110 protein-coding genes and 1 riboswitch (1 of these 111 only partly in view) are annotated in these 115,343 nt (G+C 38.9%); of the genes, 65 read left to right on the top strand and 45 right to left on the bottom strand.

Going from position 1 to position 115,343, the window contains the following annotated elements:
• Positions 1–100, top strand: partial view of a PIN domain-containing protein gene (locus AC559H_RS23220; protein ID WP_237746377.1) — the 3' end only. It extends 242 nt beyond the left edge of the window; the window shows 100 of its 342 coding nt (coding positions 243–342); the start codon falls outside the window, past its left edge; it ends in the stop codon at positions 98–100.
• A gap of 36 nt (positions 101–136) precedes the next feature.
• On the opposite strand, the gene AC559H_RS23215 is transcribed toward AC559H_RS23220, so the two are convergent.
• Positions 137–394, bottom strand: a complete 258-nt coding sequence (locus AC559H_RS23215) for a hypothetical protein (RefSeq protein WP_207184696.1) — start codon at positions 392–394, stop codon at positions 137–139.
• Between the two features lie 408 nt (positions 395–802).
• Between AC559H_RS23215 and AC559H_RS23210 the strand changes: the two genes are divergently transcribed.
• The 12 genes from AC559H_RS23210 to AC559H_RS23155 all read left to right on the top strand — a co-directional run bounded on the left by AC559H_RS23210 (position 803) and on the right by AC559H_RS23155 (position 7,346).
• Entirely contained in the window at positions 803–1,090 is a 288-nt protein-coding gene (locus tag AC559H_RS23210) for a BrnT family toxin (RefSeq protein ID WP_026794793.1), read from the top strand.
• Positions 1,059–1,337 carry a hypothetical protein gene (locus AC559H_RS23205; RefSeq protein ID WP_026786033.1) on the top strand — a complete coding sequence of 93 codons (279 nt, stop codon included), beginning with the start codon at positions 1,059–1,061 and terminating at the stop codon, positions 1,335–1,337. The genes AC559H_RS23210 and AC559H_RS23205 overlap by 32 nt, the downstream gene beginning before the upstream one ends.
• Positions 1,338–1,360: 23 nt before the next feature.
• On the top strand, positions 1,361–1,483 hold the full coding sequence (locus AC559H_RS23200; protein ID WP_267879849.1) for a hypothetical protein: 123 nt from the start codon (positions 1,361–1,363) through the stop codon (positions 1,481–1,483).
• A gap of 29 nt (positions 1,484–1,512) precedes the next feature.
• A complete protein-coding gene (locus AC559H_RS23195; protein ID WP_026786032.1) occupies positions 1,513–1,905 on the top strand; it encodes a hypothetical protein in 393 nt (130 codons plus the stop codon).
• Positions 1,902–2,186 (top strand): HNH endonuclease, encoded by a 285-nt coding sequence (locus AC559H_RS23190; protein ID WP_081694840.1) that lies wholly within the window; start codon positions 1,902–1,904, stop codon positions 2,184–2,186. Before AC559H_RS23195 ends, AC559H_RS23190 begins: the two co-directional genes overlap by 4 nt.
• 235 nt (positions 2,187–2,421) lie before the next feature.
• A complete protein-coding gene (locus AC559H_RS23185; protein WP_071782772.1) occupies positions 2,422–2,568 on the top strand; it encodes an anacyclamide/piricyclamide family prenylated cyclic peptide in 147 nt (48 codons plus the stop codon).
• 330 nt (positions 2,569–2,898) lie between these two features.
• Positions 2,899–3,045 carry an anacyclamide/piricyclamide family prenylated cyclic peptide gene (locus tag AC559H_RS23180; protein WP_071783047.1) on the top strand — a complete coding sequence of 49 codons (147 nt, stop codon included), beginning with the start codon at positions 2,899–2,901 and terminating at the stop codon, positions 3,043–3,045.
• Positions 3,046–3,427: 382 nt separating this feature from the next.
• Positions 3,428–4,006, top strand: a complete 579-nt coding sequence (locus AC559H_RS23175) for a Uma2 family endonuclease (protein WP_026794794.1) — start codon at positions 3,428–3,430, stop codon at positions 4,004–4,006.
• 296 nt (positions 4,007–4,302) lie between these two features.
• Positions 4,303–4,692 carry an endonuclease domain-containing protein gene (locus tag AC559H_RS23170; RefSeq protein ID WP_026786028.1) on the top strand — a complete coding sequence of 130 codons (390 nt, stop codon included), beginning with the start codon at positions 4,303–4,305 and terminating at the stop codon, positions 4,690–4,692.
• 147 nt (positions 4,693–4,839) lie between these two features.
• Complete coding sequence (locus AC559H_RS23165; protein ID WP_081696199.1) at positions 4,840–6,807, top strand: S8 family peptidase; 1,968 nt, start codon at positions 4,840–4,842, stop codon at positions 6,805–6,807.
• Between the two features lie 87 nt (positions 6,808–6,894).
• A complete protein-coding gene (locus tag AC559H_RS23160; RefSeq protein ID WP_026794796.1) occupies positions 6,895–7,101 on the top strand; it encodes a cyanobactin biosynthesis system PatB/AcyB/McaB family protein in 207 nt (68 codons plus the stop codon).
• A gap of 47 nt (positions 7,102–7,148) precedes the next feature.
• Positions 7,149–7,346, top strand: a complete 198-nt coding sequence (locus AC559H_RS23155; protein WP_026798605.1) for a cyanobactin biosynthesis PatC/TenC/TruC family protein — start codon at positions 7,149–7,151, stop codon at positions 7,344–7,346.
• Between the two features lie 299 nt (positions 7,347–7,645).
• Here the strand turns inward: AC559H_RS23155 and AC559H_RS23150 are convergent, their stop codons facing one another.
• The 3 genes from AC559H_RS23150 to aroB all read right to left on the bottom strand — a co-directional run bounded on the left by AC559H_RS23150 (position 7,646) and on the right by aroB (position 11,194).
• The gene (locus AC559H_RS23150) at positions 7,646–8,365 is read right to left on the bottom strand and encodes a Uma2 family endonuclease (RefSeq protein ID WP_026798111.1); all 720 of its coding nucleotides are present in this window, start codon (positions 8,363–8,365) and stop codon (positions 7,646–7,648) included.
• A 38-nt stretch (positions 8,366–8,403) separates the two neighbouring features.
• Positions 8,404–9,432 carry a peptidoglycan recognition protein family protein gene (locus AC559H_RS23145; RefSeq protein WP_026798604.1) on the bottom strand — a complete coding sequence of 343 codons (1,029 nt, stop codon included), beginning with the start codon at positions 9,430–9,432 and terminating at the stop codon, positions 8,404–8,406.
• Positions 9,433–10,084: 652 nt separating this feature from the next.
• Positions 10,085–11,194 carry a 3-dehydroquinate synthase gene (gene aroB / locus AC559H_RS23140; protein WP_026794799.1) on the bottom strand — a complete coding sequence of 370 codons (1,110 nt, stop codon included), beginning with the start codon at positions 11,192–11,194 and terminating at the stop codon, positions 10,085–10,087.
• A gap of 113 nt (positions 11,195–11,307) precedes the next feature.
• Here aroB and petL point away from each other — a divergent pair, with 113 nt between their 5' ends.
• Entirely contained in the window at positions 11,308–11,412 is a 105-nt protein-coding gene (petL, locus tag AC559H_RS23135) for a cytochrome b6-f complex subunit PetL (protein ID WP_071782514.1), read from the top strand.
• A 163-nt stretch (positions 11,413–11,575) separates the two neighbouring features.
• Here petL and AC559H_RS23130 read toward each other — a convergent pair whose 3' ends face one another.
• Entirely contained in the window at positions 11,576–13,846 is a 2,271-nt protein-coding gene (locus AC559H_RS23130; protein ID WP_148292244.1) for a pentapeptide repeat-containing protein, read from the bottom strand.
• A 425-nt stretch (positions 13,847–14,271) separates the two neighbouring features.
• Between AC559H_RS23130 and AC559H_RS23125 the strand changes: the two genes are divergently transcribed.
• Both AC559H_RS23125 and AC559H_RS23120 read left to right on the top strand, forming a co-directional pair.
• On the top strand, positions 14,272–15,789 hold the full coding sequence (locus AC559H_RS23125) for a GGDEF domain-containing response regulator (protein WP_051319827.1): 1,518 nt from the start codon (positions 14,272–14,274) through the stop codon (positions 15,787–15,789).
• A 61-nt stretch (positions 15,790–15,850) separates the two neighbouring features.
• Entirely contained in the window at positions 15,851–20,299 is a 4,449-nt protein-coding gene (locus AC559H_RS23120) for a PAS domain S-box protein (protein ID WP_051319828.1), read from the top strand.
• An 11-nt stretch (positions 20,300–20,310) separates the two neighbouring features.
• Here the strand turns inward: AC559H_RS23120 and ctpB are convergent, their stop codons facing one another.
• On the bottom strand, positions 20,311–21,609 hold the full coding sequence (ctpB, locus tag AC559H_RS23115) for a carboxyl-terminal processing protease CtpB (protein ID WP_026786019.1): 1,299 nt from the start codon (positions 21,607–21,609) through the stop codon (positions 20,311–20,313).
• A gap of 483 nt (positions 21,610–22,092) precedes the next feature.
• Here ctpB and AC559H_RS23110 point away from each other — a divergent pair, with 483 nt between their 5' ends.
• On the top strand, positions 22,093–22,938 hold the full coding sequence (locus AC559H_RS23110) for a hypothetical protein (protein WP_051340221.1): 846 nt from the start codon (positions 22,093–22,095) through the stop codon (positions 22,936–22,938).
• A 121-nt stretch (positions 22,939–23,059) separates the two neighbouring features.
• On the opposite strand, the gene AC559H_RS23105 is transcribed toward AC559H_RS23110, so the two are convergent.
• Complete coding sequence (locus AC559H_RS23105) at positions 23,060–24,796, bottom strand: serine/threonine-protein kinase (RefSeq protein ID WP_237745622.1); 1,737 nt, start codon at positions 24,794–24,796, stop codon at positions 23,060–23,062.
• Between the two features lie 538 nt (positions 24,797–25,334).
• Here AC559H_RS23105 and AC559H_RS23100 point away from each other — a divergent pair.
• The 6 genes from AC559H_RS23100 to AC559H_RS23075 all read left to right on the top strand — a co-directional run bounded on the left by AC559H_RS23100 (position 25,335) and on the right by AC559H_RS23075 (position 30,078).
• Positions 25,335–26,765, top strand: coding sequence for a form I ribulose bisphosphate carboxylase large subunit (locus AC559H_RS23100; RefSeq protein WP_026794802.1), 1,431 nt, complete (start codon positions 25,335–25,337; stop codon positions 26,763–26,765).
• A 135-nt stretch (positions 26,766–26,900) separates the two neighbouring features.
• Positions 26,901–27,305, top strand: a complete 405-nt coding sequence (gene rcbX, locus AC559H_RS23095) for a RuBisCO chaperone RbcX (protein WP_026786016.1) — start codon at positions 26,901–26,903, stop codon at positions 27,303–27,305.
• Between the two features lie 66 nt (positions 27,306–27,371).
• Complete coding sequence (locus AC559H_RS23090) at positions 27,372–27,707, top strand: ribulose bisphosphate carboxylase small subunit (protein ID WP_026794803.1); 336 nt, start codon at positions 27,372–27,374, stop codon at positions 27,705–27,707.
• Positions 27,708–27,879: 172 nt separating this feature from the next.
• Entirely contained in the window at positions 27,880–29,493 is a 1,614-nt protein-coding gene (locus AC559H_RS23085) for a glycosyltransferase family 39 protein (RefSeq protein ID WP_051340223.1), read from the top strand.
• Positions 29,494–29,554: 61 nt separating this feature from the next.
• Complete coding sequence (locus tag AC559H_RS23080) at positions 29,555–29,920, top strand: hypothetical protein (RefSeq protein WP_026794805.1); 366 nt, start codon at positions 29,555–29,557, stop codon at positions 29,918–29,920.
• Between the two features lie 11 nt (positions 29,921–29,931).
• Positions 29,932–30,078, top strand: a complete 147-nt coding sequence (locus AC559H_RS23075; protein ID WP_081694855.1) for a hypothetical protein — start codon at positions 29,932–29,934, stop codon at positions 30,076–30,078.
• A gap of 140 nt (positions 30,079–30,218) precedes the next feature.
• On the opposite strand, the gene AC559H_RS23070 is transcribed toward AC559H_RS23075, so the two are convergent.
• Positions 30,219–30,545, bottom strand: coding sequence for a hypothetical protein (locus tag AC559H_RS23070; protein ID WP_026794806.1), 327 nt, complete (start codon positions 30,543–30,545; stop codon positions 30,219–30,221).
• A 333-nt stretch (positions 30,546–30,878) separates the two neighbouring features.
• On the opposite strand from AC559H_RS23070, the gene dnaG reads away from it, so the two are divergent.
• Positions 30,879–32,819, top strand: a complete 1,941-nt coding sequence (dnaG, locus tag AC559H_RS23065; protein ID WP_026794807.1) for a DNA primase — start codon at positions 30,879–30,881, stop codon at positions 32,817–32,819.
• A gap of 111 nt (positions 32,820–32,930) precedes the next feature.
• On the opposite strand, the gene AC559H_RS23060 is transcribed toward dnaG, so the two are convergent.
• From AC559H_RS23060 to kdpA, 5 genes are read right to left on the bottom strand one after another with little or no spacing between them, the layout of a single operon-like run.
• Positions 32,931–34,079, bottom strand: a complete 1,149-nt coding sequence (locus AC559H_RS23060) for a histidine kinase (protein WP_026798603.1) — start codon at positions 34,077–34,079, stop codon at positions 32,931–32,933.
• 2 nt (positions 34,080–34,081) lie between these two features.
• Entirely contained in the window at positions 34,082–34,660 is a 579-nt protein-coding gene (gene kdpC, locus AC559H_RS23055; protein ID WP_026794808.1) for a K(+)-transporting ATPase subunit C, read from the bottom strand.
• A 48-nt stretch (positions 34,661–34,708) separates the two neighbouring features.
• Entirely contained in the window at positions 34,709–34,978 is a 270-nt protein-coding gene (locus AC559H_RS23050) for a potassium-transporting ATPase subunit F (protein WP_026794809.1), read from the bottom strand.
• A 42-nt stretch (positions 34,979–35,020) separates the two neighbouring features.
• The gene (gene kdpB, locus AC559H_RS23045; RefSeq protein WP_026794810.1) at positions 35,021–37,090 is read right to left on the bottom strand and encodes a potassium-transporting ATPase subunit KdpB; all 2,070 of its coding nucleotides are present in this window, start codon (positions 37,088–37,090) and stop codon (positions 35,021–35,023) included.
• A gap of 35 nt (positions 37,091–37,125) precedes the next feature.
• Complete coding sequence (gene kdpA, locus AC559H_RS23040; RefSeq protein WP_026794811.1) at positions 37,126–38,808, bottom strand: potassium-transporting ATPase subunit KdpA; 1,683 nt, start codon at positions 38,806–38,808, stop codon at positions 37,126–37,128.
• Between the two features lie 452 nt (positions 38,809–39,260).
• Between kdpA and AC559H_RS23035 the strand changes: the two genes are divergently transcribed.
• From AC559H_RS23035 to AC559H_RS23025, 3 genes are all read left to right on the top strand, one after another.
• A complete protein-coding gene (locus tag AC559H_RS23035; RefSeq protein WP_026794812.1) occupies positions 39,261–40,340 on the top strand; it encodes a sensor histidine kinase in 1,080 nt (359 codons plus the stop codon).
• A gap of 31 nt (positions 40,341–40,371) precedes the next feature.
• The gene (locus AC559H_RS23030; protein WP_026794813.1) at positions 40,372–41,043 is read left to right on the top strand and encodes a response regulator; all 672 of its coding nucleotides are present in this window, start codon (positions 40,372–40,374) and stop codon (positions 41,041–41,043) included.
• A 71-nt stretch (positions 41,044–41,114) separates the two neighbouring features.
• On the top strand, positions 41,115–41,216 hold the full coding sequence (locus tag AC559H_RS23025; protein ID WP_071782538.1) for a 50S ribosomal L9 C-terminal domain-containing protein: 102 nt from the start codon (positions 41,115–41,117) through the stop codon (positions 41,214–41,216).
• A 76-nt stretch (positions 41,217–41,292) separates the two neighbouring features.
• Here the strand turns inward: AC559H_RS23025 and AC559H_RS23020 are convergent, their stop codons facing one another.
• Positions 41,293–42,429 (bottom strand): hypothetical protein, encoded by a 1,137-nt coding sequence (locus AC559H_RS23020; protein WP_051319779.1) that lies wholly within the window; start codon positions 42,427–42,429, stop codon positions 41,293–41,295.
• Positions 42,430–43,995, bottom strand: a complete 1,566-nt coding sequence (locus AC559H_RS23015) for an AAA family ATPase (RefSeq protein ID WP_071782513.1) — start codon at positions 43,993–43,995, stop codon at positions 42,430–42,432.
• 303 nt (positions 43,996–44,298) lie between these two features.
• Here AC559H_RS23015 and AC559H_RS23010 point away from each other — a divergent pair, with 303 nt between their 5' ends.
• On the top strand, positions 44,299–44,469 hold the full coding sequence (locus tag AC559H_RS23010; protein WP_158442075.1) for a hypothetical protein: 171 nt from the start codon (positions 44,299–44,301) through the stop codon (positions 44,467–44,469).
• Positions 44,470–44,518: 49 nt separating this feature from the next.
• Here AC559H_RS23010 and AC559H_RS23005 read toward each other — a convergent pair whose 3' ends face one another.
• Positions 44,519–45,820 carry a CrcB family protein gene (locus AC559H_RS23005; RefSeq protein ID WP_026794816.1) on the bottom strand — a complete coding sequence of 434 codons (1,302 nt, stop codon included), beginning with the start codon at positions 45,818–45,820 and terminating at the stop codon, positions 44,519–44,521.
• An 8-nt stretch (positions 45,821–45,828) separates the two neighbouring features.
• A complete protein-coding gene (gene thrB / locus AC559H_RS23000; RefSeq protein ID WP_026794817.1) occupies positions 45,829–46,761 on the bottom strand; it encodes a homoserine kinase in 933 nt (310 codons plus the stop codon).
• 224 nt (positions 46,762–46,985) lie between these two features.
• On the opposite strand from thrB, the gene AC559H_RS22995 reads away from it, so the two are divergent.
• The gene (locus AC559H_RS22995) at positions 46,986–47,354 is read left to right on the top strand and encodes a cyclic nucleotide-binding domain-containing protein (RefSeq protein WP_026786006.1); all 369 of its coding nucleotides are present in this window, start codon (positions 46,986–46,988) and stop codon (positions 47,352–47,354) included.
• Positions 47,355–47,356: 2 nt separating this feature from the next.
• Here AC559H_RS22995 and AC559H_RS22990 read toward each other — a convergent pair whose 3' ends face one another.
• Positions 47,357–48,511: an ATP-dependent 6-phosphofructokinase gene (locus tag AC559H_RS22990; RefSeq protein WP_026794818.1), complete on the bottom strand. Its 1,155-nt coding sequence runs from the start codon at positions 48,509–48,511 to the stop codon at positions 47,357–47,359.
• Between the two features lie 420 nt (positions 48,512–48,931).
• Here AC559H_RS22990 and gap point away from each other — a divergent pair, with 420 nt between their 5' ends.
• The gene (gene gap / locus AC559H_RS22985) at positions 48,932–49,954 is read left to right on the top strand and encodes a type I glyceraldehyde-3-phosphate dehydrogenase (protein ID WP_026786004.1); all 1,023 of its coding nucleotides are present in this window, start codon (positions 48,932–48,934) and stop codon (positions 49,952–49,954) included.
• A 94-nt stretch (positions 49,955–50,048) separates the two neighbouring features.
• Here the strand turns inward: gap and AC559H_RS22980 are convergent, their stop codons facing one another.
• The 4 genes from AC559H_RS22980 to AC559H_RS22965 form a co-directional block, all read right to left on the bottom strand.
• Entirely contained in the window at positions 50,049–53,234 is a 3,186-nt protein-coding gene (locus tag AC559H_RS22980; protein WP_051319780.1) for a CHAT domain-containing tetratricopeptide repeat protein, read from the bottom strand.
• Between the two features lie 113 nt (positions 53,235–53,347).
• A complete protein-coding gene (locus AC559H_RS22975; protein ID WP_026794820.1) occupies positions 53,348–53,770 on the bottom strand; it encodes a type II toxin-antitoxin system death-on-curing family toxin in 423 nt (140 codons plus the stop codon).
• A complete protein-coding gene (locus AC559H_RS22970) occupies positions 53,767–53,991 on the bottom strand; it encodes a hypothetical protein (protein WP_026794821.1) in 225 nt (74 codons plus the stop codon). The genes AC559H_RS22975 and AC559H_RS22970 overlap by 4 nt, the downstream gene beginning before the upstream one ends.
• Positions 53,992–54,077: 86 nt before the next feature.
• Complete coding sequence (locus AC559H_RS22965) at positions 54,078–55,274, bottom strand: caspase family protein (RefSeq protein WP_026794822.1); 1,197 nt, start codon at positions 55,272–55,274, stop codon at positions 54,078–54,080.
• Positions 55,275–55,537: 263 nt separating this feature from the next.
• On the opposite strand from AC559H_RS22965, the gene AC559H_RS22960 reads away from it, so the two are divergent.
• From AC559H_RS22960 to AC559H_RS22950, 3 genes are read left to right on the top strand one after another with little or no spacing between them, the layout of a single operon-like run.
• Positions 55,538–55,765, top strand: a complete 228-nt coding sequence (locus AC559H_RS22960) for a hypothetical protein (protein WP_026794823.1) — start codon at positions 55,538–55,540, stop codon at positions 55,763–55,765.
• A 26-nt stretch (positions 55,766–55,791) separates the two neighbouring features.
• The gene (locus AC559H_RS22955; RefSeq protein ID WP_051319781.1) at positions 55,792–56,535 is read left to right on the top strand and encodes a helix-turn-helix domain-containing protein; all 744 of its coding nucleotides are present in this window, start codon (positions 55,792–55,794) and stop codon (positions 56,533–56,535) included.
• 53 nt (positions 56,536–56,588) lie between these two features.
• The gene (locus tag AC559H_RS22950; RefSeq protein ID WP_026794824.1) at positions 56,589–56,915 is read left to right on the top strand and encodes a hypothetical protein; all 327 of its coding nucleotides are present in this window, start codon (positions 56,589–56,591) and stop codon (positions 56,913–56,915) included.
• A 90-nt stretch (positions 56,916–57,005) separates the two neighbouring features.
• Here AC559H_RS22950 and AC559H_RS22945 read toward each other — a convergent pair whose 3' ends face one another.
• The 6 genes from AC559H_RS22945 to AC559H_RS22920 all read right to left on the bottom strand — a co-directional run bounded on the left by AC559H_RS22945 (position 57,006) and on the right by AC559H_RS22920 (position 66,982).
• Positions 57,006–57,263, bottom strand: coding sequence for a gas vesicle protein GvpG (locus AC559H_RS22945; RefSeq protein ID WP_026794825.1), 258 nt, complete (start codon positions 57,261–57,263; stop codon positions 57,006–57,008).
• Between the two features lie 11 nt (positions 57,264–57,274).
• Positions 57,275–58,060, bottom strand: coding sequence for a gas vesicle protein GvpF (gvpF, locus tag AC559H_RS22940; protein ID WP_339373197.1), 786 nt, complete (start codon positions 58,058–58,060; stop codon positions 57,275–57,277).
• Positions 58,061–58,287: 227 nt separating this feature from the next.
• Positions 58,288–58,749, bottom strand: a complete 462-nt coding sequence (locus AC559H_RS22935; RefSeq protein WP_026794827.1) for a gas vesicle protein K — start codon at positions 58,747–58,749, stop codon at positions 58,288–58,290.
• 67 nt (positions 58,750–58,816) lie between these two features.
• Positions 58,817–60,349 carry a SagB/ThcOx family dehydrogenase gene (locus tag AC559H_RS22930; RefSeq protein ID WP_026794828.1) on the bottom strand — a complete coding sequence of 511 codons (1,533 nt, stop codon included), beginning with the start codon at positions 60,347–60,349 and terminating at the stop codon, positions 58,817–58,819.
• 303 nt (positions 60,350–60,652) lie between these two features.
• On the bottom strand, positions 60,653–61,702 hold the full coding sequence (locus AC559H_RS22925; protein ID WP_026794829.1) for a mannose-1-phosphate guanylyltransferase: 1,050 nt from the start codon (positions 61,700–61,702) through the stop codon (positions 60,653–60,655).
• 87 nt (positions 61,703–61,789) lie between these two features.
• Positions 61,790–66,982 carry a response regulator gene (locus AC559H_RS22920; protein ID WP_026794830.1) on the bottom strand — a complete coding sequence of 1,731 codons (5,193 nt, stop codon included), beginning with the start codon at positions 66,980–66,982 and terminating at the stop codon, positions 61,790–61,792.
• A 607-nt stretch (positions 66,983–67,589) separates the two neighbouring features.
• Here AC559H_RS22920 and AC559H_RS22915 point away from each other — a divergent pair.
• The 8 genes from AC559H_RS22915 (at position 67,590) to AC559H_RS22880 (ending at position 75,509) form a co-directional block, all read left to right on the top strand.
• On the top strand, positions 67,590–68,108 hold the full coding sequence (locus AC559H_RS22915) for a DUF4330 domain-containing protein (RefSeq protein WP_026788635.1): 519 nt from the start codon (positions 67,590–67,592) through the stop codon (positions 68,106–68,108).
• Positions 68,109–68,253: 145 nt separating this feature from the next.
• Positions 68,254–68,946: a magnesium protoporphyrin IX methyltransferase gene (bchM, locus tag AC559H_RS22910; protein ID WP_026788634.1), complete on the top strand. Its 693-nt coding sequence runs from the start codon at positions 68,254–68,256 to the stop codon at positions 68,944–68,946.
• A gap of 138 nt (positions 68,947–69,084) precedes the next feature.
• Positions 69,085–69,501: a hypothetical protein gene (locus tag AC559H_RS22905; RefSeq protein WP_026794831.1), complete on the top strand. Its 417-nt coding sequence runs from the start codon at positions 69,085–69,087 to the stop codon at positions 69,499–69,501.
• Between the two features lie 77 nt (positions 69,502–69,578).
• Positions 69,579–70,343: a type I methionyl aminopeptidase gene (gene map / locus AC559H_RS22900; protein ID WP_026794832.1), complete on the top strand. Its 765-nt coding sequence runs from the start codon at positions 69,579–69,581 to the stop codon at positions 70,341–70,343.
• 31 nt (positions 70,344–70,374) lie between these two features.
• Complete coding sequence (gene kaiB / locus AC559H_RS22895) at positions 70,375–70,677, top strand: circadian clock protein KaiB (RefSeq protein WP_026788631.1); 303 nt, start codon at positions 70,375–70,377, stop codon at positions 70,675–70,677.
• Between the two features lie 164 nt (positions 70,678–70,841).
• Positions 70,842–72,404 carry a circadian clock protein KaiC gene (gene kaiC / locus AC559H_RS22890; RefSeq protein WP_026788630.1) on the top strand — a complete coding sequence of 521 codons (1,563 nt, stop codon included), beginning with the start codon at positions 70,842–70,844 and terminating at the stop codon, positions 72,402–72,404.
• Positions 72,405–72,475: 71 nt separating this feature from the next.
• Positions 72,476–73,276, top strand: a complete 801-nt coding sequence (locus AC559H_RS22885) for a tetratricopeptide repeat protein (RefSeq protein ID WP_036833860.1) — start codon at positions 72,476–72,478, stop codon at positions 73,274–73,276.
• A gap of 109 nt (positions 73,277–73,385) precedes the next feature.
• A complete protein-coding gene (locus AC559H_RS22880) occupies positions 73,386–75,509 on the top strand; it encodes a DNA-binding protein (RefSeq protein WP_026794834.1) in 2,124 nt (707 codons plus the stop codon).
• Here AC559H_RS22880 and AC559H_RS22875 read toward each other — a convergent pair.
• Complete coding sequence (locus tag AC559H_RS22875; protein ID WP_081692279.1) at positions 75,480–75,815, bottom strand: type II toxin-antitoxin system HicB family antitoxin; 336 nt, start codon at positions 75,813–75,815, stop codon at positions 75,480–75,482. The genes AC559H_RS22880 and AC559H_RS22875 overlap by 30 nt on opposite strands.
• A gap of 235 nt (positions 75,816–76,050) precedes the next feature.
• Here AC559H_RS22875 and clpS point away from each other — a divergent pair, with 235 nt between their 5' ends.
• Positions 76,051–76,344 carry an ATP-dependent Clp protease adapter ClpS gene (gene clpS, locus AC559H_RS22870; RefSeq protein ID WP_026788621.1) on the top strand — a complete coding sequence of 98 codons (294 nt, stop codon included), beginning with the start codon at positions 76,051–76,053 and terminating at the stop codon, positions 76,342–76,344.
• Here clpS and AC559H_RS22865 read toward each other — a convergent pair.
• Positions 76,341–76,553 (bottom strand): hypothetical protein, encoded by a 213-nt coding sequence (locus AC559H_RS22865; protein WP_036833858.1) that lies wholly within the window; start codon positions 76,551–76,553, stop codon positions 76,341–76,343. The two genes, clpS and AC559H_RS22865, sit on opposite strands and share 4 nt — an antisense overlap.
• A gap of 111 nt (positions 76,554–76,664) precedes the next feature.
• Here AC559H_RS22865 and AC559H_RS22860 point away from each other — a divergent pair, with 111 nt between their 5' ends.
• A complete protein-coding gene (locus AC559H_RS22860; protein WP_026794835.1) occupies positions 76,665–77,867 on the top strand; it encodes a DNA cytosine methyltransferase in 1,203 nt (400 codons plus the stop codon).
• Positions 77,868–77,927: 60 nt separating this feature from the next.
• Positions 77,928–78,992: a hypothetical protein gene (locus tag AC559H_RS22855; RefSeq protein WP_202806357.1), complete on the top strand. Its 1,065-nt coding sequence runs from the start codon at positions 77,928–77,930 to the stop codon at positions 78,990–78,992.
• Between the two features lie 96 nt (positions 78,993–79,088).
• On the opposite strand, the gene AC559H_RS22850 is transcribed toward AC559H_RS22855, so the two are convergent.
• Positions 79,089–80,885: a DnaJ domain-containing protein gene (locus AC559H_RS22850; RefSeq protein WP_036833174.1), complete on the bottom strand. Its 1,797-nt coding sequence runs from the start codon at positions 80,883–80,885 to the stop codon at positions 79,089–79,091.
• A 63-nt stretch (positions 80,886–80,948) separates the two neighbouring features.
• Here AC559H_RS22850 and hypE point away from each other — a divergent pair, with 63 nt between their 5' ends.
• Complete coding sequence (hypE, locus tag AC559H_RS22845; RefSeq protein ID WP_026788618.1) at positions 80,949–81,995, top strand: hydrogenase expression/formation protein HypE; 1,047 nt, start codon at positions 80,949–80,951, stop codon at positions 81,993–81,995.
• Between the two features lie 256 nt (positions 81,996–82,251).
• Here hypE and thyD read toward each other — a convergent pair whose 3' ends face one another.
• Positions 82,252–83,178, bottom strand: a complete 927-nt coding sequence (thyD, locus tag AC559H_RS22840; RefSeq protein ID WP_026788617.1) for a thylakoid membrane protein ThyD — start codon at positions 83,176–83,178, stop codon at positions 82,252–82,254.
• A gap of 134 nt (positions 83,179–83,312) precedes the next feature.
• Here thyD and AC559H_RS22835 point away from each other — a divergent pair, with 134 nt between their 5' ends.
• The 6 genes from AC559H_RS22835 (at position 83,313) to AC559H_RS22810 (ending at position 91,003) form a co-directional block, all read left to right on the top strand.
• On the top strand, positions 83,313–84,956 hold the full coding sequence (locus AC559H_RS22835) for a DUF3352 domain-containing protein (RefSeq protein WP_036833156.1): 1,644 nt from the start codon (positions 83,313–83,315) through the stop codon (positions 84,954–84,956).
• A gap of 272 nt (positions 84,957–85,228) precedes the next feature.
• Positions 85,229–86,467 (top strand): glycosyltransferase family 4 protein, encoded by a 1,239-nt coding sequence (locus AC559H_RS22830; protein WP_026788615.1) that lies wholly within the window; start codon positions 85,229–85,231, stop codon positions 86,465–86,467.
• Between the two features lie 348 nt (positions 86,468–86,815).
• Positions 86,816–88,084 (top strand): HEAT repeat domain-containing protein, encoded by a 1,269-nt coding sequence (locus AC559H_RS22825; RefSeq protein WP_051319701.1) that lies wholly within the window; start codon positions 86,816–86,818, stop codon positions 88,082–88,084.
• A gap of 182 nt (positions 88,085–88,266) precedes the next feature.
• Complete coding sequence (locus AC559H_RS22820; RefSeq protein ID WP_042155515.1) at positions 88,267–89,259, top strand: LysR family transcriptional regulator; 993 nt, start codon at positions 88,267–88,269, stop codon at positions 89,257–89,259.
• A 53-nt stretch (positions 89,260–89,312) separates the two neighbouring features.
• Positions 89,313–90,425: an anthranilate phosphoribosyltransferase family protein gene (locus tag AC559H_RS22815; protein WP_026794838.1), complete on the top strand. Its 1,113-nt coding sequence runs from the start codon at positions 89,313–89,315 to the stop codon at positions 90,423–90,425.
• On the top strand, positions 90,422–91,003 hold the full coding sequence (locus AC559H_RS22810) for a molybdenum cofactor guanylyltransferase (RefSeq protein WP_026794839.1): 582 nt from the start codon (positions 90,422–90,424) through the stop codon (positions 91,001–91,003). Before AC559H_RS22815 ends, AC559H_RS22810 begins: the two co-directional genes overlap by 4 nt.
• A gap of 618 nt (positions 91,004–91,621) precedes the next feature.
• Here the strand turns inward: AC559H_RS22810 and AC559H_RS22805 are convergent.
• Entirely contained in the window at positions 91,622–92,662 is a 1,041-nt protein-coding gene (locus tag AC559H_RS22805) for a diguanylate cyclase domain-containing protein (RefSeq protein WP_026794840.1), read from the bottom strand.
• Positions 92,663–92,841: 179 nt separating this feature from the next.
• On the opposite strand from AC559H_RS22805, the gene AC559H_RS22800 reads away from it, so the two are divergent.
• The 6 genes from AC559H_RS22800 to AC559H_RS22775 all read left to right on the top strand — a co-directional run bounded on the left by AC559H_RS22800 (position 92,842) and on the right by AC559H_RS22775 (position 99,854).
• Positions 92,842–94,122, top strand: coding sequence for a lipid-A-disaccharide synthase-related protein (locus tag AC559H_RS22800; RefSeq protein WP_026794841.1), 1,281 nt, complete (start codon positions 92,842–92,844; stop codon positions 94,120–94,122).
• Positions 94,123–94,323: 201 nt separating this feature from the next.
• The gene (locus AC559H_RS22795; RefSeq protein WP_026794842.1) at positions 94,324–94,527 is read left to right on the top strand and encodes a hypothetical protein; all 204 of its coding nucleotides are present in this window, start codon (positions 94,324–94,326) and stop codon (positions 94,525–94,527) included.
• A 6-nt stretch (positions 94,528–94,533) separates the two neighbouring features.
• Entirely contained in the window at positions 94,534–94,977 is a 444-nt protein-coding gene (locus AC559H_RS22790) for an HNH endonuclease (RefSeq protein ID WP_026794843.1), read from the top strand.
• A 214-nt stretch (positions 94,978–95,191) separates the two neighbouring features.
• Positions 95,192–99,163, top strand: a complete 3,972-nt coding sequence (locus tag AC559H_RS22785) for a HEAT repeat domain-containing protein (protein WP_052349641.1) — start codon at positions 95,192–95,194, stop codon at positions 99,161–99,163.
• A gap of 60 nt (positions 99,164–99,223) precedes the next feature.
• Positions 99,224–99,460 carry a type II toxin-antitoxin system VapB15 family antitoxin gene (vap15, locus tag AC559H_RS22780; protein ID WP_026794844.1) on the top strand — a complete coding sequence of 79 codons (237 nt, stop codon included), beginning with the start codon at positions 99,224–99,226 and terminating at the stop codon, positions 99,458–99,460.
• Positions 99,438–99,854, top strand: coding sequence for a putative toxin-antitoxin system toxin component, PIN family (locus tag AC559H_RS22775; protein WP_026794845.1), 417 nt, complete (start codon positions 99,438–99,440; stop codon positions 99,852–99,854). The genes vap15 and AC559H_RS22775 overlap by 23 nt, the downstream gene beginning before the upstream one ends.
• Positions 99,855–99,923: 69 nt before the next feature.
• On the opposite strand, the gene AC559H_RS22770 is transcribed toward AC559H_RS22775, so the two are convergent.
• The 3 genes from AC559H_RS22770 to AC559H_RS22760 all read right to left on the bottom strand — a co-directional run bounded on the left by AC559H_RS22770 (position 99,924) and on the right by AC559H_RS22760 (position 101,114).
• Positions 99,924–100,148: a hypothetical protein gene (locus tag AC559H_RS22770; RefSeq protein ID WP_026794846.1), complete on the bottom strand. Its 225-nt coding sequence runs from the start codon at positions 100,146–100,148 to the stop codon at positions 99,924–99,926.
• Positions 100,149–100,626: 478 nt separating this feature from the next.
• Positions 100,627–100,893 (bottom strand): Txe/YoeB family addiction module toxin, encoded by a 267-nt coding sequence (locus AC559H_RS22765; protein WP_026788604.1) that lies wholly within the window; start codon positions 100,891–100,893, stop codon positions 100,627–100,629.
• Positions 100,890–101,114 (bottom strand): hypothetical protein, encoded by a 225-nt coding sequence (locus AC559H_RS22760; RefSeq protein ID WP_026788603.1) that lies wholly within the window; start codon positions 101,112–101,114, stop codon positions 100,890–100,892. The genes AC559H_RS22765 and AC559H_RS22760 overlap by 4 nt, the downstream gene beginning before the upstream one ends.
• A gap of 379 nt (positions 101,115–101,493) precedes the next feature.
• Between AC559H_RS22760 and AC559H_RS22755 the strand changes: the two genes are divergently transcribed.
• Together AC559H_RS22755 and AC559H_RS22750 are read left to right on the top strand one after the other, a co-directional pair.
• Complete coding sequence (locus AC559H_RS22755) at positions 101,494–101,691, top strand: type II toxin-antitoxin system HicB family antitoxin (protein WP_237745589.1); 198 nt, start codon at positions 101,494–101,496, stop codon at positions 101,689–101,691.
• The gene (locus tag AC559H_RS22750; protein WP_026788601.1) at positions 101,691–101,930 is read left to right on the top strand and encodes a type II toxin-antitoxin system HicA family toxin; all 240 of its coding nucleotides are present in this window, start codon (positions 101,691–101,693) and stop codon (positions 101,928–101,930) included. Before AC559H_RS22755 ends, AC559H_RS22750 begins: the two co-directional genes overlap by 1 nt.
• 163 nt (positions 101,931–102,093) lie before the next feature.
• On the opposite strand, the gene AC559H_RS22745 is transcribed toward AC559H_RS22750, so the two are convergent.
• A complete protein-coding gene (locus AC559H_RS22745; RefSeq protein ID WP_144018189.1) occupies positions 102,094–102,405 on the bottom strand; it encodes a hypothetical protein in 312 nt (103 codons plus the stop codon).
• Positions 102,381–102,716 carry an IS200/IS605 family transposase gene (tnpA, locus tag AC559H_RS22740; RefSeq protein ID WP_199918606.1) on the bottom strand — a complete coding sequence of 112 codons (336 nt, stop codon included), beginning with the start codon at positions 102,714–102,716 and terminating at the stop codon, positions 102,381–102,383. Before tnpA ends, AC559H_RS22745 begins: the two co-directional genes overlap by 25 nt.
• Positions 102,717–102,760: 44 nt before the next feature.
• Here tnpA and AC559H_RS22735 point away from each other — a divergent pair, with 44 nt between their 5' ends.
• On the top strand, positions 102,761–103,372 hold the full coding sequence (locus tag AC559H_RS22735) for a zinc ribbon domain-containing protein (RefSeq protein WP_081693753.1): 612 nt from the start codon (positions 102,761–102,763) through the stop codon (positions 103,370–103,372).
• Between the two features lie 115 nt (positions 103,373–103,487).
• Positions 103,488–103,772, top strand: a complete 285-nt coding sequence (locus AC559H_RS22730) for a YiaA/YiaB family inner membrane protein (protein ID WP_026794849.1) — start codon at positions 103,488–103,490, stop codon at positions 103,770–103,772.
• A gap of 302 nt (positions 103,773–104,074) precedes the next feature.
• Here the strand turns inward: AC559H_RS22730 and AC559H_RS22725 are convergent, their stop codons facing one another.
• Positions 104,075–106,057, bottom strand: a complete 1,983-nt coding sequence (locus AC559H_RS22725) for a hypothetical protein (protein ID WP_026798600.1) — start codon at positions 106,055–106,057, stop codon at positions 104,075–104,077.
• A gap of 565 nt (positions 106,058–106,622) precedes the next feature.
• Between AC559H_RS22725 and AC559H_RS22720 the strand changes: the two genes are divergently transcribed.
• Positions 106,623–107,324 carry a Uma2 family endonuclease gene (locus AC559H_RS22720; RefSeq protein WP_026798599.1) on the top strand — a complete coding sequence of 234 codons (702 nt, stop codon included), beginning with the start codon at positions 106,623–106,625 and terminating at the stop codon, positions 107,322–107,324.
• A gap of 128 nt (positions 107,325–107,452) precedes the next feature.
• On the opposite strand, the gene AC559H_RS22715 is transcribed toward AC559H_RS22720, so the two are convergent.
• Genes AC559H_RS22715 through AC559H_RS22705 form a run of 3 tightly spaced genes read right to left on the bottom strand, consistent with a single transcriptional unit; the run spans position 107,453 to position 108,553 of the window.
• A complete protein-coding gene (locus AC559H_RS22715; RefSeq protein ID WP_026794852.1) occupies positions 107,453–107,911 on the bottom strand; it encodes a ferredoxin in 459 nt (152 codons plus the stop codon).
• Positions 107,911–108,297 carry a DUF1257 domain-containing protein gene (locus AC559H_RS22710; protein ID WP_026794853.1) on the bottom strand — a complete coding sequence of 129 codons (387 nt, stop codon included), beginning with the start codon at positions 108,295–108,297 and terminating at the stop codon, positions 107,911–107,913. Before AC559H_RS22710 ends, AC559H_RS22715 begins: the two co-directional genes overlap by 1 nt.
• A gap of 46 nt (positions 108,298–108,343) precedes the next feature.
• Positions 108,344–108,553, bottom strand: a complete 210-nt coding sequence (locus AC559H_RS22705; RefSeq protein WP_026794854.1) for a DUF2997 domain-containing protein — start codon at positions 108,551–108,553, stop codon at positions 108,344–108,346.
• Positions 108,554–109,038: 485 nt separating this feature from the next.
• On the opposite strand from AC559H_RS22705, the gene AC559H_RS22700 reads away from it, so the two are divergent.
• Positions 109,039–111,393 carry a heavy metal translocating P-type ATPase gene (locus AC559H_RS22700; protein ID WP_026794855.1) on the top strand — a complete coding sequence of 785 codons (2,355 nt, stop codon included), beginning with the start codon at positions 109,039–109,041 and terminating at the stop codon, positions 111,391–111,393.
• 10 nt (positions 111,394–111,403) lie between these two features.
• On the top strand, positions 111,404–111,979 hold the full coding sequence (locus AC559H_RS22695) for a Uma2 family endonuclease (protein ID WP_026794856.1): 576 nt from the start codon (positions 111,404–111,406) through the stop codon (positions 111,977–111,979).
• A 59-nt stretch (positions 111,980–112,038) separates the two neighbouring features.
• Here the strand turns inward: AC559H_RS22695 and AC559H_RS22690 are convergent, their stop codons facing one another.
• Complete coding sequence (locus AC559H_RS22690; protein WP_026794857.1) at positions 112,039–112,677, bottom strand: Coq4 family protein; 639 nt, start codon at positions 112,675–112,677, stop codon at positions 112,039–112,041.
• Between the two features lie 143 nt (positions 112,678–112,820).
• Positions 112,821–114,200 carry a phosphomethylpyrimidine synthase gene (gene thiC / locus AC559H_RS22685; protein ID WP_026794858.1) on the bottom strand — a complete coding sequence of 460 codons (1,380 nt, stop codon included), beginning with the start codon at positions 114,198–114,200 and terminating at the stop codon, positions 112,821–112,823.
• A gap of 8 nt (positions 114,201–114,208) precedes the next feature.
• Positions 114,209–114,308: riboswitch (TPP riboswitch) on the bottom strand.
• Positions 114,309–114,445: 137 nt separating this feature from the next.
• Between thiC and AC559H_RS22680 the strand changes: the two genes are divergently transcribed.
• Complete coding sequence (locus tag AC559H_RS22680) at positions 114,446–114,766, top strand: DUF433 domain-containing protein (RefSeq protein ID WP_026794859.1); 321 nt, start codon at positions 114,446–114,448, stop codon at positions 114,764–114,766.
• A gap of 53 nt (positions 114,767–114,819) precedes the next feature.
• Here the strand turns inward: AC559H_RS22680 and AC559H_RS22675 are convergent.
• Positions 114,820–115,343: tetratricopeptide repeat protein (locus AC559H_RS22675; RefSeq protein WP_148292374.1), on the bottom strand; the 524-nt coding region annotated here is incomplete at its 5' end.

Here is a 115,343-nt window from a genome sequence, read left to right as displayed (position 1 = left end):
TTCTGTTGATGATCATTATGCTAAAAGCCGTACCTATTTAGAAAGTCAAGGAAAACCAATTGGAGGGAATGATTTACTCATTGCTGTCCATGCACTGTAAATAATTTTCTAAAACTTCTAGTTCTTGATGATCGCATTATTTCTCACCAAAACCCTTATCTTCAGTCTTACCTTCTTCATCTTCAAGTAATGCTAACTGAGCCATTTCTTGAAAAATACCTAAATCCATATCTGGATTAGATAAACTTTCTTGCCATTTTAACTCATTCTCGATATCTTCGAGTAATTGTTGTGCAAGTTCATCCTGAAGATAATTTGAGAGTTTTTGAGCTTCTTGGAATGCTTTTTCTAGTAAATGAGTCATAGATTCTTCCTGAGTTTCTGAAAAAGACAAAATAATATAACCAGAATTTGGCTATACGCCCCTTTGGGTTTTATCTGGCAACACCCTTTTGCGGGCGATGATGCGGAGTAGTCCCCTTGATTCTAACACTAACCTCAAAAAGTGTCAAAAGTCTTTTTCTACTTGCCATGGCGTACGGTTCGCATCAACGAATTGACGCACAATGCTAGTTAATTCAGGGCTTTCGGATACCTGGCACGGGGTTTGAACAAGACGAGACTTAGATTTTTTTGGGTTGGTGGTGGTAGAGCCTTTTTCTGAAAGATGAACCCCAGCCAACAGCTTACTACCCCAGTGCGATCGGGTTGGGGTTTTCTCCTTCGGTTTGTACCTTTGGCAAAAACCTTTGTATATAAGAGATCGCACATAATAATTGATTATTTTTGCTATCATAAATCTATGAAATTTGAATGGGATGAGGGCAAAAACCAAACTAACCTGATCAAACATGGATTTGACTTTACAGATGCTTATCGTATCTTTAACCTACCAATGGTTGTTGAATTGGATGAGCGAGAGAATTATAGAGAAGATCGCTTTGTTGCTATTGGTTTACTAGATGGACGAGTTGTGGTTATTGTCTATACTGAACCTGATGATCAAACGATTCGTATTATATCTTTAAGAAAAGCATTATCTTATGAACAAAAACATTATGAGCAATATATCAAAAACAGATTGGAATAGAATTGATGCGATGAAAGATGAGGATATTGATACTTCTGATATTCCTGCTCTGTCAGAAGGTTTTTGGACTAAAGCACAATTGCGAATCCCTAAGCCTCCTGTTACTGTAGAAGTTGAAGTAGATTCAGAAACTTTTGCCTGGTTTCAAGCACAAGGAGAAACGGCACAACAACAAATGTCTGTGGCGTTGAAAATTTATGTCCAAGCAAATAAGGCTTTTTCTTCATCTGCAACTACTAATCGCTAAAAATAGGTTGGGTTAAACGACAAATGACTAACATTCCTGGACTGAAAAAACTATGGTCAGAAACTAGAGGTGATCCTAAAATTTGTGTCGCTGTACTTGATAGTGCGATCGCCTATAACTTACAAGAACACTTTGTTAAGTTATAATCAACGTAAAACCCATTTATACAGAAAAGATGACTCAAATTACTATTAATTTACCCAACAGCTTAGTTGAATCTGCCCAATGTCTAGGACTGGCTACAGCGCGAGAGTTATCAGAGGTTTTAATTGATACCTTGCAAATCGTTTTACCTACCTTTAATAATCTCTCAGCAATTGGCAATAATGTTGAAGTTTCCCATCTTTTAGATTCCGAAGTTATTGAGTTATCTAATTTAAAAATGGATGCAGTTCAAAATCAACGTTTAGGAGAATTACAAGCTAAGGGAAAAAATACTGGCTTAATCGAAGCTGAAGGCTATGAATTATTGGTTTTAATCTCAATTTACCAAATGGGACAATTAAGAAAGTCAATGGCGTTAGCTGAAGCCGTTAAACGAGGATTGAGAGAACCTTTATTACCATGAGTTTTCTCACAGAAGCCTTACGCCAAAGGATTCGACAACGGGCAGGAAATCGCTGTGAATATTGCCTAAGTCACCAAGATTATATTATGGGTAGATTACAAATTGATCATATCCAGCCTTTAGCTAAAGGTGGTGCTAATACAGAAGATAATTTATGTTTAGCTTGTGAATTATGTAATCAATATAAGTGGATACAAACTGAGGCTATTGATTCTGAATCTGAGGAGTTGGTTTCTTTATTTAATCCTCGCAATCAAGAACGGTTAGCTTCAATGAATTGACTCACAATCCTAGTCAGTTCGAGGCTTTCGGATACCTGGCACGGGGTTTGAACAAGACGAGACTTAGATTTTTTGGGGGTGAGTGGTTGGTAATAGCTTGTAAGCAATATTACTTAATATTAATTACAGGAAGCATTTAGTCAAGAATTCCCACAAAAGTATTGACAAGTCTTGAGCTATTTGGTTACGATGCTCATCAAGTCAAATTTCACCTTAAATTCTGGAGAAACAAACCATGACTAAGAAAAACCTGAAACCCCAACAAGCCGCTCCTGTGCAACGGGAGATCAATACCACTTCCTCTGAGGCTGGTACAGGGCTGACACCCCTGAATTCATTATTTCTATTTCTAGATCCTTTTGCGGGCGACGACGCAGAATAATCGCTTCCATTCTAACACTCACCTCAAAAAGTATTAAAAGTCTTTTTCTGCCTCCCTTGGCGCACGGTTAGCTTCTATGAATTGACTCACAATCCTTGTCAGTTCGGGGCTTGACCATACCTGGCACGGTAGAAAAGTAAAACGAGATTTAGATTTTTTGGGGTAAGTGGTTGATGATAGCTTGTAAGCAATATGACTTAAGTATTACTTAATATTAATTACAGGAAGCATTTAGTCAAGAATTCCCACAAAAGTATTGACAAGTCTTGAGCTATTTGGTTACGATGCTCATCAAGTCACATTTCACCTTAAATTCTGGAGAAACAAACCATGACTAAGAAAAACCTCAAACCCCAACAAGCCGCTCCCGTACAACGGGAAATCAATACCACCTCCTCTGTTGTGGGTGGTACAGCAGTGACACCCCTTGACCGGTGGAAACTTGAGTATCCTTTTGCGGGCGACGATGCCGAGTAATCCCCATCACTCTAACACTCACCTCAAAAAGTTTCAAAAGTCTTTTTCTGCCTCCCTTGGCGCACGGTTAGCTTCTATGAATTGACTCACAATCCTTGTTAATTCGCGGCTTTCGGATACCTGGCACCCTTGGTGGTAGGTATTACCTAAATGAGACTTAGATTTTTGGGGATGAGTGCTAGAACCCTGTTTCGAGAGATGAACCCCAGCCAACAGCTTACTACCCCAGTGCGATCGGGTTGGGGTCTTCTTCTCCTTCGGTTTGTACCTTTGGCAAAAGCCTTTATATTTCTTGGCACAGTCTTCTAAGCGAATTAGAAAAAACGAGAATTGAAAATATTAGACTTTATTATTACAAATCATTTAAAATGGAGTCAAATTGATGTTAATCACGAAACCCCGCTTTCAAACCTTTGCTGAATATCTGCAATATGACGATAATTCAGAAAAACTCTGTGAATTATTTAATGGAGAATTGGTAGAAATGCCACCAGAATCAGGGTTTAATTTTCAAATTGCTAATCGCCTTTTTTTGGTTTTTGCTTTAATACTAGGAACTGATAGAGTTAGAGGTCATGGCTTAGAATTAGAAGTCAGAGGTGAACCGAAAAACCGTTACCCTAATTTGACCATTATTCGAGAAGAACATATTCAATTACTCTCCAAGAGAAATACTATTCTTCTTTCCATGTCACCACCTTTATTAGTCATTGAAGTGGTTAGTCCTGGAGAAATTCAAAGAGATAGAGATTACATCGCCAAAAAATTACAATATCAAGATTGTGGCATTCCCGAATACTGGATTGTTGATCCTCAAACTCAAACCATTTTAGTCTTAGAACTAACTGGAGATACCTATAGGGAAATCGGTAATTTTACCAACGATGATTTAGTTGCCTCTCCTGGACTTAAAGAATTAAACTTAAAAGTCTCCGAGGTATTTAATTCAACCAGTTTATAAATATTAGACTTTGTTATTACAAATCCTTGACAAATTAAATAACCAAGAAAAACATCAACATGAACAAAATGACTAACATTCCCATCTGTTTCTACCCCCCTAACCCCCCTTACTAAGGGGGGGATAAGAGGAAGCAGGAAGCACCTCTAGCTACTCTTACTAAAGGGGGAATAAGAGGAAGCATCCCTAGCTACTCTTACTCAGGGGAAATTAAAAGCTTTTAGCCCCCCTTACTAATGGGGGTTGGGGGGTTATGTATTAAAGAACAAAATTATGATTAAATATGACTAAACTATATGACCGAACTTTATAACAGAAATTCTGAAAAAGAGAAACGACAATTTTTACGCAATAACATGACTCCTGCGGAACAAAAATTGTGGTTACAACTTAAAGGAAAGCAATTAGAAAACTGTAAATTTCGGCGACAATATAGTGTAGCTCAATTTATTATTGATTTTTATAGCCCAGAAATTAAACTTGCTATTGAAGTTGATGGCGACAGTCATTTTCAAGAAGGAGTGCAAGAATACGACCAAGAAAGACAACAGTTTATCGAGTCAGCTAGAATTACTTTTCTGAGGTTTACCAATGATGACGTATATGATAATATTTCAGCAGTTTGTGAAATCATCACAGAAAAAATTCAATCCTTAAGAAAGTCTCCAGAAGCCCCCCCTTACTAAGAGAAAGTCTCCAAAAGCCCCCCCTTACTAAGAGAAAGCCTCCAGAAGCCTCCAAAAGCCCCCCCTTACTAAGAGAAAGTCTCCAAAATCCCCCCTTACTAAGGGGGGGTTGGGGGGGGGTAAAACAAATACAATCAGATAACCAAAATGACTAACATTCCCGGACTAAAAAAACTATGGTCAGAAACTAGAGGTGATCCTAAAATTTGTGTTGCTGTACTTGACGGTATAGTTGACCAAAATCACCCCTGTTTCATCGGTGCTGACTTAACCCGACTCCCTAGTTTAGTATCGGGAGAAGCCAACGCCAACGGCTCAATGTCAACTCACGGGACTCATGTTGCTAGTATTATATTCGGTCAACATGATTCACCAGTAACAGGAATTGCTCCCAATTGTCGAGGCTTAATTGTTCCCGTTTTTGCCGATGAAAGTCTAAAATTATCGCAATTAGACTTATCCCGTGCGATCGAACAAGCTGTTAATAATGGTGCTAATATTATTAATGTTAGTGCGGGACAATTAACTGATGCAGGAGAAGCAGATACTTGGCTAGAAAAAGCCATTCAATTATGCCAAGAAAACAACGTATTGCTAATCGCAGCAACGGGAAATGATGGCTGTGAATGTTTGCACGTCCCCGCATCTTTGCCCACCGTTTTAGCAGTGGGAGCAATGGATGACCAGGGTAAACCCGTTGATTTTAGTAACTGGGGAGACGCATACCAAAAGCAAGGCATTCTTGCCCCTGGAAAAGATATTTTAGGAGCAAAACCCAACGGTGGTACAATTAGATTGAGTGGTACAAGTTTTGCGACTCCTATTGTGAGTGGAGTGGCCGCTTTATTACTGAGTTTACAAATAAAAAGAGGGGAAAAACCTGACCCTCAAAAAGTCAAAAATGCCCTTTTAGCAAGTGCTACTCCCTGTAATCCCAAAGACACCGATGATCAAAGTCGCTGTTTAATGGGAAAATTAAACATCCTTGATGCGATAGAATACTTAACAGGAGAAACAATGTCCGAAGACTTAGAATTAGAAAGCGTAGAAGCTTCTGGTTGTGGTTGCCAAGATACTCAAATTAACGAGTCTGAATTGGATAATCAACTAGAAACAGCATCAGAAATCAAACCTGATGAAATAGTTGCTTCTGTAACTACCCAAACCCCGATTAATATTCCTTCATTCCCTCAACAAACTACAAACCAACCTACCATGTCAAACCGTACTTCAAATTTTGTTACCGCCAGTGAAGCACCTAGCGAACTTGAAGGCAAAAACTTAGTTTATGCTTTAGGTGTATTGGGTTATGATTTCGGTTCAGAAGCCCGTAGAGATTCCTTTAAACAGTTAATGCCAGGTGTTAGTATTGAAGGAACAACGATTCCCTCTAATCCCTACGATGCTCGTCAAATGGTGGATTATTTAGGGGAAAATTTACCCGAAGCTAAAGCGTTAATTTGGACATTAAATTTAGAATTAACTCCTATTTATGCGATCGAACCCGTAGGCGGTTTTTCCCGTGATGTTTATGAAGTGTTACAGGGACTTTTAAGCGGACAAATTCAAGAAGAAAATAGCCCTGAATTTGTACAAAGAGTTAGTATTCCTGGTGTTTTAACTGGACGGAGTGTTAAATTATTCTCAGGACAAGTTGTTCCCGTAATTGAGATTAATAATACTCGTGGTTTGTACGGTTGGAAAGTTAATTCTTTAGTTACTGCTGCGATTGCAAGTGTGCAATCAGAAGCTGGTGATGCTCAAGAAGATGCAATTCGTCGCACCTTAAGCAGTTTCTTAAATCGGATTTATTATGATTTACGCAACTTAGGTACAACCTCTCAAGATCGTGCCTTAAATTTTGCTTCTACTAATGCTTTCCAAGCCGCTCAAACCTTTGCTCAAGCGGTGGGTGCTGGTTATGAATTAGATAGTATTACAGTAGAAAAGAGTCCATTCTGTCGTTTAGATAGTGATTGTTGGGATGTTAAACTGAAATTCTTTGACCCTGAAAATAGCCGTCGCGCCAAAAAAATCTATCGCTTTACCATTGATGTTAGTGATACAATTCCTGTCACCTTGGGTGAAGTTCGTTCTTGGTCAAGTGCTTATTAACCCCCCTACCCCCCTTACTAATGGGGGGATTATAGACCCTCCTTAGTAAGCAGGGATTATACAAATAATCAATAAGGATTAAATCAAATGAGATTACCTAACCTTTCCCCTCCAGTCAAAAGACCTGATGTTATTTATCCCCATCGCTCTGTAGATGTGGTTAACGGAACAGAAGAAGAATTACTTAGTATTAGATTGAAATTATTACACGGTGCAAATTACAATGATCCGGCGGCTTTTGCTCACAGAAGCTATCAACAACTTAAGTCTTCAGGTTGTGGATGTGGATTTTAATATAGGTTGTTTATCTAACTTAAATTTAACTAGGAGTTAAGAGAATTATGAGCGAGGAAAAGAAGACAACAGCAGACAATAAGGTGACTAAATCTGTCAGCAAACCCGAAAAAAAAGAAATTCAACAAGATTGTCTGATGACCGGACTTTCGGATTATGGTTTCTGGTCACAGCAAGTTAAACAAGAAGTTGCAGCCCGAAAAGAGCCTGATGCTCCTTTCCGTCGGGGTCGGATTTGGTGTTAGTTTTGGTGCGATCGCAATTAAGCAGGACTTACGCAGTTACGCTATATGTAGCGTACTAATGAGTTAGCGATGCCGACAGGCGGCGGTACTGCCATCGCGCTCGTAAGTCAAACGAGATCGCTTTAACAAAACAACCTCTTAAAGTCCCCCAATTTTGGGGGATTTAGGGGGCAAATATTGCTACTTTAGAAATCTGTTCTAAAAGTGCTGATAAATCCTTCATAATCTTAGCATTCTAAACACTATACATTTCAAGCCATCTAGCCCCCTAGCCCCCGAAATTGGGGGAAAATAAATAATTAGGACTTTTGAGGGCAATTACTATTATCATTGGTATGCGATCGCCTACTTTTGACAAAATCTTGATGTTCTCCGGTTGATAAACCCTGTTGTAAAACAGCTAATACTTGAGCTAAATTTCCGGCTAATAAAGATTCTTTATCTAACCATAATCCAGGGAATACTTGAGAGCAAATGACACCATCTATATTAGGATCAAGTTGAATATATTCTCCATTATTTAATCTAAACCAATCAAATTGACAGTCATAAACTCGCCACACTAGATATTCTTGTACTTGATGGTGAAGATAAACTTGCAGTTTTTGATGTAAGTCAATGGAGACTGTACTAGCAGCAATTTCAGCAATTAATTCCGGTGCACCTTCTACATAGCCATCGTCACTAATGGTGGATTGTCCCCCCAGTTCAATTCTTAGCAGCGCATCAGGTTGAGGCTCGTTATCACCATCTAAACGGACTGTCGCATTGTCTCCCAATTCAATACCCGGTGTAGCTGACCAATAGTTTCCTAACCAAGTGATAATCCGAGCATGGGGATTTCCATGTTGGGTGATTCTAAGAGGAGATGCCATATAAACGATTCCTGCAATCAATTCTGCTTTTTGATGGTCAGGCATTGCTTGATAGCGACGCTCAAATTCATCACGAGTTAGTTTGTCGCCGTTTTCTAAGATCGGAATTGTTAAGTTTGTCGAAATTTCATTCGCAGCTATCATAAGTTTTTTCTGCTCTTTGCTATGCTGTTATTATAATTTCAATTCAAATAAGCTGATTGACAACTAATCATAATTTCCTGAGTCCGGGGATAGGATTGTAAATATTGAACAAACAGTTGAGCATCAAAACTTCTAGGATCTCGCCTTTCCCCTGAACGGTCAACCGCCGCATGGGTTGTAATTCTAGCATCAGGAACCCCAGTTTTTGCTACTAACCAGGCTAAAGATTGATATTGTTCATTCGTATAACCACTGTGAGAATTAGCATTATTCCGACCATCCACAGGGGTTTCTAAAGAAACATGATAAGCAAAATTATTCACCGAAGGCGGACGTTTAACATGGGTTTTTACGGTTTCCGTTCCCGTTGAACTAGCAAATACCGAATTTCCCGCACCAAAAGCTCTTAAATCCGGGGGAACAATATAAACAATATCCCCAGTTAACATAATTAAAGTATGATAACTGGCTTGATTATCCTCCGAAGCTTGGGGATTTTGGAACAAATTTACCGCACTATAAACATCCGATACGGTTTCATGAATCACCACAATCGGGGCATTATTCACAGGCTGACCATTAATATCATATAAAAATCTTTGTCCGTAATTCGTCGCATTCGCCATGGCTTGATATTCATTGGGAGTGTAACCCGCCCCCCCTTGAAGATTGGCCGTTTGCACATCCGTTGGCCGACGAAACCGATATAACGTGACTGGATTAACGGCTGGCCCAGGTCTACCATTAACTGGGGGGTTCGGGTCGGGTTGTAGGGCGCAGGTTCCCTGGACAGGAATATTATTAGCATTAACCATCATTTTCGCTTCTGGCTCCTTCAACTTGGGCGGTTCTGGGGGTTTCTCATCGTCCACCAGTTTGACCTCTGCGGGTTTTGGGGGTGAAGATACCATTTCCGCCGTCACCCGCTCGAAGGTGACAGGAGCAGGCTGTTGTTGCCATAATGTCATCCCCTGTGCTAGAATCCAATCTTGATTTTTTAGTCCAATTGTTACCCCCACCGCCAGTAAATACAGGGTTAACAGTAGAATCGGAGTCCATTTTCTCATGGGTGAATTCAGCCCGGTTGAAGTGCAGTGTTTTCCAGTGTACAACAACAAATAATCAAGTAAAAAAAATCCACTGGTGATGAGCCAGTGGTGAGGAACGAAACGTGATTTTGGTGTGAGGAGTTAACTTGCCTTTGATTTATCGAAAAAATGGGTTTAAAACCCCGTCGTTCTACGACGGCTTTTTATTAAGATAAATAACAAAACTACCGAATTGCTGTGGTTTTTTGTTAACATACCAGTGGTGTGAAAAAACCCACCCTATCAAAGATACTCCGAAACAAATATCAAGGTTGACAGTCCTGTGGGGTTGACGATGAGAAAGGGGAAGCGGATGTAAGGCAATGGTAAAGTCCAACCTTGAACGCATTGGTTAACAACAAATTTAACAAAAAGTTTAACTTGTAAACGAGGTTAAACTCAAAGTCGCGGGAGGGCATTCCGAGACTTAAAACGGACGTGGAGACAGTATAAGACTACTTTTTGTGTAGCAACAGTCTATGAAGCGTCAACTCCATTCAGCGACCATCCTAAAAAGATGGCGTGGTGAGGAATCCCCGCCCGTTTTACGGCGGGGAGGATGTCAAAGATTATCGTGACGATATGAAGTTAATGTGTCAATCCGATGACATTAATTTGACGTTTTGCCCATCTAAGCTAGACAACGAACGGGAGAAGTTTCTAATACTTGACGGATTATATCAGAAGTGACAATATCTGTCACCGTTGCGGCTCCGATGCGAGTCGGTAAGACAAATCGGACTTTTCCAGCTTTAACTTTTTTATCCGTTTGTAGACTTTCCAAAATATGATCAATATTCAGTCCGGGGGGAAGTTGGGTCGGTAATTTCGCCTTTTCAATAATATCAAATTGACGGCGATCGCTTTCTTCATCCCATAATTCTAATTTCAGCGCAATTTGACTGGCGGCGACCATACCAATTGCTACTGCTTCCCCATGAATTACCACGGTATATCCGGTTAAACTTTCCACTGCATGACCAATGGTATGACCATAATTCAAAATTGCTCTTAACCCCGATTCTTTTTCATCTTGACTCACCACATCTGCCTTACTTTGACAGGAACGGGTTAAAATTTCTTGTAATAATCCACTATCTAAAGATTGAATATTATCTAAGTTTTGGGATTGTTCTAATTTATCAAATAATTTATGATCCCAAATCACACCATATTTAATCACTTCTGCCATTCCCGCCCGAAATTCTCGTTCAGGAAGGGTTTGCAAAACATCTGGATCAATTAATACTAATTTTGGTTGATGAAACGCCCCAATTAAATTTTTTCCTTGGGGATGATTTACCCCAGTTTTCCCACCAATAGACGCATCAACCATCGCTAATAAAGAGGTAGGAACTTGAACAACATTAATTCCGCGTAACCACGTCGCCGCCGCAAATCCGGTCATGTCTCCAATAATTCCTCCTCCTAAAGCAACCATTGTGGAGGAACGTTCTAATTTATGTTTTAAAGCCGCATCATAAATTTTTTGCAGGGTTTGGGGGGTTTTATATTCTTCTCCGGCGGGAAGGTTACAAATAGCTACATCAAATCCCGATTTTTCTAACGCTGTACAAGTGCGTTCTCCATAATAGTTAAGAATTTCCGGGTTAGAAACTAATAATATTTTTTTGCCTAAATTTAAAGGAGTGAGTAATTCCCCCAAACGATCTAAATTTCCAGCACCGATGGCAATATCATAAGATAATAAACCTAAATTAACTCGAATCAACGACTCCATATTTTTTCCTTATTAACTGACTCTTAAAAATTGTATTCCATTTTTAACCCGTTACGGATAGTCACAGAATGATCACTCATGATTCAATGGAGTAATGTTTATGGAGATGTCTAATGATTACAGCCGATGGCGCGATCGCTTACCTGGTCATCTATGCGGGTGCCTTAGTCGCAGCAGCAGGAATCATGTTTACCCTGCGGGCAGTTAAACTGATTTAATTCTACCCTGTAGAGACGCGCCATGGCTCGTCTCTACCCGTTGTTGCGCTTAAGCGCATCTTCTCTTAATTTCTTAATGAGAGAGAGCCCTGAAGGGCTCACTACGTTGTTTAATCAAATCTTCTCTTAATGAGAGCCCTGAAGGGCTCACTACGTTGTTTAATTAGATCTCCTCCCCCTTCAAGAAAATTCGAGTTTGATCAGATAATCCCGCATTATTCCCTAATTTAACCCCAACAATTTGTGCTTGGGAAATCCCACTACGAAATAGATTAGCGCCCTGTAAATCGGCATATAATAAAATCGCATCTTTGAGATTAGTATGACGAACAATTGCATCTATTAAAGACGCATAAGTGAAATCAACCTGCATCAAATTAGCCCTAGTTAAATCGGCTTTAGTTAAATCAGCATAACTCAGATTACTTTGGGCTAAATTAGTATCTCTCAGTTGGGAATTGATTAAAATAGCCTGACTTAAATTGGCTTGATTAACCATTGCACCCATGAGATTTACATTAGATAAATTCGTGGATTGTAGGTTAGCTTGAGATAAAATTGCCCGCTCTAAAATAGCACCTTCGAGATTAGCACCTTCGAGATTAGCACCTTCGAGATTAGCACCTTCGAGATTAGCACCTTCGAGATTCACACCTTCGAGATTAGCACTTTTTAAATTAGCCCCTTTTAAATTAGCCCCTTTTAAATTAGCTCCTTTTAAATTAGCTCGATTCAGGTTAGCCCCTTGTAAATTTGATTCTGATAAATCTACTTCAGTTAAATCAGTATTTTCTAAATTCGCTTCTTGTAAATTCGCTTTTGTGATAATTGCTCCCCTTAAATCAGCCCGATTAAAATTAGCGTGTTGTAAATCCGTAGCAGTTAAGTTAGCGTGTTTCAATTCAGCCCGACGAAAATCTGTTTTGATTAAATTAGCCCCGGTCAGATTCGTATAATTAAGATTAGAAATAAAAAATTTAGTTTCTGTAAAAATTCCCTGACTTAAATCCGCATGGCTGAGTTTAGCTAGACTTAAATCTACTCGAATCAGTTTAATAGATTTTAAATCCATATCGCGCAAATCTGCACCGCGTAAATCCTGACCTTTTAACTCAATTTCTTTGAGATTGGTACGGCGTAAATCTGGCCCTTTAAATTGAGAAAATAAACGATAGGTGTCTAATTCTGTTCCCGACTGAGTTCCGGGTTCTAAATCTTTAGTTTTGACTAAAAAATATTGAATATTTTCTGTAAATAAGGTAAAGACTAAATTAAAAATTTCTAAAAATTGGATTAAACCCTGACACTCGAATTCTGCATGGTCTTGATAGAATTGAACCAAATTGGCAATACAAATTTCTAAATAGGTTCGACAGGAACTCCCTAATAATACTAATTTCAGCAGTAAAATCACTAAGGTCAGTTGACTTCCCTGACGAATCATTAAGTTAAATAAAAATGAAGGGGGTTTCCCGGGTTCAATTAATAAAAACTCTAGCAGTCGGTTACAGCTTCTAATAATCAGAGCCTTATTAACAATTTTCTGATCATGGAGACGGTACAGAGATTGCAATTTTTCTTCTATTTTTTCCCTGAGAATATTCGCCGGATATTGCTGACTGACATTAAACATCAAATATTGTGGCAAACATTGTTTAAATTTTTGATAATCAAAATCTTGAGTATTTTGTAAAAACAAGTTAGCCTGATTACCATAATTAAACACACGCTGGGTAGAAATTGTTTGTTTAATTAAATTTATGACTTCATCCCCAAGTTGGGTAGGATTATTCAGTTTGTGATTTTTACCCATTGGAGAGTCTAAACGGGTAATATACATCGCCAAATCAAATTTATATTGATCTTTAAGCTGTTTTGCTAAATTACGAGCGACTTCTTTTTGTTCCCTAGAATTGCGAGGATTAAGATATTGAGGAACTAATAAATAGGATTGATAACGGCTACTCCAATTATTGCGATCAAAATTCGCACATTGGAGTAAATTTTGATAATCTTCACTGCTTAAAAAGTTGTTCAGCCATAGAATTAGTCGGCTTTCTTGAATGGATAAACAAGTTTGATAAATATCCGGGGAGTTTGATAATCTTTGGATCAGGTTTTTAATCAACCTTTGCTGACGTTTAAGTAACCAATTATTAATCAGAATATAGCAACATCTTTGAATCGTTGAATGAAAGCAAGATTCTCCCGTTTCCACACTCAAAATAGTCTCTAAAGCTCTTTGCACCTCGGGCTGGCGTGGACACAGCAGGTAGAAAAATAGTTGTTCAAAGCTATCTAAAACGACTTCTGGACTGGAAGTTTGTACCCCATGCAGGAAAAACTCATAGATCACTTCTGCTGTCATCCCTAAAGAGACAGAAAAGGAGTGACCCGTAGAATGGTCGGAAGTGTGATAAGATTTGCTAATCAATTTTTTCCTGACCTAATAAACTGTTAGATGCCCGGAGTAAGAATACTCCCACGAGCATTATAGCTTTATTTGGGATAATTGGCAATATTTGATCATAGCTTTACATTGATTTTACAATTACACAATAGCACCCTTTATATAAACACTAGATTTGTGAAGATCAAATAAGAGACTTCAAAAATATAACAAATCATTAAGAAATTCAAACTTTTATTTGCTTCCCAAGTTTTTATTTACAATTTTTCGGTTTAAACTGAATAAATCTGCTTGAAAATTTACTCCGGTCTAATGTTGTAGAATTATTAACTTTACTGCCGTTCAGAACAGATTAAGGTAAAATAAACAAAACTTAGGTCTTTAATCTAGGTATAATGGATAGCAATCTCGGACTGGCGGATTAAGGACGGTTTAATCTGAGGTTTATTATGTTAGCTGAATTAGAGCGAATGTATGTGTCTTATAATTTTGCACCCAGAGCAGATCTGCTAGTTATTGATGATACACTAGCAAATTTAAGGCTGTTAGTCAATCTACTTCGAGAAAATGGCTATAAAGTTCGAGCCGTTAGTAATGGTTACGAGGCTCTGGAGACCATTCAAAAGAGTCCTCCTGACTTGATTTTATTAGATATTCTCATGCCCGATTTGTCGGGTTATCAAGTGTGTAAAATCTTAAAAGAAGATATTATAACTCGGGATATTCCGATTATTTTTCTTAGTGCTTTAAGTGATGGATTAGATAAAGTCCAAGCTTTTAGTGTGGGAGGTTCAGATTATATTACTAAACCTTTTCACGTCGAAGAAGTGTTGGCTAGGGTAAAAAATCAACTCACCATTCAATGGCACAAAAAACAACTTGAGCTTGAAATTTTAGAACGGGAACAAGCTCAAGAGGCTTTACGGCTCCAATATCAACGGGAACAAGCTTTAAATCGAGTAATTCGGGCGATTCGTAATTCCCTGGAAATATCAACGGTATTTTCTACGGCGGTCACTGAAATTGGTCAACTTTTACAAGCTGATTGGGTGGCAATTGTTCAACATTTATCCCAATATAATAGTTGGCAACCGATTGTTGAATATTTCCCCAATTCTGATCTAGCTAAATTAGTCAATACCAAACTTTCTAATTCCGGTTATTTATTAACAGAACGTCTAAAATTATTGCAGACTTTTTGTGTTGAAGATCCAGAAACAGTTATTGATCCCTGTAATCAGGATTTAATTGAACAATATTCCAGAATTTGGTTGCCGATTCCTATTTATTCCCATGGGGATGCTTGGGGAAGTTTAAGTATTGTTCGCCATCACTCCGTACCCTGGTCAGAAACCGATGTCGAATTGGCTGTGGTCGTCACCGATCAATTAGCGATCGCCATCGAACAATCCCAACTTTATCAACAACTACACCAGGTTAATCAAGAATTAGAAAATCTAGCGAATTTAGATGGGTTAACCCAAGTAGCAAATCGCCGTCGATTTGATCAAATTTTAGAACAAGAATGGCTAAGATTACGACGAGAAAAACTGCCCCTCTCTCTGATTTTAGCTGATATTGACTATTTCAAATTATATAACGATACCTATGGTCATTTAGCCGGAGATGATTGTTTAAAACAAGTTGCCAGAGCCCTTAATCAAAGCCTCAAACGTCCTGCGGATTTAGTTGCCCGTTATGGGGGAGAAGAATTTGCCGTGATTCTTCCCAATACCTCCCTAACCGGGGCATTACAAGTGGCAGAAGCCATTCGAGAGGCTGTTTATAATTTGCAATTATGCCATAAAACATCCCCTGGAAAGGGTGTAATTACCCTAAGTTTAGGGGTCAGTAGTTTAATTCCATCAGGGGATGAAGAACCACAAATACTAATAAAAGAAGCAGATCAAGCCCTCTATAAAGCCAAAAATAAAGGTAAAAATATTGTCTGTCATTTGTCATCTTAACCGAGTTTTTTAACTAAGATTATTCTTCTAACCATATTAACTAAAAAGTGCAGGTATTCTGATGAGTAAGAAACAATCATTTTCATCAAATCCTACTCAATCTTTAGAAAATCTAAAAGTTTTTTCTATCCCGATTAATTTATTGATTTTTGGGTTAGGATTTCTGAGTCTATTTATTGGCATTGTTCAGTTAATTTTTACCGATTCTATTCTGATTCATCTGATTTATAACATCATTAGCTTAATTTTGAGTGGCTTAATTTCATCAATCTATGGACATGATATTTGGATTAAAAATCAATCATTGATTGATCGTAAAGAAAGAGAAACCCATCTGCGCCAAAGTGAAGAACAATTTAGAAGTATCTTTGAAAATGCCTCAATTGGTATGGCAATTTTGAGTTTAGAGGGTCAGTGGTTACGGGTAAATCAAGCCCTATGTGAAATTGTCGGCTATCCTCAATCAGAATTACTTAATTTAAACTTTCAGAAAATTACCCATCCCGATGATTTAGCAACAGATACTCAGTATCTCCATAGCCTATTAAATAATCAAATTCAGACCTATCAACTTGAGAAACGATATATCCATAAACAAGGACAGATTATTTGGATTTTACTCAATGGTAATATTGTTCGAGATCATCAAGCAAATCCCTTATATCTTATTACCCAAGTTCAAGATATCACTCACCGTAAACAACTGGAAGAAGAATTAGCTCAACGAGAATCCTGGTTAGATGCTTTTTTTGCTTGCGCTCCCGCCGGATTATTAATTTTAGATGATCAAAAAAAGTTTATTAAAGTTAATAATTCAATCGCAAAAATGCACGGAATTTCGGCTGATACTCATATTGGTCAATCAATTCAAGATGTATTTTCTGAATATACAACCATTTTAGAATTTGTCTGTGATGAAGTATTAAGTAAAGGTGAACCAATCTTAGATTTAGAAATTAGTGGTGAATATAATGATTCGGGTATGCGTAGTTATTGGATGGCTTCATTTTTTCCCCTATCTACTAATATTTATAGTAGTGCTTCTGGTGTCGGTGGAGTGTTATTAGATATTACTGAACGGAAACGAGTAGAATTAGAATTAAGGTCTGTCAGTGAACGATTGCAATATTTATTAACTGTGAGTCCCGCCGTAATTTTTAGTTGTCAACAAGAGGGAGAGTATAAAATTACTTTTATCAGTGATAATGTCCATTCTTTATTGGGTTATTACGCCCATGAATTTATCAGAAATCCCGGTTTTTGGTTACACCATGTTCACCCTGAAGATATCAAACTTTTACGCTCAGGATTAAAGCATATTTTAAAGCGAGATATATTTAATTATGAATATAGATTTCTACACGCTGATCATACCTATCATTGGTTAGATATGCAAATGCGGTTAGTTAGAAATTCCAAAGGTCAACCCTTAGAAATCGTGGGATATTGGGTTGATATTAATGATCGTAAAAAAGCAGAATCCGAACTAAAAATCACCCAAAGACGCTTACAAACAGTGATTGAAACTATTGGAAATGGGATTACTTTAAGCAATACCCAAGGCAAATTTTTGATCTTTAATTCCCAGATGGAAAGAATCACAGGATATGGTTTAGAAGATACTCAAAGTCACCCGGATTTTATGCGGTTACTCTATCCCGATAACCTGGCTTATCAACAGGCGAGTGAACGGTTACAACAGGTGATTCATCAAGAGTCATTACATAATATTGAAACCACAATTATTACTAAATTGGGAGAAACTAAAACCCTATTAATTTCAACGGTATTATTAGCAGATGAATGGGGAGAACTCTTTTTAACGGTTTATCAAGATATTACGGAACGCAAACAAACTGAAGCCACCTTACAAGCGATTAATGATCTATTACAAGCTACCATTCAAGCTGCTCCCGTTGCTATTGATGTTATTGATCATAATGGTAATATATTAGTTTGGAATCCGGCGGCGGAACGGATTTTTGGTTGGAATGTTCAGGAAGTAAGGGGTCAAAAATTACCGATAATTCCTACGGATTCTCAACAAGAATTTCAACAAATAGTGGAAAATACTTTTTCAGCTAATACCTTAAGCCAAGTGGAAACCAAACGTCTACGCAAAGACGGAGCTTTAATTGATATTAGTTTATCAACTGCTTTAGTCAGAAATTCCCAAGGTCAAATTATTGCTGCGATGGGAATTTGTGAAGATATTAGTGAACGCAAACGGACGGAAGAAGCCCTGCGTCGTTATGAGAGAATTGTGGCGGCGACAACGGATCAAATTTGTTTGATTGATCAAAACTATACCTATCAGTTAGCTAACCCGGCTTATTTGAATCTTTATCATCAAGTTTTAGAAGCATTAATGGGTCGTCCAGTGATGGATTTTGTGGGTTATGATCAATTTGAACAGATTATGAAACCCAACTTAGAACGCTGTTTAGCAGGAGAAGTAATTCATTACCATTGTTGGTCAGATTTACCTCCTTTGAAACATCAATTTTTGAGTGTTACCTACGCCCCTTATTATGAACTTAATCAAAATATTTCTGGAGTTGTGATTAGTATTAGAAATTTAACCGAACTAAAAATTGCTGAAGAAAAATTACGACAAAGTGAAGAAGCATTAGTGGAAGCTCAAAGAATTGCTCATATTGGTAATTGGAAATTTGATGTCGCCACTCAAAAAATAAGTTGGTCAGAGGAAATGTTAAGAATTTTTGGATTAGAAAAATCCCAGACTGAATCGAGTTATGTGGAGTATTTACAGTATGTTCATCCTGAAGATCTTAGGAATATTGAATATCATATTAAACAAGCAATTAAATCAGGAATTTCCTATGAACTAGATTATCGTATTATTCGCACCGATGGTTCAATTCGATATTTAGAAGTTCGGGGGGAAGGGGTCAGAGATGAGCAGGGAAATATTGTACAACTGTTTGGAACAGCTTTAGATATTAGCGATCGCAAACAAGTAGAATTAGAACTGCAAAAAGCTAAGGAATCTGCAGAAGTTGCCAATAAAACTAAAAGTATTTTTATTGCTAATATGAGTCATGAGTTAAGAACTCCCTTAAATGCAATTCTGGGATTTGCTCAATTAATGAGTCATGATTTAGCCCTTCCCGCCTATCAACAAGAAAATTTAGAAATTATTCGCCGTAGTGGTGATTATCTGCTCCATTTAATCAATAATGTTTTAGATTTATCCAAAATAGAAGCCGGACGCATGACCTTTGATGAAAGTACCTTTGATCTCAATTATTTAATTTTATCCATCTGGGAAATGTTCCCTTTACGAGTAGAAACTAAAGGATTAAAATTTTGTCTTAATCTTCAACCTAATGTTCCTCAATATATCATCACAGACCCCAATAAACTCCGCCAGATTTTAATTAATATTTTGGGAAACGCGATTAAATTTACCCAGAAAGGAAGTGTTACTTTAACTGTGTCTTGCATCTATGACGAAGAAATCCGATCGTCCTCTGTCATTGCATATAAACCCTTTAACCATCAATCATCAACTACTAATCTCCAACCTTCAACAGTTAATAGCCAGAACCTAATTCTTAGATTTGAAGTTGAGGATACAGGAGTGGGAATTGCCGAGGCAGAATTGAATAATATTTTTGATGCTTTTATTCAAAGTCAATCGGGTAAGAAAGCCCTAGAAGGGACAGGTTTAGGATTAACAATTACCCGGAAATTTGTTGAATTAATCGGAGGGAATTTGGGAGTGAAAAGTACCCTGGGAGTTGGGAGTATCTTTTGGTTAGAAATTCCCATCTTGGTGACCCAGGGAAGCCAAATTCAATCCCCAGAAATTAGTCGCCAGGTCTTAAGTTTAGCTCCGGGTCAACCCGAATATAAAATTTTAGTGGTGGATGATCAACCCGAAAATCGCCAACTGATGATCAAATTATTAACTCAAATCGGTCTACAGGTTAAAGAGGCTGAAAATGGACAAGAAGCTCTCCATATATGGGAAGAATGGCAACCCCATTTAATCTGGATGGATATTAGAATGCCGATTATGAATGGTTATCAGGCGACTCAACAAATTCGTGCGAGTTTACAGGGTGAAAATACCGTGATTATTGCTTTAACCGCCTATGCTTCCAAAACTGATCGTAACTTAGCTATATCGGCCGGATGTAATGACTACTTGAGTAAACCTTTCCAGGAAAATGAACTATTCAGTAAAATGGCCGAATATTTGAAGTTAAAATACGTCTATGCAAACTCCACCACTTCCGCCCCCAGATCCTCCATCCTCTCATCTTCGGTTAACCCGTCCTTAACCTCCGAAAGTCTATTAGTGATGTCGAGGGAATGGATTATCGCCCTACAAGAAGCCTGTCTTCTCTGTGATGAAGAAGAAGTTCTACATTTAGTTCAACAAATTCCCTCGGAACATCAAACTTTATCCACTGTTCTGAAATCTTTAGCCCGGGATTTTCAATTTCAACAGATTCGACAGTTAACCTTAGATAATCCTTAAGCTCAAACCCATTATTTAGACTCGTTAATAGCTAAGGGTCGATTTCCACCCAGCCCCGCGAGAATAGAAATGGCTTTGGCGTAAAAAGGATCTTGGGGTGTCCCAATTAACTTCGGATCAGTAGCCAATTGTTTTTTCTGATCATCGGAGATATCCACCTTAACATCGGGGGTAACTCCTTTGTGGCTAATATCAATACCATTGGGCGTGTAATAATGGGCGATTGTCACCGCCAACCCGGAACCATCAGACAGGGAAAACACCGATTGGACTAAAGCCTTGCCAAAGGTTTGAGTTCCCATCACCACACCCCGTTGATTATCCTTCAATGCTCCGGCTAAAATTTCACTCGCACTGGCAGAATTACTATCGACTAACACGACAACAGGTAATTTTGTGATCGAGGTGCGGTTATTACGAATTTCCTGGGTTTTGCCATTACGATCAACGGTACTCACAATTGCCCCCGTATCCATCCACATCCGAGCAATATCAATACTGGTACGCAATAATCCCCCAGGATTTCCCCGTAAATCCAGAACAAAAGCCTGAACATTTTCTTTGGTTAAGGCTTGAATCGCGGCTTGCATTTGTTCGGCTGCATGGGAATTAAATTCTCGCAGTTGAATATAACCAATTTTGCGATTTCCTTCGTTATTGACACGATAGGTAACGGTTTCTAATTCAATTCGGGCGCGAGTCAGGGTCAAATCAAATTCTTTTTCTCCTTCCCGTCCCATGCGTAAATTGACATTTGTGCCAACAGACCCCCGAATTTTATTGGCCGCTTGTTCCACGGTCATACCCGTGGTGGAGACTCCATCAATAGCAAGTACCCGATCCCCCGACTGAATTCCCGCCTTGATGGCGGGAGAATTTTTAATCGGTTCGACAACGGTAATGGCTTTGGTTGTTTCATCCAGGGTCAACTGCATTCCCACCCCAGAAAGTTCCCCGGCAGTTTGATTCGTCAACGCTTCATACTGTTTAGGATCCATGAAGCGGGTATAGGGATCTTGGAGTTTTTCTAGGGCTTTTCGCAGGGCTGTATAGGCTTCTTCCCGGGAAGTATAGTTCTTGCTCAGGAGTTCTTCCCTTTGGGCTTGCCAGTTAACTTGGTTAAACTTCCCATCAACAAATTCTCGAAAAACAAGCTGCCAAGCCTCATCCAATACGGCTTTAGGGCTATCTTTGAGGGGGGCACTGACGCTACTACTCCAAGCGGGCATGACGAAGGCGGTAACGGCTGCGATCGCGCCTGTAAATAAGGCCTGACGGAGCGGAGAAAAGCGTTTAACGTTTTGATTCATTGAGTCTCCCTATATCGCTTGATATCCTTAACTCCTCGTTAGAGTTAGGATTGAAAGCCTAGATTTAATTTTAAAGTGATCTGATTCTGAATTGACTGGCCAAAGGAAAAAACGGGTTAAGATTGGTGATCTTTACTGTTTTCCCACGCAATTTTTCCCGATTTAAGAGGGATTGACAACAATCAAGTCATGCCAGATCCCGATCTGACCCATTGCCAAATTTAGGGGATGCAAAATCGTTGCCTGAAAAAAACCTCTAGTTGCTCCTTCATGATGGCGTGTCGATTTTCCTGACTAAATTGTTTTAGCTGCTCTGATTATAGCTCGACATGGAATTGGATGGGTAGGGTTGCTGTTAATGGTAGGTAAAAGAATTAGTCCCGACCAATTACACCCACAATAAAAGTTTAACTTGAGTTTTTCAAATCGGGTCAAAAAATTCATGATATTATTGCAAAAGCACCAGGAGTTCTAGCAAAAATTGTGGTTCGTCTTTTAGTTAAGTCTGCTTTGCCAAAAGGATTATCTTTTCTGATGCCGATGGCGATCGCTGGAATCGCCTTAGTCAGTGTTATTGGAATACAACTCTATGCTCCGGGCGGGTTGGAAGTTTCTCGGGTGCAAACGGCACAATTGGATAAGGAAGCTATAATCGCAGCCAAGCAAGAAAAAGAACGGGAGGCGGCGCGGTTAGGATTACTTAAAAAATTCCCCACTCTGGGTTATGGGAATTTGGTCGCGGGTTGGACATTTTTAAACTTTCTGCAATATTTTGGGGATGATTTAGCGCGGGAACAAACAGATTATGAATTGTTAGATAATTATTTCGAGGTCATCGTGGCTCACGATCCCCTTTGGGTGGAAATGTATAATTTTTTATCGACATCGGTTTCTTTTTACCAAGCCCGACCTGATTTAACAGTTAAACTGATAGAACAGGGGTTAAAGTCTATTTCTCCAGAAAAAAATCCTCGATCTTGGTTGGTTTGGAGAACTAAAGGCATTGATGAATTATTATTAATCGGTGATACTCAGGCTGCAATTAAATCTCATGAAATGGCAGCAAAATGGGCAGAAGAAACACCGGATAAAGATTTTGCTCCTCGTTTACGAGAATTTGCTGAAATTTTAAGAAAAAATCCCGATAATAAATTAATCCGCATTCAATCTTGGTTGATGGTTTATAGTGCGACACAAGATAAGCTAGTTAGAAAAAGAGCGATTCAAGAATTAACTAAATTAGGAGTTAAACTGGAAGTTCAGAAAGATGGGGAGTTAAAGTATACTATTCCTGATGAATCTCCAAAAGCTGAAATTAAAAAGAAATAAAATAGTTTGGTAGTTAAACTATATATAATCTAGTGAGGAATATTTGATTTCAAAACCCGCGTCGGCGGGTTTCGTCTGTGTAGCGACAGATTTCAATCTGTCGGAATCTGAAAACTTATAACTAATTTCTAAACCATCGAAATAGGGGAAGAATGAAATAGTGAGTTATCCCCAAACAAAAAGCTGTTGTGCCACTGAGTAAAGCCATAAATCCTAAATTATGCCATAAATTAGAGTATTGAATTTGGGTGGGAAACTGTAACATTCCTTGAGGCAAAATATGAAATTGATTGAAACCTAAAAATATGGTAGTAACGGTTAATAAAACAAAGATTCCCTGAAATATTTGATCACTGCGTAATCCTAAACCTAAAGTTACTAACCCGGCGGCTATTCCGAAAGGGAGTTGATTAAACAATTCTAATTTCCATCCCTGAAGACCTATATTTCCTAACTTATTGATCAGTTGTTCACTAGCCCCTCCGACAATATAGCCTAATATTCCCATGATCCCAGCTAACCAATAACGGCGACGTTGACCAAACCCTCCAGCATCGGTTAATCCAATTCCGGCTCCTAATCCAGCTAATCCCCAAACTAACACTTCCGCGCCTAAAGTTAGGGGAACTTTAGGCAAAATTCGGGGTAATTCTTGAGCTAAAATAAGAGTAATTTTTTCTCCCAACCCAGGGAAATAAATTAATATTGATCCAACTACTGTTCCCACAATTGATCCGGTTCCAGCTAAGGCAATTTCCCAACTGGTTTCCACTAAACCCCGAACAGAATGTATGGTTAGTTTTCCTATTCCAAAAAATAGTTGAATTAAGCCTTTATCCCATTGAATTAAAGTCGTTGTCAGATTATCAACCAACCGTTGATGGGAAGACATCATCCGTCGAGGATGTTTTTTCTGTCGAATAATTCTAAAAATATCCGTTTGAATTTCTTTAGCGGTTTGGGGACGTTGACGGGGATCAAGTTGCACCATCCGATCTAATAAATGAGCAAACCCAGGACTCACCTGGGCTTTTTCTCGCCAACGTAATTCCCCGGTGTAAGCATCATCTAAATCCCCTGGAAATTGACCCGTTAATAAATGAATACAAGTGCGTCCCAAGGCATAGAAATCCGTTGCTGGCCCAACCATCGCCCCCATTACCTGTTCCGGGGGACTATATCCGGCGGAAATTAGGCGAGTGCTACTGCGGGGGCTACTTTCGCGATCGCCATGGGGGATAGGGCCAATTTGTTTTGCACCTCCAAAGTCAATCATCACCAGTTGGGTGTCCGAAACTTGGCCCCCCTTGCCGCCAGATGTCATCCGTAACATCAGGTTTGAGGGTTTGATGTCTCGATGAATAATTTGATGGCCATGCAATTCCCGTAGGATATCTAAGGCTTGGGAAAGCCAACTGATCACCCAGTCTTCGGGACAGCCTTGGGGATATTGCTCCAAAATTTCCTGTAGGGTGTGGCCATGAATCTTTTCCATTACCAAACAGGGAAGATGGCCTTCGGAGACGTTACGTTTTTTTAAATAAAAATAGCCATCTGCTTCGACCCTAGGCACTCCTGGGTGGCGTAATTGGGCTAAAACCTCCGCTTCTTGTTCAAAGAGTTCTAGGGCTTTGGGGGAGGGTTCCAGCAGGACTTTCAGGACTTTTTCGGTTTGGGTTTTCAGATCCCAGACGGTATAAAGACGGGAAAACCCCCCAGTCCCTAAATTATGTAAGGGAATATAGCGTTGGTTGAGTTGTAGGGGGGCGCCGCAACTCTGACAAAATTTATTCCCCCAAGGTTGATTTGAGGGATGGGAGCATTGGGGATTAATACAATGGATGGTGGGTGAAGTCACAATGGGCGGTGAACAGTGATTGGTATTGAGTTAACCACCATCTTAACGAACAGTCTTACGGATCACCCAGTTTTGTTTTAATAGACTTAAATCAATCATTAATTAATTTACTATAGACTATATACTATTTATAAACCTTGAGACTTAAACTACTACCAATCTGAAGTGGACAAGACTTAATTTTCATCGCCTAACCTGAATTTAAAATACGGAATTACTGATGATGTTCTGCTTGACAACAGACTATGATTGTGCAATCTAAATTTTAGAAAATAGTTAAGTAAAATCACTTATTCTGTTGTCCAGAATTTATTTCATAAGACTTAATATAAAAAAAGTCATTTTGGTGATATGTAAGCGAAAAAATAACAGGGATCTGAGGTAAATCTGGCAAAACAAGAAGAAATATAAACAAATGTTATAAAAATATTAAAAATATTCAACGTTGCAATGACTCGTTTCTTGATACTATTTTAATCAATTGCCAATCCGTGCATAAAATAATCGATTCCTAAACAAAGGGAGCTTTAAGGGAGATATGTCTTACTCTCAAACACAAACCAAGTCCAAATCTGGCTATAAAGCTGGTGTACAGGACTATAAACTGACCTATTACACGCCCGACTATACACCTAAAGATACAGACATTCTGGCTGCCTTTCGGATGAGTCCTCAACCTGGAGTACCCCCGGAAGAAGCTGGTGCTGCGGTTGCTGCTGAATCCTCGACCGGAACTTGGACAACGGTGTGGACGGACTTGCTGACTGACCTCGACCGCTATAAAGGTCGTTGCTATGAAGTCGAACCCGTTCCCGGTGAAGATAACCAATATATCTGCTACGTTGCCTATCCTCTGGATCTGTTTGAAGAAGGTTCCGTTACCAACTTACTGACATCTTTAGTCGGTAACGTATTTGGTTTCAAAGCCCTGCGGTCACTGCGTTTAGAAGATTTACGCATCCCCATCGCTTACCTGAAAACCTTCCAAGGCCCTCCTCACGGGATTACCGTTGAGCGCGATAAATTAAACAAATACGGTCGTCCTCTCCTCGGTTGTACGATTAAACCCAAACTCGGTCTGTCTGCCAAAAACTATGGCCGCGCCGTTTATGAAGTTCTACGCGGTGGCTTAGACTTCACCAAAGACGACGAAAACATCAACTCCCAGCCCTTCATGCGCTGGCGCGATCGCTTCCTGTTCGTTCAAGAAGCCATCGAAAAAGCTCAAGCAGAAACCGGGGAAATCAAAGGCCACTACTTAAACGTGACCGCCCCCACCTGCGAAGAAATGATGGAACGGGCTGAATTCGCTAAAGAAATCAAAACCCCGATCATCATGCACGACTACCTTACAGGTGGTTTCACTGCTAATACCACCTTGGCTAAATGGTGTCGTCGCAATGGCGTGTTACTTCACATTCACCGTGCTATGCACGCTGTGATTGACCGTCAAAAAAATCACGGGATTCACTTCCGCGTTTTAGCCAAATGCTTACGGATGTCTGGTGGTGACCACCTGCACTCCGGTACCGTTGTGGGTAAACTCGAAGGCGAAAAAGGCATCACCATGGGCTTCGTTGACCTGATGCGTGAAGATCATATTGAAATTGATCGCTCTCGTGGGATTTACTTCACCCAAGATTGGGCTTCCATGCCTGGTGTGATGCCCGTGGCTTCCGGTGGGATTCACGTTTGGCATATGCCCGCCCTGGTGGAAATCTTCGGCGATGACTCTTGCTTACAGTTCGGTGGTGGAACCCTCGGACACCCCTGGGGTAATGCTCCTGGTGCTACCGCTAACCGTGTGGCCCTCGAAGCTTGTGTTCAAGCGCGTAACGAAGGTCGTAACCTGATGCGTGAAGGCGGCGACGTCATCCGTGAAGCTTGCAAATGGTCTCCTGAACTGGCCGTTGCTTGCGAACTCTGGAAAGAAATCAAGTTTGAGTTCGAGTCAATGGATACCGTCTAATTGATTCCAGATTGAAGATTGAAGATTGAGGATTTTGGATTGTGGGTCAGACTTGACAAGTCAGGTCGGTTGTGGTTACAACTCAATCCAAAATCTAAAATCTAAATCCATCATCAAGAGGGTTAGGGTCAGCCTATGGACATCAAACAAGTTGCGAAAGAAACATCAAAAGTGCTGGCAAGTTACCTGACCTATCAGGCTGTAAGGATTATCACGGATCAACTATGGGAAACTAACCCTGGACAAGCGATCTGGCTGAGTGAATTTTCCTCAACCGGGAAGATTCAGGACGGAGAAGCCTATCTACAGGAAATGCTCCAAGAAAATCAGGAGATGGCGTTTCGGATGATGACGGTACGGGAACATCTCGTGCAGGAAGTAGCCGATTATTTACCGGAAATGGTTCGTGAAAATATTCAAAAAGCCAATATAGATTATCGGCGCCAGTATTTAGAACGAATTACGCAACTGAGTAGTGTTGAATCTAACCCAGAAATCGAATTACAAACCGATTCAGAACCGAACCCCGACTTGCGGTGAGTTTCAAGGATGATGACCACTGCGATCGCCTATTAACCTTTAGTGGATTTAACTTTAGAAACAACAATGCGGACATTACCAAAAGAACGTCGTTTTGAAACGTTATCCTATCTTCCTCCCTTGACCGATTCTCAAATTGTCAAGCAAGTCCAATATATTCTGGATCAAGGATATATCCCCGGTGTGGAATTTAGCGAATCTTCCGAACCCACCCAACATTATTGGACACTGTGGAAACTTCCTTTATTCAATGCCACTACTTCTCAAGAAGTCTTGAATGAAGTTCAAGCTTGCCGCCAAGAAAATTCCAAATGTTATATCCGTGTGATGGGTTTTGATAACGTGAAGCAATGCCAAGTGTTAAGCTTTATCGTCCACAAACCCAGTAGCTCTTTATACTAAGTAGGGTTTGAGATGGAATGAGTTAGGGCGACATGAATCATCCCCTAACTCGCTAATTTCTTAAAACTATTTTAGAACTTGAGCCAAATTTGAGCAGGGGAGATCCCTGCTTTTTTAGTCAGAAGCTTTAAGATTAAATTTTATAAAATCAAACTTAATTTAAACGGATTTTATGTGGCGTCTCTGGAACTTTTTTAAAAGAATTCGTCCTCAAATTCTGAGGTTATTTTTAATTGTTGTTATTGTCATTGGTATCGCCTTTCGATTTGTGGCTTTAGATGGAAAAATCTATGGGCATGATGAGGTTTATACTACTTTGCGATCGGCTGGATATACGGGTGAAGAATTTGCTCAGGAATTCTATCAAAATCGTATGGTTTACCCCGTTGATCTCCTAAAATATCAACAACTGAAACCCAATAGTACCCCCCTAGATACTCTCAATTCTTTAGCTACAGAAGATCCGCAACTTTCTCCGTTTTACTTTTTATTAGCACGGGGATGGATGTTTTTGTTTGGTAATTCTATTCTGGCTTCTCGATTTTTACCCGTTTTAATTAGTTTAATTTCCTTGCCGTTTATGTATTTATTGGCTTGGGAATTATTTCAATCTTCCCAAACCGCATTACTGGCTACGGCTTTTTTAGCCCTATCTCCCTTTGATATTTTATTTGCTCAAACTGCCCGACAATATAGTTTACTTACCTTAATGGTAATTGCTAGTGGTTATGCTTTACTCAAAGCAATTCGTTGGCGACATCCGCTATTTTGGGCGGGTTATAGTTTAGCCTGTATTTTTGGACTCTATACCCATGTTTTATTCGGGTTAACCATGATGGGTCATGGGGCTTATATTCTGTTACTGAGTATGGAGTCTTCCCGATCTTTTAAAAAACGAAAACGCTTTCCTTTTTCTCAGTTATTATTGGAATTTTTAGGTGCTGTTGCGATCGCAATTCTAGCTTTTAGTCCTTGGTTAATTATTTTAATCAATAATTTACAACGGGCGATGGATGTTACTAACTGGTCTAGTTATCCCACCAGTTTACTAAATTTAAGCAAGTTTTGGATTTTGAGTTTTACTTCTGTATTAGTTGATATAAATTTCGATTTCAACAGTATTCAGATGTATTTACTCAGACTTCCTTTTGTGATCTTAATTGTGGTGGCATTATTTCAAATTAGCCAACAAACAAACCAAAAAACCCGCCTATTTATTTGGACATCTATTTTAGTTCCTTTTTTAATATTAGCCTTACCCGATGTGCTTGTAGGGGGAGGACGTTCCGGGGTAACTCGCTTTTTAATTTCCTGTTTTCCTAGCGTTCAATTAGCCGTTGCTTATTTGTTTTCTACTCATATTAAAAATAATAAAAATTCCTTAATTGATGGAGAAATATTTTGGCGATCGCTACTAGCTATAGTTTTTACATTTAGCTTAATTTCTATTAGTATGAGTGCTAATGCTCAAAGCTGGTGGCATCAAATTCCCAGTTCTGAAAATCCTCAAATTGTCCAACAATTAAATAAAAATAAATCTGCCACTCTCATTGTTGATCGCGGGAGTGATTATACAAATTTAGGGAATATTATTTCTCTAAGTTATGAATTAAACCCTGATATTAAACTATTTATGGTCAATGCGGAACCGAATCTATTATTACTTCCTATTGGCCCCAGGGTTTTTATTCTTAACCCCTCTCAAAAATTGCGCCAAAGGATTGAAAGTCAAAACTATCAATTAGAAAAAGTTGATCAACAATCACAACTCTGGGAACTCAAGTAACACAATCTTGACTTAAAATAGTGTATAATAAGACTGAATTAGATTATAAAAGGATAGTTATATGACTGCCAACTTAATTCAAGCGTCATCTCCATCTATTGCCAAATTGACTTATCCTGTGTTAATTCAACAACAAAATCAAGAATATATAGTAACAGTATTAGGTTTAGATTGTAAAGCTAAGGGTTCAAGTCGAGAAGCGGCACTAGAACAATTATTAGAACAAGTTAATGCTATTCTAAAACAAGGTGAAATTGTGCAGTTAGAAATTCCTCTACCCAAACCGGAACATCCTTGGATGAAGTTTGCAGGAATGTTTAAAGATGATCCCTATTTTGACGAGATGCTCAAAGATATTGAAGATTATCGTCGTGAAAGAGATGCTGAAACGGAAGAATATTATTGTCAAATTGATGGAGAGGAGTAGAAAAAGAAGGACTGCAAGCTTTAGATTATTTAAAATTAAAACGAAATCTTAAAGAAAATACGATTCAATATTTTCAGTTAGGATATGCTCCCCAAGTATGGGAAACTTTTGTCATATCTATATCGGAATCAAAACCGAAAGAACCAGAACTGGTTTAGTCGAGATTGTAGGAGATATTAAGGTGATCACACAGGAGCCAATGGAAAATTTTCCATTGGCTCCTGTAACATTTGTAGTATTAAAAGTACATTTTTCTTCAGTTAGAAAAGATAGCTATAAACTAGACCAGCAAAAATTTTCACTGAATAGGTTCAAAACCCTCTGTATTATTAGTATTATTATTTACGTCGTTTGTAGTAGCTTGGTCAATAATCTCCTCAGTTACGTATGAACCTAACACCCCACCAACAAATTTACCAATAGTTTCAGCATTTTCAGCTATTTTTTCAGCCATTATTTCACCAACCGTATCTGGAACTCCATCGGCCAAACCAGAAATCATCTCACCTAACATTAATCCAAAGGCTCCACCAGCAAAACCACCAAAGGTTCCACCAGCAAGCATAAAGGCAGCTTTAACACTACCTTTCTTGAGAATTTTAATCACTATTGGGTTGTTTAACATATCTTTTTGCTTCTGGTTCAGAAGTGTAAAGTTTACGTTCCTAAATATACATCGTCTACAAAAATTTTTCAAGTGAGTAGATTTGAAATCCTAAACAACTGCTAAGTATTGGTAGTGTATTATACTAAATTTTATTATCAAAATCTGTTGTTGTGCTTTAGTTCTCTGAAAATGGTGCTGAAGCACAACAACAAATTCTTCAAATGATTTATTGAATTTATGCCTATTGTAAATAACAATACCTTTAAAAAAATAAGACACTCAAAAGATTAGAAAGATCATAAAGGATATTTTATGGCAAAATAAAGACTTATCATCCCAATCTAATCCTCAATGCTGACTCCACGGATTCATCCAGAAACAATAGAAGATGTCAAAGAAAGGGCGGATATTTATGATATCGTGTCTGAGAAAGTTTCGTTGAAACGGCGAGGAAAAGATTTTGTGGGTTTGTGTCCTTTTCATGATGAAAAAACCCCTAGTTTTACCGTGAGTCCTACTAAACAAATGTTTTATTGTTTTGGATGTGGGGCGGCGGGAAATGCGATTAAATTTATTATGGATTTGGATAAAAGTTCTTTTAGCGAAGTGGTTTTAGAGTTAGCTAAACGGTATCAAGTTCCGGTGAAGACTTTGGAACCTGAAAAACGTCAGGAATTACAGAGACAGATTTCTTTACGAGAACAATTATATGAGATTTTAGCGATCGCAACCAGTTTTTATCAATATACTTTAAGACAACCGGAAGGACTGCAAGCTTTAGATTATTTAAAATTAAAACGAAATCTTAAAGAAAATACGATTCAATATTTTCAGTTAGGATATGCTCCCCAAGGATGGGAAACTTTATCGGATTATTTGGTAGAACAAAAACATTTTCCGGCGGAATTAGTCGAACAAGCTGGGTTAATTGTACCTCGAAAAACTGGCAATGGATATTATGATCGATTTAGAGATCGATTAATGATTCCAATTCATGATAGTCAAGGAAAAATTATTGGATTTGGGGGCAGAAGTTTAGGGGATGAACTGCCAAAATATCTCAATTCTCCTGAAACTGAATTATTTGATAAAGGTAAGACTTTATTTGGTTTAGATAAAGCTAAAAATGCTATAAGTAAACAAGATCAGGCGATTGTTGTTGAGGGATATTTTGATGTAATTGCTTTACATACCGCCGGAATAGAAAATGCTGTGGCTTCTTTAGGGACTGCGTTAAATTTGAATCAAGTTCGGCAGTTAGTTAGATATACGGAATCTAAACAAATTATTCTCAATTTTGATGCGGATGCCGCCGGGAATAAAGCCGCCGAACGAGCGATTGGAGAAATCGAAGATCTGGCTTATCAAGGTTATATTAATTTACGAATTTTAAATATTCCTTCTGGTAAAGATCCCGATGAGTTTTTAACTCATAATTCTGCTGAAGATTATCAAAAATTATTGGTTAATGCTCCATTTTGGATTGATTGGCAAATTCAAAGGTTATTAATTGGAAAAAATCTTGAAACCGTTGCCCAGTCGCAGCAAGTATCAAAACAAATGGTAGAATTATTGAGAAAAATCGAGAATGGAATGCAACGCACCCATTATATTCAATACTGTGCTGAACTTCTGAGTCAAGGACAAAATCGGTTAATTTCTTTATTAGCTAAAAATTTACAAACTCAAGTCAATAAATATCATTCAGAACCATCGAAAAACAAACAATCTTCTGATATTTTAGTTAATATTAATTCTGAGCGAAGTTTATTAGAAGAAGCAGAAGTTAAACTCCTCAGAATATATCTCCATTGTCCCGAATATCGTCCAATGATTGTTGATGGGTTAGAAGCAAGAGATTTACAGTTTAGTTTAGCTCATCATCGGTTTTTATGGCGAGAAATTGCCCAAATTGAGGCTCGATTTGAAAAGAGTTTAGATCCGGTGGATTTAATTCTGGAATTGCAACAAGTTTGTTTAGATAAAAATCAACAAACCAAACAATTTTATCATCTATTTTATCTGGATGAACATACGGAAATTGATATTTGTCGCGCTCAATTAGTTGTTCGCAGTTCTATTGCGTCTATTGAAACAGTTATTTGTCAAAAAAGACGAGATATGGCATTAAAATTATGGGGGGAAACCGATGTTTCTCAACAGCAGAATTTAGCTCAAAAATATTATCAACAAATCGACGCAGAAACCAAATGGATGTGGGAATTAAAAAGAATTAGAGATACCCAATTTCATGATTTAATTTCTGTTCCGTTAGGTGGGATGGGGAATTGATTATGGCAAAGCATACTCAAATTTTTCCAACCAAAGATGTGATTAAACTGGGAAAAAACAACTCTTATATCTTGATTATACAGCTTATCCGCTATTATGCAATTAATAAAATTATGAGGGTAAATTCAATATTTTCTCAGCATCAATAATATGAATATCAACACCTTTCAGATATTTTAATAATTGCTGAACGGGTGATCCTTTCCAAAACAATTCCCAGCGAGATTTGCGCGTATGTCCGAGAACAACTTGAGTAATATGATATTGTTGAGCAGTTTCAGCGATCGCTTCCGACACATTATAACTTTTAATCCGAATAAATTCTCCCCCGAACTCTTTAATTAAATCTTGACAAGTTTCTAAGAGTAAACTTTCTTCTTTGCTTAAAAAACGTTCTGGATTTTCCACATATAACCCATATAAACGGGCTTTCATTGCATTAGCTAAACGTAACCCGCGCCGCAAAAGTTGGGGTGAATTTTGATAAGTTGAAATACAAACTAAAACTCGCTCATGAACATTACAAAATAAAGTTTTTTCAGTGGTTTCTGCTGAGGCTTCAATATTATCAGCAACTTCCCGCAAAGCTAACTCTCGCAACGCCACTAAATGACGACGTTGAAAGAAATTTTGTAACGCTTGTTCTATTTTTTCCGGTGCATATATTTTACCCTCTCTTAACCGTTCTTGTAGGGTTTCTGGGGTAACATCAATCACCACAACTTGTGTCGCTTCATCCAAAAGACGATCGGGAATGCGTTCTCGAACAATAACCCCTGTAATTTTTGCGACTAAATCATTTAAACTTTCTAAGTGTTGAATATTCACCGTTGAATAGACATCAATTCCATGATTTAGAATAGTTTCTACATCTTGATAACGCTTTTCTTTAAGAGAACCGGGAACATTAGTATGAGCTAATTCATCCACTAAAACTAATTGAGGTTGACGAGATAAAATCGCATCCGTATCCATTTCCCATAGGGTGATCCCTTGATGAACAACAGTTTTTTTAGGAATAACTTCTAAACCTATCGCTTTTTCTGCGGTTTCTTCCCGTCCATGGGTTTCTAATAACCCAATTACAACATCAATTCCTTCTTCTTTTAATTGATGTCCTTCTTCTAACATTTGATAGGTTTTACCGACCCCTGGAGACATCCCAATAAAAATTTTATGTTTTCCTCGATTTCGAGAGGATGTTTGATAATAGGATTCAGGGGAATTCTTTTGAGTTTCAATTTCACTGCTATTAATCATCGTTAATTGGATAGGTTGTCTAAATCTAAATTTAGTTTTAGCACATTAACCCCCAATTCTCCAAAAATTCCTAAAAATCTATTATCAGTATTTTTATTAACTAGAATTTCTATTTGATTAGGATTCAAAGAACGCGCATTAGCTACTCGTTGAATTTGGGCTTTTGCGGCTTGAATACTAATATGAGGATCTAACCCTGAACCCGATGAATAAACTAAATCCACCGTGGGAGTAATCTTATTAGATTGTAGTTGATCAATTCGTTCTGTTACTTTTTTTAACAAATCTGGATTACTCGGTGCTAAATTACTTCCTCCTGAAATTCCCGTTGCTAAACCATCTTTAACGGGACTATAATCAACACTACTCGGACGGGATATAAAATAACGATTGGAGGTAAAATTCTGACCGATTAAAGCCGAACCAATAATCTCTCCTTGAGGATTTTTAATCAGACTTCCATTCGCTTGAAATGGGAAAATTCCTTGACCGATTATTAGAATCAAAACCGGGTATAAAATAGCCGTTAAAACCCATAAAACTAGGGTAGTGCGGATGGCTGTTAACAAATCTCTGAACATAGTATATTTTGAAACTGAAAGTACATTTTTTGAGAGTTTGGCTGGTTTTTAAAACCGTTCAGGTTGTAAAATTACAGCCAATAAATAGAGCGCAATGGCTATTGTTACTAAAATTAAAACTCCAATAGCCCAAGCTGCTTTTCGAGTTATTTCTTCTCCCGTTGCTGCATAAATTACGGGGGCAAAGATTAGATTACAGGATAACAGAAAAAACAAAGAAATGGGTAAAAGGTTGCGTTTACCTTGAGTTTGGATTAAGGAAATTATTCCTTTAAATTCACTAGGTAATATTGAATTAAAATCATCCGAAATTTTCATTTTTACTCCTATTTTGTTACCACAGAAACCCGGTTTCTTTTCTTATATTAAACCAATAATAGCGATGATGCTATCAATCATTTTAATTCCAATAAAGGGTGCAATGATTCCTCCTAATCCATAAATCAAAATATTTTCTCTCAGTAATTGATTAGCACTAACGGGGCGAAACTTAACCCCTTTTAAGGCTAAAGGAATTAAGGCTGGAATAATTAAAGCATTATAAATTAGGGCGGATAAAATAGCCGATTGACTACTGGCTAACCCCATAATATTTAAACTGCCAATACCCGCAGCAGAAAACATCGCTGGAATGATCGCAAAATACTTAGCAATATCATTAGCAATAGAGAAAGTAGTTAACGCCCCGCGAGTAATCAATAATTGCTTACCAATGGTGACTAAATCAATCAACTTTGTGGGGTCAGAATCTAAGTCTACCATATTCGCAGCTTCCTTTGCAGCTTGGGTTCCAGAGTTCATTGCTAACCCGACATTTGCTTGAGCTAAAGCCGGAGCATCATTGGTACCATCCCCGGTCATTGCTACTAATTTACCCTGGGATTGTTCCCGTTGAATCACAGCAATTTTATCCTCTGGAGTGGCTTCGGCAATAAAGTCATCTACCCCCGCTTCTTGGGCGATAACTTCGGCTGTAATTCGATTATCTCCCGTTAACATTACGGTTCGAACTCCCATCCGTCGCAGTTGATCAAAACGATCTTTAATCCCGGGTTTAATAATATCTTTGAGGTAAATAATTCCATACAATTCATTATCTTGGCAAACGGCTAAAGGTGTACCACCCAAACGGGAAACACGCTGATAAGCGATATCTAAATCATCCGTTAGTTGACCTCCACGGGAACGAACAAACCCCTTAATTGCATCAACAGCCCCTTTTCTGACTTCACTGTTATCGGGTAAGTTTGTACCACTCATCCGAGTCCTAGCAGAAAACTCAATTCCTTCGGCTAATTCCCGATTAAAATTAACCGTCGCCCCCAGTTTTTCTGCGAGTCTAACAATTGATTTTCCTTCCGGTGTCTCATCAAAAATACTAGCCATGAGTGCCACTTTAGCAACTGCTTCTGTGGTATGATTATTAACTGGAATAAACTCCTCAGCTAGTCGATTTCCTAACGTAATGGTTCCGGTTTTATCTAATACTAAAGTATTGATATCGCCACAGGCTTCTACCGCCCGTCCCGATGTTGCAACCACATTAAATTGGGCTACTCGATCCATTCCAGCAATTCCAATTGCACTTAATAAACCGCCAATTGTTGTGGGAATTAATGCCACCAATAGGGCAATTAAAATCACAATACTAACCGGAGTTTGAACATAATTAGCAATTGGTGAAATCGTAGCTACTACAATTAAAAATACTTCAGTTAATACCGCTAATAACACCGTTAAGGCAATTTCATTTGGGGTTTTTGTTCGTTCCGCTCCTTCAACTAAAGCAATCATTCGGTCTAAAAATCCTTTACCTGGTTCCGATGTTACCCGTAAGATTAATTCATCAGAAATAATCCGAGTTCCTCCGGTTACAGAACTAGCAACATCGCTTCCGGGTTCTTTTAAAACCGGGGCAGATTCGCCAGTAATTGCTGATTCATCGACGGAAGCAACTCCTGAAATTACTTCAGCATCCACTGGAATCATATCTCCAGCAATAACTTTAATTTGATCTCCTTTTTTTAACGATGTGGAACTAATTTCTTCAATCAAACCATCGGGTAATAATTTGCGGGCGGTGGTTTCTGCTTTGGTCAAACGTAAGGAATCTGCTTGGGCTTTTCCCCTTCCTTCTGCTAAGGCTTCAGCGAAATTTGCACACAGTAGGGTTAATAATAAAATCACTGTGACGAGGAAATTAAAAAAGCGATTATTTTCTCCTTGAACTGTTCCAAATAAGTTAGGATCAAGAACTAATAGGGCTGTAATAATTGTTCCTAACCAAACGACAAACATCACCGGATTTTTAATCATGTATCGGGGATCAAGTTTGCTAAAAGCATCCCGAAACGCTCGTTGATAAAGTCCTTTAGTATTGACTTTTTTTTGCTTTTTTTGTTGTCGTTTATTTAAGCGAGTTTTTATCATAAAATTGCAGGGGTATTTAAGAAAAGACAGAGAAATTATTTGAAACTAGCAATTTGAAAGGCTTCAGCCACTGGCCCCAATGCTAAAATAGGTAAGAATGTTAAGGCTCCCAAAATCAAAATCACTCCGGCTGTGATGCTAGTAAATAGGAGAGAATTTGTTTTTAATGTGCCCGGAGTTTCGGGAACAGGTTGTTTATTTAACAGACTTTCTGCTAACAGTAATAACGCGATAATTGGAATATAACGTCCGGCTAAAAGTACAACACTGGTGCTAAGATTCCACCAGATAGTATTATCCCCTAATCCTTCAAATCCTGAGCCATTATTGGCAGCGGCGGAAGCATATTCATAAATCACTTGAGAAATGCCATGAAATCCAGGGTTTGAAATCCCTGAAAGTTGAGGATAGGCGAGGGTAATAGCACCAGGAATTAGAATAGCAATGGGGTGAACCAGTAAAATTACACTGGCAAAAATAATTTGTTGTTTTTCGATTTTTCGCCCTAAAAATTCTGGAGTTCTACCCACCATTAATCCAGTTAAAAATACTGTTAAAATCAGGAAAATGAATAAATAGACTGTTCCGGTTCCTTGTCCTCCCCAAACAATTTGTAAAAACAGATTAAATAAGGTGGAAAAACCCCCATTTGGCATAAAAGAATCCAGCATCCCATTAACAGCACCGCACATTGTTCCGGTTGTGGTAACAGCCCACAATGCGGTTTCTGCCCAACCAAATCGAATTTCTTTTCCTTCTAAATTTGGAGCTTGTTGACTGAGAAAATTATTAACAATTGGGTTTCCTTGAAGTTCTCCAAGGGCGGTAATAATAATCAAGCCGGAATAGATTAAAAATACCATTCCAAAAAGTAACCAAGTTTGTTTTTTATCCTGGGTAAAAATTCCAAAGGTATAAATCAAAGAAGCGGGAATACTAACCATTGCTAAGGTTTCTATTAAGTTAGAAAACCCATTGGGATTTTCATAGGGATGGGCTGAATTTGCTCCAAAGAAACCGCCTCCATTTTCTCCGAGTTGTTTGATGATTTCAAAATGAGCAATTGGCCCCCGGGCGATCGCTTGTGTTCCTCCATCTAAGGGGGTAACAATTTGCGATCCGGCTAGGGTTTCGGGTACACCTAATGCTAATAAAATGACTGCACCAATTAAGGAAATAGGTAATAAAATCCGAGTGATAGAAAGGGTTAAATCAACATAAAAATTCCCCAATGATCTGCCTGTTAATCCTCGAATAAAAGCGATAGAAACCGCTAAACCCGTCGCAGCCGAAGTAATCATTAAAAATCCTAATGCGAGTACCTGGCTGGCATAGCTGAGGGTGTTTTCACCGGAATAATGTTGTTGATCCGTATTAGTTAAAAATGAAATTGTTGTATGTAGGGTTAAATCCCAAGTTGGGGCATTTAATTGCAGGGGATTTAAGGGTAAAACTCCTTGTAAACTGATAATAAAATAGACAAAAACTCCCATGACTAAGTTGATCAAAAGCATGGCACGAGCATATTGCCAACCTGTCATATCCCGTTGTAAACGAACTCCACTGAGGTTATAAATTAGGCGTTCCAGGGGATTTAATATGGGGTCAAGAAGGGTCTTTTTCCCTAAGAAAACATCAGCAATATAGGTTCCAAAAATAGGAACAATCGCCACTAATAGTCCTAAAGTTAGGGCAATTTGAAAGAAGCCTTGCCACATAAATATGATGGAGATTAGCCGTAGAATTTAATTTGATTGTCTGACTTTTTCCCGAAAAAACCATCTAACAAAAAGTAGAATTTTGAGCAGAACACGATATAAGCCAAAAATATAAGAGATATGTAGCTACTTCTATCTGGACTCATAAACCTGTTGATATAGATGAGTATAACTAGAGATATATACTAATCTTAAAAAATGTAGGGTGGCTTCCCTCCCAAAGTCCGTCAACTTTAAGGCTAAAAGTAGGCTAGAAAACCGAAAGTTTGTTGATTTTTTTCTAGTTCTAGATCCCCCCTAACCCCCATTAAAAAGGGGGGAATTAGAGTTCAAAGTCCCCCTTTTTAAGGGGAATTAGAGTTCAAAGTCCCCCTTTTTAAGGGGGATTTAGGGGGATCGACCAAAATGGTAATTTTAAGTTAGATTAAAAATAGTAATTCATTGATAAATAAATGATGATTTTAAAAAATACTTTAAAAATTCATTGGTTAATTTTAGGATTTTTTGCGGTGGTGATTTTATTAGAATATATGACGCCCGCAGAATATGTTTTTGGTTATCTTTATACAATTCCTATTTTATTAGCTCACCCCCGTTTAAATCAGATGATTACCTTACAAATTACTGTATTCGCTTGTTTATTAACGTTATTTAACTTAGTTTTTCCGAGTCCTGAAATCATCAATTTAGCAACAGTTGCTAATCGAATTATTGCCGTTTTTGCTTTAATTGTTACGGGTTGGTTAAGCGATCGCACCCGTCGCTATGAAGAAGCAATTTCTCAACAACAAGTTCAACTCCAAGCTCATAGTAAACTAGCCAGTGTTCGAGAAGATTTTGCGTCTACTTTAACCCATGATTTAAAAACACCCCTTTTAGGGGCAATTGAAACTCTAAAATCCTTTCAAAACAGACAGTTTGGTGATATTAATTCGACTCAAGAAAAAATTCTCGATATGATGTTGCGTTCTCACCAAAGTAGCTTACAATTAGTTCAAACTTTATTGGATGTTTACCGTAATGATACGGAGGGATTAAAACTAAATTTAGAACCGATTAATTTAGTCAAAATTGCAGAAGAAGCGATCGCAAATTTAACAGATTTAGCAACAACCAGACGAATTTATTTAAGTTTAAGTTATCGGGACTCTAATTTTCGGCGATTTCTATGGGTAAAAGGCGATCAACTGCAACTTCAGCGCGTTTTTAGCAATTTATTAATTAATGGGATTAATCATTCTCCGCGTGGGGGTCGGGTTGAGGTAATATTAGAATCTGAAGCTCATTTTCAGGTGGTGAAAATTTGGGATCAGGGTCTAGGAATAACCCCCGCAGAATTGCCAAATTTGTTTGAGCGATTTTATCAGGGAAATAGCGATCGCCAAGCTCAAGGCTCAGGATTAGGATTATACTTAACTCGACAAATTATTGAAGCACATGGGGGTATAATTTGGGCAGAAAATAAAATCCCCAATGGGGCAATGTTTTGTTTTCGTCTTCCGGCTCTAGCTCAGGGGGACATTCAACTGTAACACTTAAAATTTAAAAAAAAAGTTAGTAAAAATGCCATCAAACCTATTAAGAGTTTTATTAGTCGAAGATGATGAATTATTCCGTTTAGGACTAAATATTCGTTTGCAAAAAGAACCCGAAATTAAAATTATTGGGGAAGCAACGGATGGAGAAACCGCCGTTGAATTAACGAATCAATATTTACCAAATGTGGTATTATTAGATATAGGATTACCGGGAATTGGAGGGGTAGAAGCCTGTCGTCAAATTAAACAAAACCATCCTGAAATTCCAATTTTAGTCTTAACTTCTCATTCTCAAAAAAGTCTAATTGAACGATTAATTAAGGCGGGTGCATCGGGGTATTGTTTAAAAGGAATTGAACCAAATTTACTGATTTTAGCTTTATATTCAGTGGCGGCTGGAGCTTCTTGGTGGGATCAAACGGTGACAGCAGAAATTCGGACATTGTTTGATAATATCGCATCAGGAGAAACTCAAAATCTAGCGATCGCTGATCATGATTTAACCCACAGGGAACAGGAAATTTTAGCCTTAATTGCTGATGGCAAAACTAATCAAGAAATTGCTAATTTACTTCATATTACATCAGGAACGGTTAGAAGTCATGTTCATGCTATTTTACAAAAGTTAGAGGTACGCGATCGCACCCAAGCTGCCATTTTAGCGATTCAAAAAGGATTAATTTATAAACCTTCATAATCACTGATTTAAAGGTTATATAGCACTACGCAGTAGGGAACAGGGAACAGGGAACAGGGAACAGGGGGGAAATTACTCTCCCCAGTATCAGTAAATTAGGAAGCTATAAAGCCAATATTAAGTTACATTCTGGCGTGACGGCTGATGTGGAAGTTGAAGTGGTTTCCCTGTAAATTTCATCAATTTCAAAGGTTTTTTTCCTAAGCCCGAACTCAAGTTCGGGGCTTATTTTTATTTTTCTGTTAAAATTTAAGCCCGGATTGGACTGTGAGCAATACAAAAATCTACCACGACCTGTCCAATTTTTTCCCATTCTGGCTTCATATCATTGTTAAATTCCCTAGCAATTTTATGAGGTTCTATTTTTTCCAAATATTCAATAGTATTATCAAGCGTATGTTCTCCAAATCCCAATGAAATTTGACATTGACAATTATTTTTAGGATTTTTAATCTTACATTTCCAATCAGCTAGACAATCATCATTTATACATTTTAAAATTGTATTGATTTCCAAAACATGACTTTCCCAAAATGATTTATCCTTTGGGTTAGTAGAACTAAATATTTTATACATTAACGTTCCTTGTTTTATATCTAAAAAATGTTTTATCTGATAGCCACTAATTTCTTGAAGTGTTTTAATTCTTTTCATTGCGTCTTCTCGTTCTTTATTTTTTGAGCAAATTTCAATTAAAATTGAATCAGGGATTAAATTCTCAATTTCGTGTACATCAAGGATCAAAACTTTTGTCCTGAAAAACTGTGAATTTTGATTTTGATCAATGGATGCTATTAATGCTGCGGTACTCCCCAGCTTTCCTTCAGGAGAAATTCGATCACTATCTAAAATACACAAACATAAACGCTTTGTTTTTTGTTGAATATTATCATATTCAATATTAATTGTGTTACCACCTCCTCCCCTAGATTCACACTCTATTTTAATATTTATTTTTTGCCATATTACATAAACTCTAGCTACAGTTTGATAAAAAAAAGTATCCCTGCTATTTTCACAAAGGAGTATTGTTTTCTGTATTGACTCCGTATTCTCAAAAAATCCTAAAGGAACTTGAATAACTTCTTTACCAGATAAAGAACTTAATCTTGGTTCTAAAAGATCAGTAATTTCAATGTATTTTGTTACAACAGAAAGATAGGATCTCAACTCAGAAAATTTATTGTAGAGCATAGTATAAATAGCTCGTGTCGTTTTAGATAAGTCTTGACAATTAGCAATTATTCCTAAAGTTTTTCGATCTGAAATTACTAAATGTTTACCTTCTCGAACAGCATTTGCTAAATTTTCTAAAGCTGGAATAGTTTCTGGTTCATCCCAAATATCATTATTATCAAAAACAGATTTATGAATATTAATCAGCATCTATACAAGCTCCATTTCAAAGAAGCCCAATGGCCAATTTTCCAAATATCCTTCAGCATCAAATTGAGAAGTTCTTACTTGTATTTCTCCAGATTCTTCGGAAGGTTCAAACAAAACAATATTAATATCATCAGGAGAGATTTTTTTCTCAGCTACTAAATGTCCCAGTCGATTCACTAATACTTCACTGTGAGTTTCAATCACTAAACGTAAATCAATATCATTGTTTCTCGCTGTGTTAATCGCTGCAACGAAGGTATCTGTTAAAGTTCCCTGTAAGCGAGGATGAAGATGTAACTCAGGTTGTTCAATGGCATAAGTTACTATTCTTTCATTTACAGAATGAGATGCTGATTTAGTTTGAAATTTTGGAAATACGCTTAACAACCATAGCTGAGTAATAATCGGAAGAATTTGTGAAAAACCAAACCCAGTATCAGCGATATTCAGATCTCGATCCGAATTATTATGCTTTATCATTAAAGAAATATGCCCAAGGCTAGATATAATTGAAGGCTCAAAACCAAATTGTTCTAAAGTCCATTCCGAAAAGTTTTTTCTTTCTTCATCGGTTAAATTGCGTAAAAACATCGCCAGATTTTTTCCTTGATAATCAACTTCATCAACTGCTAAATCTTGAGTTCGATAATATCGTTCTGCTGTAGCTCGGATTGGCCCCATATAACTAATTTGTCGTGAAAAATCAGTTATAGTATTATCACAAGCTTTAAGAATAAAAGGAATTTCTAATGCAATAATCAGATCTCTTAATTGTTGAAATTCTTCGGTTTCAATTGTCCATTTGCTAGTTTTATTTTTCCAAGATTTAGTATTAAAACTCTCTTGCTGAATGTATTTTAACATATTTTCTGAATTTCCCAAACAACGAAGAAAACCATATACTCCACTTCTAATTGTATGTTCACTTTTTGATGGACGATATTTTTTTGTTTGTTTAGTCAAAGTCTTAAATAAACCTGAAAATGTTGCGGATCTTGCAAACATTAGAAGCGGAAGCGTTTTTTCTATTTCATTATCTTTGTTTTTATCAATTTCTTCCATAATGATTGGTAATAGTGAACGAGTATCAAATTTTTGGGACATATATTGATAACCAAAACTTAAAATATCGAGAGAATTTACAGAAAAGATAGTTACACACTCATTTTCATCAAACTCTAATTCAATCTCTGAATCTTCAAATCTCAAAGCTATTTTGCTGGTTCTAGTCGTTTGTTTTTCTTCGTCTTCTGATACCTGTATTGTTAAGTATATATTTATTAAGCTATTTTCTGAAAATTTTAATTGAAACTTAAAAGAAAAAGCAATATTGTTATCAGCATTCCTTTTGTGAGCATCATTAAAATTGCCAAAATCAACAAGACGACCTGACCACAAAATAGGGCCAGTTGTTCTCGACTCTATACTTTGCTTTAAAAGAGGAAAAACACGGAGAAAGCTACTCTTACCTGAACTATTTTGTCCAAGAAGAACTGTTAAAGGCTTAATTTTGATATCACCAGTATCAGACAAACAGCGTAATCTTTCAACTCTAATAGAATCCATAAATCTTACCTAATCTAACTACTTTTTCAAAGCCATTACCAGATGGACTATATAACCATTGTTGAAAATACTTTATCATTCTATAATAGAGTTTAACATAAAATTGTCTAATCTGCTTAACAGCTTATTTCTAATTCTTTGGCGAATTTAATAAAACCAAGTTGGGATTCATTTTGTAAAGATAGTTTTTTAGTTATTAAAAGAGAACGATTAGATGATTTTTCAAATACAGTTCTTTTATTTATGGAAAGTAGCCTATTGTCACAATTAGACGAGTGTTTCGATTTGGCTATATCAACTCTAATGTTTCATTTGACAATATACAATGATTTATTAGAAAAACAAAATAGATATGAGCAAGAAATTCCTCAAAAATGGCAAGCCGAAAAACAATCTTTAGATCAACTGCGTTCACAAATTGATAAAGTGCAGACAGAAATTGATACGATTTTAAATTCTATTTCCACAAGTTAAGAATAATCAAATAGATGGAATCCCCGCCCGTTTTATGGGGGGGTGGATGTCAATCAGATTGATCTAACCGTTTTTGCCATTCCGCATCAATTTTATCAGAATTTTGTTCCTCTTGTTCTAATAAATCCGTTTCAGTTGTATAGGCTAAATTATCTTTATTAATCACAGTTTTCTTAGCAAATTGACGGGCATAATTGAGTTTTTCCTGTATAATTGAATTGTCATCAGTCAAAATATTAACTCTGTTTTTTCGGGTTGTATTGCGAATATTGACTTTTTCATTTTTCCATTGTACCCAGAAATATCTAATTAAAGGAATAGTCAAAAATCCCACACCGTAAATTAATAAAACTGGATAAATGACATGAACAAATCCTAAAAATCCGGTTAAATATCCAGCAATTTCTGGAGTTTTTAATAAACTCCCTAACATTAATGCCCCAATCACATTAACCGAACCTAAACCAATTGCCCCCATAATTTGCCCGGAACTAGCCAAACTAAACCGCCATTTTTTTTCTTTTAAATAACCAGGAACAGATTGAGATTGAGAGTTTATAGCTGTGGTTTGCAATTCGGGGAAATGATAGATTAACTGTCCCTCTGGACTTACCTCCGGTCTACCATCAAATCGAGTTAAAATCGGTAACATATAATCTTCATATTCCTGAGCTACTGAACTCCCAATTTCATCTAAATAGGGGGTAATTTGTTCGGCAATAATCGCGCCTTTTTGGTTTTGAATCACCCGACCAATGGTTTGCCATCGGCGTTCTTCCAAATTATAATTGGGGTTGCCATCTCCAAAAATAAACGAAAAAACAGATTCCAAAAAATTCATCGGTTTCTTTTGATCGCTACTTTTAGCATTTTGGCGTTGATAATGGTTATTATCGACCGTGGAAAACCAACGAAAATCAGGCATCAACCAAGCGATCCAAAACCAACTCCCACCGCGACTTCCCCCGGAGTTGTTATTATTTTGACTGTTATTAATCACCACTAAAATCGTAATAATAGCAGCGACAATCAGCAGAATTGAGGCAATTAAAATAATTCCAAAGGAAATTCTAATCAGATAAAATAAAACCTTCCAAATTTTATTCCACCAGTCTTTTAACTTCAATTGCCAATATTTATTCCGCAAAATAGCCTGAAAATTGCGGGGAAATGCAAAGGCAATTTCGCCCGAATCAGCCACTTGTAAATGACCTCCGGCTTCGGATGCCAGGACTAAAAGTTCCCGTTGGGCGATATTAATATCAATTCCGGCTTGAGTTGCCACATCGCCACTGGTGACACGATATCCCAGTTTTTCAACAGCATTAATAATACTAGGATTAAGAACCATTGTTTCTCCTATTCAATATTCATTGTCGCCCCTTGAGTATCGAGTTGCAGCACCTTAACCTCTGGGTTGACGCCCTCTTGTTTCCAGGCGGTCGTCATCGCCACGGCCACCGCAGGGGCTGATATTTCATCGGTTAAAGCCAATAAAGTTGGCCCCGCCCCACTAATCACTAATTCAAAAGCTCCGGCCGTTAATGCCGCCGTGCGGACGGTTTCAAACCCTTTAATTAAGGATTTCCGATAGGGTTGATGAATTTTGTCTTGGAGTGCCACCCTTAACCAGTCGGGGTTACGGGTTTCTAAACCCCTAATTAATAATCCCAGATGGGCGGTATTAAAAATCGCATCCGCCCGACTATAGTTTGGGGGCAAAACCTTTCTAGCTTCTGCGGTGGATAATTCAAAATCAGGAATCGCCAGAACTGGAACTAGATCACAATGCCAGGGAATGGGGCAAATTTCCCAGCCTATACCATTTTCTCCTCTGGATACGGATAATTGACAATTGCCTAATAAGGCGGGAACCACATTGTCGGGATGTCCCTCGATTTCAATGGCTAATTGCAGGATCTCAATTTGGCTCAAGGGATTTCCAGCTAAGGTATTCGCCCCCAACAGTCCCCCGACAATAGCGGTGGCAGAACTCCCTAAACCCCTGGCTAAAGGAATTCCTAAATCAATCTCGATCTGAACCGGGGGCGGGGTTTGACCGAGGTGCTGATAAACCCGAATAAAGGCTTGATAGGCTAAGTTACTTTCATCGGTTTGGACGATCGCGGCTTCTGTGCCCTGAACCGTAATGGTTAAAGTCTCATTTGATGTATTTTTTAAATAAGAAAAACGCAGCGTATTGTATAGAGTTAAGGCGGCTCCAATACAATCAAATCCCGGCCCTAAGTTGGCGGTTGTTGCGGGAATAGTTACAGTAACAGTGTTGGGCATGAGATATAAATATAGCAGGGAATGGGGAATTACGAATTACGAATTACGAATGGGTAATACTTCGACTTCCCTCAGTAACAGGGTAATGGGTAATGGGTAATGGGTAGGAGTTGGAGTATTCCTAGTTGTAGGGCGCGATCGCTATATTACCCTGTCTTTCTTTTTCTATTTTGCCCTAGTATTGATCCAATAGAACAGATCAAACTTATTGAGTTAATAACACTATGTTACAGCCCATTGAAACCGTAAAACTGTTTGAAAAACAGCCAGAACAACGGTATCTGGCCAATCAAGTGATTTTTGAGGAGGGCCAAACTGGAGAGGTCTTGTATGGCATTCTCGAAGGGGAAATCGAGTTATGGGTGAATGGGAAAGTGGTGGAAACTCTGACGGCTGGAGATGTTTTTGGGGAGGGTGCTTTAGTTCAACCCGATCACACACGAGCGTCCACGGCGATCGCTAAAACAGATTGTCTTTTGGCCACAATGGATAAATCTCGATTTCTGTTTGCCGTTCAGCAAACCCCCATGTTTGCCTTAGAAGTTGTCAAAAGTTATTCCGATCGTTTACGTCGGCTAAAACATTCTATCTGAACCTAATTAATCTGAGCTATTGTCTCTAAAGAAAAAGGTTTTAAATTATTGATATTCGGGTTTACCGTAGGAATATTTTCTTGATTAAGTTCTTCTCCGAGATAAATTCCCAGGGATCGGGCCGTTTCCACCCAAAATCCCTGGGGGTCAACCAGTAGGGGACTATCGGCAAAAACCTGAGCTAAGGGAATAGTGGTGACAGCATTATTATGCCAAGCCACCATCACCCCGTAGGTTTCCTGGTTGATTAAATCCACGGCCACCTTTCCGAAGGCTGTGCCAATGAGTCTATCCAAGGCCGAAGGCGCCCCGCCCCGTTGAACATGACCCAGGACAGTCACCCGGGCTTCTACCCCCAAATTTTTCTCAATTTCCGCAGCCACATATTCCCCAATTCCCCGCAGTCGGACTTCTCCCAGGGCATCTTTATAATATCGACTTTCCCCATCGGCGGTTTTTGCCCCTTCAGCGACTACCACAATGGCGAATTTTCGTCCCCAGAGATTGCGTAACTCGCGAATTCGTTTACAGAGGGTTTTAATTGAATAGGGAATTTCTGGGATTAAAATGGCATCGGCCCCCCCGACAATTCCCGAATATAGGGCCAGATGTCCGGTTGTCCGTCCCATCACCTCCACCACCATTACCCGGTCATGGCTGGCGGCGGTATAACTCAACCGATCTAAACAGTCTAAAATTGTAGTGACGGCGGAGTTAAAACCAACCGATAATTCGGTATGGGCGACATCATTATCAATGGTTTTGGGGACAGCGACTAAATTCCAATTGCCTTTTTCGGCAAGTTTCTGCAAAATCGCCAGACTACCATCCCCACCAATAGCGATTAAAGCATCAAGTCCTAAATCATAATATCCCTGAATAATTTCGTCGGTATTGCCTTCGGTATCTCCCTTATTAATCGACCCTAAAATGGTTCCACCCATACTTAATAAGGGATCAATTCCGTGTCGCTCTAAACCATAGGAATTTAATACCACACTTTTTCGTTCAATCAGTCCCTTGGTGGCATAGGGAATGCCTCGGACTTCCCAGTTATATTCAGATGTGGCATGATTGACAACAGCCCGAATCACAGCATTGAGACCCGGACAGTCTCCGCCACTGGTGAGAATGCCAATTCGTTTACGTTTGTTCATCTTAGTTTTAAGCCCAATCGTATACCCTTGAATAGTACAGATTTTTGATCAATTTGTTAATACTGTTGGGGATAAAATTAGTCTTTTTTATTCTTTCTTAACGTTAATTAAAAAAACTTTTTTTAGATTTCCAGGCTAAACCATCCCTAATTAAATAAATCTTGATTGCAAGGGAATAGGGAATAGGGAATAGGGAATAGGGAACACCAGATAATACTTTTGGCTGTTTCGTATCAGTTGTAAATTATTACAACCTATTTAGGATTGCTATATAACCCAACTTGTCAGGATTAAGATGCTAATTATATTAAAATTAAAGAAAGAAAGAACCTCAACAATCAAGACTTGTGCTACAGTCTATCCCTAGTTAGGGCTTGAATCATCAAGTCCCCTTGAATTTTGCCTAAAGGAGTTAATAATATGGCGTTAAGAGTAGGAATTAATGGGTTTGGTCGCATTGGTCGTTTGGTGATGCGGTCGGCGATTAATAACCCAGATATTGAGTTTGTGGGAATTAATGATCTCGTTCCTCCCGATAACTTAGCCTATTTGTTCAAATACGATTCTACCCACGGAGTATTTCCGGGCGTCGTGGAAGCCAAAGAAGATGGCATTGTGGTCGATGGACATTTTATTCGCTGTACGGCCATCAAAGACCCCACCCAACTCCCCTGGAAAGAAGACACGGTGGACTATGTGGTCGAGTCTACGGGGTTATTTAGTGACTACCAGGGGGCCCACAAACATATTGAAGCGGGGGCTAAACGGGTGATTATTTCCGCACCCACCAAAGACCCGGATAAGGTTAAAACTCTGTTAGTGGGAGTTAACCACGAAACCTTTGACCCGGCTTCTGATTTAATCGTGTCTAATGCCAGTTGTACCACCAACTGTTTAGCCCCGGTTGCTAAGGTGATTAACGATAGCTTTGGGTTAGCGGAAGGGTTAATGACCACCATTCACTCCATGACCGCCACTCAACCGACGGTTGATGGCCCTAGTAAGAAAGATTGGCGGGGGGGACGAGGTGCGGCCCAAAATATTATTCCCTCGTCTACTGGGGCGGCTAAGGCTGTCACTTTAGTGTTACCTGCCTTAAAAGGAAAACTGACGGGAATGGCCTTTCGAGTTCCGACTCCGAATGTGTCCGTCGTTGATTTAACCTTCCGCACTGACAAAGCCACCAGCTATAAGGAAATCTGCGCGGCGATGAAGGCGGCGGCCGAAGGCCCGATGAAAGGTGTTTTAGCCTATACCGAGGATGAAGTGGTTTCTTCAGACTTCATCACTGACCCGAGTTCTAGTACCTTTGATGCTAAAGCCGGGATGGAACTGAATGCTAATTTCTTTAAGATTGTGGCTTGGTATGACAATGAATGGGGTTATTCCTGTCGCGTTGTTGATTTAATGACGTCAATGGCGAAAAAAGACGGTATTCTGTAAATTACAGAAACCGGGTTTCTCAAGATATCTTGATTTCCTACAATGAATCTAATGCAGAAACTCGGTTTCTAGGAACAGAATGCAGGTTAACACTCTAACGCCAATCTCCCTGAACTGTAAACGCTCCCCAATAATAGGGAGATTGCCATTCTTCAGACTTCCACATTTCCAATTGTGTCTGTCTCAAAGCATGAATTGGATTTTCTTCTCCTTGTAACATTTTTTGATAAAACTTCGTCATTAATTCAGAAGTTGAAGCATCATTAACACTCCACAAACTCACAACAACCCGCCGCGCCCCAGCATACATAAATCCCCTAGTCATCCCCACTAAACCTTCGCCTTTCGTGTCTTTCCCTAAGCCCGTTTGACAGGCACTTAATACCACTAATTCCGCAGGTAAATTTAAGTTAAAAATATCTTGAATACGCAAAAATCCATCCTCAGCTTGTCCTTGTTGATTAAATAGGGATAACACCACTCCCGATAGTTCAGGATTAACAGAATCCAGTAAACCATGAGTAGCAAAATGAACGATTTGATATTCAGATAAATTGGGATTTTTGGCTTGTTCAAGTGATGCTTGAAAGTCTAGGGCTTGTAACCTTTGATTTTCGGGAACCAATGCTAGAATTTCCTCGGCTTCGGTGCGGGTATACTCCAGACGGTTATATGTTTTCGCCCCTTCCCCAATACCTAAATTACGGGTAGCCCGTTTGAGGGCTAAGTTGTCGAGGGTTTGCGGGTTTTGTTGGGGTGCATTTCTAGTAACGCGAGAGTCATTAAGGCTGAAAACGGGGTCGGCTAATACTGCGATCATTTTGGCTACGGTGGGGCGATTTTGTAGTTGTTCCCGTTGAATAGCAATGGTTGAAGTTGAGGGAGCGGTAACAATTTCATGCTCTACTAAAAGGGGTGTATTAGGTTGAGATGGAATGGGTAAAGCAGCAAAGGGAATATATTGTAATACCCCATCCCCAACAATTAATAAACGTTTATTTCCCAGTTGAGAAGCTACGGGTTTTAGTAATATTTCACTGAGGGGAAGTCCGCTTTCTACGGAAGTAGATTCATTAATCTCTCGCCAAGGTTTGGCAATTTCTTCTATTTCACTTTGTTTAGGTAAAACATAGCTGGTAATACTATTTTTAGTCACAGCCCAGAGATAACTGCGGTCTTCTCCCAAGGAATATTCTAATAGTAGGGTATCATCATCAAGGACTTTTTCTTGGATTTGTTGTAGGGTGAGAGGCTGGGGATATTTGAGGTTGGCATAACGGGGACTGGTAAGGCGAATTTTAGCTTCTAATTCGTCGAGTTGATTGAGTAAAGATTGAGATTGTTGTTTAATTTCATCGAGTTGTTGTTGGGTATATTCAGCGCTTAAGAGTTCCTGTTTGCGACGTTCTACGGTGTTGAGTTGCTGTTGTAAATTGCGTTCCTGTTCTAATAGTTTGGGGTCAGCACCTTGGCGGATATTAGCACCAGCTTCGGTGAGGAGTTCTACAAGACTTCTGGCACGACTGCTTTCGCTGGCGTGAAGGGCGATAGCATCATATCCTTGGGAGGGGTTTTGTTGATGCAGTTGCATTAATAAATCAATATAAAACTGGTAATAATCTTGGACAGTAGCAAAATAAGATTGTCGGAGTTCCTGACTACCTATTTTTGTGCGGAGTCCTTCGATAATTTTAATTGCAGCTTCAATGTTAGTCAGAGATTGATTAAAATTTCCTCTATCTCTTTCTATTCGAGCGATTATTGCTAACTCGGATGCTTGATTACTAAGATTTCCCATCCCTTGCCATAGTTGCAGGGATTGGTTATGGTATTTAAGTCCTTTCTCGTAATCTTTTAACAAGTAATAGGTATTAGCAGCACGGGAAAACTCAAGAGCTTTAAAATCTGGATGGGGCAAGGTTTCAATGATTGAAATTGCCTGGTTGAGATATATTAGTGCTTGATCTTTATCTCCTGACAAGCTATATACCATAGCCAGTTTTACCAAGGTTTCTGCTTCTCTATCGGGAATTTTTTCTGCTTGGAATATTGGCAGTGACTGATTTAGATATTCCAGGGCTTTTTGGTAATCTTTCGACCAATAATAGATAATACTGATAGCATTGAGAATCTTAGCTTCTTCGGCAGGCTGATTCAATGATTGCCAGAGGGAACGTGCCTGTTCATAGTAGGAAATAGCTTGTTTTGTATCGTCTAAAATGTAATAGCTTAAGCCAATTTCTGATAGCATCTCGGCTTTACCTGTCGAATCATTGAGAGCTTCCCAGAGGGAAAGAGCTTGTTTTTGGTAGGATAAACTGGTATCAATATCGCCTAGCTCTATGTAAAGTTGACCTAAAAGTTGGAAAGACCTAGCTATCTGATCTTTTTCTCCCAGATCTTGCCAAATAGAAATGGCTTGGTTGTAGTAATTAATCGCTTGCTGATAATTACCTAAATTGCTGGCAGTAGCACCCATAAGTTTTAGCACGCTGGCTGCCTCGCTGTTGGAGTTAATAGCTTGCCAATGGGAAAGAGCTTTTTCGTATTGAGTGATCGCACTCTGATTATTGCCTGATAATGTGTAAATTAATCCCAAGCCTTTCAGGGTATTAGCAGCATTTGCAGAGTCTTTTTCGGCTTCATAGAGGGTGATGGATTGGTTAAAATAAGCGATCGCTTGCTCGAAATTGCTTAGAGATTGGTACACTAAGGCAATTTTTGCTAAAATGAGAGCTTCTTGAGCTTTTTCTCCTGTGGTTCGCAACAGAGGTAATGCTTGTTCATAGTAAGATATAGATTGCTGTAGTTGATTCAATTCTTGGTAAGCCAGCCCAATTCTGACTAAAGAAGTGATTTGATTGGGAATATTTTTTTCAGCTTCAGATAATTTTAATGACTGGTTTAAATAGTTAATTGCTTGTTGTTGTTCGCCCAAGTCGGAGTAAGCAATACCAATACTACCAAGAGTTTTAGCTTCTCCATGTTGATCGGCTGCGGCTCGAAATAACTGGAGCGCTTCTTGATATTTTGCGATCGCTTGTTTCAAGGATTCTACAGTTTCTTGATTTTGGAGTTGCAAGGCTTCAGCAAAGGCTTTTTCAGCAAGTTCTTTAGCTGTCTGTTGTTCGGTAGTAGCTGGCTGTTGTGCTATATTTGATATTGGTCTTTTGCCTTGATTAAAAAGGGGTTTGGGTGTGGCGATCGCTAACACTCCAGGGAAAAGGAATAATATAATTGTTAGTAATGCAGTCCCCAAAAACGTATTTTGTTTATTCATTAGTTTAGGGAATATTTTTGATTTTTATTTAACATTATTATACACTAATTTTTACCCTATTCTTCAGCGAGTCAGGACACTCGCACTGCTGAAGGGATAAAACTATGCCAATGTCAAGAACTATTTTTCGGTTTCAAGTATTTTCCAACAGATGAATTAACAGAATTTTGCCTTAACCATTGGGCTAAAGATTCTTGAGTTTTTTGGTCAGTTGCCAACCCTTCCATGATTTGCACAACCTCGATTTCTGGAACTTCTAATAAATAGCTATTCACCAACAAAAAAGTTGCCATTACTGCAAAAGCTGTGCGTTTATTCCCATCAATAAACGGATGGTTTTTAGCCAAACCATAACCATAAGCGGCTGCCAGGTCAAATAAATCAGGTTGACCGTAAGCAAATAAATGTCTGGGTCTGGCTAAACTCGCAGAAAGGAGATTTTCGTCCCTGAGTCCTAAACTGCCACCATGCTGCTGAATTTGATCCTGATGGATGACTCTAACAATTTCTTCAAAAATCCATAAGGGTTCATTCACTGGGCTAATTCCCTTAACGCATTTTTATACTTTTCGCTAATCACTTGATAAGCTGCCATTGCTTTGTCAAATTCAGATTGATCAATAGTTGAGGAATTATCGGAGTGATTATTCTGTGCTTTGGCTGCGAGAGAATGCAAAAACACCAGGGCTTCTGCTAACAGTTCATCAGGTAATTCTGTGGCTAAGGTAACGATTTCTTGGCGCATTTCTTGAGTCATGGTTATTGCCCATTATATTTTAAATTATAACAAAATATATCTGATCACGGCTTGATCCGGTTTTTTCTAACATATTAATATTCCTCTTAACTTATTAAACGCAAGGGCGTTCCTACTGTTACTGGTTTCTCAATCTTTGCCTGTCCTACTAACCCATCACGGGAAATCATTTTCACTTGTCCTGTACCATTAATAGCAGTAAATATTGTTCCCGTTGTCACGTTTCTTAAATCAACTCCTCCTAACCATAATTGAGCATTGTCCCCAATAACTGCCGTTACAACTGCTTGGGCGGGAGATTTGGGAGAATTAATAAAATAGGGCAGTTGTTGTTGATACCCACTCCCCACTTTAACTTCATAACGGGGAACTTGCTTGTATCTTTCAGGAATTTCTGGGAGAATATTTTGAAATATCTGTTCAATATTGTTGTCTTCTTGCCAGAGATAATAAGTTAGTAAATAACTAAATAGACCGCATTGAAAGCCATTAATATCCTCTTCCCGCGCCAGTTGAGTGGAGGAAGTTGCTGCTAATACGACCCCTTTAGCTACCCCGGTTTGATAGCTTTTAACAAATTGTTCGGAAGATAAATTTAATCGAGATAACCACTGTTGCTGATAGGTTTTTTCATCAGAAGAAACTAAAATATTTTCACCTCCTGCGCGGGAACGCACCCGGACTTCTCGCGTGGCTCCACCAGAAAAACAACTATCTAAAACCACCGTCACATTTTCGGTTTTCAGGGCTGACATTAATAAAAATAAAGTATGTCCCATAATATCTTGGACAACTCCCCCAACTTCGGGATATCCGGTGGGTAAGTTACTATTAATAGGAACAAAGGTTCCATTTAATCCTTGTCTATCTCCTAATCGGGTTATAATTGGATCGGGATCAAAAATCCGAGAACCATGCCCCGAATAGTGATAAACCACTATATCTCCGGGTTTGGCTTGTTTAATTAAATGTTCTTCAAATGCGGTTAAAATTCCTGTGCGGGTGGCTTCTGTTTGGGGTAGAATATAAATATCTTTAGGATTAAATCCGAAGCGATGAATTAACAAATAGCGTTGTAAATCTAGGTCGTTGACGCATCCTTCTAGGGGGTTGAAAGGATATTGATTAATGCCTACTAATAAAGCTAATTTGCGAGGGGTACTTTGGGCAAGGACTTTGCCAGCTTGTTCAGCTTTTTGTTGGAATAGGAATTGATTAATTCCCAGAGTTGCTAGTGCTGAACTGGCAAATTTGAGGAAATGGCGACGAGTGTTACGAGTCATTTTAACTTACAATGAATCAACTGAATCAATTGTAGCAATTCAGAGGAGCTAATTTTAGGAATCAATATGAGATCGTTACCGTATTCGGAGCAAAAAGAAGTGGCAATATTCCTCCCTCTTGTCCAAGCACAACACCTTCAATAAGATCCTCCTGAGTTAAGCCGGCTTTGCGAGAGCAATTGGGACAAGCAATCACTGTTCCCCCATCCTCTATAAACTTTTGTAACCTTTGATGAATCGTTAAATCACCATTACCTAATGAGATGATTTTCACCGATTGTAGTATCCGAGACTATTGGGATGAGCAAAATTCTTTGATGGTTGATCGTGATATCAATGCTACGATTAACTTGAAAAGACTGGGGTTGGGCATTTTCCCCAGTATAAAACGCCGTAGTGGGAATCTTTCTGTAGTTGGTTCTATGGATAACAGTACCATTAAGGAAATCTTGCATACCCTTCATCGGGCTGCTAAGAAGCCCACATCATAATCTGTACTCAGATTTGATGTGGGAGTATGTCACTCAATATTGAAGATATTACCTTTGTTAATATTCTATCCATGTCAGACTCAAACCCAAAAATTAACCCGTCTGAACGGGGATATCTGACGCTTCTCCTCCCCGTCGCAGTCGTTTTGTTTATCCTCCAGAAAGCATTCCCCTTAGCGATTTTAACCGTTGGCGGATGGGGGTCTTGGCGGATGTGGAAATATTATCAACAGCGTCAACAAAATCAGTTGGCGACCTTGGATGAGGTATTTTATCGGTTAATTCGGGAAAACCAAGGACGAATTACGGCCTTAGATTTGGCCATGCACACCCAACAGTCGGGGACAAAAGTACAGGAATATCTCGACCAACGGGCTACCGAATTTGCCGCCCAATATGAAATTACCGATGTGGGCGGGATGATTTACTATTTTCCCACCGCCCAACCGTCTCAGATCGTTGTAGACCCTCTCCCGGTTGTTTCTAAACCAGAAAACCCTAATTCCGTGGTTTTATTCCCCGTCAACCCGGCATCTAGTTCTATTTTACCCGAAACCTTGAATCAGTCGGAACTCGCCCAACGGTTAGGGGTACATCCAACGACCCTCAGCAAGTGGAAAACCAAACCGGAATTTTCAGTCTGGAGTTATCAACGTGACCCCGATGCTATCTGTTGGAGTTACTCGGCGGAAACGAAACGGTTTTCTTCCCAAAAGTCTCACAAAAAAATTAGCAAAATTAGTGAATTAATGAAGAAAAATAAAGTTTAGGACTTATGCAAATTCAATTGTTATAATGATTTCGTAGTTGTACCCAAATTATTATGCGTCCTTTTCGTTCTCAACCCCCTATTTTACCAAAAATTAGTACCATGCCTCGCCAAAAAACCGAAGCAACCCTCTACCGCAGTTTATATCAATTAGCGGTAGAGAAAAAACGCTTACAAGAGGAGTTAGAAAGTTTAGGACAACGTTTTGAAACCGTTACTCAACGTTTACAACAAATTGAAACTCAAATCCAAGGGTTAGAAACTGACGTTAAACAAATTGCCCCACCCAAACCCCCGGAAACCAAACCAAACCAACCATCGACTCCAACTCCTACTAAAGCTGAACCCGGTTCGGTTTCAACTTTTACTTTAGACTATTAATTGGACGGAAGAATAGAAAAAAAATTGATAATTGAGGGAAACACGAAGACACGAAGGAGGAGAGGAGAGGAGAGTTTTGATTTAATTAGCTTAATCTATTTCATCATTTTCTTGGTTTGCTTCATCTTCTAATGCTTGAATTTGTAGTAATAATTCCTCTTCTTGAACTTCAAAATCTTCTTCTGGAATATCCCCCATATCAAAAGCCAACTGGAGCGCCAATAACCGCTTTCCTAAGTTTTCTTTGTCATCAAGTTCGGCTTCCGCCCGTTCTAGGAGTTGTTCACCAATCCAGATTACACCCTCAAAGGGTGCTGTGATCGGAGATAGCAATAATCGTAATATCATAACGCCTCGGATTAGGGGTTGAGTTGGGCAAAATTAAACGGGGCTGTAAAGTTATTATAGCGAATTCGGAGGCGGTTATTAAAATGGTGATCCAGTTCTTCTATTTTATCCCCAAATTGGGGTTCTATATCCCAAGGAATTAAATAGGCAGCGTTATAAATCATGGCACTGGTTAAGTTATCATTTTCGACAATTTCTTGTGCTAGGGGGTTTAATATCTGTTGAAATTTATCGATAATTCCCTGTTGACGATCTTGCATCGCCCGTTCAATTTCTTGACCGATACCGATGATTTCATCCATACTCAGACGTTTCCCTTCTAAGCTATCGCGTTTTTCCCTTAACCCTTGATTTTCTGTCATTAACAGGTTTAATTCTTCTGTTTCTTCCCAAAATATTTTCACCCCAACTTCCCGTTTTCCTTCTAATTTATGAAACAATTCTTTTAACCGATCTTGATAGGGAAAAATTAACTGCGCTTTCACATGATCCCAATCTTTTACAATTAATCCAAATTGCAAGGGTAAAACGCTTCGATAGCCATGTTGCATCACTTTTTCTAATACGTCTTCATGGCCTAATAGGTTGCGCCGACTGGCTAAATAACGTTCCTGTTGAGTCTCGGAATATAAAAAGCTAAACTCATCAACGGGATGGGTTTGTATCGGTTGTTTATCTAACCCATGCAAGGCTAAAGGTCGGACTCGGTTAGTCGGTAAAATCCCATATAAATATAAACCATTTCCCATAATTGAACCCCCATTAATTAAACCCTTGGGCTGTGTAAGTGATCGCACCAACACCTATTATAAACCTTAATGTCAAACTCTCTAATATATAGCAATCCTATTTGAGTTGTGTTTAAAATCCCTGATCAAAAGGGAACACCGGAACAGCCCCCCCCAAACCCCCCGTGGGGACTAGGGGGGGAGGGATCTGGGGTAATACTTCTGGCCGTTTCATATCAGTATCGAAATGTTACAACCTATTTAGGATTGCTATAGCAGAGGAAATGATACAAGAGTTAGAGAGGTTTGGAGGTTAGGACTAATCTTAGTTTTGCATGAATTAAGTTGAGTTGTGCTAACCCTAAATCTACACTTCCCTCGACCACAATTCCCGTATTCATTAACCGATCTAATAATTCTAAAATCGAAGGATTTTGGGTATTTTCCCCTGGATAATAGCTTCCTGATTTGGGTAATAATGTGCCAAATTCCGATAATTCAATATTCAAGTCTGTCGGGTCTATTTCAAAGATTTCGCACAGTTTTAATACCTGAATTTCTAATTGTTGTAAACTCTGTGCCGCCCGATCTAATTCTTCTTCACTGAGGGTATTTCCTTCCATCCGTCGAATGACTTGGGCTTCCATTAACTGTCGAATTAGTTCCACCAATGTCAACACCAATGGCGCTAAACCCGCATCTTTTCGAGAAGATTTCGGCGTAATAATGGTTTCTATCGAAGGTTCAGAAGATGACATTTGTTTAAAATGCTATGGTTGTAATATTTTATCGTAGGGGTTTGATCTCCAAACCCTCTTTGCTTCTCTATCTGGGTCTACCTAATGTTGTAATATAAAGCACGGCTTCATCCGTAGGAATACCCAATACTTCATTCACCTGATCATCAAAAAATCCCCCAATTCCACTAACTCCTAAACGCAGATAAACAGAACCTAAATTCAAGCGTTGTCCGAGATGACCTGCATCTAAATGTAAATAGCGGTAAACCCGATCTCCATAATTGGCGATCGCTTTTTTCAAATCCGCCGTATGAAATAATACCGCCCCTGCATCCCGTCCTAAATCCTGTTGTAAACACAAATAGTACGACTCCTTACGAAAATTCTTAAAGCGAATTTGCCTTAATTCTTGGGCTTTGGGAGCATAATAATAACACCCATCCTCTAAACCAGAGACTCCAGAAACCGCAATAAACGTTTCAATTAAACTCAAATCAAAATAATCTGGAGAACCATCTAATCCTTGATGAATATAATGGTAAGGTTGATAGGTAAAATCTAAAAGGGCTAGAAGTTCATTTAACATTAATTCTGCCCCAGTGTAACCTCTTGTAGACCTCCGTTTTAAAATAGTTTTTTCTAAACCTGATAAATTTTTACCCCAATCAATTGAACTTGTCACCGTTGAAATTTTTGTGCAAAACGGAAAATTATATTTATCTTCTAATATTCCGTCAGTTTCTAGGAGTTTCCAACCTTGACTTCCCGAAGAATCTGTTTCTAACTTAGTAGATTTATGTAAATAAGCCAGCAGTTTTCCATCGGGAATATTAGGGTAATCTATATGAGTTTCCGAGGGTAAAGCTGTTCTTGAAATCGGTAAATTTTCATTGATTTCTAATAAATCAGCTAAGGCTAAAACCGCGATCGCTCCTTCAGCATCCGTATCCAAATATAACAATTGATTCAGAATATCATCCCCAAATCCTCCGATTAAATGGGGTCGATAATCATTCATCGCCGCCATTAATTCAATATTACCTAATAAATGACCCGTATCTAAACAAATTCGCCGATAAGCTCGATCTTGATAGCGCCAAGAAGAACGGAAAAAAACCGCCGTTGTTATCAATGCTAAATGGGTATTTTCTAATGCTGGATGCCAAAAACAAGCATCTCGTAAATCAGGCCAAACTTGATTTTCCCAAAATTGAACTAAAGCATGGGTTTGGGCTTGGTAATGATATAAACCCGGCGATAAAATTGCCGTCCCCCTGGAAATCAAATAAATTTCCGCAGGATACAAACCACCCGCCGAAGGTGCCGCCCTCAGATAATGGACTCCCGCCACCGTGGGGAGTTTTGCCGTTAAACCATAACTATGCAGCAACAAATGGGATAAACGCTGCCAAAGTCGGATTTTAGGATCACTAGATACGGCTTCGTCTGTGTCCCGCAGGTAGGGTTTAAGATCAAAGACTGTACCGATTTTATACTCTTTGAAGGGAATGGGCTGTTTTTCCCAGTCCAAGGTCTGACCTTTTAACCCTAGGGTTTCAGGGTCATATTTCGTGCGTTCATGGTAGTGTTGGGCAATGGATTTCGGAGATTCTGACATAAGATTAACCTGATGCAGAAGAATAACGCTTTTCTTTAGTGTAGACTTTTCTTTTCAGTTTCTTCCTATTTTCTGAAATTGATTTCTACTTTTGGGAATATTTGGGTGATTGACTCAACCCAACATTTTGAAACAGATCTCGCTACACCAGATCAAAAGGACAAAGCCACAGTGATCACAAAAATCAATCACTGTGCTAGTCTCTTTCCATTCCACAAAGCTAATGTCTATCATCAGTTACATCATTGACGTTTGCCATCGCCATCTCTCCCAAATGGTTATTGTTAATACAAATTTCTCTGATTACAAGAGTTTCTGAAATTCTGGATCATCTCCTAGGGTTTTTAACACCTGTTTAATATCTTGAGTTCGATCTTTTTTAGCAATAAGGGTGACATTTCCATCCCGCACAATCACTAAATCCTCAATCCCTAAAGTTACGATCACATCTTCATCACTGGAACTAAATAAAATTGTGCCTTTCGTATCTAAACCAATATGTTTAACCAATTCTACGTTAGGTTTATCTCCCCCTAATAATCGTTCTAACCCATTCCAATCCCCTAAATCATCCCAGCCAAATTCAACGGGTAAAACACAGGCTTTCTGGGTTTTTTCCATTAAGGCGTAATCAATACTAATTTTTTTCAACTCAGGATAAGCGTCTTTTCCTTTCAATTCTAAGGCGCTAACTAACTCAGGAAGATATGTTTTTAATTCTGCTAAAACCACACCGACACGAAATACAAAAATTCCACCATTCCAACTAAATCTCCCGGTTTCTAAGAAATTTTCTGCCGTTTCTCGATTGGGTTTTTCAGTAAAACGAGCCACTTTATAAGCGGGAAATCCATCAAAAATTCCAATTTCTTCCCCCTGTTCAATATAACCATATCCAGTGGAAGGATATGTGGGTTTTACCCCCAAAGTAACAATCACATCTTGGGTTTTTGCTAATACCTCCGCCGCCTTTAAAGTTTGGCGAAACTTTTCCGGTTCCGCAATCCAATGATCCGCCGGAAAGAACCCAATTACCGCGTCTTCCCCGTAACGTTTTGCTACTTCTAAAGTTGTCCAGGTTAGGGCAGCGGCGGTGTCTCGTCCTTCGGGTTCTGCTAAAATATTCGGGTGGGGTAATTGGGGTAATTGAGTTTGAACTCCCGACTCCAATAAAGCAGAAGTTACGACCCATAAACCCTCCCAACTTTCGGTTAAAGGTAATAACCGTTCGGCGGTAGCTTGCAATAAACTAATCCCACTACCATCTAAACTCAAAAATTGTTTGGGTCGATGTTTCCGACTTAGGGGCCAAAACCGTTCACCTTTTCCGCCAGCCAAAATCACAGGAATCATACTTAAAATTTAATTTTTTTCCTCATAATTTATTCTAAATAATTAACAAGAAAACGTCAATAGTTGAGAGCAAAAAATCAACAATTATTAATTATGTATATTCACGGTTTCCTTAGATAATTCCTGTTCTAAAGTTGCTTTGACTCGTAACCATTCCGTTTCCATTTTAGATAACCCAGTCGCGGCTTTTCCCGATGTAAAACATTCCAAACTTGTGCCATTTTCTGCGGCCATTCCTGCCCGTCCCATATATTCTAACTCCTTGCACAACTGGGAAAAAGTCAGGGCTCCTAATTGAGCACTACTGGATTTTAGGGTATGGGAGGCTTCTTTTAACCCTTGGATATCTTGGGTTTTGATCGCCGTTTGAATTTGGGTAATTTTTTGGGGAGTATCGGCTAAATAATCCTGAATTAAGGTATTGACAAAGGGATCATCTTCATCATCATATTCCCTTAAATTTTCTAATACTTGTTGATCAATTGCCGAAGATTCTGGAATATTACCATTAGAATTAACCAGAGATTCCGAAGATAAATTAGAATAGCCGTTACTGCCAAAATCCGATAAATCCTCTAAGGTTTGATGACCATTACTATTCTCAATTGGTTGACATTGGGAGATGGCTTTAGCCAGTTCTTCCCGACGCACAGGTTTAGTAATATAATCATTCATACCAGCGGCTAAACACATTTCTCGATCGCCTTGCATAGCATTAGCCGTCATCGCAATAATCCAAGGTTTATTAGGACGATTGGCATATTCTTCACAAATGCGACGGGTGGTTTCTAAACCATCCATTAAGGGCATTTGAACATCCATCAAAATCACATCATAATATTGTCGATTTAAAGCGTCTAAAACCTCCAATCCATTCCCAGCAATATCCGCACGATATCCCAATCGTTGTAACATTTGAATTGCCACTTTTTGGTTAACAACATGATCTTCTGCCAGCAAAATTTTTAAATTACTAGAAGGGGTAACAGATAACGTATTTGATCCTCCTAAAGATTTCCCAGGTTCTTGAATAGCACTTTCTATAGACTCACCCAAAATTTGAAGCAAAGTATTATAAAACTGTGATTGTTTCAGAGGTTTATTAATAAATCCGGCACAATTAATATTACTGTGTTCTACCTGTTTAGCCAAATCGGTATTCACCACATAATTAAAGAAGGTAATATTAATTGGTTTCTGTTCGGGGAATATTTCTGCACGACTTCGTTCCCAATCTCGAATCCGTTTAGCTAAATTAATCCCATCAACATCAGCCAAATTCATGCCTAAAATAATCAAATCAAAATCAGGATTATTTTTTAACACATTTAAGGCTTCATGTCCGGTTTTAACTGAAATAGGAATCATGCCCCAAGATTTAGCTTGTCGGATTAAAACAGTTTGATTAATTCCATGATTTTCCACAATTAATAATCTCTTACCCACCAGGAAACCGGAAAGTTCATTGGCTTCAATTTTTGTAATTGCTTCCACTCGAATAGTAAAGTAAAAAGTTGAACCTGCATCTAACTCAAATTCCTTAACAAAATCATCGGGAGGATTGCCAGTTATTGTCGAAATAAAAGATTGATTGTCAGTATAAGAATTGGATTGAGATCGACTCACCACCCACATTTGTCCCCCCATCATTTCACATAAACGTTGACTAATTGCTAATCCTAAACCCGTGCCTCCATACTGACGAGAAGTGGAAGCATCGACCTGAGAAAAGGCTTTAAATAAACGATCCATGCGATCGGCAGGAATCCCAATTCCAGTATCTTTAACCGCAAACTGAATATCATAAATTTTATGGGCTATTGTTGGGGCAGTATTAAGGTCAAGGGGAAGATTAGTTACCTCCGAAGCTTTCACCGAAACTACCACCTCTCCTTGGGCGGTAAACTTCACCGCATTACTGAGTAAATTCACTAAAACTTGGCGGAGTCGGGTCACATCGCCCAAAATAATTTGAGGGGTAGAAGGTTCAATTAAATAGGCAATTTCCAGACCTTTTTCTGCGGCTTTTCCTGAAAGTAAATCTAGGGATTCTTCTAAACAATCTCGCAGTTTAAACGGATTAGTTTCTAAGTCTAATTTACCTGATTCAATCTTAGAAAAGTCTAAAATATCATTAATAATCGTTAATAAAGCATCGCCACTGGTGCGAATGGTTTCGACAAAATCCAATTGTTCCGGGGTTAAATTCATATCCAATAGTAACCCCGTCATCCCAATTACTGCATTCATCGGAGTACGGATTTCGTGACTCATAGTGGCAAGAAATTCACTTTTCGCCCGACTCGCCACTTCTGCGGCTAATCTAGCTTCTTCTAAATCTTTATTTTGTTCAGCTAATTGTTGACGATTTTTAACCTCTGCTTCTAATAGTTTAGCCTGGGCTAAGGTTAAACCAACTTGATTGGCAACATCTTCTAAAAATTCAATTTCTTCGGGTATCCATTGCCGCATTTTATCGCATTGATGCAGCATCATAATACCGTTAGCATCTCCTTGATAGGAAGTCCGAACCGCTAACATTGATTTTAACCCCATGCGCCGACATATCGGGGTAGAGGATTCTAATAAAGGTTCGGTAAAAACATCCACCGAAGCGATCGCTTGATCTTCAGCTAAGAGTTTTTCAATATAGGGATTATAACTTACAGAAATTTCAAAATTCAAGGTAGAATCATAACCGGATTCCAGATATTCTGCCACACAAGATAAATGGGCATAAGGGTCAGATCGATAGGTATAAATTGAACAACGATTTACCCCAAAAATTCTACCAATTTGCGTAGCAGTAGTTTGAAAAATCTCTTGCGTATCTAATTTAGAACGAACCTTATGGGTAATTTCTTTGAGTAATAATAAATGTTGATTTTGTTGTTGGAGAATTTCTTGAGAATGATCCCTAGCAATTTCATTGCCAATATAATTTGCCATTAATTCCATAATTTCTAAATCCAATTCTTGAAATGGGGCGCGGGAATTGCGACTCATAAAACTCAAAGTTCCATAGACCCTTCCCCCCACCATCACCCGAATACCAATATAGGCTTCTAAACGTCGGGTTTGATAGGCAGGATGGTCTTTCCAAGGTGATTGTTTAATTGATTCTAAACAAACAACATCCTCTGTTTTTAAGGATTCCCATTCAAAGGTTTGTTCAATGGCTAAGGTATCGCCCTTGGCAAATCCAAAAGGAAAATCATCAGCAAGATAGGAAGAAATCACTTCATATCGGTCGGCAAAAACTTTTCCCAGTAGACCAATATCCATACCAAACCGATGACAACCCAAACTCAAGATCGCACTAATTCGAGTTTTAAAATCCGTGTTATTACTAACAGTAATTTCGTAGAATTGATGGATTAGTCTTTCTCTTTCTCTGAGATCATTTAACTCTTTAAACTGTTCCGCAATATCATTTAATGTTCCTAAAACTCCCAAAATATGCTTGTGTTTATCTAAAATTAATTGACCTGAAATTAAAACCTGGCGAGTTGCAGGTTGAGAAGACTTTTCGCCCCCTTCCTTCTCTTTAAGATTAAACACTAACATTCGGACATCAAGTTGTTCCGTTTTGGGACGACCTAACATTAAGCATTCAAACCATTGGCTAACTTTTGTCCGATCTTGAGAATAAATATAATTTACAAATGATGTACCCAAGCTATTTTCTATAGTTAATCCCGTTAACTGCGTCCAGGCGGGATTTAAAAATATAAAATTTCCTTGACTATCGGTTTTAAACACAATAGATTTTAATTGCTGAATCGGATCATCAATGGGATAATTACCATTCAAGGATGGAGTTTTTTCTAAGTGATCAGATGCTAGATCAATTTGAGTCCCAATCAAGTGCAAAGGTTCCCCTTGTTCACTCCAAAAACCCTGACCTTGACTGCGTACAGATTTATATTGACCGTCTTTACACCGGATACGATATTCTATAATATATTCACTATTTTTCTTGGAAAAATAATCTTTTAGAGCGACTTTAACCAGTTTCAAATCTTGAGGATGAATCCGACTTAACCATTCTTCTCGGGTATTTTTAATCTCATGATCTTGATATCCTAACATGGCTTTCCATTGGGAAGAATATAAAATTTTATTCGTTTTTAAGTTCCAATGATAAATTCCTTCTAGGTTTGATTTTAAAGGTTTCCTAACTGGATGATTTGAGGGTAAAGGCAAGGACTCAGGAGAAGATGGAGTTGCTTTTAATACCTCCTGAAATTGATGCTGCCAACTTAATAGGGTATTGTGCATTGATTTGGGTTGGAGAACTTGCAACAATAGGTTTTTAGGGGAGATGAGGGTGACGGGATTATTATGATCATCCACTAAAATTATGGGCAGTTGATAATAATATTTTCTCATTAAGTTTAATGCCGTTTTGAGGGAAACCTGCGATCGCAAAACCAAAGGCGGAGTATTACAAATCGTAATTGCTTTTACAGTTTTTAGATCCAAGCCCAATGCCTGCATGGAAATAATGTCATGGGAAGTCACAACACCCACCCATTTATATTGAGATTGTGTTATGTAAATCTGATCCCCTGTTAACTTAGAATTAGAAGGAGAGGTTTCTGTAATTACAATTTCATCCACACCATAGTTAAACATTAATTCCGTTAATTCTCGTAGAGTTGTCTCCCCCGATGTCGGCACAATTTTAGAAGCGGCAATAGGAGCAAGTTGATTCAGTTTAATTAAATGATCGGGAATAAAAAGATGATCCAGAAGTTGTTGGCAACTGGGATGATATTCAGGTAACACCAAATCCGAGTTATCAGATAATTCTGTAGAAATTTCTTCAGAAACAGAGGGTAAATATCTAGCTATTTTTCTAGCTTCTGAATCTCTTAAAGAGAGTTTTAGAATAATTTTAGGACTAATGACCCCGACTAATTTTCCTTGATCATCAACAACTGGAAGCTGTTGAATTTGATGTTTTTCTAATATTCCCATCAGGGTAAATATATCATCAACCTCCGATTCTTTCACCGTGAGAAATGACCGAATCATAATTTGAGAAATTGGAAATCCTCGCAATGGATCTCCAATAGAATTAAGCTGAATAATATCTTGTTCTGTAAAAATTCCGATAATCGTTGGCTTTTGATTGACACTATCATCCGCTTCAATCACAAAAATACAACTAGAATGGGTACGACTCATCAACAAAATCACCTCGGATACAGGGGTTTCCGGTGTTGTGGTGAGGGGATAGCGGTTAATCGCTTGATAGACTGAGGGAATAAACATAGAAGGCTGATTGGGGTTGGTACTGAGTGGAATCAGGTTTGGGACTCGGTTTTGGGTAAACTGGGCTAATGATCAAAGAAAAGGGTTGGAATACCTGGGGGGTAACACCCTTTCCTACTACCAGCATATTGGTATTTTTAGTGGATGTCTTACCTAATTTTGCCGTTTACTCTAACTCTGGCAACCTTGTAGGCGATTTTTGGGGTTGAGATTTCGGGTGCTAGGGGCCAGAGGTATTGTAGAAGACAAAATCCAGATTGATGTTATCTTTGGAGATTAAACGAGAATCTTTACCTCTATTTTGGCTTCTTAATCGCCTTTAAATTTAAAATTTTTGATGGTATAGCAACCGCCAAGGCAGTTAAGACACCAGACGGATCTTGGAACCCAGACGGTAAAGTGTTTTCCCCCGGTGTTCCCTCCCCCCCTAGCCCTGCGTGCACGGGGGGTTTGGGGGGGGCTGTTCCGGTGTTCCGGTGTTCCCTGCTATAACTTGACCGTGGGTTGTTCTGTTTGTCGCTGTTTCCTTGAATTTTTCCCTCTAATACAGGTTTGGTGTCAATCGACAAGGTTCAATTCTTTGCAAAACTTATTGTGTATTTGTTCTATGAAAATTTTAGATTCTCAAGGTCGTCTCTTTGGTAGGATTAGCATTCTCGATTTCGGTGCAGCTTTAGTAATTTTACTGGTGCTGTTTGGGATTTTCTTTTATCCAGGCACATCGGGTTCAGTGGCTCAAGTCGGTGTAACAACCCGCCCCGTGACCATAGATGTTTTGGTGGTAGGACTCAAAAGCAGTAACGCCAAAGAATTATTTAAAACCGGAGAAAAAACTAACTTAATTATTCGGAATCAACCCTATGGTCAAGTTACTTTGAATAAAGTCAATTTTTTACCCAGAATTATCCCCGTGACTCAACCGGATGGCACATTAAAAGCCCTACCTGACCCCACCGCCGATAATCTATTTAATAATAATTTGCTTTTAACCTTAGAAGGAAAAGGTCAAATCACCGAGACAGGCCCAGTTTTAGGCAATATCAAAATCAAAGTGGGTACTACCGTTGAACTTGACGGCAAAAACTACAACTTCAACGGTACAGTCATCGACGTCCGCGTTCAATAAACGGCACACTAATCCTTTGGGTAATGGGTAATGGGTTTTGGGTAATGGGTAATAGAAAGAGTCTGCCTCTCCTGATCCCACTGCCCCCTCTGCTCCCGTATACCTTACAATGAAGGTTTGGACGGAATTAATTTCAAACAAACCCATGAGTGTAGCAGACGAGAAAACCGTAGTTCGGGATTATTTTAATAGCACAGGATTTGATCGGTGGAGACGCATCTACGGTGACGGTCAAGTGAATAAGGTGCAACTTGATATCCGTCAAGGACATCAACAAACCGTCGATCAGGTCTTGGAGTGGTTAAAAGCCGATGGTAACCTGCCGGGTTTAAGCATCTGTGACGCGGGATGTGGTGTGGGTAGTTTGAGTATTCCCTTAGCAGAGGCTGGAGCCATCGTCTACGGTAGTGATATTTCCGAAAAAATGGTTGCTGAAGCCTATTATCGGGCAAAAGACCGCCTGAACGTGATCCAGAAACTCAGCTTCACAGCCCAGGATTTAGAAACCCTACAAGGTCGCTATCATACGGTGATTTGTTTGGATGTTTTGATTCATTATCCCCAAGATCAAATTCCTGAGATGATTTCTCATCTGTGTGCCCTAGCCGAATCACGGGTAATTTTGAGTTTTGCTCCTAAAACCTTAGCATTAACTATACTCAAAAAAGTTGGGGAATTATTCCCAGGGCCGAGTAAAACTACTCGTGCTTACCAACATAAAGAAGCGAATATTGTTAAAATTTTTAGTGACAATGGTTTTTCGATTCAACGACAAACTATGATCGGGACTAGCTTCTACTATTCCCGGTTAATTGAAGCAATACGCAATACGGATTAGGAGACACAGAAAAGGGAACAGACAACAGGCAACAGGCAACAGGCAATAGGCAATAGTTTGCTCCCCCTGCTCCCTGTGTTCCCCCCGCTAATGCGGCTTTAATGGTGTTCCACGCTCTCTCGGTGGGGAGGAAAAACGATGCAGTTCCTGAAGGTAATCACAGCGAGTTTATTAGTTCCGGTAGGAATGGGTTGTTTATTAGCGATCGCCACGGAATTAATTAATCCTAATTCAACTGCTGATGGTAGACTCAGTATTATTTTAGGGGGATTAATTTTAGGTTTACCTTCCTTGGGAATTGGGGGATGGGTCGCATGGGAATGGTATCAAGAACGCCGTCAAAAAAATCAAGCTCGTTCTCGACGGATTAGTTCCATCTTTTGGCATTTAGTTAAAGTCCAAGGTGGAGAAATTAGTATCCAAAAATTAGCTCAATATACCCATTTATCCCGACTCGAAGCTAAATTATTTTTAGATAAAAAATCTCAAGAGTTAAATGGCAAATTTGAACAAAAATCAAACGGTGAAATTATTTATCATTTCCACGTTGATTAGTATTTGTGGTTATTTTTATGATACCGTAGTAGAAACGCTGATAACCTGCGAGACACATCCAGATTTTTAACAAACAAATGGGCAGTGAAACAATTGTTCTTTTATCCAGTCGAGAAATCGAAAAAATGCGCCAAGCCGGACGTCTGGCGGTGCAACTGTTAAATTATCTCGAACCGATGATTCAACCCGGGGTGAGCACCCTAGAACTCAACGATGAAGCCGAAAACTGGACACAGGAACATGGCGCTCGCAGTGCCCCATTGGGCTATCATGGATTCCCCAAATCAATCTGTACCAGCGTCAATGAAGTCATCTGCCATGGTATCCCCAACGCCAAACAGATTCTCAAAGACGGGGATATTATCAATGTCGATGTTACCCCCATCCTAGACGGCTATTATGGTGATGTGTCTCGCACCTTTTTTGTGGGGACGCCTTCGGCCATTGCCCAAAAATTAGTCGAAGTCACAGAAGAATGTTTAAGGCGAGGAATTGAAGCCGTTAAACCCGATGGACGGGTGGGGGATATTGGGGCGGCCATTCAAGAATATGCCGAAGCCCAGGGCTTTTCCGTCGTCCGAGATTTTGTCGGTCATGGGGTGAATACGGTATTTCATACCGCCCCCCAAATTCCCCACTATGGAAAACGGGGAAAAGGAAAACGTCTACGTCCGGGGATGGTCTTTACCATCGAACCCATGATTAATGAAGGGACTTGGGAAGCCCAAGTTTTAGACGATGGTTGGACGGCTATCACCAAGGATCAAAAACTCTCCGCCCAATTTGAACATACCGTTGCGGTTACAGAAACAGGTGTGGAGATTCTCACCCTAGCAGACTAAGTGGATGTTACTTATTAACCCCTAAAAATCTATGAGCCCTCTCCAAAAAACTTATGTCCTTAAACTCTATGTGGCTGGAAATACGCCTAATTCAGTCCGGGCGTTAAAAACCCTGAAAGACATCTTAGAACAGGAATTTCAAGGGGTTTATGCCTTAAAAGTGATTGATGTGCTTAAAAATCCTCAACTGGCGGAGGAAGACAAAATTTTGGCAACCCCTACCCTCTCCAAAATTTTACCTCCCCCGGTGCGGAAAATTATTGGGGATCTGTCCGATCGCGAAAAAGTCTTAATTGGGCTTGATCTTCTTTACGAAGAACTAATGGATGAATGAAAATAGCCCTCAAGTTCCGGTATTTACCCCTATACAATAGTTTCTCAATTTGATCACCCCATCTCCCGCCTTTGTAGGTTGGCTTGGCGGGGGAGTGTCAATGTTCCAGATTTTGTGGTAAATGTAGCATTATTATCAGCTACGTTTTTTAAAATTTAAAATTTATGACTGAAAGTTCTCAGGATATCGAAAGTAATGAGCGCAAACTAACCGGGGTGCAAAAAATCCGCACCATGATAGAGGGATTTGATGATATTAGTCATGGGGGAATGCCTATTGCTAGAGCTACTCTAGTTAGCGGAACGTCAGGTACCGGAAAAACCTTATTTGCAGTTCACTTTCTCTACAACGGAATTGTCTATTTTGATGAACCAGGGATTTTTATTACCTTTGAAGAATCACCCACAGATATTATTAAAAACGCTTCTAGTTTTGGATGGGATCTGCAAAAATTAATTGATGAAGGGAAACTATTTATCTTAGATGCTTCTCCCGACCCAGAAGGACAGGATATAGTCGGAAATTTTGACCTATCCGCATTAATTGAACGGATTCAATATGCTATTCGTAAATATAAAGCTAGACGAGTATCAATTGATTCAGTAACAGCCGTTTTCCAACAATATGATGGTGCTGGAGTGGTGAGACGGGAGATTTTTCGCCTGGTGGCGCGACTGAAACAGGTGGGAGCCACTACGATTATGACAACGGAACGAGAGGCTGAATATGGCCCCGTGGCTCGGTTTGGGGTGGAAGAATTTGTCTCCGATAATGTCGTAATTTTGAGAAATGCTTTAGAAGGAGAACGACGTCGGCGCACGGCGGAAATTCTGAAATTACGGGGAACCACCCACATGAAAGGGGAATATCCGTTTACGATTACTAATGATGGAATTAGTATTTTTCCCTTGGGTGCGATGCGACTTACCCAACGCTCCTCTAATGTTAGGGTTTCTTCTGGAAATACAACCCTGGACAAAATGTGTGGGGGTGGTTTCTTCAAAGATTCGATTATTCTGGCGACCGGAGCCACGGGAACAGGTAAAACTTTATTAGTTAGTATTTTTCTGGAAAATGCCTGTAGAAATGGTCAACGGGCGCTGTTATTTGCCTATGAAGAATCCCGATCTCAATTATTTAGAAATGCGAGTTCCTGGGGAATTGATTTTGAAGAAATGGAAAGCAAAGGATTACTGAAAATTTTATGCAGTTATCCTGAATCTACTGGTTTAGAAGATCATTTGCAAATTATTAAATCGGAAATTTCCGATTTTAAACCTGATCGAATTGCGATTGATTCCTTATCAGCTTTAGCGCGAGGGGTGAGTAATAACGCCTTCCGTCAATTTGTGATTGGGGTGACTGGTTATGCTAAACAAGAGGAAATTACGGGATTTTTCACCAATACAACCGATCAATTTATGGGGTCTAATTCTATTACAGATTCCCATATTTCAACGATTACCGATACGATTTTGATGCTGCAATATGTGGAAATTCGTGGGGAAATGTGTCGGGCGTTGAATGTGTTCAAAATGCGGGGTTCCTGGCATGATAAAGGGATTAGAGAATATACTATTAGTGAGAATGGCCCGGTAATTACGGATTCTTTCCGTGATTATGAACGGATTATTAGTGGTTCTCCTAGCCGAATTTCTGTTAATGAAAAGAATGAATTATCTCGAATTATTCAAGGAGTTCAAGGGAGAATTGATTTGGATGAATAAGTTGTTAAGGATTTAAACTATAGCCATCCTAATTCGTAATTCCCTATTCCCTGTTCTGATTAATACCTAAAATGCGTTGGTTTCACCGAATTATAGTTCTATTTTTCAGTATCCTGATTTTTACTTGGGGAAATATAACCCCCCTAGGGGCTGAAAATCAATCCCTATCTTCTGATCTGGATACCTTACTTGAACAAGCATTTACCGCGACTCAAAAGGGTCAATTTTCCCAAGCAGAAACCTACTGGACTGAAATTATTGATCAATATCCTGAAAATCCGGCGATGTGGAGTAACCGAGGCAATGTTAGAGTTAGTCAAAATAAACTAAATTCGGCGATTTCTGACTATAATAAATCTATAGAATTATCTCCTAATTTTCCTGATTCCTATTTAAACCGAGGGGTAGCTTATGAAGGTTTAGGAGAGTGGGAAAAAGCGATCGCCGACTATAATAAAGTATTAGAAATTAACCCTAATGATCCTGTGGCTTATAATAATCGGGGCAATGCGGAAGCGGGATTAGAAAACTGGTCAGCAGCCCTTTTAGATTATCAGACCGCCAGTGATTTAGATAAAAATTATTCCTTTGCGCGGGGAAATTATGCTTTAACATTATATCAATTAGGAGAAACTGAATTAGCCCTAAAAACCATGAACAATCTAGTGCGTAAATATCCTAATTTTGCCGATATGCGTGCCGCCCTAACAGCCTGTTTATGGGATATTGGAAAACCAGGAGAAGCCGAAAGTAATTGGGTAGCTGTAGTGGGACTTGATGCCCGATATAAAAATATTAATTGGGTAAAAACCGTTAGAAGGTGGCCCCCAAAAGTAGTCACCGCCTTAAACAATTTTCTCAACCTAAAATAGTTGTTGGGCTTTAGCCCATTCTTCTAGGGGCACTCATCCCAACAACGAACCTAAAACGCTATGCTGGAAGTACGATTTATCAGCGCAACGGTTTTACCCCCAACTTGCTATGCGGCTGCAACGCCAATTCAACGGACAAACCATCACTCTCGATACCCACACCCCTCTAGGGAGTGGGGGGGAAGGACGCATCTATGGCATATTAGAAGATCCGAATTTAGTTGCCAAAATCTACCATAAACCCAACGACGAAGACGCCGAGAAACTCACCGTCATGTATAACTATCCCCCAGCAACGGCGATGGTTTCCCCGGAAATGACGGCGATCGCTTGGCCCGTTGACCTGCTGCATACCACCGATAATAAGCGCCAAATTGTCGGTTATTTAATGCCCCGGGTGCATAAAGCTACCCCAATTCATATTTTTTATACCCCTAAAAGTCGCCGGGAACAAAAGCCTTTATTTAACTATTTATATCTCCATCGTACCGCGTGTAATTTAGTCGCTTCTATTGCCGATTTACATAGTAGTGGATATATTATTGGTGATGTTAATGAATCTAATATTTTAGTTAGTGATACTGCTTTAGTAACCCTGGTTGATACCGACTCCTTTCAAGTTAGAGATCCCGATACCGGGTTAATTTATCGCTGTCCCGTGGGAAAAGCCGAATTTACCCCCCCAGAACTCCAGGGACAAGCCTTTCGGGACTTAAACCGTACCCCCGAACAGGATCGGTTTGGACTGGCGGTATTAATTTTTCTGTTATTGATGGAAGGGACTCACCCCTTTTCCGGAGTTTATCAAGGCAGTGGCGACCCTCCAGCCATTGAGTCTAGGGTGCGGGCGGGTCATTTTGTCTATGGCACAAAACAGGTTCCCTATCAACCCATGCCCTATGCTCCTCCTTTTGAAATCTTGTATCCAAAATTGCAACAATTATTTATTCAATGTTTTGAAACTGCATATAATAATCCCCAAGCTAGACCGGATGCGAAAACTTGGTTAATAGTATTAAAAGAAGCCGAAGCGAATTTAATTACCTGTAACCAACAATCAGAACATCGTTATGGTAATCATTTAAGCCATTGTCCTTGGTGCGATCGCACGGAAAAATTAGGAGGGCGCGACCCATTTCCTTCCCGTTTAGCAGTCAAACAAAAACAGAATTTACAACCCCTAAAACGTAAACGAAAAAGAGTTTTAAATAATAAACCTATTCCGGTTAATAATCGTCCTTTATTCACTCCGACAAACCGTTCTATTTTTGCTCAACCAACAGCTAAAAAAACCTTAGTTTTGCCCCAATCTCCTAATTTTTATCTCCAAAATTTATTAGGTAATATATTTGAAGGAGTTGTCTTAGGCGGGTTGTGGGGAACGTCAGTTTTATCAGCAATTATTGCCCTAATTGTTGCTTTTGTGCAAGGAAAAGAAGCAATTATTGGCGGGTTAATGGTGGGGGCAATGTGGGGAGCATTTATAGGGATAGTAATTAGTGTGTATCTCCCTCCACCGGGGGGATTAAACCGAGTATTGGCGTTAATTGTGGGGGGCTGGTCAGGGATTTTTGTGGCGGCGGTAATTGCCGGATTAATTTTAGGAGTATGGAACACCGAACCCCTAATTGGTCAAACCTTAATGTGGGGGGCTTTAATGGGCATGGTTTGGGGTGCGGTTTGGCATTTATTTAAACCTCCTTTATCCTTACCTCATATTGGACGATTATGGGGGAGACGTGGGGCATTTGTTGGGGGAGTTTGGGGGTCATATTTAGGAACTTTAGGGGGAGTTTGTTTAGGAATTTTAGCTGTAGGTTGGCAACAATTTGAACTGACTAATTCTAATATTAATTCTACCTCAAATTCCTCGGAAATTGCCCTAAGAATAATGGCAACGGCGATTGTGGCGGCGGGTGTGGGAACTATTGGTGGAAGTTTAGCCGGAGGGTTATTTGGAACTGTTGGAGGCGCTCCCAGTTTGCCTTTATCCCTAAATTTATATGGACGAAGGGGAGCTTTTATTGGGGCAATTTGGGGTAATTTTTTAGGGGCAATTTCTGGAGCAGGTTTAGGAGTTTTAGCCGCAACAAGTTTTGCTAATTTTTTAGATACTTCTGCAACAACAGGCACAACTTCTTTATTAATTGGTTCAATTATTGTATCGGCTGGAATTGGCAGTATTTGGGGGATGGTTTCCGGTTTAATTTGGGGAGCTTTTGGCAAACTTTAAGGGTTGTTGTTGTTTGTTAGTCGAAGTGTTAATTCTATTGAAAGTTTTATCAGGAATATGAATCACTAAAAATGCGATCGCATCTTGATGATCACTATCGCTTAAAATTGTTTCTAGGGAACTGGGAACTGGAATTTCATCTCCATCAGCAACCATTAAATTAATATGACCTATTAAGGCTTCTTGAGCTATAATTTGTGTGGCTTCTATAGTTTCTTCCGCAGTAATACAACCCGGAAAATCATAAAACTGCACTCCATAATCACTGTCAGTATCTTTATGAACAGTAGCAATATAATAAGTCATTGTATCATTTTCTCAATTAGCAACTGCATCTGGATCATCACCAGTCCTTAAAATCATTTCTAACCAATTGACAACCACAATACTCATTTTAAGGTATAATGATTCTAAATCACTTCCAAAAACCTCAATCATTCAGGTTTGGGTTGAGAGGATAAAAAATTATTGTTTAATTTGTATTGTGTTTGAAATTGGGGTTATTGATATGAATATGGGAATTTTAGCATCTATTCGCGGCATGGCAAGTTCACCCACTATTGCACCAACTCGCTCTCGTCAAACTGTTAATCAAACCTATCCTAATTATAAAGTCATTGTCTTGAACGATGATTTTAATACCTTTGAACACGTTTCTAATTGTTTGATGAAATATATTCCTGGGATGACCGCCGATAGCGCCTGGGAATTAACAAATCAAGTCCATTATGAAGGTCAAGCGACGGTATGGGTTGGCCCCCAAGAACAAGCGGAATTATATCATCAACAATTAAGTCGAGAAGGGTTAACAATGGCGCCTTTAGAAAAGGCTTAATATTGATTAAAATTAACGGAATTTGATAGTATAAAATACCTAATTCTGTCATCAATTTGCCATATAGGGTCTTTTCCAGTTCCACCAAATTTTGCAGGTCGGCGAAATGGTGGTAAACTTTCAATTGCAAGAGAAACAGACATTCCTTTTGTATTCCTGACTGCAACAGTAACAATTTCTCCTCGAAAATCACGTTTGACTCCATTCATTTAAAAAAGTCTCATAGGCGTGATTAATTCTTTGCATAACAGCGATCGCTTCTGATTTAATGTTATGATCAGGATGATATTGTTTTGCTAATTAATAATAGGCTGGTTTAAATGGATTTACAGTTATCTTTATTTACCACTACACAAACAGAATCTACTGCTAAAAAACAAAAACAAGCAAAATTAGGTCGCTATGAGAAACTTCAACGGCAACTATTAAACACTCAATCTGATCCCTATCAAGTTTTTATTGATATTGATAATCAGCCTGTATCCTCATTTAACTATAACTTTATCGATCTTTTTTGTGGTGCAGGGGGATTTACTCAAGGTTTAGTTCAAGCAAAATTTAATCCTGTAGCCAGTGTTGAAATTAATCCCATTGCTTCAGCAACTCATCAAAAGAATTTTCCAAGTTGTAATCATTTTTGTGGTGATATTCATGAATTCAACCCAATAAAATCTTTGGAAAAATTGCATTTACCCCCGATTCATCTTGTTGTGGGTGGCCCTCCCTGTCAAGGATTTTCTGTTGCCGGAAAACGAAATCCCGATGATCCCAGAAATAACTTATTTAAACAGTTTATTCGTGTTGTGTCCGAAATTCTGCCTTGGTACGTTGTGATGGAAAATGTACCGGGTATTCTAACCCTGAAAAATGGAAAAATTAAACAGGAAGTATTTGAACAATTTCAAGCCATAGGTTACTCAAATATTTCAGTTGTTATTCTTGAATCTGCTGCCTATGGAGTCCCTCAAATTCGACCTAGAGCGATATTTATTGCCAATCGATTTGGACTTCAAAACCCTTATCCTAAACCTCAACTTTTACCCGAACAATATCAGCCCATTGAATCTGTTATTTCTGATCTTCCTGAGTATACACCCATTCCTGAAATTAATCATGAATGGACTCGCCATTCTCCTGAATATATGCAGCGAATTGCACAAGTTCCCCCCGGAGGTTCTCTCTATGAAACTTATCTTGATGCGTTCAAACGTCAATATCCAGGTAAACCCAGTATGACCATAAAAGAAAATCACGGTGGAACCCATATTCATCCCTATCTTAATCGAGTAATTTCTGCTCGTGAAATGGCTAGATTACAGTCATTTCCTGATTCTTTTATCTTTGAAGGAACGATGAAAAAAGTGATGTGGCAAATTGGAAATGCAGTTCCTCCCCGTTTAGCAGAATGTATTGGATATGCTCTTATTCCTTATTTAGACAGTATTAGTTTGAGGAAAGAGAAAGAGTTATCAACTATTCCAAAAACTTCTGAGATTCAACTTGCTTTAAAGTTGCATTTCTGATGTTATGATATATATTGATATTATACTTAATAACTCAGCTAATATAAAAGGATAAAAAATATGACGGAAAATTGGTTTTCTTCTGAAAAGAGGAATCTTCTTTTAGCAGAAAGATATTTTAGCGGTTCACATCATTATTTTTTTGAAGTCAAAGAAGCCAAAAATAGCTCTAAATATATTATTATCAATCAACGAAAAAAGTTAGACAATGAATTTATTAGTACGAAAATGCGTATTTTTGAAAATGAAATGCTTGAATTTCAAAGAATTTTGAATAAGCTAATTAATTTTTCCTTAAATGACACTCCTGTTACTGAAACCGATAACAATTATCATAATCATCAAATAGAATCTAATTTATCGCCAAACAATCTAATTTTTTTAGAAGAAAAATATTTTAGCAGTTCCCATTACTATTTCTTTGAGGTTAAGGAATCAAAAAATGGTACTAAATATATTGTAATAGATCAAAGAAAAAAGTTAGAGAATGAATTTATTAGCACCAAAATGCGTATTTTTACGGATGAAATGCTTGAATTTCAGAGAGTTATGAATAAGTTAATTGCTTTTACTTTAAATGATAATTTTATTCCTAATAAAATTTCAGATATTAACAAGGATAACCAGAATCAAAAAATACAATTAGATTCAGATTTATCACCCAGATTTTTTGATAAAATTATCATAACAAATAACTGGAAAGAATTTGAAGAATATGCTTATTATTTACTAAAATTATTGGGAATAGAGACAGTATATAATTTTACAGGAGAAAGGCAAGCAGGAAAGGCTGATGGTTTTTTCAAAATTGGAAATTTAGCAGTTATTTATGATTGTACTCTTGATTTTCAGAATATAGAAAACAGTAAAAGTGAACAAATAAATAATTATTGTAATAAACTGAAGCAAGGTAGTATTGAATTATCTGGAAGAACAACAGAAGAATTTTATAATCATCATAAACAAGTTTGGATTATTACAAGAGGAACAACCAGACAGATTAAATTAGTTAATTCAATTGAAGTCAAAGAAGTAGCTATTAACGATATTATGTATCTTTATCAAGAGCGATTGAAATGCAACATGAATAATCAGTCACTCGAAATAAAATTGCGAAATATCTAAATTATGTTATAATAGTACACAAATAACTTTATTCAAAAATTATAATTAGTCTTGTTTTTTTCATTTAGTTACTAATCTTTATATTTGTTAAGTTGATCATTTTACAGATTGCGATCGCACCCTTTGACTCCATTGATTTAAAAAAGTCTCATAGGCGTGATTAATTTTTTGCATAATAGCGATCGCTTCTGATTTAATGTTATGATCAGGATGATATTTTTTTGCTAATTGATAATAGGCTTGTTTAACTTGATTAAGTGTTGCCTGGGGATGTACTCCTAATACTTGCCACCAATTTTGATAACGTTCAAATTCGATTAATTCTGGTATACCCAATTGTTGATACCAGAGTTGTAAAATACCCTTTTGACTTCCACTAACTAATCGTTGACCATCGGGACTAAAGGCAACGGGAGAACAACCGGAGAGCGTTTGCAATAATTCTCCGGTTTTCCAATTCCATAATTTAACCGTTTTATCCACACTTCCACTCGCCAAAATTTGGCTATTTGGACTCAAAGCTATTGAAAAAATAGCGGCGGAATGTCCGGTTAATGTCCGAATTAATTGCTGATTTTTCCAATCCCAGACTTTAATTGTATTGTCAGCACTTGCACTGATTAAAATTTGATCATTAGGAGTGAATAAAACCGAAGTCACCCAGTTAGAATGTCCGGTTAAAACCATAGGATTTTGATAGGTTTTAAGATCCCAAATTCTAATGGTTTTATCAGCACTACCACTGGCTACAAATTGACTCTGAGAACAGATCGCTACAGACCAAACTCCATCAGTATGTCCGTTCAAAATTCGTTTAGATTGTCCGGTTTTAAAATACCAAAGTCTAACGGTTTTATCGCTACTTCCACTGATTAAAATTTGATCATCGGGACTAAATACAAGGGACGTAATAATTCCCATATTTTTTTCAGGAAAATTCAGATCTAATAAAGTTCGATTTAGTTGTCGAGTCTGAAAATTCCAGAGGGTAATTCGACCATTAACACTCCCCGTGGCAACTATTTCTGAATTAGGACTAATGGCAACTGAATACATCTCATAGGGCATAAACCAAGTATATTTTTTCTTAATTGTATTAACATCCCAAATGTGAATATTGCGGTCATCACTGGCACTAATCAAAGTTTGACCATCAGGACTAAAAGCCACAGCATGAATTGAATCTTGATGTCCGGCTAAACGTTGTGTTTCTGTCCATAATAAATCTGGTGAATGGGGACGAATAACAAGATTGTGATTTTCAATATTAGGTTTTTCTTTACTTTTTTGAGAGGATGATTTCTGGGAATCTTGAATATTTTGTTTAAGTTTTTTTAATTCATCATCTAATTCTAAATCATTGAATTTTTGTTTCAATTTTTCTTCTTGAAATTCAGGAATAAGTTCTAATAATGCGGCGGTATAAAATTCCTGATCTAAAATCCGTTCTTCCATCCGTTCAAAGGCTTGAAATGCTGTTTCTGGGCTTCCGCCAGCATCAATTAATTGAGCAATTCCATATAATCCTAAGCCAACAATTCCGCCAAAAACCCCTAATGTTCCCATACCAATTCCGACCCCTGTTCCCGCAAAACCTAACCCCATTCCTCCCACAACCGAAGAAATTCCTATCCCAGAAATTGCCCCTAATCCCACTGCACCCCAAGCAATAGCATCCCCTTGATTAATAGCTCTAAATGCTCCATAAGTTGCAGCACCCGCCACCGCCCCCACACCCATTAAGGGCATTATTCCTAACCCAATTCCCCCAAAACTTCCCACCAGTCCAACGCCACCAATTGTGCTATAAATTCCGGCCCCAGTCGTTGCACCGACGGTAATAAATGTTGTACCAGTAGTTGAGTTTTGAGAGAAATTATAATAACTTTTCATGATTTTTTGAAGTTCCGTAAATTTCATTATAGAATTAATAATAATTCTATGAATAACCTCTCTATGACCTCTAATCCAGATTTTAGTTTAACTTGTCCGATTCCGATTCAACAATACCCTCATATTTTACTCGCTCATGGGGGTGGAGGTAAACTCATGCGTCAATTAATTGACAAAATGTTTTTACCTACTTTTGGAAGTTCTAATCAAGTTGAACACGATGCTGCTACCCTCCAATTACAGGGAAATAAAATAGCCTTTACAACGGATTCCTATGTGGTGAATCCCCTATTTTTTCCAGGGGGAGATATTGGTTCAATGGCAATTTATGGAACCGTTAATGATTTGGCAATGGCGGGCGCTCGTCCTTTATATTTAAGTGTAGGTTTTATTTTAGAAGAAGGTTTACCAATTCAAACCTTATGGGAAATTATTATATCCATGAAAATTGCTGCCGAAAAAGCTCAGGTTAAAATTGTCACGGGAGATACTAAGGTTGTTGATAAGGGTAAGGGAGATGGGATTTTTATTAATACATCGGGTATCGGAATTATTGAACATAATTTAACTATTAATCCCCTATCTGTTAAAGCTGGGGATGCTGTTATTATTAATGGGGATTTGGGGCGACATGGGATTGCAATTATGGCGGTGCGAGAGGGATTAGAATTTGAAACGACGATAGAAAGTGATTCCGCGCCTGTAGCCGATGTGGTTTTAGAGTTATTAGAGGCGGGAATAGAAATTCACTGTTTACGCGATTTAACCCGGGGCGGTTTAGCGAGTACCTTAAATGAAATTGCTACTGCTGCTAAAGTAGAAATTGAAATTCAAGAAACGGCTATTAAGGTATTAGAAGAAGTCAAGGGAGCCTGTGAAATATTGGGATTTGATCCCGTTTATGTTGCTAATGAAGGACGGTTTGCAGTGTTTGTTCCTGAGAAGGATATTGAAAAAACCTTATCAATTTTACAGGCAAAAATACCCGAATCTAGTTTAATTGGTTTTGTGAAACAAACTTCAAATCCTTTGGTTACTATGCAAAGTAGAATAGGAGCAAAACGGATTATTGATATGTTGAGTGGAGAACAGTTACCTCGAATTTGTTAGGGAGTTAATTCATCATGTCATCCGAACCCATTAAGTAGTTGCACAAAATAAATTACCTAGTTGATAGAGGTAACAGCCCCCCCAAACCCCCCGTGCACGGGGGGCTAGGGGGGGGGAGGGAACAGGGTAGAGGGTAGAGGATGTGTAATTAATTTTGTTTAGGTACTTACCTATTACGGATTTAAGAGGACTACGCAGATTAACGCCGATTAAAATTCGTGAAATTCTCTTAAATCCGTGTTTAAAAATACCCAATTTATGAAGAAGATAAAATATCTTCTAGGGCAGGTTTAACCGTCGGATATTGATAATTAAAATTGTAGGATAGGGTACGTTTAGGTAGGACTTGTTGACCTTCGAGAATGACTTGGGCGGCATCTCCTAATAATATTTCCAGGGCAAAATCAGGAACCGGAAGCCAAGACGGACGATTGAGAACTTCCCCTAAAGCATGACACAATTGCCCCATTCTAACGGGGTTGGGAGCCGTGGCATTTAGTACCCCTTCGATTTGAGAATTGGTTAAACTTAATAGGATTAAATTAACTAAATCCTCTCGATGAATCCAAGAAAACCACTGTTCTCCCGAACCCAATGGCCCCCCGGCAAACATTCTAAAGGGAGTTAGCATTTTTCCCAAAGCTCCCCCCATGGCTAAAACAATCCCCAATCTTAAAATAACTAAACGAGTTCCGGTTTCCTTAACCTGTTGGGCTGAGGTTTCCCAAGCTAGACAGACATTGGCTAAAAAATCCTGTCCAGAGGGACTATGTTCATCAAATAGGGCGGTTTCGCTGGTTCCGTAATAGCCAATCGCCGAAGCACTAACCAGGACACTAGGTTTAGAATTAGCTTGTGCGATCGCTTCGACTAATTTTTGGGTAGCCGTAGAGCGACTTTCTAAAATTTCCTGTTTGCGTTGCGGTGTCCATCTTTCGTCGGCAATTCCCGCCCCGGCTAAATTTACCACCCCATCACATCCCGAAATCACCTGTTGCCAAGTACCGGATATGGTGGGAGTGTAACCAATAATTTCTAACTGGGAATAGACATAACTGGGAAATACCCGTTTTGCCCGCTCTGGATGCCGGGTGAGAACTAATACCGAATGTCCTGACTGTTGGAGTCGCTCTACTAAACGACTACCGACAAAACCTGTTGCTCCTGTAACTGCTACTTTCATTATTAATGGCTGAATGCTCGCACCTTTGTCTTTAGAGTTTAACAAATCTTTAGCCATTCCCCCGATAGGGTAACAAGCTAACATAGAGGGAATTGTCCGAAACCTTTGGTGATCACCCCCGCTTAAAAATCATCATGCTGACCCGAAAAAAATCTAAGCTGCTTTTGGCCGTGGCAGCCCTAACTGTATGTGGGAGTGTCGCCGCCGCCTTTTACTTAACAACTGAGCGGCACAAAGCCTATAGTCCCTTAGAAAGTGGCAAACTTGTGCCTGATGAAGCAATTATGGCAACTTATGTGTCAGCAACGCCTCAAGTTTTATCAGAATTACAAAATTTTGGCACACCGGAAGCTCAAGCATTAGTCAGTCGGGGAATAAAAATTTTTCAACAACAGAGTTTAGCTGGGGCGACGATTAATTTTAATCAGGATATTCAACCTTGGATCGGTGGGGTGATGGTGGCTTTACTTCCTACTGATGGAATTAAACCCGCAACAGATGCCCAGTTATTAATGGTTGTGGGAATTAAAAATAAATGGAAAGCTTGGCAATTTGCCCAAAAATTAAAGGCTTCATCGGAGGTTAAATCTCAACAGAGTCAATATCGAGGGGTGACTCTATCGAGTTATACCGAAAAAACGGGAAAACAATATAACGTGGCGGTGATCAATAATCAGGTGGTAATTGCGGCTAATCCTGAAACCGTGAAACGGGCGATCGATACCTTCATGGGTTCTCCTTCCTTGGTCAGTTTATCGGGAAAATCTGACCTGTTTTTTCAAAGTGCAAATCTTGCTAATCCTTTAGTGACGGTGTTTATTACCGATTATGATCGGTTAACGCAGGATTTAAGTAGCACTTGGCCAGAAGTTTTGAGTTTATCCGGTCAATCTATATCTTCCCTGAAACCTATTCAATCTATGGTAATTGGAGTTGGGGTAGAAGGGGATGGGATGCGCTTAAAAGCGATGGCTCAGTTACGTCCCAATGGCAAGGTATCCCAACAACCACCGGAATTTGGGAAAATGATCGATCGTTTCCCTAGTGACACCCTGGCTCTGGTAAATAGTCATGATCTGCATCAAATTTGGTTACAGTTTTTAACTTTGGGGGAAAATAACCGGGATTTGAATAAGATAATTAGTCAAATTCGTTTGGGACTGCAAGCAATTAATTTAGATGCGGATAGGGAGGTGTTTGGCTGGATGGATGGGGAGTTTGCCTTGGCTGCGATCGCTTCTGAAAAAGGAGTATTAGCGTCCTTGGGATTGGGGGGAGTTTTGTTAATTGAAACGAGCGATCGCCCCGCCGCAGAAACAATGTTAAATAAACTCGATACTCTGGTTGCCGGGGGCAATCCTCCGATTAATATTGAACAACGGAGTTTATCTGGAATTGAGGTGACAGAATGGAATGACCCTAAACAGGGAACACTATTCGGACATGGCTGGTTAAGTCCTAATGTGATGTTTGTTGCCTTTGGGGGGCCAGTGGTGGAAGCCATGACTCAGAATCCCACCAATCCCCTGAATCACAGCCAACGATTTCAAGAAATTAGCAAATCCCTACCCAGTTCTCACCATAGTTATGTCTATTTGGATATTGAAAAAATTACTTCTTGGGCGATGGGATATCTATTAGCATCTCCGGCGATCGCCCTTCAACCCAATAGAATGACTATACTAAATTCAATTCGAGGTGTGGGAATTAGTGCCAGCTTTCCCGATCCTTCGCAGGTTGAGGTAGAAATGCTATTGGTACTCAAACCCAAAACTTAATCACGGATTTAAAGGATTATAGCAGGGAACACCGGAACAGCCCCCCAAACCCCCCGTGCACGGGGGGCTAGGGGGGGAGGGAACACCGGAGGAAAAGACTTCACCGTCTAGCTTTGCTGCATCACTCTTTGTCCTAATAGGTCTGGCGACTGCTATACACAGATTACACGGTTGAGAAAGCAACAAAACTACTTTGCGAAATCAGTGTAATTCGCCTAAATTAGCGATAATTGATCACTGATAACTGATAACTGATAACTGATTTAAAGCGTATGCGGATACTGATTTACTCCTATAACTATTATCCTGAACCGATTGGTATTGCTCCTCTGATGACAGAACTCGCAGAGGGTCTGGTCAGGCGCGGCCATGAAGTTCGGGTAGTTACGGGAATGCCCAATTACCCAGAACGCCGGATTTATCAGGGATACCGAAATAAGTTATATCTGACGGAAGAACGAAATGGGGTGATAATTCAGCGCAGCTATATTTGGGTGCGTGGCCCGAAACCCGGATTATTAGATCGTATGCTACTTGATAGTAGTTTTATGGTGACAAGCATAGTTCAGGCGTTTAACGGTTGGCGACCTGATATTATTTTTGCTACAGTTCCTCCTTTATTGGTGAGTGTTCCGGTGGGTATTTATGCCTGGGTGCGCCGTTGTCCGGTGATCTTGAATATTCAGGATATTGTTTCGGAAGCTGCCCTGCGGGTGAAGTTGGTTAATCCCGATGGTATTGTGATTAAAACTGCTAAATTTGTGGAAAAGTTGACTTATGAAAAGGTAAATCGGATTAGTGTAATTGCGGATGGTTTTGTTGATAAATTAGTGGGACTCGGCATCCCAAACAATAAAATTGCTTATATTCCGAATTGGGTAGATACTAATTTTATTAAACCTTTACCAAAAACGAATAATTCCTTTAGGATTAAGTATCAACTTGAAGATAAGTTTATCGTTCTTTATTCTGGAAATATTGCTTTAACTCAAGGTTTAGAAACGGTGATTAAAGCAGCAAAGTTATTAGGGTCTATTCCTGAAATCTCTTTTGTCATTGCTGGGGAACAGGAGGCTTTACAACAGTTAGAAAAGGTCTGTCAAGAATATCAAACGGAAAATGTTTTATTAATTCCCCTTGAACCCAGGGAAAAATTACCCGATATGTTGGCGGCTGCGGATGTGGGATTAGTGGTGCAAAAAAGACGAGTAACGGTTTTTAATCTACCCTCAAAAATTCCGGTTTTATTAGCCAGTGGTTGTGCTATTATTGGCTCTGTTCCTGATACGGGAACCGCAAAAGAGGTGATTCTTAAAAGTGGCGGGGGAATTGTGGTACCTCCTGAAGATGCGGAGAGTTTAGCCCAGGCGATTACTGATCTTCACAAAAATCCAGCACAATTAGAAGCCTTGGGTAAATCTGGACGAAAATATGCTGAGGAATATTATGGTATTGAACAGGCGTTAGACCAGTATGAACAGTTATTTACACAAGCATTAACCCCCGAATAGCCTATTTTATGTTTACTGTTTGCGGGAGTATGTATTGACACTCCCACGGGTGAACCGCGTGGGATTCTCCTGTCTAGCCCCGATTGCTCGGTATTCATGGAGTTGCCCCCTACTGTTTCCAGAATTGCGTAAGATCGTAGAGAATCTTCATGTTAGTATATCAGGAGGTTGAGAAATCAACAGAGGAAATCCACCGGATTCCAGAAAGATTACCATTCTGTTGAATACAAACAATCAAGCTGGAAACTACACCCAACTAAAAGACAAATTACCTTAACCGATAAAAACGGGATTGGTAAACTCAAATTATTGGGTAAATGGGATATCCAAATCTTTTGAAAAAAAATTATGGAAAATTCAGAGATTGATTTTTCACAACAGGAACCGGAAGCATTACTCAATAATATTTTAACTCAGTTAGAACAGGGAGATTTTCAACAACGATGGGAAGTGAGCAAGATTTTACCCAGTTTAGGAACCCCTGTTTTAGAGCCATTGCTTAATATTTTACAAGATGAAACGGCTGATATAGAAATGCGTTGGTTTGTAGCTAGAACTTTGGGTAATTTTAAATCAGAAATCATTATTGAACCTTTAATTAATCTGCTCAAAAATTCTAAATCTGAACCAACAGAAGCAGAAATATCCCTGCAAGAAATAACGATTATTACTTTATCAAATCTAGGAAATTCAGCGATCGCACCTTTAATTCAATTATTAGAAAAACCCGATTCTAAATTATTAGCAACCCAAGCCCTAGCTCAAATTCGCCATTCTGAAACTATTCCCCCCTTGTTAACTGTTGTTAATGATCCAAATTCTAAAATTAGAGCGATCGCCATTGAAGCATTAGGTAGTTTTCATGATCCTAGAGTCATCCCGATTTTATTAGAGGCTTTAAATGATCCCGTTGCTGAGGTTAGAAAACAAGCGGTAATTGGATTAGGAGTAAGATTAGATTTATTAGAAAATATCAATTTAGTCGAAAAACTTAAACCCTTATTATGGGATATTCGACCGGAAGTTTGTCAACAAACTCAACTCGCCTTAGCCCGTTTAAAAACCGATGAAGCCGCCGCCGCATTATTTGAACAAGTACAATCTCAAAGTGTCCCCATTTCCTTAAAAATAGATGGGGTGCGTTCCTTGGGATGGATCGAAACTGCTAAAAGTTTAGATTATTTACAGGAAATTCTCTTGACTTTTGATCCTCAATTCAATCTAAATTCAAATCCAGAAACAATAGAAAAAATTACCCTAGTTAGAGAAATTATTCCGTGTATAGGAAGATTTGAAACCTTGGAATTGAGAAAACAAGCCCATCAAATTCTGGTCAATTTTATTAATAGTAATCATCCGGCAATTTCCGATCCTAAAACAAAACAATTGATTGCATTAGAATTGGGAAAACTAGGATTAATCGAGGCAATTAATCCCTTAATTAAGCTTTTGGTTGATCCGAATCCCTCAGTACGATTCCATTGTATTTCAGCCTTAAAACAAATTGAACCCGAACAAACCTATCAATATTTACAAAATTTATCCCATCAAAAAGATATTAGTTCTGATATTAAACAAGCAATTCTAATCGCTTTATCGGAAATCAGTAATCAGTAGACACCTGCTATATGTCTCTACTGATTACCGATAAATGTTTACCAATAACTATTTACTGTTTACTATTTACTGTTTACTGATAACGGATGACTGGTACAGATGCGCCAATAGCCTACGGCATCGCTGCGCTCGGGCACGTCTCTACACCGATTACTGATAACTGATGATTGATAATTGTATTTATGCGTTTAGAGCAACTGCAATCTTTTCTGTCCGTTGCTGAGACTGGAAGTTTTCAACAAGCAGCACGGAAATCGGGTCTAACTCAATCAACAATTAGTAGACAGATACAAGGACTAGAAGAAGAACTCGGTTTACCCTTGTTTCACCGCACGACTCAAGTTAAATTAACAATTGGGGGTGAACGCTTTTGGCCCTATGCTCGCAAAATTTGCCAAGCCTGGGATAGTGCTAAAGAGGAACTCGCGTCTTTACTAATGGGAAAACAGCCGGAACTTTGTGTGGCGGTAATTCATTCGGTTTGTTCTTCCTATTTACCTCCGGTTTTACAGAAGTTTTGTTATGCTTATCCAGAGGTTCAATTAAGGGTAACTTCTTTAGGAAGTGATCGGGCTTTAAAAGTGCTTAAAGATGGATTAGTAGATATTGCTATTATTATGAATAATCGTTCTTTTACCGTCAGTGGAGAACTTTTAGTTGATGTTCTGTATCAAGAATCCATTCAAGTATTAATGGCAAGCAATCATCCCTTAGCCCAATATTCTCAAATTCCTTGGGATGAATTAATTCGTTATCCGCAAGTTGTTTTTAAAGATGGTTATGGAATGCAGCGATTAGTTCAAGAAAACTTTACTAAGGCCGGAGCCAAATTAAATGCCGTTTTAGAGTTAAATACATTAGATGGGTTTCGTGGAGTCATTCGTCAGGGGGAACTGATTGCATTATTACCATATTCTGCCCTAGTAGAAGCCAAAACCGATCCGACTTTGGCGGTTAGAGAATTAGCTTCCCCTTCCAAATCTTCGGCTTCTTCTGAGTTAATGGCTGAGGATGTAAATACAAATTGGACTCGTGAAGTGGTAATTGTGACCACACCCGATCGAATGCAAATTCCTCCGATCGCCTATTTTTGGCAATTAGTTCATGATTGTATTCCTAATCAAAGTAATGGCTCAATTCATGCTTTAAATCCTCAAATGCCTCTGTTAAAATAACCTTAGCGTAGATTGCTATAGTGGATAATCTTACAATTTAAAACTTTATCAACATGAGTGATCGATTTAGGGATTTACTTCGTCAAGTGGGCAGTGGTACTCATACCAGTGAAGCATTAACCCGTTCTCAAGCGGCCGAAGCCATGAGATTAATGCTATTAGAGGAAGCAACTCCGGCTCAAATTGGTGCATTTTTGATCGCCCATCGCATCCGACGCCCGACAGGGGAAGAATTAGCCGGAATGTTAGATGCTTATGAAGAAATTGGCCCTCAACTTCAGTCGGTGACTTCCGCGCCGTTTGTATTGGGTTGTCCTTATGATGGTCGGTCTCGCACAGCTCCAATGGCCCCCTTAACCGCTTTAATTTTAGTTACCGCCGGGGTGCAGGTGATTTTACATGGGGGTCAGCGAATGCCCACCAAGGAGGGAATTCCTTTAATTGAAGTTTGGCAGGGGTTGGGTTTAGACTGGTCTAAATTATCCCTAGCACAAGTACAAAAGGTTTTTGCAGAATTGGGTTTGGGATTTGTTTATCTTCCCCAACATTTCTTAGCAGCAGAAAAGTTAGTTAGCTATCGTCGAGAAATTGGTAAACGTCCCCCTTTAGCGACGATGGAATTGATCTGGAAACCCTATTTAGGACAAGCAACAGTGGTTTGTGGGTATGTACATCCGCCCACAGAAACCATGTTTAGAGAAGCTTTTCATTGGCGTGGAGTAACGGATTTTATTACGGTTAAAGGGTTAGAAGGAAGTTGCGATTTACCCCGCGATCGCACTTGTATTATTGGGCTACATCAACCGGGTCAACAAACCCAAATAGTTAAAGATCCTACAAAAATATTAACAAAAAATCCTATCTTAGATGATGTTTTCTTTGAACGGTTATTATTACATCCCCGGGATTATGGATTTGACGGTAGGGAAGTTACTCTGTCCTCAACTCCGATTTTAATTGAACAAATTCAAACGGTTTTAAAGGGTCAAAGTAGTGAATTTATGAAAGCCACACTGTGGAATGGGGGTTTTTATCTCTGGCGTTCTGGGGTCTGTCAAGATTTAGAATCGGGATTATCAAGTGTTGAATCCTTAATAACAGAAGGGAAAGTTCAGGCTAAATTGCAGGAGATTCAAAATTACTTTTTCAACGGGGATTTGAAATGAATGATCTATCTATTGCTGCTTTAATTCTAGCTGGAGGTCAAAGTTCTCGCATGGGTGAGGATAAGGCTTTTGTTCTCTATGAAGGAAAACCCCTGCTTCAGCGAGTTTATGAAGTGGCGGCTATCTGTAGCCAAAAAGTATATATTGCTACACCTTGGCCGAAACGGTATCAAACTCTATTAACCGAGGATTACGAAGTTATATTAGAGAAGGAACCGAACCAAGGGCCATTAATCGCCCTATCCCAAGGATTATCAGAAATTCCCTTTGATTGGATTTGGTTATTAGCCTGTGATTTGCCGCGATTAGAACCCGCTATGATTCAACATTGGCAAACCCGTTTAACCGTTCTCCCCGATACAATTTTAGCCGTTATTCCTCAAACCAAGTCCCGTTGGGAACCCCTATGTGGGTTTTATCGCCGTTCCGCCTATGACCATTTACAAGGGTTTATGGCTCCCGGCGGTCGATCTTTTCAACGCTGGTTAAGCCAAATTCCTGTGGAACCGATTGAGCTATCGGAAGCAGAATCACAAATGTTATTAAATTGCAATAGACCGGACGACTTAAAACCGTAAAAAACAATAAAACTATTAATTAAATTTTGTATCAACCAATTTACCTGCTATAACCAACAAATACTTAAAAATGGACAGGAGGAACCAATGGCATACAGGTTTGGATACCAAACCCCCACAATAAAATATTACAACCTATTTAGGACTGCTAGATATACAAAAAATAGTACATATACCCCCCCTGATGGGTGACTCCCCGCTCCCCAAATCCTCAAAATGGAGCGAAGATAAAACACATTACTCAGAGTGTCAGATCCAGAAGCGGTCAATTCTTATGTGCATCGACCGAAGCCGCTTCCCATATCCCTCGTGCAATTCTCCAGGGTGTGATCGGGTTTTTACTACCTTTTTATATCCCTATTTTGTTCAATCAAAGCATCGATTTTCATAGCCATCAGGGGTCATCTCATGAAAAATATTATTGTTTTATTAGGACTTGTTGCGTCTACAAGTTTTACCGTGTTTTCCGTGGCTTCTGCCCACGCAGTCCCGTCCAAATCCGAGGTAAATCAAACCACCCTCGATCATTGGACAACACTGAGTTACACCGGGAAAAATGAGGATGGAGACACAGAACAGATCGATACTAAAAAATCTTGATCCCTATTGACGCTATTTCTAACGCCAATGGACTCCCACCCCAATGCGATCGCCACCTTGCTGTTTAGCCTCCTGTAGAGCTTCTTCGGCAACGGTAATCAAAGGATGTGGGGGTAATTCCGGTGCGGGAATAGCTGTTGCTACCCCCAAACTCAGAGTTAGGTAGGGACTGATCTCCGATTTAGGGTGAGAAATTTCCAATTGTTTAATTTTAGCTCTAATTAACTTAGCAACTTCGATCGCCCCAGTCCTATCTGTATGGGGAAGCAAAATTGCAAATTTTTCCCCACTATAACGCCCAACTAAATCGGCTGGACGTTTAATACAGGTGCCCATAGTTTGAGCAATATTTTGTAAACAGATATCTCCTTGATCATATCCATAAACTTCGTTATAACCTTGAAACCTATCCACATCTGCAATAATTAAGGATAAATATATTCTTTCCCTGGCTAAACGTTGCCATTCTCTTAATAAATATTCATCGAAATAAGGACGATTTGCTAATTGAGTTAAGGGGTCAAGCCGACTCAAATACTTTAATTTATCCGTTGTTGTTTGTAACTTCTGGCTAATTTCCTCAAGTTTACTTTCGGCGACTTTACGCGCTAATATTTCTTGTTCTAACTGAAGCAAAGACTCGCTTAAAACCTTCTGATTTTGACGGTAATTCTGGATATTTTTAATTCTAAGCATAATTTCTTGAGAATTAAAAGGTTTTCTGATATAGTCATAATAGCCGCCATAGTCTAAGGGAATAGAATAGCTATGATTAGAATATGAAATTAATAAAAAAATACCAATACTTTGTTGATTATTTTCACAATATTGAGAAAAATAGTTAAGACTTAATCTTTGATCTTCAAGTTCTGAACAATCCCAAAAAATCAGATCAGGAATCTTGATCTGTAAATATTCTAAAGCCGCAGTTTCATTTAAAGCCCTTCTAATTTGATACCCTTGCTGACCTAAAATTTCCGATAGAATTTGTACATCCTGGTCATCATAATCAATAATCAAACAATCCAATGGGGGAAATTTTTGGGCAGGTAAAATCATATAATTTAATCAGATTAAATCAGGTTAAAAAACAGAATTGATTCATCAAGTATCCGCATGATCAGTTAAGAATAAATCACAGTTTTTTTTATCAGTAAAAATCTTGGGTTTATTTATTTAACTGATAACTGATAACTAATAACTGATAAAATATTACAACCTATTGAGGAAGTTAGACCATGACTGTCAAAATTCTATCGGTGAGTAATGGTCATGGGGAGGATGCGATCGCCGTTAGGATTTTACGAGAACTCCAAAAACAGCCCCATCCCCCGGAACTCGCCGCCTTACCCTTAGTGGGACTAGGACAATCTTACACTCAACTAGACAACGTTCCCATTATCGGATCAGTAAAATCCCTACCTTCTGGGGGTTTTATTTATATGGATAAACACCAACTCTGGCGAGATCTACAAGCAGGGTTATTTCCCTTAATTATTCAGCAATATCAAACAATTCGTCAATGGGTAAAACAAGGGGGAATAATTCTCGCCGTCGGGGATATTGTGCCTTTATTTTTAGCTTGGTTAAGTGGGGGAAATTATGCTTTTATCGGAACAGCAAAATCCGACTATTATCTTAGGGATGAACAGGGAAAATTACCCTTAACCGGAATGTGGAAATGGTATAAATATTGTGATTCAATTTATTTTCCTTGGGAACGTTGGTTAATGAATCATTCTCGGTGTTTAGGAGTATTTTCTAGGGATACTATAACAACTGAAACCTTACAAAAATATGGGATTCCGGCGATTGATTTAGGAAATCCCATGATGGATAATTTAGAACCTAATATTGATAATTCTAATATTGATCAATTACAGCAGCGATCGCTATTCATTACAATATTACCCGGTTCCCGTTCTCCAGAAGTTAATCGAAATTGGGATATAATTTTACAAGGAGTAGATGCAATTATTCAAAGCTCGATCCGATCAACAGAAAATCCGATCCCTAGCTATCAAGAATTGGTGTTTTTAGGTGCGATCGCCTCTAGTTTAGACCTGCAACCCTTTTGTCAATCTCTCAAGGCTTTAGGATGGCAAGAAACCCCAGATTTAAGATTACCTAATATTAACTTTCCTTGGGGTCACGGAGAATTAATTTTTTCTCAAAAAAATGCTATATTAATCTTGACAAATCAGGCATTTAATGATTGTTTAGCTTTAGGGAATATTGCGATCGCCATGGCCGGAACTGCAACGGAACAATTTGTCGGTTTAGGGAAACCTGCGATCGCAATTCCGGGCGAGGGGCCACAATTTACCCCCACCTTTGCTAATAATCAACAGCGTCTATTAGGGCGGTCATTAATTATAGTAGAAAATCCCACAGAAATTCCTGAAATATTGCGATCGCTTCTTCTTAATTCCGAGCAATTAAAATTAATAGCAGAAAACGGAAAACGTCGCCTCGGACAACCAGGTGCAAGTAGTCGTATTGCCCAATACCTACCGTAGTAAGCCCTTCAGGGCTTAATCCATATTTGCTGGTAAATTTATTATTCATAATTAGGATTTATGAGTCAGCCCTGAAGGGCTTACTACAAATAGGTAATAATCTGGTGACTTGTCCGGCGTTGGTTTGGGGAAGATAACCGCGATCGCCCCTGAAACGACTAAAATAGAATCACAGAATTACAGACTGAGGCTAACTGTTCTATGCCCGAAATTATCGAAATTCCCCTAGAACTGACTCGCTTTCAACTGTCGCCAGCAGTTCAATCCCGTTTGCAATTTCTCTTAGATCGTCAGGATGAAGGCTACACCCTATCTCAAGCAGAACAACAGGAAGCCGAGGGACTGGTTGAATTGATGGAATTTTTATCATTGCTACAGTTACGTTCAACACGGGTGAGCCAGTAATTATTAATGACAAAGATTCCAACTTCTCTCCGTCGATGGGTGATTCAACAAGCTAATAATCGCTGTGAATATTGCGGCATATCTCAGATCGGTCAAGTTGCCACATTTCACATCGACCACGTTATTCCTGTTGTTGCAGGTGGCGAAACCACAGCAGAAAATTTAGCCCTTGCCTGTGTTTCCTGTTCGCTTCGGAAGGGCGCACGGCAGAAAATTGAAGATGCAGAAACGGGTGAATTTGTCTATATTTTTAATCCGCGTCAACAGAGATGGAATGCTCACTTTGCTTGGAATGGCGTGGAAGCGATCGGGTTAACAGCAACAGGTCGAGCAACGGTGCAAGCCCTTGATTTGAATCGGTCAACGATGTTAGCAATTCGGGCAGAAGAGGAATTACGGGGTCGTCATCCACCTCCAGAAGATATCAATCCCGTAGATACTGATTTGTAGGTGATTCTTTTGACTGAGGTTATAATCAAGATGGCTTGAGGAGTATGGGTATGAATTTAGGGCGATCGCACATTAAATTAACCTTAAGTAACGCCCCTTGACAATTTAATGCTAAAATGCACCTTCACTGTCAATACCTCTGGAATTATGGTTATCGATCTTTTTTCCATGATTCTGCTGCCCTTGATGATCAACAGTCCTTGTTAATAAGTGTATGGATCCCTCTATTTTAGGTCTTTTGCTATCTATTGTGACTAACTTAGCCACAGGGCCAATAAATGTTTATGATTGGCCAAAAAATCTGATCAACAAGTTTAAAGGTGATCCAAAGCCCATTAATCACGACTTACAAAAGGCGATTAAGATTGCTTATTTGCAAGCGTTACTAGAAATTGCCCAAGAGTTCAAAGCGGGAATAATTCAGCCATTTCGCCTCTATTTACCGACAGAAATTGATCAAAAAATTGAACAATGGAAAACCGAGTTAGAACAGGTAAAAAATGCCAAAGACGAGACAGAAATATCATCTCCTTTGCAAGATACGGCAGAAATTGAGCAACTCTTATTGTCTCATGGAAAACCAATTGGCGATCGCCTCCAAGAATTAGAAACCCGACTAATTAGCCAAGCATTACAAGGAATTGCTGATATACCACCAGATTACCAAAATCAAATACAGACGGGTTTATTTTCCAGAATATACGCTCATTTTGTCGAGCAATTAAAAACTAATGACCGTGCCTATAGAGCTTTTGAATTAGAATATTTACCAACCATTAATGCAAGTTTAACAGAGATTGGGGTTGGACAAGAGCAAGTTGCTTTGACGATGACAGATATGTTCTCAGTTGTTAATCGCACTGACCAAAATGTTCAAAAAATTATTGATATCCTCAACCCCAAATCATTGACGTTAGAAGACTGGCAAGAAATTTGTCGTCAAAACCTCGCGCAACAAAAGCAACTCACCACTAACCCCTTTACCAACGCCAACGGGGTGACACCGCAACTCGATGAAATTTATGTTCCTTTAGCGATTGTTGAACGCAAACCTCCCAAACCTCCCTCAAGAAATCAGCAGGAAGAAAAGGAAGAAAAGGAAGAAGAAAAACTCATTCCTATTACTGAAGAAAGCTTTTTTGAAGAAGTCTTGCGACAAGGAAAAAGCGAAAGTCAAGGGCGAAAAATAGCAATTATTGGTGAACCGGGTTCGGGTAAAACCACGCGGTTACAGAAAATTGCTGATTGGATTTTAGAGGAAAATTTGGGGTTGCCAATTTGGATATCTTTGGCAGATTTAACCCAACCAACAATTACCCAATATATCGAAGAAATCTGGCTCAAACAAACAGGTAAAAGCCTCACAATTGACGAACTCACCCAACAGAAAGATCGAATTTGGTTATTGTTGGATGGGTTAGATGAAATGACATCGAGGGTAGAAATGCGCCATGTTTCCGCAGTGTTGGGGGGATGGGTGCAAGCGGCGCGGGTGGTGGTGACTTGTCGGGTGAATGTCTGGGAAGCGGATAAGAATGCCTTTTCGGGGTTTGATGTGTTTCGCAATTTGGAGTTTAACCCGGAACAGGTGACGGACTATATTCGCCGTTGGTTTGCGGGGATGGGGGATGCAGCGACGGGGGAGAGTTTAGAGGCGGCGTTAGCAAAGTCGGAAAATTCCCGTCTCAAGGAGTTGATTCAGAATCCCTTGCGGTTGTGGATGTTGTGTCAAATTTGGCAGACAGGCGGCGGTTTGCCGGAAACGCAGGCGGGGTTATACGCGCAGTTTGTGGATTTGGTGTATGACTGGAAGGCGGATGAGAAGATTTTAGACCAACGGGAGGCAATTGATAAAGCCTTGGCGCAGTTGGCGTTGGCGACGATGGAACAGAAAGATGAGGTTTCGCGGTTACGGTTGCGGGAAAGTTGGGTGTTGAAGGTTTTGGGAAGTCGCCCGATTTTTCAGGCGGTGATGAGGTTGGGGTGGTTGAATCGGGTGGAACGGTTGCCAGAGGCGATTTGCGTGTTTTATCATGCCACATTTCAGGAGTATTTTGCAGCCTTGGCGGTGGATGATTGGGATTATTTTTTACCTCGGAATCATGTTAATTTTCCGGTGGCGGGGAAGGAATATCGGATTTTTGAACCGCAGTGGAAGCAGGTAATTTTGTTGTGGTTGGGACGAGATATTGCCAGTGATCAGAAAGAGGAATTTATTCAAGAGTTAGTTGAGTTTAAAGATGGAGTAATATATTTTTATGAATATCAAGCCTATTTTCTAGCAGCAGTAGGGATTAATGAATTTAAGGCTTGTTCCCTCGCTTTAGATATTGTTAGGCAAGTGGTGACGTGGGGGTTTGGTTATTTTAATATTGAAAAACAGAAATGGCAAAATTTTATCGATCCGATTAAAGAAGGGGCGAGAAAGGCGATACCAGAAACGATTCGACCACTCGCTATTACAGAAATTATTAAAATTATTGAAAATTGCCCAGATAAAGATATCCGTAAGCTGGCTGCTGAAAGTTTAAGGGAAATCGGACAAGCAAATCCTCAAGTCATTGCTGCTTTGGTCAAAGTTATCGAAAATACTGAGGATGAATCTACCCGTAGGGAGGCTGCTGAAAGTTTAGGGAAAATCAACCCAGGAAATCCTCAAGCCATTGCTGCTTTGGTCAAAGTTATCCAAAATACTGAGTATGAATTTACCCGTAGGGAGGTTGCTGAAAGTTTAGGGAAAATCGGACAAGCAAATCCTCAAGCCATTGCTGCTTTGGTCAAACTTATCCAAACTACTGAGGATGAATATACCCGTTGGCGGGCTGCTGAAAGTTTAGGGAAAATCGACCCAGGAAATCCTCAAGTCATTGCTGCTTTGTTCAAAGTTATCGAAAATACTGAGAATGAATATACCCGTAAGCGGGCTGCTGAGAGTTTAGGGAAAATCGACCCAGGAAATCCTCAAGTCATTGCTGCTTTGTTCAAAGTTATCGAAAATAATGAGGAGGAATCTACCCATTGGCGGGCTGCTGATAGTTTAGGGAAAATCGACCCAGGAAATCCTCAAGCCATTGCTGCTTTGGTCAAACTTATCGAAAATACTGAGGATGAAGATACCCGTTGGCTTGCTGCTGAGAGTTTAGGGGAAATCGGACAAGCAAATCCTCAAGTCATTGCTGCTTTGGTCAAACTTATCGAAAATACTGAGGATGAAGATACCCGTAAGCGGGCTGCTGAAAGTTTAGAGGAAATCGGACAAGGAAATCCTCAAGCCATTGCTGGTTTGGTCAAAGTTATTGAAAATAATGAGAATGAATTTACCCGTTGGCAGGCTGCTGAAAGTTTAGAGGAAATTGATCCAGGAAATCCTCAAGTCATTGCTGCTTTGTTCAAAGTTATCGAAAATACTGAGGATGAGGATACCCGTTGGCGGGTTGCTGCGAGTTTAGGGAAAATCGACCCAGGAAATCCTCAAGCCATTGCTGCTTTGGTCAAAGTTATCGAAAATACTGAGGATGGATTGGCCTGTTGGCAGGCTGCTTATAGTTTGCAAGAAATATTAACCACACCCAAACAATATGCAGATATCGTCTCAGCCTTAAAAGACTGTCTCAGCGATGAAGTTTACCAAAACGACTTTAGGCGATTTGATGAATGTATTTGGCACTGTGCCGCCAAGCTGCCCTATCCCGAATTTTATCAAGCATGGCACGGTTTAACCGAAACCCAAACCTCCCGCCTCGTCCAAACCCTCAACCTCGCCCAACTCCCCCAACTCCTGCAAACCCAACTCACCGAAACCAACCTCCACCAAACCCTGCAACTCCTCTGCATCGACGGTAGCAAATTCGATAACCGCGATAACCCCGCCACCGACATCTACCTGCAACTCGTCAAAAAACACCACTGCCCCAAATCCACAGAAGGCACGCCCCGCACCCTCACGGAACTCAAAATCTATTGGCAACTCCTAGACTGGGAAAAACACCCCATCCTCATTTTCTACGAAGATGCGAAACCCCAAGGTTTTAGCCAAACTTTTCTCGATTCTCTCACTCGCTTCGACGCTACAATTTGCGTTATTACCGACTCACCCCATCCCACCATTCCCACCTTTTCACCCCAAGATCCGCACCTGATTCAAACTATTATGACTTGGCTGCAACGGACTATTTTAGAGACATGAAGCCATCCTCAATCCAAAAATTTGAGATAAAATATCGATAAACCCTAAGCGTAACGAACAATGACTCCAGCCAGCTATCAACTTTCCCTGAACTTTGAGCAAGTTTTAGCCTTGGTCAAACAACTGCCATATCCAGAAAAATTGCTGTTAAGCCAAGAACTTGAAAAAGAAGTATTAAACAGCCAATTAACAGCCCTTTTAGAGTCATTCAAAACCGATGAACTTTCTTTAGAAACTATTACCGAAGAAGTTGAAGCAGTTAGAAGCGAAATTTATGCCAGAAAACCAGCCTCTTAAAGTAATTATAGACACGAATCTTTGGATTAGCTTCTTGATTGGTAAAGAATTAGCCAATCTCCAAGAATTAATCGTCAATAAAACGCTCCAAGTTGTCTTTTGCAACCAACTCCTAGAGGAAATTAATCTAGTAACTCAAAGACCAAAACTCCAAAAATATTTTCCAGTAGCGAAAGTCCAAGAATTGCTGGAATTGTTGAATATTATTGGTTTATCTATAGAAATAACCTCAGAAGTTTCTATTTGTAGAGATGCTAAAGATAATTATTTATTAGCTTTAGCTAAAGATAGTCAAGCTGATTTTTTAATTACAGGAGATAGAGATTTATTAAGTTTGGTGAATTTTGAGAGGACAGAAATTTTAACTTACAAAGATTTTTTACAAAAAATATGACAAATCTATTCGTCATTTTCTACAAAGAAGCGAAACCCCAAGACCCGCACCTAATTCAAACTATATTGTTTAGCATTTCGCATTTTCTTTCGCTTCTTCTTGTTCTAATAAGCTCATTAATTTCTGAGCAGCGTCACCATAATCATAAGGCGACCAAAGACGATAAACAACGTCATTATCTAATGATTTTAAACCTTCTTCTTTCGCCAATTCATCGGTTAAAAACTGCATCATTTCAACCTTCTCATCACGCGATAACTGCTTAATTTTTGCCAATAATTCAGGATTTGACATAAAACAACCTTGAATTTATTTTTCCATCTTACCACTACCCCAAGGATTTCACGAAACCGGCCACCGACATCTACCTGCAACTCGTCAAAAAACACCATTGCCCCAAATCCACAGAAGGCAAACCCTGTAACCTTGCGTGGCTAACGGACAAATCCCTAGAAGCACCGTTAAAAGGCTTTCCCCCCCCATCAACCCAATCTGTTATCTGCGATTCAAACTTGGTTAGATGAGGCTTGAGAAGATAAGAAACCGGGTTTCTGCAACAATTTTTGTGGCTTACCCAAGATTAAATTAAGAAACCCGGTTTCTGTTCTGGGGAACTTTCTCACCCCAAGACCCGCACCTGATTCAAACTATTATAAATTAGTTGCAACGCACTGTTTTAGAAGCTTAACCTATAACAGAATAGGGGAATCCTCGGCTGTGTGAATAGATGAAAGTAATAAATTTTAAGCCTTTTAGTCTGCCCACTCTACCACTATTCATTGTAATGATACTTACAAGCCACGATCGCAATTTCTTCATCCGTAACTTGGTAAACTAAACGATGTTCATTATCAATACGTCTTGACCAAAAACCACTTAACTCATATTTCAGAGGTTCAGGTTTACCCAATCCTTCAAACGGCGATCTGTCTATATCTTTAATCAGTTCGACAATTTTGCGATAAATCTTTTTGTCTAATTTTACCCACTCAGTAAAATCTTCAAAGGCAGAAGATTCAAAAACAATTCTTCTGCTCATTGTAAATCGGGTAAGTTAACTTCAACTAAATTTTGCCGATTTTTCACGTTATCAACGGCTTGCAAAAGTCGATTTTTATTGACTTCTGATTTCAAAAGGTATTCAGTTTCATCAAATTGTGAAACAATAATTTCAATCTCTTTATCTCCAAAAGTCGCTTTGATTTCTTCTAAAATATTAGTATCTAGTTCGCTGGCTTTTAACCGATAAACTGTTGACATTGTTTTTCCTTGTTTTCGATTCTGATAATTATCTTAGCACCACTCGTCAAAAAACACCACTGCCCCAAATCCACAGAAGGCAAACCCTGTAACCTTGCGTGGCTAACGGACAAATCCCTAGAAGCACCGTTAAAAGGCTTTCCCCCCATCAACCCAATCTGTTATCTGCGATTTAAACTTGGTTAAACAAGACTTGAGAAGATAAAAAACCGGGTTTCTGAGACAATTTTCGTTCAATAAATAGAGGTTTTGAGAGAAACCCTGTTTCTGACCTCATCCTACCCCCAATGAAGCTATAATCAAGCTAGAATATTAGCAAAACTTAATCCTAATCTAATTTGATCCAAGTTATTTTTTAATGAAAAATATCAAAATCATTGTGGAAAAGCACCCTGATGGTTATATTGCCTATCCGTTAGGGATTCAGGGAGTTGTAGTTGGTGAAGGTGATACTTATGAAGAAGCTCTAAATGATGTGCGATCAGCTATTTTATTTCATATTGAGACTTTTGGAGAATCGGTGCTAGAATCTGAATCCTCAATCCTCGAAGCTTTTGTCGCAGAGACAAGCGTATAATGGCAAAGTTTCCAGTTGATGCTCCCAAATCAAAGGTTATTAAGGTACTTGAGGGTTTTGGATTTTCAATAGTCAGGGAAAAAGAACATATTTCTATGATTAGACAAAATCCTGATGGCACAACTACTCCTTTAACTTTGCCCAATCATAAACTGATTAAAGGTTCTACCCTCAGAAGTATCTGCACTCAATCTGGTATCTCACGAGATGATTTTATTGCTGCTTATGAACAAGTTTAGGAATATATTGGCTTTTTCCCTGATCAACCCAACCAGAGAATTAAGAAACACGGTTTCTGACCTCAATCGTAGTAAGCCCTTCAGGGCTTAATCCATATTTGCTGGTAAATTTATTACTCATAATTAGGATTTATGAGTCAGCCCTGAAGGGCTTACTACAAAATTACTGAAAATAATGATAAAGATTAGCAACGGTTAAATCGGGTACTTCTTGCCAATTTTTAGGGGCTAATCCATTTAAACCTGTGGCGATCGCTTTTTCAAAAATATAAGATTCATGATCCCGGCGTAATTCAGGTTTAACGATAAATTTTAATTGATCTTGTAAAGCCGAATAGTGTGATTTTTGTTGTAAATCCTCATAGATTTGCATTTCTAAAGGTTTAATAGTTATGTCATTTTTTGATAATTCAAAATTAACTGATTCCGATGTTTCTGATTCTAACATTCCTAACTCTTTTCGTTCATCGTCCACAAAGAAGGCAGTTTAAGTAAATGAGGAAATTCTTTTCTTAATATTCTTGATGATGCCCCTTTGATTCTAAACATAATTTGATATGGGGCAACTAAAGGGTGGCAACTAATAAACAAATGCACATGATCGGGCATTATCTCCAGAGCTAGGACATCACACTCTAGCTCTTTTGCTTTTTGGTAGATAATTTCTTCCAATCTTCTACTGACTTCATTGACTAATACCCTTTTCCGTCTTTTAGGACAAAAGACAAAATGATAGTTAATCAGGCTCACTGATGTGTTTTTTCTTTTGTACTGATTTTCTGTCATTGTCGATACACACGATTCATCAACCTTATGTTATCATGGTTGGCATGACTAAGATAACTCGGACGATCAAATTAAAATTCGTGGATCTCAACCGTTGTAAAGCTCAAATGTTTGAGCAAATGACGGAAGAAAACACACGGATTGCTAACAACCTGTTGTCATTGCCAATCAAAGAACGGCGTAAAATGACGACAGCTAAGATCATGTCCGAGTTAAAATCTGCCTTGGTTAATCAAGTCATTCGACATACCACTTCTGGTCAATCTCGACATAATTGGTCTTATTATTCTCTGGAGCAAAAACTTAATTATAAGTTAGCTCTAAAAGGATTGAAATTAATTAAAAGACCTGCACCGTATACTTCTAAATCTTGTTCAACTTGTGGTGTTATTGGCAAAAGAAATCGGCATGATTTCAATTGCCCTAATGGTCACTACCATAATTCCGATCTTAATGCTGCACGAAATCTATCTCAATGGGATGGTTTTTCATGTGATTTGAACCTAAAGAGAGATGCTTCTGTAATGGATTCATCCGGTTTAAATTATGGGGTGCTTGGCACACCCCTGAACTCGATGAATACTGGCAAACAAGAGTACATTCAACTGTCTCTATTTGACTGGGCTAGATACGAGAATCCCACCCCTTTAGCGTAGCGTAGGGGTGGGAGTGTCAATTAGACAGTTTCTAAAACTGTCCATGGTGGCTCAGGGGTTTTGTGGCTCAAAACTAAAATAGGATTAACAATAACGCCCCAAGGAAGTCACGGTTATGAGTAATAAACAAATGTTGGCACAAAAAGATACATCAGCTTGGATTCTTCAAGTTTGGCTATCTTTTATTCTGGCTATATCTACAACCGCCGTCGGGATTGCTTACCTCCCCGTTGATATCTGGGTGAAAGGATTTATGGGGATGGGTTTAACCTTTTCGGTGGGGTCTTCTTTTACTTTAGCTAAAACGGTGCGAGATAATTATGAAGCGGACAAATTATTATCTAAAGTTGATCAAGCTAAGTTAGAAAAGTTATTAGCTGAATATAATCCGATGAAGTGATTTAGGCTGTTAATCACAAATCAAAATACAATTGAGATCAATTTTTCTCGCCTGTAGGGTGCGTGTATAGCTTCTCGCACGCACCTATTAGAAACTAAAGTTATTAAGTCACTTAAAGTTACCTAGCGAGCGAGGACGCTCGCACTACCACCGCTATATTTTAAATAATTATAAATTAATTTTTATTGATCTAATTCTTGCTTGATTCGAGATAAATCATCAATAACTTTAGCTGCTTCTTGAAAGCGTTTTTGAAGTCTAGCTAGTTCTTCAACTGAATTCATCGTTTAATCTCCTTGTGATTATAAAATACGATTAAGATTTTTAATATGGGGTTCAAGAGAAATACAAGATTCACAGATTTGATTAAGCATCTCAATTTGTTGAATCAATTTATCAGCATCATCTAAATTTTCTATTTTATTCTCCGGCAAATTTTCTATTTTATTGAACTGATAAATTTCTTTCAATTCTCGGAATAAATTGTATAAAGTAGAATCTAATTTTTCATTAGAGAAAGTAGGCAAGCTGCAACCCACGTCTTGAAAATTAGAATATCTTAATGATTTTGGTTCTTCCAGAATTTCTTTCCAAATTAGTCGATTTTCAGTAAATACTAAACCAACTTTTCCTGAGCCAAATAAACTTTGATCGACTAAAGCTAATATTCTTTCTCCTTGTTCAAGATTTACATACTTATAAAGTGCATTAGCAAGTTTATCTAAAGGAATATTAGGAGATAAAAAATATTCGTTTGTTTTTTCTGATAGATAATAGTTGAATACAGTCATTAAATCATGGGTTTGATGTTCTAATAAAGTATAAAGTCTTGCTTCTAACTGTTTGGCATTATTTTTTTTATTTTTCAGTAATTTGTAGATGCCAAAACCTGCACCCGCAGCAATTAAAGCCGCCCCTCCTGTCATGAAACTAACTCCGCCCAAGGCTGACATAATCGCACTATAAGCCGCCGCCCCTGATAATGTGCCAATGGCTGTTCCTGTACCCGCTACACCAAAAGCTCCCACCGCAGCCCAAGCGGTTGCAATAGTCGCGGCACTGGTTAATGTTCCTGCAACAGCAGCTATTCCTAAATTAACTTTATCTTCTGTATCCATTTGAGAGACGGACACAATGGAAACTAAAGTTGCGGCTCCAATTAATGCGGCTCCCCCCGTTACTACTACTAATCCTCCTAACATTCCTAAACCCCCGGCGGCAACAGAACCTCCTCCTAAAACCGCTAGTGTTGCATTAGTCGCGGCTCCACCTGATAAACCTGCAATGGCAACTTTTGTTCCTGCTTCTACTCCTAATTGCCCCAAAATTGCATGAGCATTCGGCACAATTTGAGCAGCTTTTTTGACAGATTTAGTAACTTTAGTAACCCTGTCTATAATATTATTTGAGTTTTCCTCATTCTTTTGCTCAAATACTCGCTCTGATGCTAACTTATAAATAACTTTACATTCTTCAGGAATGTTTGAATTAAGAACTAATTTATCCAGTTTCAGTAATTGCTGCAAATCGGTAATTTTTTGATTATCTCGAACTTGAATATAAACAAATAAATATTTTTCTTTTTCTACTTTTGATATAATTTTATCTTCGATTAAATTAATAATAAATAATTCTGTTGTAATAGCTTTTGATGTTACGCTGGCATTCAAATATCTCTGTTTAACAGTTACGGGAATATTAGAATTAGTAATTATGGAATCAAGATCATTAAGATAATTTAGCTTACCAATGGATTCACCTGCCCTCACACATTGATAAATTCCTCTTAATGCTTGTTTTTTCTGTTCCGAAAGACGGGAAACTTCTAAAGATTTTTCTAAACATTCCTCAATCCAAATTAGACGATTATTTTCGCTGGCTAATTGATATTTTTGAACAAATTCATCATCTAAATTTTTTTTATTGTTGTCAACTATAAAATCTAATAAATCAAGGGCTGCTATATCATCATTTAATTGATTTTCTTGAATATTTTCATAGGATTGTATACATCTGACTTTGCTATCATATTTAATGTCGCAATTCCTAATTAAATCATTAATTATCTGTTGATAACTATTATTTTTATCATATAAAGTATGAAGAATCAACAGCACATCATTTTGATCTAAACCAGATTTTTTTAATCTTAGTTTAGATCCTTCTTGTAATTGAGCGGGGATTGTGACATCATAGGATTTACCAGATCGCAGAATGACTTTTTGGTTGCCTCCATGACTTGCAATCTGGTCAGGAATAAAAATGTGATAAACTTCTTCAGACATAAACTGCTTAATGATACCCTCAATAGAATATTATAAATTAATATTTCTCAAGTGTCATCAGTAAATTTACGGAATTTTTTTCCCTTGTTCCCTGATTATAGCCTTTAATTACAATTTAAGCTAATGAGAAGCAGTGGGTCGGGTTTAGTAATATTGGGGTGAAGTTACAAAGCTCTCGGAGAACCCGCCCCTACAAATTTCTGAAAACAGGTTATAGCAGTATTAAGCTAATAATAATCGTCCTTTAGGTTCAGGGATAGAACGTCCTAACTCGTCGCTCGAAATTTTCTCGTTCCAATGCTCTGCATTGGAATGCTAATTTTGAGGCTCTGCCTCAAATAATAGGAGGCGGAGCCTCCATAAATAGCATTTCCAGGTAGAACCTGGAAACAAGAGGAAACAATACCCAATTTGTTCTAAGTTTAAAGTAAATTTAGTCATAGTTCTGATTAGAAAGCTATGGGATTATAGTTATTATAAGTAATGCACCAGAAGGCGCGGCTAGTACCATTGCTATTTTGATAAACTATAATAAAAAAACAGTCATCCTAACGGACATTCAATAATGTCTATTGTTGAAGAACAAATTCAAACCCCAACACTTCTCCCTGAAGTGCAATTTCCGCCCAGTGATTTATTGAGTCAGGAGCCTCCATTGGAAAGCGAACTCCATCTCCGCCAAATTCTACTTTTACTTAACTCGTTAGAATGGTTATGGCAAAATCGAGATGATTTTTATGCGATTGGCAACTTAAGCATTTATTATAGTCAACGTCAAAAAAAATCCGAAGAATTTCGCGGGCCAGATTTTTTTGTAGTTTTGGGAACTGAACGAAAACCCCGTAATAGTTGGGTTGTTTGGGAAGAAGATGGCAAATATCCTAATGTCATCATTGAAATGTTATCCAAAACAACGGCTAATACTGATCGCGGAGAAAAAAAAGAAATCTATCAGGATGTTTTTCGTACCCCAGACTATTTTTGGTTTGACCCAAAGACTTTAGAATTTGCCGGATTTCATATTGTTGAGGGTCAATATCAACCCATTCCACCCAATGAAAACGGCTGGTTATGGAGTCAACAATTAGACCTATTTTTAGGGATTCTTGATAATAAATTACGATTTTTTACAATAGGAGGTAAATTGGTTTTAATGCCTGAAGAAGTTGTTATTCAAGAACGACAACAACGAGAAATGTTACAGCAACGGGCTGATAAGTTAGCCGCTAAACTCCGAGAATTAGGAATTGATCCTGAACAACTTTAAAAGGATTTAATACTAAACCTTCCTGATTAAACGGAAGATTAAAATAGGCAAAAGCAGAATATTCTCCTTTTGCCTAATACCAATTAAATGAATAAAAAAAAAGGCAGTTTTAGCCCGCCAGAAATCAGTTATTCGGTTAAAGAATTATCTTGTTTCCGTTTTTGTTTCTGACGTTTCCGGTTAGCTAAACCCGCTTCTACAGGGAAACCAACCACAGGAATTACCTGATCTTGACGTTCTACTTCCAAACGTTTTAGTTCAGTGTAATCCACCCAATTAATACAATTAACCGGACAAGTATCAATTGCTTCCTGTATTAACACGGATGTATCGCCATCCTGTCTAAATACCCGCGCTCGACCATAATCTTCTTGAATAAAAAAAGTATTCCGAGCGACGTGGGAACAGTGTTTACACCCGATACAGGTGAGTTCATCCACATAAACCCCTTTTTGCCGCAATACACCGCCGAGTTCCGGTTCAAGCCCAGAACGTTCCGGTGCATTTCGCAAAAATCCGCCCAATTCTGGTTCTAGTCCAGAACGCTCGGATACGGGATCAGTTAGCGATACAGACCCATCAGACATTAGGCACTCCAGCGTTGTAAAACTAAGCGGATGGAACCATCTTGATGATTTTGTTGTTCTGAAACTTGAAACCCTTGTTTGCTGGTTTCATTGACAACGGTGTGGTAAGCATAGCGTTGAGTGATTTTGCTCAAAAATCGATCAACGGGAACTGCTTGTTGCCAAAATTGTAAATCCGCAACAAACTCATATTCTTGGCCATTCCAAGTAAAGCCTAAGTCATAACCGTTGTCTTGTTCAATTACTACTTGGGCGGGACGGGTTTGACCTTGATAACCGCGAACCTCTTTTGGGCCAGCTTTCCAGTCAATGCCCAGATCACTTAAAGCAGTTTCTAATGAGGTCAGATTCCGAATTTGGGTCTTAATTTGGCTAAAGTGTGACATAGTTAGCTATTTTTAACGAGATTTTCAGTGAACTCAAAAACAGAATTTACCAATGGCTCGAACCGACTTGGGTTGTCGCGGTCTCGGACTGTTGTTGGGTACGGGCGTAATATTCAGAAGTGGTTTCCTGAGTTAGTACGATACCTAATTCGGCTTCCAGGGCGGCGGTTACTTCCGCACAGGAAGACCCAACAATGCCAGTAACTTTCTCCTGCACACGGCCATCTGGATAGATGATGAATTCTAAGGTTTCCATTATGCTAGGGGAATGGCGAGGAAATACACCGACGGTTGACTGTTCAGCGACAACTGACAACTGATGATCCCTTTGTTGATTAAGGTTTGACTCGAAATGTCCGTACATCAATTTTGACGAATGGAGCAAAAAAGAGTCACAACTTAACAAAAGTTATTAATACTTGAAGCAGTAGGACAATTATATGTTAAGTTTATCCCAAATTTACAATCACCGTCTTAAGAAAATCCTCAGAAACCTTTATAATCTTGAGAGGACTGTTGGTGAGCTTTTTTCTTAGCCTCCGCAATTGATTGTTAAGAGAATTTGATCCCCCCTAACTCCATTAAAAAGGGGGGGATTAGATCCCTTCCTTGACCCTGCTTTTTAAGAGGGAATCAAATTCAAAGTCCCCCTTTTTAATGGGGATTTAGGGGGATCTAATCGGGGGATTATCACAAATAATTATATTTTTTCTTTGATAAGTACCAATACTCAAAACCTTTATGCAGCTTGCTTCCCAACCTCTGACTGATGAAACCTTAACCCCACCCCCAACCGAAACGATTATTTTAGATGTATCCGGGATGCAGTGTGCGGGATGTGTAAAAGCGGTGGAACGTCAACTGCTCCAACAGCAGGGGGTGATTTCTGTTTCTGTGAATTTGGCGACGGCAGTGGCAAGGGTTGAATGTGCCGCGAACCAAATTAACCCGGAAAGTCTGGCTGAAATTTTAACGAATACCGGGTTTCCCACCCAACTCCGTAATTTAACATCTTCAGCTACGGAAAAATTAAAGGAGCTACAAGAAAGACATCGCCAGGACATGGGAAAACAAATTCAACGGATTGTTACCTGTGGTCTGTTATTATTATTATCAAGTATTGGACATTTACATCATTTTGGCTTTGCCCATATTCATCTATTAAGTAATATTTGGTTTCATTGGGGACTCGCTACTATTGCTTTATTATTTCCTGCACGTTCTATTATTATTGATGGTGGGCGTAGTTTATTAAATAATGCCCCAAATATGAATACCTTGGTGGGACTGGGAACTCTCACCGCCTATTTAACAAGTTTTGTTGCCTTATTATTTCCCCAATTGGGTTGGGAATGTTTCTTTGATGAACCTGTAATGTTATTGGGGTTCATTTTATTAGGAAAAACCCTAGAACAGCACGCTCGACAACGAGCCGCCACCGCCTTTCAATCTTTAATTGCTTTACAACCAACTACCGCCCGTTTAGTCGCACCTCAATCTCAGGATAATGCAATTTTAAATAGTGTGGAAATTCCCGCCGAACAAGTTAAAGTTGGGGAATGGTTACAGGTATTACCTGGGGAAAAAATAGCCGTTGATGGGGAAATTAGGTTCGGGAAAACAACCGTTGATGAATCAATGTTAACGGGGGAATCTATGCCGATTTTAAAACAAATTGGTGATGATATTTCGGCGGGAACTATTAATCAAACCGGAGTGATTTTAATTGAGGCAACCCGCACGGGTTCCGATACTATTTTAGCACAAATTGTACAATTAGTTGAAACCGCCCAAACTCGCAAAGCCCCGATTCAAAAATTAGCCGATATTGTCGCGGGATATTTTACTTATTTTGTCATGAGTTTGGCGGGTTTAACCTTTCTGTTTTGGTATGGGTTAGGAACTAGAATTTGGCCGGATGTAATTCCCTTGGCGGGAATAGAAATAGCCACGAATGCTCCTTTATTATTAAGTTTAAAATTAGCCATTGCGGTGTTAGTAATTGCCTGTCCCTGTGCTTTGGGATTAGCCACACCAACGGCTATTTTAGTCGGTTCGGGAATAGGTGCAGAAAGGGGATTATTAATCAAAGGTGGGGATATTTTAGAACGGGTACATCAACTGAATACCGTTGTTTTTGATAAGACCGGAACCTTAACTACAGGTTCTCCCATGGTCACAGATTGTATTACTATTTCTGAGTTATCACCACAACAAATATTACAATTAGCGGCAACAGTAGAACAGGGTTCAAATCATCCTATTTCTGAAGCTATTTTAAGGGAAGCAAAAGAGCAGAATTTATCGTTATTAATGGCATCGGATTTTCAAACCGAACCCGGTTTAGGGGTTTCGGCTATTATCGAGAATCAAACTATATTTGTTGGCAATTTAGCTGGGTTAATTGAACATAAAATTAACTATCCTGAAACCTTACCGGAATTTTTAGGAAAAACGATAGTTTATGTTACAATAGATGGTAAAGTTGTCGGGTTAATGGCAATGAGTGACCCCCTCAAAACCGATGCTAAATTAACGGTTTCCCAGTTACAAAATCTGGGGTTACGGGTAATTTTATTAACTGGCGATCGCCAATCCGTTGCCAATGCGATCGCAATTGAGTTAAACTTAAAATCAGAGGATATATTTGCCGAAGTCCGACCGGAAGGGAAAGTTAATCTAATTCAAACCCTACAACAACAGAATCAAGTTGTGGCAATGGTGGGAGATGGGATTAACGATGCACCCGCTTTAGCACAAGCTGATATTGGAATTGGGTTACAAACCGGGACGGATGTGGCGAATGAAACCGCAGATATTGTGTTAACGCGAAATTCCTTAATAGATATCGTTGACTCCATCCAATTAAGTCGCGCCACCTTTAATAAAATTCGTCAAAATTTATTCTGGGCATTCGGTTATAATGTATTAGCAATTCCCCTCGCCGCCGGATTGTTATTTCCCCAATTCGGAATATTATTAAGTCCTTCAACCGCAGGTGCTTTAATGGCATTAAGTTCCGTTACTGTTGTCACCAATTCCTTATTATTACGTCGTCAACTCAAAAGTTGTTGTGCTTCAGCACAATCTTTATAGGGAAAAAATCATGTTAACTGAAATTCAACAACGCCATTACACCCCAGAAGAATATCTGGAATTGGAAGAAAAAGCAGATAGCAAAAACGAATATATTGATGGAAAAATTATTTCTATGGTAGGCGGTACACCCAATCATAACGATATTGCGGGTAATTTTTATGCGTATTTAAAATTTGCCCTCAGAAACCAAAATCATAAAATATTTATCAGTGATATTCGTCTATGGATACCCCATTATCGGATTTATACTTATCCTGATGTGATGGTGATTTCAGGAGAACCTATTCTTCAAGAAAACCGAACCGATACTGTAATTAATCCTTTAATAATTGTTGAAGTTTTATCCCGAAGTACAAAAAACTATGACCAAGGAGACAAATTTGACTATTATCGGTCAATTCCTGAGTTTAAAGAATATATTTTAATTGACCAATATAAAATCTACGTTGAACAGTTTACTAAAACACCTGAAAGTAAATGGTTATTAACAGAATATCATTCTCCTGATGAAATTTTAAGTTTATCTTCTATCAATTTTCAAATCCCGTTAAATGAAATTTATCAAGGGATTAATTGGGGGTAAAATAGGGATATTCAAGAACTATTGTTAGCCTTATATTTTATAGATGTAATAGATAAAGACTAAACAGCAATATCCAAAGAAAGGCGAATATCTTCCAATGGTTTTTCCCAGAGACTATTCCATTGAATTCCAAATAGGGGTTTAGCTTTTTTTCCCATAGTCCATCCTTTCGTTAAAGCATCCATAATGGATTCACAAAGCTCCATTTCTTGAATTGCAGTCTTGAGTAAATTTTTAGAGAGGAGTGACAAAAATAGACGGTCATAATGCAACTGCGCTACATAAAAAGTTTCTAATTTAACCTCACCTGACTTATCAATATCACTATCGGTTACAATGTGCCAAATATCATGAGTTTCACTAAGATGAATTTTTAAATAAGAGAAGTCATTGTCTTCTATTCTTTCAACAGGAACAGGTTTTAAATTATTCTTGAGCATCATATCAGAATAAATGTAACCCAAAGTATTTTTAGGTAACTCATGAAGCTGATGTAAATCAATATTACCCAAAAGGATACGTTCTTTAAATGCACGTTCACCTTGAGGACTTTGACGCAGAAAATTGACAATTTCCTCTAAAGTAGAATCATCATTAATTTCCTTAGAAAGTTTTCCAATTCCTGAAAAATCTCCATAAGGTGCTTTAACAATAGCTAAAAAACTATCAAAAATTGCTGCCTGTTTATCTTGAGTCATAGTATTTCAGTAATATTTGTGGTTGTCTAAAGAATCAAACCAAATCCTAGATAACTCATATTCCGTTGTTGCGCTTAAGCGCATCTTAAACTTAATATTCTACACCAACAAACCGGGTTTACATAAACCCGGTTTATTTCCAATTAACTTTGAGTTACAACTTCTTTTTCCTTAGCTAAGAATTGTTCCAATTCTGTTAACGCATCCGCATCCATTTTAGTTTGCATCGGACAGAATTTCGGCCCACACATAGAACAGAATTCAGCCGTTTTATAGATATCCGCCGGAAGGGTTTCGTCGTGATATTCCTTCGCCCGTTCTGGGTCTAAGGATAACTCAAATTGACGATTCCAATCAAAGTTATAACGAGCTTTTGATAACTCATCATCACGGTCACGGGCGCCAATCCGATGACGGGCAATATCCGCAGCATGGGCGGCAATTTTATAGGCAATTAAGCCATTTCTGACATCTTCTGCATTTGGTAAACCCAGATGTTCTTTTGGCGTCACATAACATAACATTGCTGTGCCGTGCCAACCCGCGATCGCAGCCCCAATTGCTGAGGTAATATGATCATAACCTGGGGCAATATCTGTTACTAACGGCCCCAAAACATAGAAGGGAGCTTCAGAACAATCCTCCATCTGTTTTTTAACATTAAACTCAATTTGATCCATAGGAACGTGCCCAGGGCCTTCTACCATCACCTGGACATCATGTTCCCAGGCGCGACGGGTTAGTTTTCCGAGAGTTTTCAGTTCCGCAAGTTGAGCATCATCAGACGCATCATGGGTACAACCAGGGCGCAAAGAATCCCCTAAACTAAAGGAAACGTCGTATTTTTTGAAGATTTCAATAATATCATCAAAGTGAGTATAAAGGGGATTTTGTTTGTGATGATGCAACATCCAACGGGCAATAATTCCGCCCCCACGGGAGACAATTCCGGTAATTCGACTTCTAACTAAGGGCAGATATTCGATTAACAAACCCGCATGAATGGTCATATAATCCACACCCTGTTGGGCGTGTTTTTCAATAATATGCAGAAAATCATCGGGGGTAAGATTTTCAATTGTGCCGTGAACACTTTCCAAAGCTTGATAAATTGGAACAGTGCCAATAGGAACAGGAGAAGCGTTAATAATAGCGGTACGAATGGTATCTAAATTACCGCCTCCGGTGGATAAATCCATCACCGTATCCGCGCCATATTTTACGGCTAAATTGAGTTTAGCAACTTCTTCTTCTAAATTAGAAGAATTAGGAGAAGCACCAATATTAGCATTAACCTTACATTTAGAAGCAATTCCAATTGCCATCGGTTCTAAATTGGTATGATTAATATTAGCAGGAATAATCATCCGTCCCCGTGCCACTTCTTCCCGAATCAACTCAACAGGTAAATTTTCCCGTTGAGCAACATAGGTCATTTCTTCGGTAATCACGCCTTGGCGGGCGTAGTGCATTTGGGAAACGTTGCCCTGTCCACGCCGTTTGGCGACCCATTCTGTCCGCATTTTGATTTTCCTCGTATTAATAGCTTCCCTCCGCCGGTACTAGCCGGACTCAGGTTCCAAGGGTGTTTTTTCTCAGCCTGAACCTAGCAGGCACCCCTAGCTTATTAATTGAAAATGGTATCACAGTTTTTGTTAATTGGCTATAAATTAATCAAATCTTTAGAAATATCGGGAAAATTTGGGTGTAATTATACTTATCGAATCAAATGCTAATATAAGGATTATTCCATCGCCTGTTAATAACAATGACCGTTGAAATCACTTATCCTCATATTGAAAAAAATCACGGACAACCCGCCCGTTTACAAAGAATTCCCCGCGTCCGTGTTGCCCAAATTGTTATGGACTATCTGAGTTATGGATGGTCAGTTGAAGAAATGTGTCGTCAGCATCCCTATTTAAAATTATCAGAAGCTCATGCAGCGATGGGATATTATTTTGATCATGTCGATGAAATTGATCAAGAAATTCGCGCTGAATGGGAACAATTTCAACAAGAAAAAGCGTTAATTTCTCCTTCTCCATTTTTTATCAAAATGAGAACAAAAGGGATATTTTTTAAATAAAAAACCAACATCTATAACAATTAAATCATGATTTTATCTCAATAATTTTAATATTAATCAAAAGTAAAGTTTCTAATATTATCCATTACGTTTTTATAGTCATCCTCATTACCTTGTTGTCGATACAGTTGCGCCGCTGTTTCCCAGTCTCCCCTCGCTTTTCGTTTATCTCCAACCATATACAAAGCAACACCCCGATTGAGGTAAGCATCAGCATAATTAGGATCAATTTTAATAGCCTTATCGTAATCGGATATCGCCCCTTGATAGTCTTTTAAATTATAGCGAGCATTACCCCGATTGTAGTAAGCAGCAGCATAATTAGGATCAATTTTAAGAGCTTTATCGAAATCGGATATCGCCCCTTGATAGTCTTTTAAATTACCGCGAGCAACACCCCGATTGAGGTAAGCAGCAGCATAATTAGGATCAATTTTAAGAGCCTTATCGTAATCGGATATCGCCCCTTGATAGTCTTTTAAATTATAGCGAGCCCCACCCCGATTGATGTAAGCAGAAGCATCATTAGGATCAATTTTAAGAGCCTTATCGTAATCAGATATCGCCCTTGATAGTC

Source organism: Planktothrix prolifica NIVA-CYA 540 (assembly GCF_963864145.1).
Classification (GTDB): Bacteria; Cyanobacteriota; Cyanobacteriia; order Cyanobacteriales; family Microcoleaceae; genus Planktothrix; species Planktothrix agardhii.
The sequence above is the reverse complement of the archived record's forward strand: the minus strand, read 5'-3'. Positions and strand labels throughout refer to the sequence as shown.

Excerpts from the sequence above, each read along its gene's own strand:
- AC559H_RS22815 (WP_026794838.1), top strand. The coding sequence starts at position 89,313 with ATGAGTGATCGATTTAGGGATTTACTTCGTCAAGTGGGCAGTGGTACT.
- AC559H_RS23070 (WP_026794806.1), bottom strand. The coding sequence starts at position 30,545 with ATGTTAAACAACCCAATAGTGATTAAAATTCTCAAGAAAGGTAGTGTT.
- thrB (WP_026794817.1), bottom strand. The coding sequence starts at position 46,761 with ATGCCCAACACTGTTACTGTAACTATTCCCGCAACAACCGCCAACTTA.
- thyD (WP_026788617.1), bottom strand. The coding sequence starts at position 83,178 with ATGAAAGTAGCAGTTACAGGAGCAACAGGTTTTGTCGGTAGTCGTTTA.
- AC559H_RS22855 (WP_202806357.1), top strand. The coding sequence starts at position 77,928 with ATGACGGAAAATTGGTTTTCTTCTGAAAAGAGGAATCTTCTTTTAGCA.
- AC559H_RS23030 (WP_026794813.1), top strand. The coding sequence starts at position 40,372 with ATGCCATCAAACCTATTAAGAGTTTTATTAGTCGAAGATGATGAATTA.
- AC559H_RS23145 (WP_026798604.1), bottom strand. The coding sequence starts at position 9,432 with ATGAGAAAATGGACTCCGATTCTACTGTTAACCCTGTATTTACTGGCG.
- kaiC (WP_026788630.1), top strand. The coding sequence starts at position 70,842 with ATGACTGAAAGTTCTCAGGATATCGAAAGTAATGAGCGCAAACTAACC.
- AC559H_RS22835 (WP_036833156.1), top strand. The coding sequence starts at position 83,313 with ATGCTGACCCGAAAAAAATCTAAGCTGCTTTTGGCCGTGGCAGCCCTA.
- AC559H_RS22920 (WP_026794830.1), bottom strand. The coding sequence starts at position 66,982 with ATGTTTATTCCCTCAGTCTATCAAGCGATTAACCGCTATCCCCTCACC.
- AC559H_RS22905 (WP_026794831.1), top strand. The coding sequence starts at position 69,085 with ATGCAGTTCCTGAAGGTAATCACAGCGAGTTTATTAGTTCCGGTAGGA.
- AC559H_RS22950 (WP_026794824.1), top strand. The coding sequence starts at position 56,589 with ATGCGTCCTTTTCGTTCTCAACCCCCTATTTTACCAAAAATTAGTACC.
- AC559H_RS23090 (WP_026794803.1), top strand. The coding sequence starts at position 27,372 with ATGCGGACATTACCAAAAGAACGTCGTTTTGAAACGTTATCCTATCTT.
- AC559H_RS23200 (WP_267879849.1), top strand. The coding sequence starts at position 1,361 with ATGACTAACATTCCTGGACTGAAAAAACTATGGTCAGAAACTAGAGGT.
- AC559H_RS23020 (WP_051319779.1), bottom strand. The coding sequence starts at position 42,429 with ATGCTGATTAATATTCATAAATCTGTTTTTGATAATAATGATATTTGG.
- AC559H_RS23050 (WP_026794809.1), bottom strand. The coding sequence starts at position 34,978 with ATGAAAATTTCGGATGATTTTAATTCAATATTACCTAGTGAATTTAAA.
- AC559H_RS22990 (WP_026794818.1), bottom strand. The coding sequence starts at position 48,511 with ATGAACAAACGTAAACGAATTGGCATTCTCACCAGTGGCGGAGACTGT.
- AC559H_RS23210 (WP_026794793.1), top strand. The coding sequence starts at position 803 with ATGAAATTTGAATGGGATGAGGGCAAAAACCAAACTAACCTGATCAAA.
- thiC (WP_026794858.1), bottom strand. The coding sequence starts at position 114,200 with ATGCGGACAGAATGGGTCGCCAAACGGCGTGGACAGGGCAACGTTTCC.
- AC559H_RS22695 (WP_026794856.1), top strand. The coding sequence starts at position 111,404 with ATGTTAACTGAAATTCAACAACGCCATTACACCCCAGAAGAATATCTG.
- AC559H_RS22720 (WP_026798599.1), top strand. The coding sequence starts at position 106,623 with ATGTCTATTGTTGAAGAACAAATTCAAACCCCAACACTTCTCCCTGAA.
- AC559H_RS22735 (WP_081693753.1), top strand. The coding sequence starts at position 102,761 with ATGACTAAGATAACTCGGACGATCAAATTAAAATTCGTGGATCTCAAC.
- AC559H_RS23015 (WP_071782513.1), bottom strand. The coding sequence starts at position 43,995 with ATGGATTCTATTAGAGTTGAAAGATTACGCTGTTTGTCTGATACTGGT.
- AC559H_RS22790 (WP_026794843.1), top strand. The coding sequence starts at position 94,534 with ATGACAAAGATTCCAACTTCTCTCCGTCGATGGGTGATTCAACAAGCT.
- AC559H_RS23100 (WP_026794802.1), top strand. The coding sequence starts at position 25,335 with ATGTCTTACTCTCAAACACAAACCAAGTCCAAATCTGGCTATAAAGCT.
- AC559H_RS22715 (WP_026794852.1), bottom strand. The coding sequence starts at position 107,911 with ATGTCTGATGGGTCTGTATCGCTAACTGATCCCGTATCCGAGCGTTCT.
- AC559H_RS22945 (WP_026794825.1), bottom strand. The coding sequence starts at position 57,263 with ATGATATTACGATTATTGCTATCTCCGATCACAGCACCCTTTGAGGGT.
- AC559H_RS23160 (WP_026794796.1), top strand. The coding sequence starts at position 6,895 with ATGAGATTACCTAACCTTTCCCCTCCAGTCAAAAGACCTGATGTTATT.
- AC559H_RS22795 (WP_026794842.1), top strand. The coding sequence starts at position 94,324 with ATGCCCGAAATTATCGAAATTCCCCTAGAACTGACTCGCTTTCAACTG.
- hypE (WP_026788618.1), top strand. The coding sequence starts at position 80,949 with ATGACCTCTAATCCAGATTTTAGTTTAACTTGTCCGATTCCGATTCAA.
- AC559H_RS23010 (WP_158442075.1), top strand. The coding sequence starts at position 44,299 with ATGTTTCATTTGACAATATACAATGATTTATTAGAAAAACAAAATAGA.
- AC559H_RS22775 (WP_026794845.1), top strand. The coding sequence starts at position 99,438 with ATGCCAGAAAACCAGCCTCTTAAAGTAATTATAGACACGAATCTTTGG.
- AC559H_RS22965 (WP_026794822.1), bottom strand. The coding sequence starts at position 55,274 with ATGACTCGTAACACTCGTCGCCATTTCCTCAAATTTGCCAGTTCAGCA.
- AC559H_RS22710 (WP_026794853.1), bottom strand. The coding sequence starts at position 108,297 with ATGTCACACTTTAGCCAAATTAAGACCCAAATTCGGAATCTGACCTCA.
- AC559H_RS22690 (WP_026794857.1), bottom strand. The coding sequence starts at position 112,677 with ATGACTCAAGATAAACAGGCAGCAATTTTTGATAGTTTTTTAGCTATT.
- AC559H_RS22930 (WP_026794828.1), bottom strand. The coding sequence starts at position 60,349 with ATGTCAGAATCTCCGAAATCCATTGCCCAACACTACCATGAACGCACG.
- AC559H_RS22680 (WP_026794859.1), top strand. The coding sequence starts at position 114,446 with ATGACCGTTGAAATCACTTATCCTCATATTGAAAAAAATCACGGACAA.
- kdpB (WP_026794810.1), bottom strand. The coding sequence starts at position 37,090 with ATGATAAAAACTCGCTTAAATAAACGACAACAAAAAAAGCAAAAAAAA.
- AC559H_RS22970 (WP_026794821.1), bottom strand. The coding sequence starts at position 53,991 with ATGACTCAAGAAATGCGCCAAGAAATCGTTACCTTAGCCACAGAATTA.
- AC559H_RS22730 (WP_026794849.1), top strand. The coding sequence starts at position 103,488 with ATGAGTAATAAACAAATGTTGGCACAAAAAGATACATCAGCTTGGATT.
- AC559H_RS22925 (WP_026794829.1), bottom strand. The coding sequence starts at position 61,702 with ATGATTCCTGTGATTTTGGCTGGCGGAAAAGGTGAACGGTTTTGGCCC.
- AC559H_RS23195 (WP_026786032.1), top strand. The coding sequence starts at position 1,513 with ATGACTCAAATTACTATTAATTTACCCAACAGCTTAGTTGAATCTGCC.
- map (WP_026794832.1), top strand. The coding sequence starts at position 69,579 with ATGGGCAGTGAAACAATTGTTCTTTTATCCAGTCGAGAAATCGAAAAA.
- AC559H_RS23190 (WP_081694840.1), top strand. The coding sequence starts at position 1,902 with ATGAGTTTTCTCACAGAAGCCTTACGCCAAAGGATTCGACAACGGGCA.
- kaiB (WP_026788631.1), top strand. The coding sequence starts at position 70,375 with ATGAGCCCTCTCCAAAAAACTTATGTCCTTAAACTCTATGTGGCTGGA.
- AC559H_RS23205 (WP_026786033.1), top strand. The coding sequence starts at position 1,059 with ATGAGCAATATATCAAAAACAGATTGGAATAGAATTGATGCGATGAAA.
- bchM (WP_026788634.1), top strand. The coding sequence starts at position 68,254 with ATGAGTGTAGCAGACGAGAAAACCGTAGTTCGGGATTATTTTAATAGC.
- vap15 (WP_026794844.1), top strand. The coding sequence starts at position 99,224 with ATGACTCCAGCCAGCTATCAACTTTCCCTGAACTTTGAGCAAGTTTTA.
- AC559H_RS22955 (WP_051319781.1), top strand. The coding sequence starts at position 55,792 with ATGTCACTCAATATTGAAGATATTACCTTTGTTAATATTCTATCCATG.
- AC559H_RS23085 (WP_051340223.1), top strand. The coding sequence starts at position 27,880 with ATGTGGCGTCTCTGGAACTTTTTTAAAAGAATTCGTCCTCAAATTCTG.
- AC559H_RS23125 (WP_051319827.1), top strand. The coding sequence starts at position 14,272 with ATGTTAGCTGAATTAGAGCGAATGTATGTGTCTTATAATTTTGCACCC.
- AC559H_RS22760 (WP_026788603.1), bottom strand. The coding sequence starts at position 101,114 with ATGTCAACAGTTTATCGGTTAAAAGCCAGCGAACTAGATACTAATATT.
- AC559H_RS22750 (WP_026788601.1), top strand. The coding sequence starts at position 101,691 with ATGGCAAAGTTTCCAGTTGATGCTCCCAAATCAAAGGTTATTAAGGTA.
- AC559H_RS22935 (WP_026794827.1), bottom strand. The coding sequence starts at position 58,749 with ATGTCATCTTCTGAACCTTCGATAGAAACCATTATTACGCCGAAATCT.
- AC559H_RS22770 (WP_026794846.1), bottom strand. The coding sequence starts at position 100,148 with ATGTCAAATCCTGAATTATTGGCAAAAATTAAGCAGTTATCGCGTGAT.
- AC559H_RS22885 (WP_036833860.1), top strand. The coding sequence starts at position 72,476 with ATGCGTTGGTTTCACCGAATTATAGTTCTATTTTTCAGTATCCTGATT.
- AC559H_RS22700 (WP_026794855.1), top strand. The coding sequence starts at position 109,039 with ATGCAGCTTGCTTCCCAACCTCTGACTGATGAAACCTTAACCCCACCC.
- AC559H_RS22765 (WP_026788604.1), bottom strand. The coding sequence starts at position 100,893 with ATGAGCAGAAGAATTGTTTTTGAATCTTCTGCCTTTGAAGATTTTACT.
- AC559H_RS22800 (WP_026794841.1), top strand. The coding sequence starts at position 92,842 with ATGACTGTCAAAATTCTATCGGTGAGTAATGGTCATGGGGAGGATGCG.
- AC559H_RS22875 (WP_081692279.1), bottom strand. The coding sequence starts at position 75,815 with ATGACTTATTATATTGCTACTGTTCATAAAGATACTGACAGTGATTAT.
- dnaG (WP_026794807.1), top strand. The coding sequence starts at position 30,879 with ATGCTGACTCCACGGATTCATCCAGAAACAATAGAAGATGTCAAAGAA.
- gap (WP_026786004.1), top strand. The coding sequence starts at position 48,932 with ATGGCGTTAAGAGTAGGAATTAATGGGTTTGGTCGCATTGGTCGTTTG.
- AC559H_RS22880 (WP_026794834.1), top strand. The coding sequence starts at position 73,386 with ATGCGGCTGCAACGCCAATTCAACGGACAAACCATCACTCTCGATACC.
- AC559H_RS22995 (WP_026786006.1), top strand. The coding sequence starts at position 46,986 with ATGTTACAGCCCATTGAAACCGTAAAACTGTTTGAAAAACAGCCAGAA.
- kdpA (WP_026794811.1), bottom strand. The coding sequence starts at position 38,808 with ATGTGGCAAGGCTTCTTTCAAATTGCCCTAACTTTAGGACTATTAGTG.
- tnpA (WP_199918606.1), bottom strand. The coding sequence starts at position 102,716 with ATGACAGAAAATCAGTACAAAAGAAAAAACACATCAGTGAGCCTGATT.
- AC559H_RS22825 (WP_051319701.1), top strand. The coding sequence starts at position 86,816 with ATGGAAAATTCAGAGATTGATTTTTCACAACAGGAACCGGAAGCATTA.
- AC559H_RS22725 (WP_026798600.1), bottom strand. The coding sequence starts at position 106,057 with ATGTCTGAAGAAGTTTATCACATTTTTATTCCTGACCAGATTGCAAGT.
- AC559H_RS22810 (WP_026794839.1), top strand. The coding sequence starts at position 90,422 with ATGAATGATCTATCTATTGCTGCTTTAATTCTAGCTGGAGGTCAAAGT.
- AC559H_RS22830 (WP_026788615.1), top strand. The coding sequence starts at position 85,229 with ATGCGGATACTGATTTACTCCTATAACTATTATCCTGAACCGATTGGT.
- kdpC (WP_026794808.1), bottom strand. The coding sequence starts at position 34,660 with ATGTTCAGAGATTTGTTAACAGCCATCCGCACTACCCTAGTTTTATGG.
- AC559H_RS22860 (WP_026794835.1), top strand. The coding sequence starts at position 76,665 with ATGGATTTACAGTTATCTTTATTTACCACTACACAAACAGAATCTACT.
- AC559H_RS22850 (WP_036833174.1), bottom strand. The coding sequence starts at position 80,885 with ATGAAAAGTTATTATAATTTCTCTCAAAACTCAACTACTGGTACAACA.
- AC559H_RS22915 (WP_026788635.1), top strand. The coding sequence starts at position 67,590 with ATGAAAATTTTAGATTCTCAAGGTCGTCTCTTTGGTAGGATTAGCATT.
- AC559H_RS22960 (WP_026794823.1), top strand. The coding sequence starts at position 55,538 with ATGATTTTCACCGATTGTAGTATCCGAGACTATTGGGATGAGCAAAAT.
- AC559H_RS23005 (WP_026794816.1), bottom strand. The coding sequence starts at position 45,820 with ATGGTTCTTAATCCTAGTATTATTAATGCTGTTGAAAAACTGGGATAT.
- AC559H_RS23170 (WP_026786028.1), top strand. The coding sequence starts at position 4,303 with ATGACCGAACTTTATAACAGAAATTCTGAAAAAGAGAAACGACAATTT.
- AC559H_RS22785 (WP_052349641.1), top strand. The coding sequence starts at position 95,192 with ATGGATCCCTCTATTTTAGGTCTTTTGCTATCTATTGTGACTAACTTA.
- rcbX (WP_026786016.1), top strand. The coding sequence starts at position 26,901 with ATGGACATCAAACAAGTTGCGAAAGAAACATCAAAAGTGCTGGCAAGT.
- AC559H_RS23060 (WP_026798603.1), bottom strand. The coding sequence starts at position 34,079 with ATGATTAATAGCAGTGAAATTGAAACTCAAAAGAATTCCCCTGAATCC.
- AC559H_RS23120 (WP_051319828.1), top strand. The coding sequence starts at position 15,851 with ATGAGTAAGAAACAATCATTTTCATCAAATCCTACTCAATCTTTAGAA.
- ctpB (WP_026786019.1), bottom strand. The coding sequence starts at position 21,609 with ATGAATCAAAACGTTAAACGCTTTTCTCCGCTCCGTCAGGCCTTATTT.
- AC559H_RS23080 (WP_026794805.1), top strand. The coding sequence starts at position 29,555 with ATGACTGCCAACTTAATTCAAGCGTCATCTCCATCTATTGCCAAATTG.
- AC559H_RS23180 (WP_071783047.1), top strand. The coding sequence starts at position 2,899 with ATGACTAAGAAAAACCTCAAACCCCAACAAGCCGCTCCCGTACAACGG.
- AC559H_RS22805 (WP_026794840.1), bottom strand. The coding sequence starts at position 92,662 with ATGATTTTACCTGCCCAAAAATTTCCCCCATTGGATTGTTTGATTATT.
- AC559H_RS23155 (WP_026798605.1), top strand. The coding sequence starts at position 7,149 with ATGAGCGAGGAAAAGAAGACAACAGCAGACAATAAGGTGACTAAATCT.
- aroB (WP_026794799.1), bottom strand. The coding sequence starts at position 11,194 with ATGGAGTCGTTGATTCGAGTTAATTTAGGTTTATTATCTTATGATATT.
- AC559H_RS22705 (WP_026794854.1), bottom strand. The coding sequence starts at position 108,553 with ATGGAAACCTTAGAATTCATCATCTATCCAGATGGCCGTGTGCAGGAG.
- AC559H_RS22865 (WP_036833858.1), bottom strand. The coding sequence starts at position 76,553 with ATGAATGGAGTCAAACGTGATTTTCGAGGAGAAATTGTTACTGTTGCA.
- AC559H_RS23165 (WP_081696199.1), top strand. The coding sequence starts at position 4,840 with ATGACTAACATTCCCGGACTAAAAAAACTATGGTCAGAAACTAGAGGT.
- clpS (WP_026788621.1), top strand. The coding sequence starts at position 76,051 with ATGGCAAGTTCACCCACTATTGCACCAACTCGCTCTCGTCAAACTGTT.
- AC559H_RS23035 (WP_026794812.1), top strand. The coding sequence starts at position 39,261 with ATGATGATTTTAAAAAATACTTTAAAAATTCATTGGTTAATTTTAGGA.
- AC559H_RS23175 (WP_026794794.1), top strand. The coding sequence starts at position 3,428 with ATGTTAATCACGAAACCCCGCTTTCAAACCTTTGCTGAATATCTGCAA.
- AC559H_RS23185 (WP_071782772.1), top strand. The coding sequence starts at position 2,422 with ATGACTAAGAAAAACCTGAAACCCCAACAAGCCGCTCCTGTGCAACGG.
- AC559H_RS22980 (WP_051319780.1), bottom strand. The coding sequence starts at position 53,234 with ATGAATAAACAAAATACGTTTTTGGGGACTGCATTACTAACAATTATA.
- petL (WP_071782514.1), top strand. The coding sequence starts at position 11,308 with ATGATTACAGCCGATGGCGCGATCGCTTACCTGGTCATCTATGCGGGT.
- AC559H_RS22820 (WP_042155515.1), top strand. The coding sequence starts at position 88,267 with ATGCGTTTAGAGCAACTGCAATCTTTTCTGTCCGTTGCTGAGACTGGA.
- AC559H_RS23150 (WP_026798111.1), bottom strand. The coding sequence starts at position 8,365 with ATGATAGCTGCGAATGAAATTTCGACAAACTTAACAATTCCGATCTTA.